The organism is Bradyrhizobium sp. USDA 4454, assembly GCF_054822705.1.
In genome coordinates this window covers 7,611,215-7,725,407 of sequence record NZ_JBTRCN010000001.1, presented here as the reverse complement: position 1 = coordinate 7,725,407, position 114,193 = coordinate 7,611,215, and the positions used below count along the sequence as shown (strand labels likewise).

At 65.4% G+C, this 114,193-nt stretch carries 101 protein-coding genes and 2 pseudogenes (2 of these 103 cut by a window edge); 61 read left to right on the top strand and 42 right to left on the bottom strand.

Going from position 1 to position 114,193, the window contains the following annotated elements; translation table 11 throughout:
* The 4 genes from ACVIW0_RS35955 to ACVIW0_RS35940 all read right to left on the bottom strand — a co-directional run.
* Positions 1-65 carry the 5' portion of a PTS sugar transporter subunit IIA gene (locus tag ACVIW0_RS35955; RefSeq protein ID WP_021076632.1) on the bottom strand. The gene continues 337 nt to the left of window position 1, outside the view, so only the first 65 of its 402 coding nucleotides appear in the window; the start codon lies at positions 63-65; its stop codon lies off the left edge, out of view.
* 214 nt (positions 66-279) lie between these two features.
* Entirely contained in the window at positions 280-720 is a 441-nt protein-coding gene (locus tag ACVIW0_RS35950) for an HPr kinase/phosphorylase (protein WP_461356653.1), read from the bottom strand.
* Entirely contained in the window at positions 717-2,525 is a 1,809-nt protein-coding gene (locus tag ACVIW0_RS35945; protein WP_461356652.1) for a stimulus-sensing domain-containing protein, read from the bottom strand. The genes ACVIW0_RS35950 and ACVIW0_RS35945 overlap by 4 nt, the downstream gene beginning before the upstream one ends.
* A gap of 110 nt (positions 2,526-2,635) precedes the next feature.
* Positions 2,636-3,337: a response regulator transcription factor gene (locus ACVIW0_RS35940; protein ID WP_016843287.1), complete on the bottom strand. Its 702-nt coding sequence runs from the start codon at positions 3,335-3,337 to the stop codon at positions 2,636-2,638.
* Positions 3,338-3,577: 240 nt separating this feature from the next.
* Here ACVIW0_RS35940 and ACVIW0_RS35935 point away from each other — a divergent pair, with 240 nt between their 5' ends.
* The gene (locus ACVIW0_RS35935) at positions 3,578-4,312 is read left to right on the top strand and encodes a HugZ family pyridoxamine 5'-phosphate oxidase (RefSeq protein WP_461356651.1); all 735 of its coding nucleotides are present in this window, start codon (positions 3,578-3,580) and stop codon (positions 4,310-4,312) included.
* A gap of 827 nt (positions 4,313-5,139) precedes the next feature.
* Entirely contained in the window at positions 5,140-6,756 is a 1,617-nt protein-coding gene (locus tag ACVIW0_RS35930; RefSeq protein ID WP_461356650.1) for a phosphoenolpyruvate carboxykinase, read from the top strand.
* A gap of 212 nt (positions 6,757-6,968) precedes the next feature.
* Here ACVIW0_RS35930 and rocF read toward each other — a convergent pair whose 3' ends face one another.
* The 4 genes from rocF to ACVIW0_RS35910 form a co-directional block, all read right to left on the bottom strand.
* Positions 6,969-7,946 (bottom strand): arginase, encoded by a 978-nt coding sequence (gene rocF, locus ACVIW0_RS35925; protein ID WP_461356649.1) that lies wholly within the window; start codon positions 7,944-7,946, stop codon positions 6,969-6,971.
* Between the two features lie 102 nt (positions 7,947-8,048).
* Positions 8,049-8,867 carry an acyl-CoA thioesterase gene (locus ACVIW0_RS35920; RefSeq protein ID WP_461356648.1) on the bottom strand — a complete coding sequence of 273 codons (819 nt, stop codon included), beginning with the start codon at positions 8,865-8,867 and terminating at the stop codon, positions 8,049-8,051.
* 192 nt (positions 8,868-9,059) lie between these two features.
* Complete coding sequence (locus ACVIW0_RS35915) at positions 9,060-11,576, bottom strand: glycogen/starch/alpha-glucan phosphorylase (protein WP_461356647.1); 2,517 nt, start codon at positions 11,574-11,576, stop codon at positions 9,060-9,062.
* A 574-nt stretch (positions 11,577-12,150) separates the two neighbouring features.
* The gene (locus ACVIW0_RS35910; RefSeq protein ID WP_461356646.1) at positions 12,151-12,438 is read right to left on the bottom strand and encodes a GIY-YIG nuclease family protein; all 288 of its coding nucleotides are present in this window, start codon (positions 12,436-12,438) and stop codon (positions 12,151-12,153) included.
* A 197-nt stretch (positions 12,439-12,635) separates the two neighbouring features.
* Between ACVIW0_RS35910 and ACVIW0_RS35905 the strand changes: the two genes are divergently transcribed.
* Positions 12,636-13,067, top strand: a complete 432-nt coding sequence (locus ACVIW0_RS35905; protein ID WP_461356645.1) for a hypothetical protein — start codon at positions 12,636-12,638, stop codon at positions 13,065-13,067.
* Between the two features lie 114 nt (positions 13,068-13,181).
* Here the strand turns inward: ACVIW0_RS35905 and ACVIW0_RS35900 are convergent, their stop codons facing one another.
* Entirely contained in the window at positions 13,182-13,961 is a 780-nt protein-coding gene (locus ACVIW0_RS35900) for a DUF2865 domain-containing protein (RefSeq protein WP_461357524.1), read from the bottom strand.
* Positions 13,962-14,321: 360 nt separating this feature from the next.
* The gene (pyrE, locus tag ACVIW0_RS35895; protein ID WP_461356644.1) at positions 14,322-14,885 is read right to left on the bottom strand and encodes an orotate phosphoribosyltransferase; all 564 of its coding nucleotides are present in this window, start codon (positions 14,883-14,885) and stop codon (positions 14,322-14,324) included.
* A 202-nt stretch (positions 14,886-15,087) separates the two neighbouring features.
* On the opposite strand from pyrE, the gene ACVIW0_RS35890 reads away from it, so the two are divergent.
* Positions 15,088-15,714 carry a glutathione S-transferase family protein gene (locus tag ACVIW0_RS35890; protein WP_461356643.1) on the top strand — a complete coding sequence of 209 codons (627 nt, stop codon included), beginning with the start codon at positions 15,088-15,090 and terminating at the stop codon, positions 15,712-15,714.
* Between the two features lie 163 nt (positions 15,715-15,877).
* Here ACVIW0_RS35890 and ACVIW0_RS35885 read toward each other — a convergent pair whose 3' ends face one another.
* The 6 genes from ACVIW0_RS35885 to ACVIW0_RS35860 form a co-directional block, all read right to left on the bottom strand.
* Positions 15,878-16,513, bottom strand: coding sequence for a LysE family translocator (locus tag ACVIW0_RS35885; protein ID WP_456750793.1), 636 nt, complete (start codon positions 16,511-16,513; stop codon positions 15,878-15,880).
* Positions 16,514-16,929: 416 nt separating this feature from the next.
* Complete coding sequence (gene polA / locus ACVIW0_RS35880) at positions 16,930-19,968, bottom strand: DNA polymerase I (RefSeq protein ID WP_461356642.1); 3,039 nt, start codon at positions 19,966-19,968, stop codon at positions 16,930-16,932.
* Between the two features lie 239 nt (positions 19,969-20,207).
* A complete protein-coding gene (locus ACVIW0_RS35875; RefSeq protein ID WP_461356641.1) occupies positions 20,208-20,945 on the bottom strand; it encodes a response regulator in 738 nt (245 codons plus the stop codon).
* A complete protein-coding gene (locus tag ACVIW0_RS35870; RefSeq protein WP_461356640.1) occupies positions 20,942-22,687 on the bottom strand; it encodes an ATP-binding response regulator in 1,746 nt (581 codons plus the stop codon). Before ACVIW0_RS35870 ends, ACVIW0_RS35875 begins: the two co-directional genes overlap by 4 nt.
* Positions 22,657-24,723 carry a sensor histidine kinase gene (locus ACVIW0_RS35865; protein WP_461356639.1) on the bottom strand — a complete coding sequence of 689 codons (2,067 nt, stop codon included), beginning with the start codon at positions 24,721-24,723 and terminating at the stop codon, positions 22,657-22,659. Before ACVIW0_RS35865 ends, ACVIW0_RS35870 begins: the two co-directional genes overlap by 31 nt.
* A gap of 34 nt (positions 24,724-24,757) precedes the next feature.
* Positions 24,758-25,747, bottom strand: a complete 990-nt coding sequence (locus ACVIW0_RS35860; RefSeq protein WP_461356638.1) for a TRAP transporter substrate-binding protein — start codon at positions 25,745-25,747, stop codon at positions 24,758-24,760.
* 198 nt (positions 25,748-25,945) lie between these two features.
* Between ACVIW0_RS35860 and ugpB the strand changes: the two genes are divergently transcribed.
* From ugpB to ACVIW0_RS35810, 10 genes are all read left to right on the top strand, one after another.
* The gene (gene ugpB, locus ACVIW0_RS35855) at positions 25,946-27,265 is read left to right on the top strand and encodes a sn-glycerol-3-phosphate ABC transporter substrate-binding protein UgpB (protein ID WP_461357523.1); all 1,320 of its coding nucleotides are present in this window, start codon (positions 25,946-25,948) and stop codon (positions 27,263-27,265) included.
* 230 nt (positions 27,266-27,495) lie between these two features.
* Complete coding sequence (locus ACVIW0_RS35850; RefSeq protein ID WP_461356637.1) at positions 27,496-28,443, top strand: aminoglycoside phosphotransferase family protein; 948 nt, start codon at positions 27,496-27,498, stop codon at positions 28,441-28,443.
* 241 nt (positions 28,444-28,684) lie between these two features.
* Entirely contained in the window at positions 28,685-30,307 is a 1,623-nt protein-coding gene (locus ACVIW0_RS35845; RefSeq protein ID WP_461356636.1) for an ABC transporter substrate-binding protein, read from the top strand.
* Between the two features lie 707 nt (positions 30,308-31,014).
* On the top strand, positions 31,015-32,028 hold the full coding sequence (locus tag ACVIW0_RS35840; RefSeq protein WP_461356635.1) for an ABC transporter permease: 1,014 nt from the start codon (positions 31,015-31,017) through the stop codon (positions 32,026-32,028).
* A gap of 3 nt (positions 32,029-32,031) precedes the next feature.
* A complete protein-coding gene (locus tag ACVIW0_RS35835) occupies positions 32,032-32,931 on the top strand; it encodes an ABC transporter permease (protein WP_461356634.1) in 900 nt (299 codons plus the stop codon).
* A 94-nt stretch (positions 32,932-33,025) separates the two neighbouring features.
* A complete protein-coding gene (locus ACVIW0_RS35830; RefSeq protein ID WP_461356633.1) occupies positions 33,026-34,744 on the top strand; it encodes a dipeptide ABC transporter ATP-binding protein in 1,719 nt (572 codons plus the stop codon).
* 19 nt (positions 34,745-34,763) lie between these two features.
* Positions 34,764-34,943, top strand: a complete 180-nt coding sequence (locus ACVIW0_RS35825) for a DUF4089 domain-containing protein (protein ID WP_461356632.1) — start codon at positions 34,764-34,766, stop codon at positions 34,941-34,943.
* 7 nt (positions 34,944-34,950) lie between these two features.
* Positions 34,951-36,348, top strand: coding sequence for an AtzE family amidohydrolase (locus tag ACVIW0_RS35820; RefSeq protein WP_461356631.1), 1,398 nt, complete (start codon positions 34,951-34,953; stop codon positions 36,346-36,348).
* A 2-nt stretch (positions 36,349-36,350) separates the two neighbouring features.
* Positions 36,351-36,743 carry an oxalurate catabolism protein HpxZ gene (gene hpxZ, locus ACVIW0_RS35815; protein ID WP_461356630.1) on the top strand — a complete coding sequence of 131 codons (393 nt, stop codon included), beginning with the start codon at positions 36,351-36,353 and terminating at the stop codon, positions 36,741-36,743.
* A 17-nt stretch (positions 36,744-36,760) separates the two neighbouring features.
* A complete protein-coding gene (locus tag ACVIW0_RS35810) occupies positions 36,761-37,492 on the top strand; it encodes a GntR family transcriptional regulator (protein ID WP_461356629.1) in 732 nt (243 codons plus the stop codon).
* Between the two features lie 159 nt (positions 37,493-37,651).
* Here the strand turns inward: ACVIW0_RS35810 and atzF are convergent.
* Together atzF and ACVIW0_RS35800 are read right to left on the bottom strand one after the other, a co-directional pair.
* Positions 37,652-39,392, bottom strand: a pseudogene (atzF, locus tag ACVIW0_RS35805) (allophanate hydrolase).
* A gap of 272 nt (positions 39,393-39,664) precedes the next feature.
* Positions 39,665-40,195, bottom strand: a complete 531-nt coding sequence (locus ACVIW0_RS35800; RefSeq protein WP_461356628.1) for a MarR family winged helix-turn-helix transcriptional regulator — start codon at positions 40,193-40,195, stop codon at positions 39,665-39,667.
* A 155-nt stretch (positions 40,196-40,350) separates the two neighbouring features.
* On the opposite strand from ACVIW0_RS35800, the gene ACVIW0_RS35795 reads away from it, so the two are divergent.
* Complete coding sequence (locus ACVIW0_RS35795; RefSeq protein ID WP_461356627.1) at positions 40,351-42,213, top strand: feruloyl-CoA synthase; 1,863 nt, start codon at positions 40,351-40,353, stop codon at positions 42,211-42,213.
* Between the two features lie 330 nt (positions 42,214-42,543).
* On the opposite strand, the gene ACVIW0_RS35790 is transcribed toward ACVIW0_RS35795, so the two are convergent.
* A complete protein-coding gene (locus ACVIW0_RS35790; RefSeq protein WP_461356626.1) occupies positions 42,544-43,068 on the bottom strand; it encodes a MarR family winged helix-turn-helix transcriptional regulator in 525 nt (174 codons plus the stop codon).
* 82 nt (positions 43,069-43,150) lie between these two features.
* On the opposite strand from ACVIW0_RS35790, the gene ACVIW0_RS35785 reads away from it, so the two are divergent.
* Positions 43,151-44,353, top strand: a complete 1,203-nt coding sequence (locus tag ACVIW0_RS35785; RefSeq protein ID WP_461356625.1) for a cytochrome P450 — start codon at positions 43,151-43,153, stop codon at positions 44,351-44,353.
* A 46-nt stretch (positions 44,354-44,399) separates the two neighbouring features.
* Positions 44,400-45,635, top strand: coding sequence for an ABC transporter substrate-binding protein (locus tag ACVIW0_RS35780; protein WP_461356624.1), 1,236 nt, complete (start codon positions 44,400-44,402; stop codon positions 45,633-45,635).
* A 251-nt stretch (positions 45,636-45,886) separates the two neighbouring features.
* Here ACVIW0_RS35780 and ACVIW0_RS35775 read toward each other — a convergent pair whose 3' ends face one another.
* Positions 45,887-47,161, bottom strand: coding sequence for an NAD(P)/FAD-dependent oxidoreductase (locus ACVIW0_RS35775; RefSeq protein WP_461356623.1), 1,275 nt, complete (start codon positions 47,159-47,161; stop codon positions 45,887-45,889).
* A gap of 115 nt (positions 47,162-47,276) precedes the next feature.
* Positions 47,277-48,683, bottom strand: a complete 1,407-nt coding sequence (locus ACVIW0_RS35770; RefSeq protein WP_461356622.1) for a DHA2 family efflux MFS transporter permease subunit — start codon at positions 48,681-48,683, stop codon at positions 47,277-47,279.
* Between the two features lie 176 nt (positions 48,684-48,859).
* On the opposite strand from ACVIW0_RS35770, the gene ACVIW0_RS35765 reads away from it, so the two are divergent.
* Complete coding sequence (locus tag ACVIW0_RS35765) at positions 48,860-49,168, top strand: hypothetical protein (RefSeq protein WP_461356621.1); 309 nt, start codon at positions 48,860-48,862, stop codon at positions 49,166-49,168.
* Between the two features lie 35 nt (positions 49,169-49,203).
* Positions 49,204-50,100: a sigma-70 family RNA polymerase sigma factor gene (locus ACVIW0_RS35760; protein WP_461356620.1), complete on the top strand. Its 897-nt coding sequence runs from the start codon at positions 49,204-49,206 to the stop codon at positions 50,098-50,100.
* 205 nt (positions 50,101-50,305) lie between these two features.
* On the opposite strand, the gene ACVIW0_RS35755 is transcribed toward ACVIW0_RS35760, so the two are convergent.
* Complete coding sequence (locus tag ACVIW0_RS35755) at positions 50,306-50,854, bottom strand: DUF805 domain-containing protein (RefSeq protein ID WP_461356619.1); 549 nt, start codon at positions 50,852-50,854, stop codon at positions 50,306-50,308.
* Between the two features lie 394 nt (positions 50,855-51,248).
* Here ACVIW0_RS35755 and ACVIW0_RS35750 point away from each other — a divergent pair, with 394 nt between their 5' ends.
* The 5 genes from ACVIW0_RS35750 (at position 51,249) to ACVIW0_RS35730 (ending at position 56,051) form a co-directional block, all read left to right on the top strand.
* A complete protein-coding gene (locus tag ACVIW0_RS35750) occupies positions 51,249-52,421 on the top strand; it encodes an ABC transporter substrate-binding protein (RefSeq protein WP_461356618.1) in 1,173 nt (390 codons plus the stop codon).
* A 260-nt stretch (positions 52,422-52,681) separates the two neighbouring features.
* Positions 52,682-53,599, top strand: coding sequence for a branched-chain amino acid ABC transporter permease (locus ACVIW0_RS35745; protein ID WP_461356617.1), 918 nt, complete (start codon positions 52,682-52,684; stop codon positions 53,597-53,599).
* Complete coding sequence (locus tag ACVIW0_RS35740; protein WP_461356616.1) at positions 53,596-54,543, top strand: branched-chain amino acid ABC transporter permease; 948 nt, start codon at positions 53,596-53,598, stop codon at positions 54,541-54,543. The genes ACVIW0_RS35745 and ACVIW0_RS35740 overlap by 4 nt, the downstream gene beginning before the upstream one ends.
* A gap of 4 nt (positions 54,544-54,547) precedes the next feature.
* On the top strand, positions 54,548-55,315 hold the full coding sequence (locus tag ACVIW0_RS35735) for an ABC transporter ATP-binding protein (RefSeq protein WP_461357522.1): 768 nt from the start codon (positions 54,548-54,550) through the stop codon (positions 55,313-55,315).
* The gene (locus ACVIW0_RS35730) at positions 55,308-56,051 is read left to right on the top strand and encodes an ABC transporter ATP-binding protein (RefSeq protein WP_461356615.1); all 744 of its coding nucleotides are present in this window, start codon (positions 55,308-55,310) and stop codon (positions 56,049-56,051) included. The genes ACVIW0_RS35735 and ACVIW0_RS35730 overlap by 8 nt, the downstream gene beginning before the upstream one ends.
* On the opposite strand, the gene ACVIW0_RS35725 is transcribed toward ACVIW0_RS35730, so the two are convergent.
* Positions 56,052-56,639, bottom strand: a complete 588-nt coding sequence (locus tag ACVIW0_RS35725) for a TetR/AcrR family transcriptional regulator (RefSeq protein ID WP_461356614.1) — start codon at positions 56,637-56,639, stop codon at positions 56,052-56,054.
* A 56-nt stretch (positions 56,640-56,695) separates the two neighbouring features.
* On the opposite strand from ACVIW0_RS35725, the gene ACVIW0_RS35720 reads away from it, so the two are divergent.
* Positions 56,696-57,862: an enolase C-terminal domain-like protein gene (locus ACVIW0_RS35720; RefSeq protein WP_461356613.1), complete on the top strand. Its 1,167-nt coding sequence runs from the start codon at positions 56,696-56,698 to the stop codon at positions 57,860-57,862.
* Between the two features lie 274 nt (positions 57,863-58,136).
* Here the strand turns inward: ACVIW0_RS35720 and ACVIW0_RS35715 are convergent, their stop codons facing one another.
* From ACVIW0_RS35715 to ACVIW0_RS35695, 5 genes and pseudogenes are all read right to left on the bottom strand, one after another.
* On the bottom strand, positions 58,137-59,408 hold the full coding sequence (locus ACVIW0_RS35715) for an MFS transporter (RefSeq protein WP_461356612.1): 1,272 nt from the start codon (positions 59,406-59,408) through the stop codon (positions 58,137-58,139).
* Between the two features lie 46 nt (positions 59,409-59,454).
* On the bottom strand, positions 59,455-59,898 hold the full coding sequence (locus ACVIW0_RS35710) for a cupin domain-containing protein (protein WP_461357521.1): 444 nt from the start codon (positions 59,896-59,898) through the stop codon (positions 59,455-59,457).
* 75 nt (positions 59,899-59,973) lie between these two features.
* Positions 59,974-60,732, bottom strand: a pseudogene (locus ACVIW0_RS35705) (alpha/beta fold hydrolase); the annotation flags it as partial.
* 54 nt (positions 60,733-60,786) lie between these two features.
* Positions 60,787-61,335 carry an NAD(P)H-dependent oxidoreductase gene (locus tag ACVIW0_RS35700; RefSeq protein ID WP_461356611.1) on the bottom strand — a complete coding sequence of 183 codons (549 nt, stop codon included), beginning with the start codon at positions 61,333-61,335 and terminating at the stop codon, positions 60,787-60,789.
* A gap of 27 nt (positions 61,336-61,362) precedes the next feature.
* Complete coding sequence (locus ACVIW0_RS35695) at positions 61,363-62,595, bottom strand: acyl-CoA dehydrogenase family protein (RefSeq protein WP_461356610.1); 1,233 nt, start codon at positions 62,593-62,595, stop codon at positions 61,363-61,365.
* 514 nt (positions 62,596-63,109) lie between these two features.
* On the opposite strand from ACVIW0_RS35695, the gene ACVIW0_RS35690 reads away from it, so the two are divergent.
* Entirely contained in the window at positions 63,110-63,844 is a 735-nt protein-coding gene (locus tag ACVIW0_RS35690) for a helix-turn-helix transcriptional regulator (RefSeq protein WP_461356609.1), read from the top strand.
* A 370-nt stretch (positions 63,845-64,214) separates the two neighbouring features.
* Here ACVIW0_RS35690 and ACVIW0_RS35685 read toward each other — a convergent pair whose 3' ends face one another.
* Positions 64,215-65,651, bottom strand: a complete 1,437-nt coding sequence (locus tag ACVIW0_RS35685; protein ID WP_461356608.1) for a glutamine synthetase family protein — start codon at positions 65,649-65,651, stop codon at positions 64,215-64,217.
* 211 nt (positions 65,652-65,862) lie between these two features.
* A complete protein-coding gene (locus tag ACVIW0_RS35680) occupies positions 65,863-67,221 on the bottom strand; it encodes an aromatic ring-hydroxylating dioxygenase subunit alpha (protein ID WP_461356607.1) in 1,359 nt (452 codons plus the stop codon).
* Between the two features lie 118 nt (positions 67,222-67,339).
* Between ACVIW0_RS35680 and ACVIW0_RS35675 the strand changes: the two genes are divergently transcribed.
* Positions 67,340-68,125: an IclR family transcriptional regulator domain-containing protein gene (locus tag ACVIW0_RS35675; RefSeq protein WP_461356606.1), complete on the top strand. Its 786-nt coding sequence runs from the start codon at positions 67,340-67,342 to the stop codon at positions 68,123-68,125.
* Positions 68,126-68,133: 8 nt separating this feature from the next.
* On the opposite strand, the gene ACVIW0_RS35670 is transcribed toward ACVIW0_RS35675, so the two are convergent.
* Positions 68,134-69,126: a helix-turn-helix transcriptional regulator gene (locus tag ACVIW0_RS35670; protein WP_461356605.1), complete on the bottom strand. Its 993-nt coding sequence runs from the start codon at positions 69,124-69,126 to the stop codon at positions 68,134-68,136.
* A 92-nt stretch (positions 69,127-69,218) separates the two neighbouring features.
* Here ACVIW0_RS35670 and ACVIW0_RS35665 point away from each other — a divergent pair, with 92 nt between their 5' ends.
* The 4 genes from ACVIW0_RS35665 to boxB all read left to right on the top strand — a co-directional run bounded on the left by ACVIW0_RS35665 (position 69,219) and on the right by boxB (position 75,139).
* Positions 69,219-70,742 (top strand): benzoate-CoA ligase family protein, encoded by a 1,524-nt coding sequence (locus ACVIW0_RS35665; RefSeq protein WP_461356604.1) that lies wholly within the window; start codon positions 69,219-69,221, stop codon positions 70,740-70,742.
* A gap of 113 nt (positions 70,743-70,855) precedes the next feature.
* Positions 70,856-71,665, top strand: a complete 810-nt coding sequence (locus ACVIW0_RS35660) for an alpha/beta fold hydrolase (RefSeq protein ID WP_461356603.1) — start codon at positions 70,856-70,858, stop codon at positions 71,663-71,665.
* 164 nt (positions 71,666-71,829) lie between these two features.
* Positions 71,830-73,518, top strand: coding sequence for a 2,3-epoxybenzoyl-CoA dihydrolase (gene boxC / locus ACVIW0_RS35655; RefSeq protein ID WP_461356602.1), 1,689 nt, complete (start codon positions 71,830-71,832; stop codon positions 73,516-73,518).
* A 169-nt stretch (positions 73,519-73,687) separates the two neighbouring features.
* Complete coding sequence (gene boxB / locus ACVIW0_RS35650) at positions 73,688-75,139, top strand: benzoyl-CoA 2,3-epoxidase subunit BoxB (RefSeq protein WP_461356601.1); 1,452 nt, start codon at positions 73,688-73,690, stop codon at positions 75,137-75,139.
* A gap of 233 nt (positions 75,140-75,372) precedes the next feature.
* On the opposite strand, the gene ACVIW0_RS35645 is transcribed toward boxB, so the two are convergent.
* The gene (locus ACVIW0_RS35645) at positions 75,373-76,173 is read right to left on the bottom strand and encodes an SDR family NAD(P)-dependent oxidoreductase (protein WP_461356600.1); all 801 of its coding nucleotides are present in this window, start codon (positions 76,171-76,173) and stop codon (positions 75,373-75,375) included.
* A 217-nt stretch (positions 76,174-76,390) separates the two neighbouring features.
* Between ACVIW0_RS35645 and ACVIW0_RS35640 the strand changes: the two genes are divergently transcribed.
* A complete protein-coding gene (locus tag ACVIW0_RS35640) occupies positions 76,391-76,606 on the top strand; it encodes a hypothetical protein (RefSeq protein ID WP_461356599.1) in 216 nt (71 codons plus the stop codon).
* Complete coding sequence (locus tag ACVIW0_RS35635; RefSeq protein ID WP_461356598.1) at positions 76,593-76,784, top strand: hypothetical protein; 192 nt, start codon at positions 76,593-76,595, stop codon at positions 76,782-76,784. The genes ACVIW0_RS35640 and ACVIW0_RS35635 overlap by 14 nt, the downstream gene beginning before the upstream one ends.
* 211 nt (positions 76,785-76,995) lie before the next feature.
* Here the strand turns inward: ACVIW0_RS35635 and ACVIW0_RS35630 are convergent, their stop codons facing one another.
* Complete coding sequence (locus tag ACVIW0_RS35630) at positions 76,996-78,051, bottom strand: polysaccharide deacetylase family protein (RefSeq protein ID WP_461356597.1); 1,056 nt, start codon at positions 78,049-78,051, stop codon at positions 76,996-76,998.
* Between the two features lie 177 nt (positions 78,052-78,228).
* On the opposite strand from ACVIW0_RS35630, the gene ACVIW0_RS35625 reads away from it, so the two are divergent.
* The 10 genes from ACVIW0_RS35625 to phoB all read left to right on the top strand — a co-directional run bounded on the left by ACVIW0_RS35625 (position 78,229) and on the right by phoB (position 88,235).
* Positions 78,229-79,623 carry an OmpA family protein gene (locus ACVIW0_RS35625; protein WP_461356596.1) on the top strand — a complete coding sequence of 465 codons (1,395 nt, stop codon included), beginning with the start codon at positions 78,229-78,231 and terminating at the stop codon, positions 79,621-79,623.
* 2 nt (positions 79,624-79,625) lie between these two features.
* Positions 79,626-79,922: a hypothetical protein gene (locus ACVIW0_RS35620; RefSeq protein WP_461356595.1), complete on the top strand. Its 297-nt coding sequence runs from the start codon at positions 79,626-79,628 to the stop codon at positions 79,920-79,922.
* 301 nt (positions 79,923-80,223) lie between these two features.
* Positions 80,224-81,279, top strand: a complete 1,056-nt coding sequence (locus tag ACVIW0_RS35615; RefSeq protein WP_461356594.1) for a putative bifunctional lysylphosphatidylglycerol flippase/synthetase — start codon at positions 80,224-80,226, stop codon at positions 81,277-81,279.
* An 84-nt stretch (positions 81,280-81,363) separates the two neighbouring features.
* Entirely contained in the window at positions 81,364-82,677 is a 1,314-nt protein-coding gene (locus ACVIW0_RS35610; protein ID WP_461356593.1) for an ATP-binding protein, read from the top strand.
* Positions 82,678-82,812: 135 nt separating this feature from the next.
* On the top strand, positions 82,813-83,823 hold the full coding sequence (gene pstS / locus ACVIW0_RS35605; protein ID WP_461356592.1) for a phosphate ABC transporter substrate-binding protein PstS: 1,011 nt from the start codon (positions 82,813-82,815) through the stop codon (positions 83,821-83,823).
* A gap of 245 nt (positions 83,824-84,068) precedes the next feature.
* Entirely contained in the window at positions 84,069-85,058 is a 990-nt protein-coding gene (pstC, locus tag ACVIW0_RS35600; protein WP_461356591.1) for a phosphate ABC transporter permease subunit PstC, read from the top strand.
* A 4-nt stretch (positions 85,059-85,062) separates the two neighbouring features.
* A complete protein-coding gene (pstA, locus tag ACVIW0_RS35595; RefSeq protein WP_461356590.1) occupies positions 85,063-85,908 on the top strand; it encodes a phosphate ABC transporter permease PstA in 846 nt (281 codons plus the stop codon).
* A complete protein-coding gene (gene pstB, locus ACVIW0_RS35590) occupies positions 85,905-86,723 on the top strand; it encodes a phosphate ABC transporter ATP-binding protein PstB (RefSeq protein WP_461356589.1) in 819 nt (272 codons plus the stop codon). The genes pstA and pstB overlap by 4 nt, the downstream gene beginning before the upstream one ends.
* A 20-nt stretch (positions 86,724-86,743) precedes the next feature.
* Positions 86,744-87,463: a phosphate signaling complex protein PhoU gene (phoU, locus tag ACVIW0_RS35585; protein WP_461356588.1), complete on the top strand. Its 720-nt coding sequence runs from the start codon at positions 86,744-86,746 to the stop codon at positions 87,461-87,463.
* Between the two features lie 61 nt (positions 87,464-87,524).
* Positions 87,525-88,235 carry a phosphate regulon transcriptional regulator PhoB gene (gene phoB / locus ACVIW0_RS35580; RefSeq protein ID WP_016844067.1) on the top strand — a complete coding sequence of 237 codons (711 nt, stop codon included), beginning with the start codon at positions 87,525-87,527 and terminating at the stop codon, positions 88,233-88,235.
* A 259-nt stretch (positions 88,236-88,494) separates the two neighbouring features.
* On the opposite strand, the gene ACVIW0_RS35575 is transcribed toward phoB, so the two are convergent.
* Positions 88,495-89,007 carry a GcrA family cell cycle regulator gene (locus ACVIW0_RS35575; RefSeq protein WP_021076557.1) on the bottom strand — a complete coding sequence of 171 codons (513 nt, stop codon included), beginning with the start codon at positions 89,005-89,007 and terminating at the stop codon, positions 88,495-88,497.
* A gap of 259 nt (positions 89,008-89,266) precedes the next feature.
* Complete coding sequence (locus tag ACVIW0_RS35570; protein ID WP_461356587.1) at positions 89,267-89,506, bottom strand: hypothetical protein; 240 nt, start codon at positions 89,504-89,506, stop codon at positions 89,267-89,269.
* Between ACVIW0_RS35570 and ACVIW0_RS35565 the strand changes: the two genes are divergently transcribed.
* The 3 genes from ACVIW0_RS35565 to ACVIW0_RS35555 all read left to right on the top strand — a co-directional run bounded on the left by ACVIW0_RS35565 (position 89,505) and on the right by ACVIW0_RS35555 (position 92,833).
* Positions 89,505-90,707, top strand: a complete 1,203-nt coding sequence (locus ACVIW0_RS35565) for an acetylornithine transaminase (protein ID WP_461356586.1) — start codon at positions 89,505-89,507, stop codon at positions 90,705-90,707. The two genes, ACVIW0_RS35570 and ACVIW0_RS35565, sit on opposite strands and share 2 nt — an antisense overlap.
* Positions 90,707-91,633, top strand: a complete 927-nt coding sequence (gene argF / locus ACVIW0_RS35560; RefSeq protein WP_461356585.1) for an ornithine carbamoyltransferase — start codon at positions 90,707-90,709, stop codon at positions 91,631-91,633. The genes ACVIW0_RS35565 and argF overlap by 1 nt, the downstream gene beginning before the upstream one ends.
* Positions 91,634-91,822: 189 nt before the next feature.
* Positions 91,823-92,833 carry an Hsp33 family molecular chaperone gene (locus ACVIW0_RS35555; RefSeq protein ID WP_461356584.1) on the top strand — a complete coding sequence of 337 codons (1,011 nt, stop codon included), beginning with the start codon at positions 91,823-91,825 and terminating at the stop codon, positions 92,831-92,833.
* Positions 92,834-92,964: 131 nt separating this feature from the next.
* Here the strand turns inward: ACVIW0_RS35555 and apaG are convergent, their stop codons facing one another.
* Positions 92,965-93,363 carry a Co2+/Mg2+ efflux protein ApaG gene (gene apaG / locus ACVIW0_RS35550; RefSeq protein WP_461356583.1) on the bottom strand — a complete coding sequence of 133 codons (399 nt, stop codon included), beginning with the start codon at positions 93,361-93,363 and terminating at the stop codon, positions 92,965-92,967.
* A gap of 282 nt (positions 93,364-93,645) precedes the next feature.
* Here apaG and ACVIW0_RS35545 point away from each other — a divergent pair, with 282 nt between their 5' ends.
* From ACVIW0_RS35545 to ACVIW0_RS35495, 11 genes are all read left to right on the top strand, one after another.
* Positions 93,646-94,905, top strand: a complete 1,260-nt coding sequence (locus ACVIW0_RS35545) for an OpgC domain-containing protein (RefSeq protein WP_461356582.1) — start codon at positions 93,646-93,648, stop codon at positions 94,903-94,905.
* Entirely contained in the window at positions 94,902-95,675 is a 774-nt protein-coding gene (locus ACVIW0_RS35540; protein WP_461356581.1) for an SGNH/GDSL hydrolase family protein, read from the top strand. Before ACVIW0_RS35545 ends, ACVIW0_RS35540 begins: the two co-directional genes overlap by 4 nt.
* Before the next feature lie 16 nt (positions 95,676-95,691).
* A complete protein-coding gene (locus ACVIW0_RS35535) occupies positions 95,692-96,714 on the top strand; it encodes an SGNH/GDSL hydrolase family protein (protein ID WP_461356580.1) in 1,023 nt (340 codons plus the stop codon).
* 241 nt (positions 96,715-96,955) lie between these two features.
* On the top strand, positions 96,956-98,458 hold the full coding sequence (gene glpK / locus ACVIW0_RS35530) for a glycerol kinase GlpK (protein WP_461356579.1): 1,503 nt from the start codon (positions 96,956-96,958) through the stop codon (positions 98,456-98,458).
* 117 nt (positions 98,459-98,575) lie between these two features.
* Entirely contained in the window at positions 98,576-99,166 is a 591-nt protein-coding gene (locus ACVIW0_RS35525; RefSeq protein ID WP_461356578.1) for a GNAT family N-acetyltransferase, read from the top strand.
* Between the two features lie 157 nt (positions 99,167-99,323).
* Complete coding sequence (locus ACVIW0_RS35520) at positions 99,324-99,950, top strand: glutathione S-transferase family protein (RefSeq protein ID WP_461356577.1); 627 nt, start codon at positions 99,324-99,326, stop codon at positions 99,948-99,950.
* A gap of 290 nt (positions 99,951-100,240) precedes the next feature.
* Positions 100,241-101,323, top strand: a complete 1,083-nt coding sequence (locus ACVIW0_RS35515) for an ISAs1 family transposase (protein WP_461351070.1) — start codon at positions 100,241-100,243, stop codon at positions 101,321-101,323.
* A gap of 1,029 nt (positions 101,324-102,352) precedes the next feature.
* A complete protein-coding gene (gene thrC / locus ACVIW0_RS35510) occupies positions 102,353-103,768 on the top strand; it encodes a threonine synthase (RefSeq protein WP_461356576.1) in 1,416 nt (471 codons plus the stop codon).
* Positions 103,769-105,058: a M16 family metallopeptidase gene (locus ACVIW0_RS35505; protein WP_461356575.1), complete on the top strand. Its 1,290-nt coding sequence runs from the start codon at positions 103,769-103,771 to the stop codon at positions 105,056-105,058.
* Positions 105,059-105,260: 202 nt separating this feature from the next.
* Positions 105,261-105,848, top strand: a complete 588-nt coding sequence (locus tag ACVIW0_RS35500) for a GNAT family N-acetyltransferase (RefSeq protein WP_461356574.1) — start codon at positions 105,261-105,263, stop codon at positions 105,846-105,848.
* 144 nt (positions 105,849-105,992) lie between these two features.
* A complete protein-coding gene (locus tag ACVIW0_RS35495; protein WP_461356573.1) occupies positions 105,993-106,646 on the top strand; it encodes a hypothetical protein in 654 nt (217 codons plus the stop codon).
* A gap of 73 nt (positions 106,647-106,719) precedes the next feature.
* Here ACVIW0_RS35495 and ACVIW0_RS35490 read toward each other — a convergent pair whose 3' ends face one another.
* From ACVIW0_RS35490 to ACVIW0_RS35470, 5 genes are all read right to left on the bottom strand, one after another.
* A complete protein-coding gene (locus ACVIW0_RS35490; protein ID WP_461356572.1) occupies positions 106,720-107,205 on the bottom strand; it encodes a F0F1 ATP synthase subunit B family protein in 486 nt (161 codons plus the stop codon).
* 3 nt (positions 107,206-107,208) lie between these two features.
* Positions 107,209-107,775, bottom strand: coding sequence for a F0F1 ATP synthase subunit B (locus ACVIW0_RS35485; RefSeq protein ID WP_461356571.1), 567 nt, complete (start codon positions 107,773-107,775; stop codon positions 107,209-107,211).
* A 127-nt stretch (positions 107,776-107,902) separates the two neighbouring features.
* Positions 107,903-108,133, bottom strand: coding sequence for a F0F1 ATP synthase subunit C (locus ACVIW0_RS35480; protein ID WP_016847054.1), 231 nt, complete (start codon positions 108,131-108,133; stop codon positions 107,903-107,905).
* A gap of 55 nt (positions 108,134-108,188) precedes the next feature.
* The gene (locus ACVIW0_RS35475) at positions 108,189-108,938 is read right to left on the bottom strand and encodes a F0F1 ATP synthase subunit A (RefSeq protein WP_461356570.1); all 750 of its coding nucleotides are present in this window, start codon (positions 108,936-108,938) and stop codon (positions 108,189-108,191) included.
* A 71-nt stretch (positions 108,939-109,009) separates the two neighbouring features.
* Positions 109,010-109,381, bottom strand: a complete 372-nt coding sequence (locus ACVIW0_RS35470; RefSeq protein WP_212021558.1) for an AtpZ/AtpI family protein — start codon at positions 109,379-109,381, stop codon at positions 109,010-109,012.
* A gap of 276 nt (positions 109,382-109,657) precedes the next feature.
* Between ACVIW0_RS35470 and ACVIW0_RS35465 the strand changes: the two genes are divergently transcribed.
* From ACVIW0_RS35465 to ACVIW0_RS35455, 3 genes are all read left to right on the top strand, one after another.
* A complete protein-coding gene (locus tag ACVIW0_RS35465; RefSeq protein ID WP_461356569.1) occupies positions 109,658-110,281 on the top strand; it encodes a DsbA family protein in 624 nt (207 codons plus the stop codon).
* Between the two features lie 30 nt (positions 110,282-110,311).
* Positions 110,312-110,821: a hypothetical protein gene (locus ACVIW0_RS35460; RefSeq protein ID WP_461356568.1), complete on the top strand. Its 510-nt coding sequence runs from the start codon at positions 110,312-110,314 to the stop codon at positions 110,819-110,821.
* Positions 110,822-110,987: 166 nt separating this feature from the next.
* The gene (locus ACVIW0_RS35455; RefSeq protein ID WP_461356567.1) at positions 110,988-111,461 is read left to right on the top strand and encodes a secondary thiamine-phosphate synthase enzyme YjbQ; all 474 of its coding nucleotides are present in this window, start codon (positions 110,988-110,990) and stop codon (positions 111,459-111,461) included.
* Between the two features lie 80 nt (positions 111,462-111,541).
* On the opposite strand, the gene ACVIW0_RS35450 is transcribed toward ACVIW0_RS35455, so the two are convergent.
* Entirely contained in the window at positions 111,542-113,167 is a 1,626-nt protein-coding gene (locus ACVIW0_RS35450; RefSeq protein WP_461357520.1) for an MFS transporter, read from the bottom strand.
* Positions 113,168-113,520: 353 nt separating this feature from the next.
* On the opposite strand from ACVIW0_RS35450, the gene ACVIW0_RS35445 reads away from it, so the two are divergent.
* Positions 113,521-114,193: the 5' portion of a response regulator gene (locus ACVIW0_RS35445; RefSeq protein ID WP_461356566.1), read on the top strand. Its footprint extends 2 nt past the window's final position; 673 of the gene's 675 nt are visible here — the first part of the coding sequence; it begins with the start codon at positions 113,521-113,523; its stop codon straddles the right edge of the window (only 1 of its three bases is visible, at position 114,193).

Here is a 114,193-nt window from a genome sequence, read left to right as displayed (position 1 = left end):
TGTTCGAGCGCCGCTCTGAACTCGTCGGCAAGGCGCCCATGGGTCACCAGCACTAGACCAATCATCGGAAACTCCTCGCGGGCGCCCTTTGGTGCACCGCACGAACGCGCCACTTTGACCATCCAGAGGCCCTGCGCAAGAGGGCATCTTGGCTAGTCTCCCGGTTCCTGGCGGTAGAGAGGGGAGGCTGCGCCGGCAAAATCCGACGCTATAGTGGATGTGATATGGTTACCAATTCCCTTCCCACAATCGGCCGCAAGATTACGGGACCATGAACTTTCAGGTTGTCGTCAGCGCAGCGACAACCAGCGGCAGGGGTTGGAAGCCGGCCGGGACAGGAATTCGAGGCAATATAATACCATTAAGGCGTGTCGTGAACGCTTCGGGCGGCGGCAGCCGCTCGGCATCGTCGGCGGCCAGGTCGACGACCAGGCCGACCACGGCCTCGCCTGCGAACTGACAATGGCGGATTCCGAGGCCTCGGATCTCGATCAGACCGGCCAATTGCTGGGCCGGGCGAACCCACAATTGTTCGCCGGCTGTGTCGAGATGGACACGGTCATCCCCCACCAAAATGGCCGGCGGGAGCGCTCCGGAGCGCCCGGCGAGAATCAGATCGAAGGCGAGACGCGACTTGCCGGAGCCCGACGGGCCGCGGATCAGCACCGCACGCTCGCCGACCAGGACGGCGGAGGCGTGCACGCTTGAATTGTCGCTCATAGGGTCGGCAGCCTGACCACGAAACGTGCGCCGGCCACGGTGGGATTGCCGTCTTCGTCGGCGGGGCCTGGGCGGTTCTCGGCCCAGATCCGTCCGCCATGCGCATCGATGATCTGCTTGGAGATCGAAAGCCCGAGGCCGGAGTTCTGGCCAAAGCCCTGATGCGGCCGGTCGGTGTAGAAGCGCTCGAATATCCGCTCCAGCGCGTCCTCGCCGATGCCGGGACCATCATCGTCGACCACGATCTCGACCTCGCCGCGGGTGCGGCGACAGACGATGCGCACCTTGTCGCCCGGCTTGGAGAACGATTGTGCGTTCGACAGCAGGTTCGAGATCACCTGGCCGAGCCGGGAATCGTGCCCGGGCACCGAGAGCGTGTCGGTCGGGCCGCGGCCCTCGAAACGGACCTCGACGGCGACGTCGTGGCCGAGCCTGGTCTCGTTGGCGACGCCGGTCAGCGTGGTCAGCAGCCGGCGCAGGTCGACCGGCGCCATATCCTGGCGCTGCAGTTCGGCGTCGAGCCGGCTGGCATCGGAGATGTCGGAGATCAGGCGGTCGAGCCGCTTGACGTCATGCTCGATCACGGCGAGCAGCCGCCCCCGGCTGTTCTCGTTGCGCGCCAGCGGCAGCGTCTCGACGGCGGAGCGCAGCGAGGTCAGCGGATTCTTCAGCTCGTGGGCGACATCGGCGGCGAACATCTCGATCGCCTCGATGCGGCTGTAGAGCGCGTTGGTCATGTCGCGCAGCGCGCCGGAGAGATGGCCGATCTCGTCGCGGCGTCCGGTGAAGTCGGGAATCTCGACGCGGGTCTGGATGCGATGACGGACCCGCTCGGCGCTTTCCGCGAGCCGCCGCACCGGGCCTGCGATCGTGCTCGCCAGCAGCAGCGACAGCATGATCATGACGGCGGAGGCGACCCCGCCGATCTTGAGGATGGCGAGGCGCTCCGACATCACCAGCTGATCGATGTCGTCCCCCTGCGTGGTCAGCATCAATGCGCCGCGCACGGCGCGGAAATGCTGCACCGGGACGGCAACCGATACGATGATCGCGCCGCGATCGGTGACGCGCACGGCGCTGCTGTTCATGCCCTCGAGCGATTGCGCGACCTCGGAATAGCCCTTGCCGCCTTCGGGGCCGAGCTCGCGATAGATCGGCAGGTCGCCGCGGTTGAGCCAGGTCTTGATGGTGGCCTTGGCCTTCTCATAGAACGACGGCTTTTCCGACGGCGGCGGCAGCTCCATGCGCAGCACGTCGCCGCGCGCGAACAGGTTGCGGCTGTCGAGGATCAGCCCGCCATCGCGGTCGAAGATGCGGGCCCGCGTCTTGGTCGGCGCGATCAGGCGGCGCAGGACCGGCGCGACCCGCTCGGGATTGATCGGGAAGTCCGCCGATTCATCCGGCTGGCCATAACTCTCGCCGGGCTTGAGGTCGAGCAGGCGGTCGGGATCGATGGTGACGGTGTTGCCTTCGACGGTCGCGGACGCCGCGATCGCCTCCGAGATGATCTCGGCATAGACCAAGAGGCTCTGGGTCCGCGCCTCGATCAGGCCGGCGCGGAATTGCGACAGATAGAGGATGCTTGCGACGAGGGCGACGAGGCCGGCGAGATTGAGCGAGACGATCCGGCGCGTCAGGCTCGAGAACGAGAGCGCAAAGAAGAACTGACCAGCGCGGCGCAGCCAGCCGAGCGGCCGGCGCCAGCCCTTGTCCTGCGCCAGATCGTCGGCCACGGCCTCATGATCGAGGAGCTGTGAGGCGTCCTCGGCATTCTGGCCTTGCTCGAGCTGCGTTCGATCAAGCACTGGCAAAGCTGCCGGTTGGAATGGATGTCGTCCCGCAAAGCAGATGTTTGCCCGAGCTTACCCCAGCCGTGCGGAGCCTGTCAGTTAACAAGCTTCCCGGGAGGTGCAGATCAGGCTTCTTTGAAGCGATAGCCGACGCCGTACAGCGTCTCGATCATCTCGAAGTCGTCGTCGACCACCTTGAACTTCTTGCGCAGCCGCTTGATGTGGCTGTCGATGGTGCGGTCGTCGACATAGACCTGGTCGTCATAGGCCGCGTCCATCAGCGCGTTGCGGCTCTTCACCACGCCGGGGCGGGTGGCGAGCGCCTGCAGGATCAGGAATTCGGTCACGGTGAGCGTCACCGGCTCGTTCTTCCAGGTGCAGGTGTGGCGCTCCGGATCCATCCGCAGCAGGCCGCGGTCGAGCGCGCGGGCGTCCGGCTCCTTCGGCGCGGCGGTCGGATCCTTCGGCTGGCCGCGGCGGAGCACCGCCTTGACGCGTTCGACCAGCAGGCGCTGCGAGAACGGCTTGCGGATGAAATCGTCGGCGCCCATTTTCAGGCCGAACAATTCGTCGATCTCTTCATCCTTCGAGGTGAGAAAGATCACAGGCAGGTCGGACTTCTGGCGCAGCCGGCGCAGCGTTTCCATGCCGTCCATGCGCGGCATTTTGATATCGAGGATCGCAAGATCGGGCGGCGACGTGCGAAATCCATCCAGCGCCGACGCACCGTCCGTGTAGGTCATGATGCGGTAGCCTTCGGCTTCGAGCGCGATCGAGACCGAAGTGAGAATGTTGCGGTCGTCGTCGACCAAGGCGATTGTGGGCATGAGCTGCTTTCACAATGAGAGTGGCTTAAACGGCGGGCACTCTGGCAACGCGCCGCGGAAATGGGCTTCGAACGCGGTCAACGAGCAATGCAAGCTGGGCTGAAGTGTGACCGAGTTCCGCAAAAATACGCTTCTGCGACCCATGCGATGGACCCCATATACCACCCTGAGACCATGAAAACAGGCCCTTTTTTCATGCGGAACCGACTCGTTTTACCCTCAAAATGACCCCATAGGCCCATGCAACCGACCGTCGACTTCGATCCTGCCCGCCTTGCCCGCTCGCTGCTGCGCCGCAGCCGCCAGGGCGCGCTCGCCACGTTGATGGCGGGCTCCGGCGATCCCTATTGCTCGCTGGTCAATCTGGCGAGCCATCCCGACGGCTCGCCGATCCTGCTGATTTCCCGGCTGGCGCTGCACACCAGGAATATCCTGGCCGACAGCCGGGTGTCGCTGATGATGGACGAGCGCGCCGAGGGCGATCCGCTGGAGGGCGCCCGGGTCATGCTGGCGGGCCGGGCGGAGGAGGTTGCAGACGCCGGGCGCGAGCTCGTCCAACGGCGCTATCTCAGCGCCCAACCATCGGCGGAAGCCTTTGCAGAGTTTAAGGATTTCTCGTTTTTCGTGATTCGGCCGAGCGGCGCTCATCTGGTCGCCGGGTTCGGCCGCATCGTCGACCTCAAGCCTGCGCAATTCCTGACCGATCTCGCCGGAGCCGACGCGCTGCTGGAGGCCGAGCCGGGCGCGGTGGCGCATATGAATGCGGATCACCGCGAGGCCATGAACCTCTACGCCACCCGCCTGCTCGGCGCTGACAGTGCCGACTGGCTGTGCACCGGCTGCGACCCCGACGGCATGGATATGCAGGCCGGCCGCGCCACGCTGCGGCTCGATTTCCCCGAGCGCGTCAGCAACGGCACCGAGCTGCGCAAGATGCTGGTGCGGCTCGCCGGCGAGGCGCGCGCCAGGACATAGACCCAGGACATAAGCAGGACATAGGACCACGGGATCGACGAGGCCCATGCGACGAGGAGCATGGTGTCGCGTGGCGGCGGCGGCTTTGTCGAAGCGCGTCATCCGATCACGCATCGAGCGGCATTGCAGGCGTCTGATAGCGCGATCATGTCGTGCTGGGCGTCGATGATGCGCAGCCACGACCCCCCGCATTGATTGCGTTACCATCGATCATAATGTTCAGCGATCTCGACCGCCGAACCTGATGCCGTTACGGAACCTTCGACGTTGCCGCGCATTGAAGTGACCCGGCTTCGACGATGGGTATCGAGCCCGATCGAACTTGCTGAATCCGCAGCTCGACGCCGACGTTGGTGCTTGCCCCGTGCAACGCGATCGTGGACGACATGTCGGGGGCTTCGCAATGCTGCATCAACTCGCGGCAGCCTTTCCCAATGACGCATCCTTAGCGCGAAATGCATACCCGGCATTCTCGGCGCCTTTTGCTTGGCACGGCGCGGGGCATACGACGATCGCTGGCACCCTTTGTGCATCGCAATGGCTTGTTCGCAGCGGGAAAGACGGCGAAACGCCGCCCGAGCGCTGCGAAAAGAACGCGAAAACGAAAGCAAAGCGAAAGCGTTTCGCGCTGCGGTATTCGAGCCAGATGATGCGTCCGCCTTGGAATAAACCAAAAGCCATTCGACTGGCTTGGCAAGCCCGGCGATCCCCACTATTAGGTCGCCGGACCGGGGCCGAGAGGCTATATTCTGATGAAGGTCACCGCGGCGGGGCGCGATTAGCGATATTCGCGCGAACAAGGATACGCGGGTTCGAGGAGGTTCTTCGTGCAAGAGACGGGCGTGCATAACGGTGCCTTCGGTGCCGACAAATTCGGCTTAAAAAATCTCAAGGGCGTGCACTGGAACTATGGCGCGCCGCAGCTCTACGAGCACTCGTTGCGCAATGGCGAAGCGGTGCTCTCCGCCGATGGCGCGCTTTGCGCGGACACCGGTGAGTTCACCGGCCGCAGTCCGAAGGACAAGTTCACGGTCCGCGACGGCCTGACCGACAAGAGCATGTGGTGGGCTGGCAACCAGTCGATCACCTCTGAGCAGTTCGCGACGCTGCATGCCGACTTCCTCAAGCATGCCGAAGGCATGACGCTGTTCGTGCAGGATCTCTACGGTGGCGCGGATCCGAAGCATCGCATCAAGACGCGCGTCTTCACCGAGCTTGCCTGGCACTCGCTATTCATCCGCACGCTGCTAATCCGCCCGGAGGCCTCGGAGCTCGCGAGTTTCGTGCCCGAACTCACCATCATCGACCTGCCGAGCTTCCGCGCCGATCCGAAGCGTCACGGCTGCAAGTCGGAGAACGTCGTCGCGATCGATTTCGCCCGCAAGATCGTCCTGATCGGCGGGTCTTATTATGCCGGCGAAATGAAGAAGAGCGTGTTCACCACGCTGAACTTCTATCTGCCCGAGAAGGGCGTGATGCCGATGCACTGCTCGGCCAATGTCGGTCCCGACGGCGACACCGCGATCTTCTTCGGCCTGTCCGGCACCGGCAAGACCACGCTCTCGGCCGATCCGAAGCGCACGCTGATCGGCGATGACGAGCATGGCTGGAGCGAGGACGGCGTCTTCAATTTCGAAGGCGGCTGCTACGCCAAGTGCATCAAGCTGTCGGGCGAAGCCGAGCCGGAGATCTACGCCGCCAGCAAGCGTTTCGGCGCGGTGCTGGAAAACGTCGTGCTCGGCGCCAATGATCGCGTGCCCGATTTCGACGACGGCTCCAAGACCGAGAACACCCGCTCGGCCTATCCGCTCGACTTCATTCCGAACGCCTCGCGCACCGGGCGCGCGCCGCATCCGAAGAACGTGGTGATGCTGGCGGCCGACGCCTTCGGCGTGATGCCGCCGATCGCCAAGCTGACGCCGGCGCAGGCGATGTATCACTTCCTGTCCGGCTACACCGCGAAGGTCGCCGGCACCGAGCGGGGCCTCGGCAACGAGCCGCAGCCGGAATTCTCCACCTGCTTCGGTTCGCCGTTCCTGCCGCGCGATCCTTCCGTCTATGGCAATCTGCTCCGCGAGCTGATTGCGAAACACAATGTCGATTGCTGGCTGGTCAACACCGGCTGGACCGGCGGCAAGTACGGCACCGGCCGCCGCATGCCGATCAAGGTGACGCGCGCGCTGCTCACCGCGGCGCTGAACGGCTCGCTGCGCAACGCCGACTTCCGCACCGACAAATATTTCGGTTTCGCGGTGCCGACCTCGCTGCCGGGCGTCGAGCCGCACATCCTCGATCCGATCAAGACCTGGGCCGACAAGGCCGAGTTCGACAAGACCGCGCGCGCGCTGGTCGGCATGTTCGCGAAGAACTTCGCCAAGTTCGAAGCGCAGGTCGACGCTGAAGTCCGCGCCGCCGCGCCGGAAGTGAAGCTCGCGGCGGAGTAAACCGCGCAAGCGTACACGATTTGAAAAGGCGGCCCTCGTGGCCGCCTTTTTGTCTTGATTAGTCTATTGCCGCGCGATGCCAACTTAATCCGTCACCCAGAGGAGCCGCGTAGCGGCGTCTCGAAGGGTCGACGGCCACCAGCCGGGCCGTCCATCCCTCGAGACGCGCCTGCGGCGCTCCTCAGGATGACGGGACTGGACGCGTCCGCAAACTACTCGCCCATTTCCGGCAGCACGGCGTTGCTCGGCGTCTGCCTGTCCGTAATCTGCAAACCGAACAGGCTGCCGATCAATTCGACGGCGACGCGCGCGGTGCGGCCGCGTTCGTCGAGGAACGGATTGAGCTCGACGATGTCGAGCGAGCGCACCAGCCCGGAATCGTGCAGCAGCTCCATGATGAGATGGGCTTCGCGGTAGGTCGCGCCGCCGGGCACCGTGGTGCCGACGCCGGGCGCGATGTCCGGATCGAGGAAATCGACGTCGAACGAGACATGCAGCACGCCGTTCTTTGCCCTGACGCGCTCGATGACGCGGCGGGTCAGCACGGCCACGCCGAACTCGTCGATCTGGCGCATGTCCGCGATCGAGACGTTGCGCTGCCGCAGCAGCTTGCGCTCCAGCGGGTCGATCGAGCGGGTGCCGATCAGATTGAGTTGGTCGGGCGGGATCGAGGCGCGCGGCAGCCCGCCGAGCAGATCGTCGAGGCCCGGCTCGCCGCACAGGAAGGCCGCCGACATGCCGTGCATGTTGCCGGTGATGGTGGTGGCCGGCGTGTTGTAGTCGGCATGCGCGTCGACCCACAGCGCAAACAGCGGCCGGCCCTTCTCCTGCCAGTAGCGCGCGACGCCATTGATCGAGCCCATCGACAGCGAGTGATCGCCGCCCATGAAGATCGGGATCGCGCCGGAATGCGCCAGCCAGTAGGCGCGCTCGGACAGCGCGCGGGTCCAGGTCTTCACCTCGTCGTAGAATCTGGTGTTGGCCGGCACCGGGCCGTCGGCTGTGACCTGCGGGATCGCGAGGTTGCCGTGGTCGTCGACCTGGAAGTCGAGCTGCTCGAGCAGGCGCGCGATGCCCGCGGTGCGCAGCGCGTCCGGCCCCATCAGCGGGCCGGCCTGCGAGGCGCCGATCTCGATCGGAACGCCGAGCAGCGCGATGCGCGGGGGCTTTGACGTGTCGGCTTCGGACATGCAGCAATGCTCCCAAAGGTGTGGAACAGCAGCGACACGCCAATGTTCCCTCAACCCCTGAAATAGGCAATGCAGTCGTCGCAGAGCGATGTGGATATTTGGCTACGCCTTGAAATAGGCGATCTGCGTCGTGGTGGCGAGCAGCCGGCCGGACGGCGACCACAACTCGCCGTGCTGGTCGCCGTAGCTCTTGTGGAAAGTCTTGGCGTCGGCTGTCGCCAGCACGCGGGTGGTATCCTCGGTGTCGAGATCGGCCGCGTCGGCATGGAAATAGGTCGTCAGCGACACCGTGCCGAACGGCACCAGCTCACTCCGCGCGTGGAACACGCGGCCGAAGAACGCATCCGACATCGACATCAGCGACAGCGCATCGAGCTTGCGCGGCACGCGGTCGGCGATCCAAAGCTTCGAATAGGGGCTCGACGGCTCCGCCGCGGCGCCGCCGCCGAGCTTCGGCTCGCCCTCGGCGAAGCGGAAGTCATACTGGTTGGCCCAGGTCATCTTGAGCTTCGGATAGGGCCGCAGCTGCTCGAACGGCACCGCACCGGGAAAGCCGGCCGGCTGGTGCGACCACGACGGCCGGCGCTCGGCGAACACCGCGGTCGCCAGTGTCGCGACCTCGCCGCCGCCTTGCGTCATCTCGACCGACCAGTGCTGGCTCGAACGGTTGGCCTTCACCAGCCGGACGTCGAGATCGAACACGCCCTCGGCGACCGGCGCGCAGTAATTCACCGTCAGCGCCAGCGGATCGCCCGCGCGCTGCGGGTGCTGCATCAGCGCACGCAGGATGGTCGCTGCCGTGCAGCCGCCGAACGGGCCGACGAACGCCCAGTAATCCGGGCTGGTCCGTCCCTGCCAGCGGCTGTCGCCGGCGGTCACGGCAGTGGCTTCATCGAAAAGGTGCGGGGTTTTGGTGAGCATGCAAATCCTTAAGTACCAATCTGTGCTGTCATTGCGAGGAGCGAAGCGACGAAGCAATCCATCCATCCGCATGTGGGGAGATGGATTGCTTCGCTAACGCTCGCAATGACGGCGTGACGTTCACCAGCAATATCGCGGGCTGCCGCGCGCAATTCAATGACGTCGGACGTCATCGATTTCCACGTGCCGGGATTATCCCTTCGCCTCGCGCTGGGTGCCCAGCAGCGGAGAGGCGCTCGGATGCACCGGGACGTGCCAGATGTCTTCGGCATATTCGCGGATGGTGCGGTCGGAGGAGAACCACGCCATCCGCGCCACGTTGAGGATCGAGGCGCGGGTCCAGGCCGGCACCACCTGCCAGCGCGCGTCGATGCCGCGCTGCGCGTCGTAATAGGAATCGAAATCGGCCGAGACCATGTAGTGATCGAGGTAGCGCAGCGCGTGCCCGATCGAGGCGAAGCGCGCGGCATCGCCGGGCGAGAACTCACCGCTCTCGATGGCGCGGATCGCGCGCTCGAGCCGCGGCGACTTGCGGATCACGTCAGAGGCATCGAGCCCCTGCTTGCGGCGGACCATGACGTCGCCGGCCTCCAGCCCGAAGATCGCGATGTTCTCGGGTCCGACCGCGTCGCGGATCTCGATATTGGCGCCGTCGAGCGTGCCGATGGTCAGCGCGCCGTTCAGCGCCAGCTTCATGTTGCCGGTGCCGGACGCCTCCATGCCGGCGGTCGAGATCTGCTCGGAGAGATCGGCGGCCGGGATGATCACCTCGGCGAGGCTGACATTGTAGTCGGCGAGGAAGGCGACCTTCAGCCTGCCGCCGAGCGAAGCGTCGTTGTTGACGATTTCGGCGACGTCGCTGATCAGCTTGATGATCAGCTTGGCGTAGCGGTAGCTCGCGGCCGCCTTGCCCGCGAAGATTTTTACCCGCGGCACCCAGTTCGCACCCGGATTGTCCTTCATCGCGTGATACAGCGCGATCGTCTCCAGGATGTTGAGCAGCTGCCGCTTGTATTCGTGGATGCGCTTGATCTGCACGTCGAACAGCGCCGACGGGTCGACCTTGATGTGGCTGCGCTCGCCGATCAGCCGCGCCAGCGCCAGCTTGTTGTGATGCTTGACGTCGCGGAAGCGCTTCTGGAATTCGAGGTCGCTGGAATGGGTTTCCAGCCGCTCGAGCAGCGAGAAGTCGTCGAGCACGGCCTCGCCGCAGGTCTCGCGCAGCAGCGCGGTCAACCGCGGATTGGCCAGCATCAGCCAGCGGCGGAAGGTGATGCCGTTGGTCTTGTTGGTGATGCGTGAGGGGTAGAGATGATGCAGGTCGTGGAACACGGTCTCCTTCATCAAATCGGAATGCATCGCCGAGACGCCGTTGATGCGGTGCGAGCCGACGAAGGCGAGCTGGCCCATCCGCACCCGGCGGCCGCTGCGCTCGTCGATCAGCGAGACCGAGGCGCGGTATTCGATGTCGCCGGGGAAGCGTTCCTCGGCGAGCGCGAGATGGGCGACGTTGATGCGGTAGATGATCTCGAGATGCCGCGGCAGCAGCCGCTCGAACAGTTCGACCGGCCAGGTCTCGAGCGCTTCCGGCAGCAGGGTGTGGTTGGTGTAGGACAGCGTCGCGACCGTCATCTTCCAGGCCTCGTCCCAGCGGAAATTGTGCAGGTCGACCAGGATGCGCATCAGCTCGGTCACCGCAAGGCTCGGATGGGTGTCGTTGAGCTGCACGGCCGCCTTCTGCGCGAGACTGCGCAGGCCGCCGTCGGAGGCAAGATGCCGCTTCACCAGATCCTGCAACGAGGCCGAGACGAAGAAATATTCCTGGCGCAGCCGCAGCTCGCGGCCCGCCGCGCTCTCGTCGTTCGGATAGAGAAATTTGCAGATCGCCTCCGCGCGCGCCTGCTCAGCGCTGGCCGAGACGTAGTCGCCCGAGTTGAACACGTCGAGCTTGAGCGGATCGGGCGCGTGCGCCGACCACAGCCGCAGCGCGTTGACGTGCTGGCCGCGCCAGCCGACGATCGGCGTATCATAGGCCATCGCCTCGACGGTTTCCGACGGGTGCCAGGTGGCGCGGTCGCGGCCGCGATCGTCGACATGCTCGACATGGCCGCCGAAATGGACGTTGTAGACCAACTCCGGCCGCTGGAATTCCCAGGGATTGCCGAAGGCCAGCCACTCATCGGGATATTCCTGCTGCCAGCCCTGGTTCATGATCTGGCGGAACAGGCCGAAATCGTAGCGGATGCCGTAGCCGGTCGCGGGGATTGCCAGCGTCGCCATGCTCTCCATGAAGCAGGCCGCGAGCCGGCCGAGACCGCCATTGCCGAGCGCCGCATCCGGCTCGCATTTGCGCAAGTCGGAGAGATCGACGCCGAGGTCGCCGAGCGCCGACTCGAACAGCGGCAGCAGTCCCATATTGTTCAGCGCATCGGTGAACAGGCGGCCGATCAGGAATTCCAGCGAGAGATAATAGACGCGCTTGGCGCCGGCGTCGTAGCTCTGCTTCTCGGCGGTCAGCCAGTGATGCACGATGCGGTCGCGCAGCGCCAGCGCCGCGGCCTTGTACCAGTCGCGTCGCGTAGCAACGGTGGCGTCCTTGCCGATCGCAAGCCGCAGCTTGGCGAGGATCGCGCCCTTGATCTCGGTCAGCGCCAGCTCATCGACCGGCTGATTCAGGGCCGGATAGTTTGTTTGTTCCTGCAACGCCAATCCCCGCCGTTCAAACTCTACGCAATGATACGCGCGTTGCGCTGCAACCGAAACCGTCGAGAGCCGTTACGCACCGCAACTGCCGCTCTTTTATGCAAGGACCGGGCCGAACTCAGGCACTCGGCCTGCCACTTGCAGCGCCATCGTCGGCTGCGAACGCCGAGATTTTGCGACAGTTTTGCCGGAACATGCTGATCGAGATCGCGGCCGCAGCGTTGCGCGCGGTGTGCATCACGGCGACGAGCGGAGCCTGCGCCGCGGCACGTTTAATGCGGTGACAGACCGCTGTCGGCAGCGAATTGAACACCGCACAACGCGCTTCATGCGCTGCTCGGGAACACCGTGGTGATACGGATTCCCAAGGTTTAACAAGTCCTTTACAACCACATTTGTCGCTCGTGGGGCGGGCACATATTTTAGCTCCGACGCATTTCATTCCGAAGCAATTTTTCAACGGGCCGCTGACGTAAGTCAGCGGCCCGAATTGCTTTTGGGGGAGCGCGCGACAGGGCGATGATGCTCGCTCGCCCCACATCGTCGTCCTGGCGAAAGCCAGGACCCATTACCCCAACTGTCAAATGAGGTCGGATCGGTCGTTCCAATCCGGATTTTCAGCCTCAATCAGCTTGATCTTCCAATCCCGCTTCCAGAACTTCAATTGCTTCTCGCGCGCGATCGCCTCTTGCGGCGTGGCGAATTCCTCGAGGTGAACGAGCCGCACTTGGTATTTGTAGACAAACCTGGAGCCTCGGCCCGAACGATGCAGTTCGAGCCGCAGGCGAACGTCGTTAGTCACGCCGATGTAGATCGTTCCGTTATGGCGGTTGGCGAGGATGTAGACGGAGTAGCTGCCGGTGCTCATGCGTGGCCAAGGCTCGCAATAATGTCGGCCTGTCGGGGTAATGGGTCCTGGCTTTCGCCAGGACGACGGCGATGGATAATGACTTGTAAACCAATCAGAACGAATTAAGAACACTTTAGCAAGTCTTTGATATATCATTGTGATTCGGCGTGCCCGCCGACACAATATCTATGGTCTCCCAGTCTCGCGAGGGCTACATGTCCACCATCGCCTTTGATCAATTCGCTCTGACCCGGATTGCCGATTTCGCGCGCTCGCTGTCGCGGCTGCATCAGGCCTCGCGGCGCCAGCCGATCGACGACGACCAGCTCGATCGCGAGTTCAATGCAGTCTGCATGTCGATCTGGGGCTACACCACGGATGATTTCAGCGACGAGCTGTTTTCGCTCGAAGATCACGCCTGGCTCGATACGCTCGACGAAGCCCATGCGCGGATCTTCGCCGCCGAGCAGGGCTACGACCTCGTCGACGATCAGGGCATGCTGACCGACTGGTGGGGCTATTGCTGGATGATCCTGGCCGAGAAGCGCGGCATCCTCAATCCGGAGAACCGCGCCGCCGCGCGGGCCGCGATCGAGGAGAAATACCTGGCGGCGCCGAATGTGATCGGCGTGATCGTGGCGCGCTGACAGTTTGTAATGTCGTCATTCCGGGGCGCCTCGAAGAGGCGAACCCTCAGGTGCGCAATTGCGCATCTGAGGTCTGGTGCTTACGCACCATCCCGGAATGACGGCGTCCGCCCGTCAGTTCGCCTCGGCCCGCTTGGCGGGCTTTGCGGCATGGCCCTTCGGCACAACGGACGTCGGCGCCGGCGGCGCCGCATCACTTCCGGTCTCCGCCAGCGGCGCCTCGTTCGCGATTTCGGCGCTGACGGGAGCGACCTTCATTTCGCCGAGCCGGGCGCGGACCGCTGCGGTCAATCCGGGATAGGACGCCACCGGCGTGAAGTCGAACGCCTGCTCGTTGCCGACCCGGACGCCGGTGTAGGCGACGAGGCCGTCGGTGGTCGCGATCACGTCGCCGGCCTTCAGCGAGGCATCGAGCGTGAGGTCGATCGGCGCAAGGCCTGCCGGATCGCGGCCGTTGCAGGTGCAGTCGGCGCGCAGCGCCTTGCGATAGGCGAAGGCGTTCTCGCTGTCGGCGTAACGCTCTCCCGTGGTCGATGCGGAGCTGTCGATATGGCCGCCGTAATAGACCTTGGTGGCGCTTGCCGGACAGAACGCCTGGCAGAGCTGCGCCGGCGTGGCATTGCCGCGCATCGTCAGCGGGAAATACTTGCCGTCGCAGGTTCGCACGCAATAGGCCGGTCCGGAACCGGCCACGCGTGGGGCCGAGGCCGCGGATGCCTGGCGTTCCGGCTGCTGGTTGAGGCCGAACGGATCGGCGAAGAAATTGGCCTGCGGCGGAGCCTGTCGGCCCGGCTGCTTCTGGGCACCGCCGAAGAAGAAGTCGAACAGCCCTTCGGCCGAGGCGGGCGCGGGCACGACCAGGATGGAACCCGCAACGGCCGCGACGGCCAGCATCACGCGGCGCCGCAGACGCCGATCACTCAACTCTGTACGCAACGCCAACTCCACCCGACGCGCCGCGGCGACACGATGCCCCGGCGGAATCACCTTAGGCTGGGACGGTAAACGAGCGATTGATTGCGCGTGACGGCGTCACAAAGAAGACGGGGCGCGCGAATCTTCCTTACCTCGCCCCGCTTGCGGGGAGAGGTCGGATCGCATCGCAAGATGCGATCCGGGGGGCCGGGGGTACAGGTCTTACTACGCTCACTGCTCGCGGATGCAGCCCCTCACCCCAACCCTCTCCCCGCATCGCCTTCGCCCGAAGGCGGGCTTCGGCGGACAAGAGAGCGGGGCGAGGGAGAAGAGAGACCATCAATCCTTCAGGAACTCGCCGGCCTTGTACAGCGCGCGGAACGGCAAGCCGGCTTCGGCAAAGGTCTCGGTGGCGCCTTCCTCGCGGTCGATCATGGTGAAGACCAGGGCGATCTCGCCGCCGGCCTCCCGCACGGCTTCCGCCGCCTTCAGCGCCGAGCCGCCGGTGGTGGTGACGTCCTCGACGATCACGATGCGCTTGCCGACCAGCGTCTCGCCCTTGGCGAGCCCTTCGACCGAGAGCCGCGCGCCGTGCTCCTTCGGCTTCTTGCGCACGAAGAACGCCGCGATCGGGTGGCCCTTCAGCCAGGACAGCTGCGCGATGGCGCCGGCGAGCGGCACCGCGCCCATCTCGAGCCCGCCGACGAAATCGAGCCTGTCGTCCTTCAGCGCTTCATAAGTCAGCTCGGCAAGCAGGGCCGCGCCCTCGGGATCGAGCATCGTCGGCTTCAGGTTGAAATAGAAATCGCTCTTGCGCCCCGATGCCAGGGTGATCTCGCCGCGGCCGAACGAACGCTTGCGGATGATCTCGGCGAGGCGGGCGCGGGAGGCTGATTTGGACAAGGCTTTTTCCCTCTCGGGGTTCTCTGGGGCTTTGAGGCGGCCGGCAATCTATCGGCGGCAACAGGCACATTCCAGCGGGTAAATCCCGCCGTCAACAGTGAGGGTGCCGCCATTTCGGCGCAGCGCTGTGCGGAAAGCGCGGGTTGTGCGGCCCGCGGCTTCCCCCTAAAGCAAGCGCCAAACATTTGCACGGGAAGCGGAAATGACCATCGAGCTGCACACCTGGAACACGCCCAATGGCCGCAAGATCTCGGTGGCGCTGGAGGAAATGGGGCTGCCCTACAAGGTGATCCCGGTGAATATCGGCAAGGGCGAGCAGATGGCGCCCGCCTTCCTCGCGATCAGCCCGAACAACAAGATTCCGGCGATCGTCGATCCCGACGGCCCCGGCGGCAAGCCGGTCAGCATCTTCGAGTCCGGCGCGATCCTGCTCTATCTCGGCGAGAAGACCGGCAAGTTCCTGCCGAAACCGCTGGCCGAGCGGATCCCGGTCTATGAATGGCTGATGTGGCAAATGGGAGGTTTCGGCCCGATGCCGGGCCAGGTGCACCATTTCATCGCGCTGGAGCACGAGCAGGACCGCGCCTACGGCCTGAAGCGCTACATGGCCGAGACGCGCCGGCTCTACGGCGTGCTGGACCGCCGGCTCGAGGGCCGCGACTTCGTCGCCGGCGATCTCTCGGTGGCCGATTTCGCCATCCTCGGCTGGGCCTGGCGCCACCCGCGCCACAAGGTCGATCTCGGCGACTTCCCCAACGTCAAGCGCTGGTACGAAACGCTGATGGCCCGCCCCGCCACGAAGCGCGGGATGGAAGCGAAGCTGGATTGAAGACCGCTGAATTTAAGAAATGGGGTAGTCAGTCGGGCAATCGCACAGCTCTCTCGTCATTCCGGGGCTCGCCGCAGGCGAGAGCCCGGAATCCATTCATCCACACATTATGTGGCCCGATGGATTCCGGGCTCGTGCTTCGCACGCCCCGGAATGACGGTGGCTACGCCTTCCTCGCCTCGAGCGCCATCTTCATCGCGAGCCCTGCGAGCACCGTGCCCATCAGCCAGCGCTGCACCAAGAGCCAGGTCGGGCGGGTGCCGAGGAACACCGCGATCGAACCGGCGGCGAGCGCGATCATCGCGTTGACGCTGACGCTGATCACGATCTGGATCGAGCCGAGCGCGAGCGACTGCGACAGCACGCTGCCGCCGGCGGGATCGATGAACTGCGGCAGCAGCGCCAGATACAGCATCGCGATCTTCGGGTTCAGAAGATTGGTGAGGAAGCCCATCGCGAACAATTTGCGCGGGCCGTCGATCTTCAGCGCCTTGACCTGGAACGGCGAGCGGCCGCCGGGCTTCAACGCCTGCCACGCCAGCCACAGCAGATAGCCGGCGCCGGCGAAGCGCAGCGCGTCATAGGCGTAGGGGATCGCAAACAGCAGCGCGGTGATGCCGAACGCCGCGCACAGCATGTAGAACACGAAGCCGAGCGCGACGCCGCCGAGCGAGACGATGCCGGCCGCCGGCCCCTGCGTGATCGAGCGCGAGATCAGGTACATCATGTTCGGTCCCGGCGTCAGCACCATGCCGAGGCAGACCAGCGCAAAGCCGAGCAGGGCGGATGTGTGGGGCATGATGGGTCTCGCGAGGGGATGCACGCAGTTCTAGCGTGTCGTCATCGGCGCGGCCATGCCGGAATTGTACTCGGAGCAATGTGTATGCGGCAGCGGTGCGAGAGTTTCACGAACGGCGGATCGTGCACGGCAAGTCAGGTGAGCGCACTGTCAGGCTCCCTCTCCCCTTGCGGGAGAGGGTGGGGAGAGGGGTAGCCCCGGGCGAGATGATGATGGACACGCGGCTCGTGCAATATCGAACTGCGCGTCATCGAAGCTCATGTTGAGATCTCGTCGTGTGGTACCCCTCTCCCCACCCTCCCCCGCAAGGGGGGAGGGAGCCCGTCTGCCGGTGCTCGCCTTACTCGGAGCGGCGCCGCGCACGCAGCGATGCGCTACTTGACCGACGAGCGGCCGCTGTCCCCGCTCTCGAGACTCTAATGCGCCTCGTCCCAATTGTTGGCGGCGCGGGCGTCGACCTGCAGCGGCAGCGACAGGATCACCGCGGGGAACGGTGCGTCTTGCATCACCTTCTGCACCACCGGCAGCGTCGCCGCGACCTCGCCGTCGGGCACCTCGAAGATCAATTCGTCATGCACCTGCAGCAGCATCTGCGCGGTGAGCTTCTTTTCGGCGAGCGCGTCCTCGACCCGGATCATGGCGCGACGGATGATGTCGGCCGCGGTGCCCTGCAAGCGCGCATTGATCGCGGCGCGCTCGTTGAAGGCGCGCACCGAGGCGTTGGAAGCCTTGATGTCCGGGTAGTACATTTTGCGGCCGAACAGCGTCGTCACATAGCCGTTGCGGCGGCAGGAGTCCTTGGTCTCGTCCATATAGGCGCGGATGCCGGGGAAGCGCTCGAAATATTTCTTGATGTAGGCCGAAGCCTCCTCGCGCGCGATGCCGAGCTGGTTGGCGAGGCCGAACGCCGAGATGCCGTAGATGATGCCGAAATTGATCGCCTTGGCGCGGCGGCGCACCTCGCTCGGCATGTCCTTGATCGGCACGCCGAACATCTCGGAGGCCGTCATGGCGTGAATGTCGAGCCCGTCGCGGAACGCCTGGCGCAGCACCGGGACGTCGGCGATCTCCGCCAGCAGCCGCAGTTCGATCTGGGAATAGTCGGCCGACACCAGCTTGTGGCCCGGCGTCGCGATGAAGGCGCGACGGATCTTGCGGCCGTCCTCGGTCCGCACCGGGATGTTCTGCAAATTAGGCTCGTTTGACGACAGCCGCCCGGTCGTGGTCGCGGCCAGCGCGTAAGTCGTGTGGACGCGATGGGTCTGCGGGTTGACGTAATTCGGCAGCGCGTCGGTGTAGGTCGATTTCAATTTCGAGACCTGGCGCCATTCCAGGATCTTCTTCGGGAATTCGTGGCCCTGTTCGGCGAGCTCGTCGAGCACCTGCGCGGTGGTCGACCACGCGCCGGTCTTGGTCTTGCTGCCGCCGGGCAATCCCATCTTGCCGAAGATGATGTCGCCGATCTGCTTCGGGCTGCCGACATTGACCGGCTCGCCGGCGATCTCCTGGATCTCGGCCTCGACCCGCGCCGCGGTCTGGGCGAAATCGCCCGACAGCCGCGACAGCACCTGGCGGTCGATCGAGATGCCGCGGCGCTCCATCCGCGCCAGCACCGAGACCAGCGGCCGCTCCAGCGTCTCGTAGACCGTCGTCATCCGCTCGGCGACGAGGCGCGGCTTCAGCACGCGCCACAGCCGCAGGATCACATCGGCGCTTTCGGCGGCGTATTCGGCCGCCTTGTCGATCGTGACCTGATCGAAGGTCAGCTTGCCCTTGCCGCTGCCAACGAGGCCGCCGTAATTGACGACGGCATGGCCGAACCAGCGCTCGGCGAGCGCCTCCAGCGCATGCGAGCCGCGGCCGGCATCGAGCGCGTAGGACATCAGCTGCGCATCGTCGACGTTGCGCAGCGTGACGCCGTGTTGCGCCAGCATCACCGAGGTGAACTTGACGTTGAAGCCGACCTTCTGGATGCCTGTCGACTCCAGCAGCGGCTTCAGCGCCTTCAGCGCATCGGCGGTCTTGATCTGGCCGGGCGCGAGGCCGGCGTCGAACAGGCCGGCGCCGCCGCCGGGCGCCTTGTGGCCGAGCGGGATGTAGCAGGCGTCGTTGGGCGCCACGGCCAAGGCCAGTCCTGACAGCTCGGCCTGCATCGGATCGATCGATTCCGACATCGCCTCGATCGCGAGATAGCCGGTGTCGTGCGCGCGCGCGATCACGGCGTTGAGCTGATCGAGACTGTCGATCGCCCGGTACGCCTTGCGATCGAAGCCGGTCTTGCGGATCGCCTCGCCGCGGGCCTCCGCCAGCATGGCCGGCGTGCCCTTGCGGTTGGAGTTCTTGTCGTCGCGCGCGCCGGTCGGCTTGGCTTTCGCAGCCGGTGCCGCAGCCGATGTTGGCGCATCGCCGGGCGTGGGCGTCACGTCCGACGGCGGCAGCGGCGAGAACACGCTGGCGCCGCTCTTGTTGCCGGGATCGGCGTCGACATTGGCCGGATCGATCTGCGCATACTCGGCGACGCGGCGGGTGAGGGTGGTGAACTCCATCGCCTTGAGGAAGGCGATCAGCTTGCGCGCATCGGGATCGTGCACGGCGAGGTCGTCGAGCGGCACTTCGAGCTCGACCTTGTCGTCGAGCAGCACCAGCTGGCGCGAGATCCGCGCCTTCTCGGCATTCTCCAGCAGCGCCTCGCGCCGCTTCGGCTGCTTGATCTCGGTGGCGCGGAACAGCAACTGATCGAGGTCGCCATATTCGATGATCAGCTGCGCCGCCGTCTTGACACCGATGCCGGGCACGCCCGGCACGTTGTCGGTGGAATCGCCGGCCAGCGCCTGCACCTCGACCACCTTCTCCGGCGGCACGCCGAATTTCTCGATCACCTCGTCGCGGCCGATGCGGCGATCCTTCATGGTGTCGTACATCACGACCTTGTCGGTGACGAGCTGCATCAGGTCCTTGTCGGACGACACGATCGTCGTGGTCGCGCCGCGCTCGGTGGCGAGCCGCGCATAGGTCGCGATCAGATCGTCGGCCTCGAAGCCGACCTGCTCGAGGCAGGGCAGGTCGAAGGCGCGCACTGCTTCGCGGATCAGCGCGAATTGCGGGATCAGATCATCGGGCGCCGGCGGCCGGTGCGCCTTGTAATCCGGATAGAGCTTGTTGCGGAAGGTGATCTCCGACTTGTCGAACACGATCGCCAGATGCGTCGGCCGGTTGTCCTCGGGCATGTCGCGCAGCAGCTTCCACAGCATGTTGCAGAAGCCGAGCACGGCGTTGACCTGCAGCCCGTCGGACTTGCGGTTCAGCGGCGGCAGCGCGTGGTAGGCGCGGAAGATGTAGGACGAGCCGTCGACCAGGAACACATGATCGCCCTTCGCCGCGGGCTTGGCGGCAACGGGCTTGGCGGCGGTCTTCGGAGCTGGCTTGGCGGGGTCTTTGGAGGCTGTTTTCGGCATGGCCGAAACTTAGGGATTTTTGCGCGGATTGACAGCCTTACCTGTGTGGATTCTGTGCGTGCCGCACACCAATTCGATGAATTTGAGACCCGTCATCCTGAGGAGCCTGCGCAGCAGGCGTCTCGAAGGATCGACGGCCACGGACCGGGCCGTGCATCCTTCGAGACGCCGCTTCGCGGCTCCTCCAGCGACAAAGGCAAAGCCTTTGCGCGGGGATGACGGAAGTGGTACCGGAATCGTTACGCCTTGTCCCCCGTCGGCGAGAACAGGTAGCCGCCGCCGCGGATGGTGCGGATCACCGACGGCTTGGTCGGATCGAATTCGATCTTGCGTCGGATGCGCATGATGCGCAGGTCGACGGCGCGGTCGAAGGCTTCGGCGTCGCGCGCATTGGCGAGTTCCAAAAGCCGCTCGCGCGACAGCACGCGCTTCGGGTTGGCCGCGAACACCTTGAGCAGGCCGAATTCGGAAGCGGTCAGCGGATGCTCGTTGCCCTCGTCGTCGCGCAGCGCCTGGGCCTCGAGATCGAGCCATTTGGTTCCGAACCGCACCAATTGCTCCTTTTGGGCCTTGCTACCGGCCGGTTCCGGCGCGGCTGATTTCGCAGGCCCGCTCCGCCGCAGCACCGAGCGGATCCGCGCCATCAGCTCGCGCAATTCGCAGGGTTTTGCCACGTAATCGTCGGCGCCGATCTCGAGCCCGACCACCCGGTCGATCGGACTGGCAGTAGCTGTCAGCATAATGACGGGGACGTTGATCTTGCTCTTGAGGTCACGAATGATCGACAGCCCGTCTTCCTCGGGCATGTTGAGGTCGAGCACCACGAGATCGGGCGTGCTGCTCTCGATCTCCTTGCGCAGGCTCTTGCCGCCGTCGCACAGCGTCACGCCGAAGCCGTGCATCTTGAGGTAATCGCCGACCATCTCGCGGGCCGGCGCCTCGTCGTCGACGATGAAGATATGCGGGTTCTGGTTCATGTCTCTGTCGCCGGCAGTGTAACCGTAAAGGTCGACCCCTGTCCGGGGCCCGGGCTCTGCGCGGTCACATGGCCGCCATGCATGTCGATGATGCGCTTGACGATGGAGAGGCCGAGCCCGGTCGAGCTCTCGCCGGCGGTCGGCTTGGCCGACAGCCGCTGGAACCGGCCGAACAGCCGGCTGAGGTCCTCGGGGCTGAGGCCCGGCCCCTGATCGACGATTCGGATCACCGTGTCGTCACCCTCATGGTTGACCGAGACCGTGATCTTGCCGCCGATCGGCGAATATTTGATGGCGTTGCTGACCAGATTGTCGATCGCCTCGCGGATCCGGTCGGCGTCGCACATCGTGACGAAATGCTGCGGGCCCGAGACCGAGATGCTCTGCTGCTTGTTGATGGCCGAGGGCAGATTGGCCTCGGTGACCTCGGTGACGAGCGCTGCGACATCGACCGGCTCACGGCGGATGGTGATGTCGAAGGCGTCGGCCATCGCGTCCGAGATCAGGTGGTCGACCATCGAGGTCAGCCGCTTGGTGGCATCGCGGATGTGCTCGACCTGCGCGGTGACGTTCTCCTTCGGCGAGCCGGCGCCGATCAGTTCGGTCAGCATCTCGGTGCGGCCGAGGATCACGCCGAGCGGGTTCTTCAGGTCGTGGGCGACGGTGCCGAGGATCTCGTTCTTGAAGCCGTTGGCGCGCTGCAACCGCAGCCACTGCGCCGACAGCCGCCGGTTGGCCTGCATCAGCGCGCGGGTGCGCTGCGCGACGCGGTCCTCGAGCTGGGTGTTGGCCTCCTGCAGCTGCTGGTACAGGATCACATTGTCGAACGCGATCGAGAGCCGGCTCGAGAAGATCTCGACCAGCGCGCGGTCGGTGTCGGAGAGCTGGCGCTCGGCCTGCAGCAGCACCACCACCTCGCGGCCGCTGCCGGTGCGCGAATAGAGCACGCTGCGGTGGTCGGCGAACTCGTTCTTGCGGGCCTGGAACGCGGCTTCCACCATGTGCCGCAGATCGGGATCGAGCGCCTTCGACGAGGTGGTACCGATGAAGCGGCTGTAGCAGCCCGAGCAGGCCAGCACCGAGAAATCGCACGCGGCCGCGTTGCCGTCGTCGCGCAGCACCAGAATGCCGGCGCAATCGACATTGAGCAGCGAGGCAAGCTGGGTCAGCACGCCCTCGGCCAGCCGCTGCATCGACTTGAAGTCGTACAATGTCGAGGCGGCGTCGATGATGATCTCGAGCCCGCGTCGCGTCTGCACCATGCGCTCGAGCTGCTGGTAGCTGCGCAGCGCTGCGGTCAGCGAGGTGAACAGCTTGTCGGCGGTCAGCTCGGTCTTCGCCTTGTAGTCGTTGATGTCGTACTGCACGATGACGCGCCGTTCCGGCGCCTGGCCGGGCTGGCCGGTGCGCAGGATGATGCGGACGGTCTCGTTCTTGATCTCGTTGCGGATGTATTCGACGAGCTCGAGCCCGGCGACGTCGGTCTCCATGATGACGTCGAGCAGCACGGCGGCGATGTCGGGATTGTCCCGCATCAGCGTGCGGCCTTCGGCCGCGGAATAGGCCGAGAGGATCTCCAGCGTCGCGCCGTTCAGATTGTAGTCGCTGAGCGCGAAGCGGGTGCCTTCATGGACGGCATGGTCGTCGTCGATGACGGCGATCTTCCATTTGCGGGCCGACGAGTCCTCCGGGGGGCTCTCGGTATCGTCGATCAGTTGGAGGACATCGTCCTGTTCGGCCATTGACTGCTTCCGTCGGCTGCTGCGTCAGTGATCGTGGGCTCGCTCTTGGCAGCCCCCTTGGCGATCCTGGGCATGATAATGCGAAAAGTTGTGCCTTGTCCTACCCTTGACTCCAGCATCATGCGTCCGCCGAGCTGCTGGGTGACCAGGTTATAGACGATATGCAGGCCGAGGCCCGTACCACCTTCGTTGCGCCGCGTCGTAAAGAACGGGTCGAACGCCTGTCGCTGCACGTCCGGCGTCATGCCAGCCCCGTCGTCCGCGAAGATGATCTCGACATCATCAGCGCCGCGCCCGCGCGCCGAGATCGTGATGTTGCCGGAGCGGCCATCGGCAAACGCATGATTGACGGCGTTCAGGAAAAGATTGGTTAAGATCTGGCCATAAGCCCCGGGATAACCGTCGATCAGGAGGCCCTCGGGCACGTCGACGGACAGCGCGATCGCGGCCTTCTTCAGCACCGGGCGGAGGCTCGCCACGATCTGGTCGGTCGATTCGCTCAAGGCGAACTGGCGGCGCTCGGCATGCGAGCGGTCGACCGCGACCTGCTTGAACGACTGGATCAGCTCGCCGGCGCGCTGCAGGTTGGACACCAGTTGCTGCGATGCGTCACGCGAGGCGCGCACGAATTCGTCGAGCTTGGAGCGGCGCAGCGCCTCGGTCCGGAGCTCGCTCTCGAAGATCTCGCTGCGGCGGGCGAAGCTCGAGGCCACCGTCAGGCTGATGCCGATCGGGTTGTTGACCTCGTGGGCGACGCCGGCAACCAGGCCGCCGAGCGCGGCGAGGCGCTCGGCATCGATCAGGTTCTGCTGCGCGGTGTTGAGCTCGAACAGCGCGCTCTCGGCCTTCTCCTTGGCGGTGCGCAGCTCGTCCTCGGTCTTGCGCTTGGCGATGGCGTTTTCGCGGAATACTTCCACCGCGCGCGCCATGGCGCCGACCTCGTCCTTGGCCGAGGTGCCCTGCACCGGCCGGTCCAGATCGCCCGAGGTGATGGTGCGCATCGCCGCCATGATCTGTGCCAGCGGCAGCCGAATCGACAGCGCGATCATGACGCCGGCCGACATGATGACGCCGAGGAAGATCACGGCGATCGACAGCACCCGACGCGAGATCGACGCCAGCGTCCGGTCGAACGTCTCCTGCGCCTTCTGCTCGCGCTGGCGCATCTTCACCGAGAGATCGTCGATCGCGCCGATCGCGTCGGCCTGGCTGGCGTCGATCGAGTTGCGCAGCAATTCGGTGCGGTTGGTGAGCTGATCGCTGAGCTTGCCGAGCCCGTCGCGCAGCTCGGCGGTTTTGACCTTGAGCCGCGCCAGCGCCATGCGCTGCAAATCGTTCTCGGCCAGGTCGGTCATGACGGGGATCGTCCGCTCGATCGTATCGATGTTGCGGCGGGCTTCCTCGGCCGACGAGGAGGCAAGCGAGAGGTAGTAGGCGTTGGCGGCGACCAGGAGCGAGGTGAAGGCTTCGCGCGATTTGCCCAGCGCGGGCCAGATCAGCGCGTCGCGATGGCCGGTGGCGCCCTCGATGATCGAATACAGCCCGGCCATGTCCTTGGTCGGCGACAGCACCTGCTCGTCATAGGTCTTGGCGATCTGGGTCTGCACGGTGCGCAATTCGCCGAAGCCGTCGAGGAAGCGGCTGGTGACGCGCTCCAGCTGCTCGACCGAGCCCGACAGCATCGGGTCGGTCGAGGCCCGGTTGGTCAGGGTGCCGAGCACGGCCTCGCGCAGCAGCAGGATTTCCGCGAACAGGTCCGGGCTCGGCTGGTTGATGTAGCGGTGGATCAGGTTCTGCAGCCGGCTGGTCTCGCTTTCCAGCTTGGCCAGGACCTTGTCGGATTCCCGCACTTGGCGGACATCCTCCCAGGCCGAGCCGAGCACCTTGGAGCCGTTCCAGATCAGCACCGCCAGCACGATCACGACCGCGGAGTTGAGCAGCGCGATCGACAGGATGCGCCAGCGGATCGGCACCGCACGCAGCAACTGGACGATGCGGAAGCGGCCCTGCGGCCCGAAGGCCGCCCGCCGTCGCATCGTCCCGTCCTGCTCTGGTGCGGCCAAGATCCGGTTACTCCAGGTTGCGGATGCGTTCGATCAGCGCCGCCATCGCCGGATCGCGTTCCGCCTTGGCATAGACGCCGGCCATCGCCGCCTCGAACGGCTTGCGGTCGAAGTCGGTCACGACCTTGACGCCGGCCTGCTCGGCCTGCTTGCGCGAGCGGTCCTCGAGCTCCCGCCACTTCTCACGCATGTAGAGGCTGGAGCGCTGTGCGGCCTCGCGGAAGATGGTCTGCTCATCCGGCGTGAGGCTGGCCCAGGCCTTTTGCGACATCACCAGCACTTCGGGGCTCACGGTATGTTGGGTCAGGGTGTAGTAGCCGGCGTATTTGTAGTGACCGGTGGTGACGAAAGACGGCCAGTTATTCTCCGCGCCGTCAATCAGCCGGTTGGCCAGCCCGGTCAGCACCTGGCCGTAGGGCATCTCGACCGGCTCAGCGCCGAGCGCGCGGATCATGGCCGACATCTGCGCCGATTGCTGCACGCGCAGCCGCAACCCCCTGAGGTCGTCGAGCGAACGCACCGCGCGCACGCTGTTGTAGATCGAGCGGGCACCGGAATCGTAGAAGGTCAGTCCGACAAAGCCGTGGGCCTCGAAACTGTTCAGGATCTCGCTGCCGATCGGTCCGTCCAGCACATGTTGCAGGTGCTCCAGCGATCGAAACAGGAACGGCATCGCCAGCACGTTGACCTGCGGCACCATGGTTCCGATCAGCGCGACATTGGTCCGGTTCAGATCGATCGCGCCGGCCCGGGTCTGCTCCAGCGTCTCCTTTTCCTCGCCGAGCTGGCGGGAATGGAACACCACGATGCGGTGTTTGCCTCCGGTGCGCTCGGTGATCAGGCGATCCATGTAATTCAGCGCCTGGACGGTGGGGTAGTCCTCGTTCTGGGTATCGGCGGTGCGGAATTCGCGCGCCAAAGCACTCGCCGAGACCGCTGTGCACCACAGCGCGACGGCAAGCGTGACGATCCGCGAAAGGCCGGCGCGGCGGTACACAGGCTACAATTCCCCTTGTGATGTATGTCCAGGGCGGGAGCAAAAGGTTCAACGCTTTTTTAGCAGAACGGCGCTGCTTCGCCCATCGGCCAAAACGTTAATTCGGCCATGCAACCTGCGGTGTCGGTTGAATCTGCGGTTGTGCCGCCTTATTGAGGGCATGTCGGCACCCGGGAATAGCGCGTCGTGACGTTCACCTTGAAGCTCGCCTGCAGGCTCCTGCATCTCGTCGCCGCAGCCTGTCTGCTGATCGCGCCCGCGCGCGCGGCGACCGAGATCATGTGGTGGCACGCGATGTCGGGCGAGCTCGGCAAGCAGCTCGAGAAGCTCGCTGCCGACTTCAACGCCGCCCAATCCGACTACCGGATCGTGCCCGCCTACAAGGGCAACTATACCGAGACCGTCACCGCGGCGATCTTCGCCTTCCGCTCGCGCAGCCAGCCGGCGATCGTCCAGGTCAACGAGATTGCCACCGCAACCATGATGGCGGCGCGCGGCGCGATCTATCCGGTGTTCGAATTGATGCGCGACCAGTCGGAGGCTTTCAACCCGCAGGCCTATCTGCCGGCGGTGGCCGGCTACTATGCCGATGTCGACGGCAACATGCTGTCGTTCCCGTTCAACGCCTCGACGCCGATCCTCTACTACAACAAGGATATGTTCCGCTCCGCCGGGCTCGATCCGAGTGTGCCGCCGAAGACCTGGCCCGAGCTCGGCACGATGGCGAAACGGCTGCGCGCGGCCGGCGCGATGTGCGGTTTCACCACCTCATGGCCATCCTGGATCAATGTCGAGAATTTTTCCGCCTTCCACAATCTGCCGATCGCGACCAGGGCCAACGGCTTTGCCGGGCTCGACGCGCAGCTGGTCTTCAACAACCCGATCGTGATGCGTCATATCGCGCAGCTCGCGCAATGGCAGGCCGACAAGTCGTTCGACTACAGCGGCCGCGGCCAGGCGGCCGAGCCGCGCTTCCAGAAGGGCGAGTGCGGCATCTTCATCGGCTCGTCGGGCACCCGCGCCGACATCAAGGCCAATTCGAAATTCGAGGTCGGCTACGGCATGATGCCGTACGATCCCGACGTGCAGGGCGCGCCGCAGAACTCGATCATCGGCGGCGCCACGCTGTGGGTGCTGCGCGACCGGCCGCGCGCCGAATATGCCGGGGTGGCGAAATTCTTCGCCTATCTGTCGCGGCCGGAGGTGCAGGCCGCCTGGCACCAGAACACCGGCTATCTGCCGATCACCCGCGCCGCGTTCGATCTCAGCCGCACGCAGGGCTTCTACGATCGCAATCCCGGCGCCTCGATCTCGATCGAGGAGGTCACGCTGAAGCCGCCGACCGATAAGTCCAGGGGCGTCCGCCTCGGCTCCTTCGTCCTGGTCCGCGACGTGATCGAGGAGGAGCTCGAGCAGGTGTTTTCAGGCAAGCGCTCGGCGCAGGCCGCGATGGACAACGCCGTCGAGCGCGGCAACCGCCTGCTGCGCCAGTTCGAGCGCGCCAATCCGGATAGGTGAGGGCCCGTCTGGTCTGCTCAACTGCTTCTCCGTCATCCCCGCGCAATGGCTACGCCATTGTCGCTGGAGGAGCCGCGAAGCGGCGTCTCGAAGGATCGACGGCCACCAGCGGGGCCGATTCATCCTTCGAGACGCGCTACGCGCTCCTCAGGATGACGGGGATAAATCATTGAACAACACTTGTAGCTCGGATTGCGCTGCGCTTCATCCGGGCTACATTGATCGCGAAAATGCACCTTCCACTCCTCACCGACTACGACGCCTATCGCGCCTGGCGCGGCGACAGCTCGCGCTGGCTGGCGGTCGCGCGCGAGATCGCCGATCACCACGGGCTGTCCTGGGGCACCCCGCATGTGTTCGCGACCGGCACCAATCTCGTCGTCGGGCTTGGCGGCGAGCTGATCCTAAAACTGTTCCCGCCGTTCCTGCGTCCGCAATTCGTCTCCGAACGCGGCGCGCTGGCGGAGCTGCGCGGGCGGCTCGGCATTCCGATTCCCGATCTCATCGCGGAGGGCGAGCGCGACGGCTGGCCGTATCTCGTCATCACGCAGCTCGCCGGCACCGTCGGTTCAGAGATCTGGCCGGCGCTGTCGGAAGCCGAGCGGGAGCGCGTGCTGGCCGAGATCGGCGCCGTGATCGCCGAGGTGCAGCGCGTGCCGCCGGGCAACCTGCTGGCGCTCGGGCAGCCTTGGGAGGCCTTCCTGCGCACCCAGATCGCGCAGTGCAGGGCGCGACATGAACGGCTCGGCCTGCCGGCAAAATTCCTCGCCTCGCTCGACGATCTCCTGCGCGACGCCACTGAGCTGATCCCGATGCACGCGCCGCCGGTGATCCTGACCGGCGAGTACATTCCGGAGAATTTCCTGCTCGACCGCCGAGCCGACGGCTGGCACCTCGCCGGCCTGTTCGACTTCGGCGATGTCCGGACCGGATGGGGAGAGTATGATCTGCTCGGTCCCAGCGCCTTCATGGCCGCCGGGCATCCGCGACGGGTGCAGAGCCTGTTCAACGGCTTCGGCATCCCGCAAGCTGAGGTGAATTTCATGCTGAAGCGGCGGCTGATGGCGCTGATGATGCTGCACACGGCCAGCGATCCGCTCCGCCACATCTGCATCGCGGGCTGGCCGGACCGGGTCGATAACTTCGTTCAGTTGCAGGAGCTGATCTGGCCGGCCTAGCTGTCGGCGAAGTCGATCGTCGGCCAGAAAGCGAGCAGGCCTCATGCATTGCTCGTTTATTGAGCAGCAAGCCGTCCTTTGTATGCAATGGCGGGCACGTCGGCGGCTCCCGGTCAGGATACCTATAACGACTTCTTCTGTCTCTCCAGTGTATTAGCACCTCATAAGCTTTCATTAAGGGTTGGCACAATCCTTGCGAACCAAGTTCCAAGGCCCGTTCCCCGGGGCGTTGGAGCATCACATGAAGCGTCGCGATTTCCTCAAATCGGTGTCGGGACTGGCAGCGGGGGCGCTGGCGCCGACCGCGCCCGCGATCTGGTCGCCGGCCAAGGCCGACGCGCGCTCCGAGACGCTGCTGATCGTCTCCGAGGGCGGTCCCAACAATCTCGATATCCACGGCGTCGGCACCAACGTGCCCGGCTATGAGGTGTCGTGGAATTGCTACGACCGGCTGATCAGCCACGAGATGAAGAGCGGTCCGGGCGGCGTGCCCTATTACGACCGCGACAAGTTCAAGGGTGAGCTCGCCGAGGACTTCAACATCGGCGACATGTCGGTCACCTTCAAGCTGCGCAAGAACGCCAAATTCCACGACGGCGCGCCGGTGACGGCGAAGGATGTCAAATGGTCGCTCGATCGTGCCGTCTCTGTCGGCGGCTTTCCGGCCTTCCAGATGAGCGCGGGCTCGCTGACCAAGCCCGAGCAGTTCGTCATCGTCGATGACTATACGGTGCGCGTCGACTTCCTCAAGAAGGACAGGCTGACGATCCCCGACCTCGCGGTCATCGTGCCCTGTGTCGTCAACTCCGAACTCGTCAAGAAGAACGCCAGCGAGAAGGATCCCTGGGGTCTCGAATTCACCAAGCAACAGACCGCGGGCTCCGGCGCCTACAAGGTGACCAAATGGACCGCCGGCACCGAAGTCGTCATGGAGCGCAACGACGAGTGGGTCTCGGGTCCGCTGCCGAAGCTTAAGCGCGTGATCTGGCGCATGGTGCCGCAGGCGGGCAATCGCCGTGCGCTGCTCGAGCGCGGCGATGCCGATATCTCCTACGAGCTGCCGTTCAAGGACTTTCAGGAGATGAAGGCCAACGGCAAGCTCAACGTGGTCTCGCTGCCGTTCTCCAACGGCATCCAGTATATCGGCATGAACGTCACCAAGCCGCCGTTCGACAATCCCAAGGTGCGGCAGGCGATGGCCTACGCGATGCCGTACCAGAAGATCATGGATGCGGTGCTGTTCGGTCTCGGCAACCCGATGTTCGGCGCACCGAAGGACAGACCGACCGAGGTCGCGTGGCCGCAGCCGACCAAATACAACACCGACATGGAGAAGGCCAAGGCGCTGCTCGCTGAAGCCGGCTACGCCAATGGCTTCGAGACCACGATCTCGTTCGACCTGAATTTCGCCGGCGTGAACGAGCCGCTCTGCGTGCTGGTGCAGGAGAGCCTGGCGCAGCTCGGCATCAAGGCCACCATCAACAAGGTGCCCGGCGCCAACTGGCGCACCGAATTGAACAAGAAGGAAATGCCGCTGTTCACCAACGTGTTCTCGGGCTGGCTCGATTACCCCGAGTACTTCTTCTACTGGTGCTATCACGGCAACAATTCCGTCTTCAACACCATGAGCTACAAGTCGCCGGAGATGGACAAGCTGATCGACGGCGCGCGCATCGCTGCCGCCAACGGCGACACCGCGGCCTACGACGCCGACGTCAAGGGCTTCGTCGATCTCGCCTTCACCGACATCCCGCGCATCCCGCTCTATCAGCCCTTCGTCAACGTCGCGATGCAGAAGAACATCTCCGGCTACGAGTACTGGTTCCACCGCCGCCTCGACTACCGCGCGATGGCGAAGGGGTGAGGGATCATGTCGATGGTCTTGCACGCATCGGCATATGGCGTTCGTTTCCGTGAGGTGAGCACGCCTCTCAGGCTCCCTCCCCCCTTGCGGGGGAGGGTGGGGAGAGGGGTGCGCCGCGAACGCGGTAGGACGACGTCAGGCGAGATGGTGCCCAATCCTTCGCTGCCTCGCGCGCGGATCAGCACGGCGCTGCATCTCGCATCGGAGCAAGCGGCACCCCTCTCCCCAACCCTCCCCCGCAAGGGGGGAGGGAGCCCATCCAGTCCCGTTGTGGCTTTGCCGTTGCGAAGGGGCGTCGTGATGCGCTCCGTCCACGAAGCTCTGGCAGATACGGTTTCCCGTGAGGTGAGCACGCCTCTCAGGCTCCCTCCCCCCTTGCGGGGGAGGGTGGGGAGAGGGGTGCGCCGCGAACTCGCAAGCACGACGCCGGGCGAGATCGCGCCAAACCATTCGCGGCCTCACGCGCGGATCAGCGCGGCGCTGCATCTCGCATCGGAGCAAGCGGCACCCCTCTCCCCAACCCTCCCCCGCAAGGGGGGAGGGAGCCCATCCAGTCCCGTTGTGGCTTTGCATGATGTCGTGTCGGCTCTTCACCCACGTGAGGTGCGCACTGCTCTCTCATTCCCTCCCCCCTTGCGGGGGAGGGGCAGGGAGAGGGGTAAGCCCAGACGGCGGTGCGTGTGGTGTGATTGGATCGGGAGCGCGCCATGCTGTCGCTGATCGGCAAGCGGCTGCTGTTCGCGATCCCGTCGCTGATCGGGGTCGTGATCGTGACGTTCCTGCTGACGCGTGCGCTGCCGGGCGATCCGGCGGCGTATTTTGCAGGGCCTGCGGCAACCAAGGAGGCGGTCGAGCAGATCAGGAAGAAGCTCGGCTTCGACAAGCCGCTGATCGAGCAGTTCGTCCGCTACACCAATGATCTCGCCCATGGCGATCTCGGCACCTCGCTGACCACGGGCCAGCCGGTCGCGGCCGAATTGCGCAACCGTCTGCCCGCATCGGCCGAGCTCACGCTGCTCGGCCTCGTCGTCTCGATCGTGATCGCGATTCCGCTCGGCGTGCTGGCGGCGACGCGGCCGGGCTCCTGGATCGACCATCTCTGCCGCGTCACCACCACGGCCGGCGTCTCGCTGCCGGTGTTCTTCACCGGGCTGGTGCTGGTTTATTTGTTCTATTTCCGGCTCGGCTGGGCGCCGGCGCCGCTCGGCCGGCTCGACGTGTTCTACAGCGCGCCGCCGACCGTCACCGGCTTCTACCTGATCGACACGCTGATCGCGCGCGACTTCGAGGCGTTTCGTTCTGCGTTTAGCCAGTTGATCCTGCCGGCGGTGACGCTTGCGATCTTCTCGCTGGCGCCGATCGCGCGCATGACGCGGGCCTCGATGCTGGCAGTGCTGGCGTCGGATTTCGTCCGCACCGCGCGCGCCAGCGGGCTGTCGCCCGGCAAGGTGATCGTCACCTACGCGTTCCGCAATGCGATGCTGCCGGTCATCACCACGCTCAGCATGGTGTTCTCGTTCCTGCTCGGGGCCAACGTGCTGGTGGAGAAGGTGTTCGCCTGGCCCGGCATCGGCTCCTACGCGGTCGAGGCGCTGATCGCATCCGACTTCGCGCCCGTGCAGGGCTTTGTGCTGACCATGGCGGTCATGTACGTGCTGCTGAATCTCCTGATCGACATCCTCTATGGCGTGATCGATCCCCGCGTCAGGCTGGAGGGATAGAGCATGAGCACCGTTGCACCGACCGTCGAACCCGCAGGTCCCGCCCGCACGTCCGGACTCGCCGCGGTGCTGGAGCAGACCCGCTACGTGCTGAGCGAGAACAAGGTCACGGGCTTTGCCTTCGCGCTGCTGATCCTGATCATGTTCGCCGCGCTGTTCGGCCCCTACGTCGTGCCCTACGACCCGCTCGCCTCCGACACCGCGGCGGCATTGAAGCCGCCGTCGGCCGCGCACTGGTTCGGCACCGATCAGCTCGGCCGCGACATCTTCAGCCGCGTCATCGTGGCGACACGGCTCGACACCTTCATCGCGGTCGCCTCCGTCGTGCTGGTGTTCCTGATGGGCGGGCTCGCCGGCATCGCCGCCGGCTATTTCGGCGGCTGGACCGACCGCATCGTCGGCCGCATCGCCGACACCATCATGGCGTTTCCGCTGTTCGTGCTGGCGATGGGCATCGTCGCCGCGCTCGGCAACACCGTGCAGAACATCATCATCGCGACCGCGATCGTGAACTTCCCGCTCTACGCCCGCGTCGCGCGCGCCGAAGCCAATGTCCGCCGCAACGCCGGCTTCGTGCAGGCGGCGCGGCTGTCCGGCAATGGCGAATACCGCATCCTGCTCGGGCACATCCTGCCCAACATCATGCCGATCATGATCGTGCAGATGTCGCTGACCATGGGCTACGCGATCCTCAACGCCGCGGGCCTGTCCTTCATCGGGCTCGGCGTCCGGCCGCCGACCGCGGAATGGGGCATCATGGTCGCCGAGGGCGCCGGCTTCATGGTCTCGGGCGAATGGTGGATCGCCCTATTCCCCGGCCTTGCGCTGATGATCGCGGTGTTCTGCTTCAACCTGCTCGGCGACGGCCTGCGCGACATCGTCGACCCGCAGCGGAGGACGTGATGACGGTCTCGTCACGGTGTCCTATTACCTCGCCGCTCCTTTGCATGGGGTTGTTCTGCAGGCTTTTGGCTCGCACCTCGCATGAGGGACGAACATGACCGCCCAGCCATTGCTCGACGTCCAGGACCTCACCGTCGAGTTCACCACCCGCCGCGGCATCGTCAAGGCGGTGCAGCACGTCAACATCTCCGTGGCCAAGGGCGAGACCGTCGGCATCGTCGGCGAGTCCGGCTCCGGCAAGTCGGTGACGTCATACGCGGTGATGCGGATCCTCGACCGCGCCGGCCGCATCGCCGACGGCTCCGTGATGTTCTCCGGCATCGACGTCAAGGCGGCGAGCGAAAGCCAGATGCGCGATCTGCGCGGCCGCGAAGTCTCGATGATCTTCCAGAATCCGCGCGCAGCGCTCAATCCGATCCGCAAGGTCGGGCACCAGATCGAGGACGTGCTGCGCCAGCACGTGCAGCAGGCACAGGTCACCGATCGCGGCGAGACCGCGATCGAGGCGCTGGAGCAGGTCAAGATCGCGCGGCCGCGCGAGCGCTATCACGCCTACCCGTTCGAACTGTCCGGCGGCATGTGCCAGCGCGTCGTCATCGCGCTGGCGCTGGCCTGCAACCCGCAGCTCCTGATCGCGGACGAGCCGACCACCGGCCTCGACGTCACCACCCAGAAGGCGGTGATGGATTTGATCGTCGAGCTGACGAAGCGCCGCGCGATGTCGACCATCCTGATCACGCATGACCTCGGCCTTGCAGCGGCCTATTGCGACCGCGTCGTGGTGATGGAGAAGGGCCGCGTGGTCGAGACCGCGAAATCGGCCGACATCTTCGCCGCGCCCCAGCACGACTACACAAGGAAGCTGATGCGCGCGACGCCGCGGCTCGGGGTGTCATTGCGCGATCTGCTGCCGGAGGACGCCGAGGCGCCCGCAGATACCGCGACTGCGGCCGAGCCCACGCCGGTGGAACGCGAGCAACCACTTCTATCCGTCGAGAAGCTCGTCAAGGAATATCCCCGTCAGGGCGCCGGCTCGATGCTGACAAAGCTGTTCGGCCGCAAGCCGCCGGTCGAGGAGGACATCTTCCGCGCCGTCGACGGCATCAGCTTCTCGATCGACCACGGCGAGAGCGTCGGGCTGGTCGGCGAATCCGGCTGCGGCAAGTCCACGACGTCAATGATGGTGATGCGCCTCCTCGACCAGACCTCCGGTCGCATCGTGTTCGACGGCGAGGACATTGGCGGCATCCTGCCGCAGTCCTTCGCGCGGCTGCCGCGGCGCAGCCAGATCCAGATGGTGTTCCAGGACCCGACCGACAGCCTCAACCCGCGCTTCACCGCGGCGCGCGCGATCGCCGACCCGATCATGCAGCTCGGCGACATCAAGGGGCGTGACGCGCTGCGTGACCGCTGCGAGGAGCTGGCGCGGCTGGTCGGCTTGCCGGTCAATCTGTTGGATCGCTTTCCGCACCAGCTGTCCGGCGGCCAGAAGGCCCGCGTCGGCATCGCGCGCGCGATCGCGCTGCACCCGAAGCTCGTGATCCTCGACGAGCCGACCGCGGCGCTGGACGTCTCGGTGCAGGCCGTGGTGCTCAATCTGCTGCAGGACCTCAAGCAGTCGATGGGCATGAGTTATCTGTTCGTGTCGCACGACCTCAACGTGGTCCGCCTGCTGTGTGATCGCGTCATCGTGATGCGCGCCGGCCGCATCGTCGAGCAGGGCACGTCCGAACACGTCTTGGGCAATCCGCAGGATGCCTATACAAGGGAGCTGCTGACGGCGATCCCGCATCCGCCGTTGCCGGTTGCCTGAGAAACTCATTGGAAGCGAAATGGCCGATCATCTCGACGACTACATGAATGCCGTTGCCCGCGCGATGGGGCTGCCGCTGGAGGACGCCTGGCGGCCGGCGGTGCGCGCCAATCTCGAGGTCTCGCTGCGGCTGGCGAAGCTGGTCGATGACTTCCCGCTGCCGGATGACATCGTCTCCGCCGCCGTCTATTCGACCTGAGATCGCGATGTCCGAAACTCCAGCTTCCCTGTCGGCCGCCGAAATCGCGCAGGCCGTCTCAAACCGCAAGCTCACGGCCCTCGCCGCGACCGAGGCTGCGCTCGCGCGCATCACGGCGCACGACACGGTGCTCAACTCCTTCACCGACGTCACGGCCGAGCGCGCCCGCGCCAGGGCCAAGGCGATCGATGCCGCGATCGCGGCGGGCCAACCGGTCGGCCCGCTCGCCGGCGTGCCCTTTGCGGTGAAGAACCTGTTCGACGTCGAGGGCCTCTCGACCCGCGCCGGCTCCAAGATCAACCGTGACCTGCCGCCGTCGCCGCGCGATGCCACGCTGATCGAGCGGATGGAGGCGGCCGGCGCCGTGCTGGTCGGCGCGCTCAACATGGGCGAATACGCCTACGACTTCACCGGCGAGAACGTGCATGACGGCCCGTCTCGCAATCCGCACGATCCGACGCGGATGACCGGCGGCTCCTCGGGCGGCTCGGGCAGCGCCGTCGGCGGCGCGCTGGTGCCGATCGCGCTCGGCTCCGACACCAACGGCTCGATCCGGGTGCCGTCGTCGTTCTGCGGCATCTTTGGCCTGAAGCCGACCTATGGAAGGCTGTCGCGCGCGCGCTCCTATCCGTTCGTGGCGAGCCTCGATCACCTCGGTCCGCTGGCGCGCAATGTGAAGGATCTCGCGCTGGCCTATGACGCGATGCAGGGACCCGACGCCGACGATCCGGCCTGCATCGTGCAGTCGGTCGAGCCGACCGTGCCGCTGCTGGCCAATGATGTCCGCGGGCTGCGGGTCGCGATCGCGGGCGGCTATTTCCAGCAGAACGTGTTTCCGGAGGCGGTCGAAGCGGTCGCGCGCGTCGCCAAGGCGCTCGGCGCCACGCGGACTGTCGAGTTGCCGGAAGCCGCGCGCGCCCGCGCCGCGGCCTACATCATCACCACGACCGAGGGCGCCGCGCTGCATCTGGACCGGCTGCGCAAGCGTCCGAATGATTTCGATCCGGCGGTGCGCGACCGCTTCATCGCGGGCGCGATGGTGCCGGCGGTCTATGTCGACAGGGCGCAGAAATTCCGCCGCTGGTTCCGCGCCAGGATGCTGGAACTGTTCCGGTCGGTCGACGTGATCCTGGCGCCGGCGACGCCATGCACCGCGCCGAAGCTCGGGCAGGTCAATTTCACGCTCGACGGTGTCGAGCTTCCAGTGCGCGCCAATATCGGCATCCATACCCAGCCGATCTCCTTCATCGGCCTGCCCGTCGTAGCCGTGCCGGTGCCGCTGGAACCGCTGCCGATCGGCGTGCAGATCATCGCCCCGCCCTGGCGCGAGGACATCGCGTTGCGGGTCGCCTATGCTCTGGAACAGATCGGTGTCGCCGCGGCTCCGGCGCCGAGGGGGCTCTAATTATGGATGTCGATCTTCCCGACGTGGTCGCCGAGGTGACGGCGCAGTTCCAGCGCTACGAGGCGGCGCTGGTGTCGAACGATGTTGCCGTGCTCGACGAGCTGTTCCGCAACGACAGCCGCACGCTGCGCTACGGCATCGGCGAGAACCTCTATGGCTACGCCGAGATCACGGCGTTTCGGGCCGGGCGCTCGCCGGTCGGCCTGATGCGCAGGATCGACCGTACCGTGATCACGGCCTATGGCCGCGACACCGCGATCGCTTCGACGCTGTTCTACCGGGACAGCGCTCCGGGTAGGGTAGGGCGGCAGATGCAGACGTGGATTCGCTTCCCCGAGGGCTGGAGAATCGTTGCGGCCCATGTCAGCGTCATCGACGAGCCCAAAGGCGTTTGAACACGAGCGCTTGAACCATGAGCCTGGACGATCTTCCGACCCGCGCGCCGCAGCCGGCCGAGGCCGAGCCGCTGGTGCCGCGCGTCGATCGCCCGTCGTCGCTGGCCGACAAGATCACCCGCGCCGAGGAGTTGCGCCTGCAACTCGCCGACGAGATCGTGCGCGGCACGCTGCCGCCCGGCGCCGCTCTCGACGAGACCGACCTTGCGCGCCGGTTCAACGTGTCGCGCACCCCGGTGCGCGAGGCGCTGCGGCAGCTTGCCGCCAGCGGCCTGATCGATGCCCGCGCGCATCGTGGCGCGGTGGTGGCGCGGCCCTCGCTCGAGCGGCTTACCGGCATGTTCGAGGCGATGGCCGAGCTGGAAGCGATCTGCGCCGGCCTTGCCGCCGAGCGGATGACGCCGGCCGAGCGTCACGCGCTGGAGGCGGTCCATGAGGAGCTCAGGGTATTGAGCTACACCGGCAATCCCGAGCGCTTCCACGAGGTCAATGAGCGCTTTCACAACGTGATCTATGCCGGCTCGCAGAACGCCTATATCGCCGAGATCACCCTGGCGACGCGGGTGCGGGTGCAGCCGTTCCGTCGCGCCCAGTTCCGCAACCTTGGGCGCCTTGCAAAGTCCCATGCCGAGCACGACCGCGTCGTCGTCGCCATCCTGCGCGGCGACAAGCAAGGCGCCGCGGCCGCGATGCGCGCCCATATCGAGCAGGTGCGCGGGGAATACGAGACCTACGCGGTGTCGGTGTAGACAGCTCCCGTCATTCCGGGGCACGCGAAGCGTGAGCCCGGAATCCATCACTCTGCATATGACGTAGATGATTTGGTCGCGGGGCGCTTCCAGCAACCGTCACCGCGGCCCGATGGATTCCGGGCTCGCGCTGCGCGCGCCCCGGAATGACGAAGGCTGCTACACCTTCGCCCGCTCCGCCATGAACGCGCGCCAGCCGCCATAGGCCGAGATATCCGTCGCGCCGGTGATCGCGGCGGGCTCGACGATGAAGCCTTTGGCCTCGCGCCCGTCGGCGAGCCGGATGGTGCCGATCGACAACGGCGGCGGGATCGCGGCGACGAATGTGCCGAACGCAGCCGGCGACATCGCCCACAGCTCGAGCTTGATCGCATGGCCAGCACCGGCCTCGACGCGCAGCATGCCGGGCTTCGGCGGCGTGGTGTCGAGCGCGTAGAGCTTGTAGTCCGCCGCGGTGACGGTCTCTTCCAGCAGGCGCGCATCGAGCGTCGTCAATTCGTGGTTCAGCGCCATGCCGGACAGATGCGCACCGACCACCGCGATCGTGATCTCGCCGGCCCCGGCTTGCGCCGGCACTGCAGCGAGCGGCGGCTGCGGCAGCGCCTTGGCGCCGATAGCAAGCTTGGTGTCGGCGTGGAACACGCGGCCGATGCCGGCGAGCGCGGCGTCGCGGCCGGCAGGCGCCAGCAGCGTGATGCCGAACGGTGCGCCATCGGTCCGCATCGCCGCCGGCAGCGCCAGGCCGCAGAGATCGAGCAAATTGACGAAATTGGTGTAGGTGCCGAGCCGAGAGTTCAGCTCGATCGGATTGGCCAGCACCTGCTCGGTGGAATACACCGTCGGGGCGGTGGGCAGCACGATGGCGTCACACTGCGCGAAGGTGCGCGCGGCGACGCGGCGCAACGCCTGCAGACGATACAGCGCGGAGAACGTGTCGGGCCGCGGTGAGCCGCGCGCCGCCGATCGTGATCTCGCGTGTCACCGGATGGATCGCATCCGGCGCCGACGCCAGCAGGTCGCGGATCACGAGGTAGCGCTCGGCAACCCAGGGGCCCTCGTAGAGCAGCCGCGCGGTCTCGTAGAACGGCTCGAGATCGAATTCGACCAGTTCGGCGCCGAGCGCCTGCCAGCGCTTTAGCGCCTCGCCATAGGCGGTCTCCGCTTTGCGGTCGCCGAAGAAGATCAGCTGGCCGCTCCTGGGAATGCCGAGCTTCAGCTTCGTCGGGAATGTCGCGAGCGGCGCCAGCGGCCGGTCGCGCGAATACGGATCGGTATCGTCCGGCCCGGCCATAACCGCGAGCGCGGCCAGCGCATCGTCGACGGTGAGCGAGAATACCGAGATGCAGTCGAGCGTGCGGCAGGCCGGCACCAGCCCCGCGTTCGAGATCAACCCGAGGCTCGGCTTGAGGCCGACGATGTTGTTGAGCATCGCCGGCACCCGGCCGCTGCCGGCGGTGTCGGTGCCGAGCGACAGCGGTACCAGGCCCGCGGAGACTGCGACCGCCGAGCCTGAGCTCGATCCCCCCGGCACCAGATCGGCGCGCACCGGATTTTTGGGAATGCCGTAGGGCGAGCGCACGCCGACCAGGCCGGTCGCGAACTGGTCGAGATTGGTCTTGCCGATGATGATCGCGCCGGCCGCGCGCAGTCTCGCGACCGCGGTGGAATCCTTCGACGGCGTGTAGGCGAACGCCGGGCAGGCGGCGGTGGTCGGCAATCCCGCGACGTCGATATTGTCCTTCACGGCGACCGGTACGCCATAAAGCGGCAGCGTCGGGTCCGTGAGGCGCGCGGCTTCGGCGAGTGCGTCCTGCTCGTCGCGCAGGCTGATGAAGATGGCGGGGTCGTTGTGGTCGCGGATGCGCTGGTAGCTGCGCGCCACGGTTTGCGCCGGCGTCATGGTCCCGGCGCGGTGTGCGGCAACGATCGCGGCGACAGTTTCAGTCACGTGGTTGACCTCGTCTCTGGTGCGGCACCGCCGCGAGGGAATTGCAGCCTGATCGAAGCAAGCCATGTGCCATTGTGTACAATTCGTCCGTGCCGCTGAGCGACGAATTATCACATAATATCAGCCGCTTGAAATGCTCGCTGGGAGCCGGAGTAAGCCACGCTTGAGAATGTATGTGCCTAATCTTCAGGCAGGTGTGACCAGGCCAAAACCCAGTCGCAAGATCAGGTGAAGCAGGCGAGGATCTGCAGCAGCCGCTCGCGATTGTCCTTGCCGATCTTCTCGGCCACATGCCGCTCATGCTCGGCGGCGAGGCGCTTGAATTGCGCCAGCGCGGTCTTGCCGCGCGCGGTCAGGTGCAGCGCGTGGGAGCGGCGGTCAGTGGCGGACGGGATGCGGCTGACGAAGTCGCGCTCCTCCAGGCTGTCGAGCAGATGCACCAGCCGCGCGCGCTCGATCCCGAGTCGCTTGGCGACCGCCATCTGGCTCAGGCCCGGATTGGCCCCGATCACGGTCATGACCGAATATTGGGTCGGGCGGATATCGACGGTCGCCAGCGTCTTGATGAAGTCCTGGAAGATCCAGAGCTGGAAGCGCCGCACAGCATAGCCGGCGTGGCCGACCAGCGCGTCGAGGCCGATGTCATCGCCGGCGTCGCCGGCATGCGCCCCGCCATTGGTCGCCCGTGCGCGGAGGCGGCGGATTTCCGCTGCCGTTGCTGCCGTCTTGCGCGATGTCTTTTGCTGGCTTGCCATGACCCCGCGAGGCTAGCGCGCCTGAGGTGGGAGGGAAAGATTGTTGTTGACGACAACAATTGATCTCCGCAACATTATCGCCAACAGCCCGGCCGGGTTTGCGTCGCCACACCATGTTGCAGCGCGATCCCGCAAAACGCGGGTGGGAGGAAACCATGACGATCGCCACCGCCAGCGGTGACAATCCGAACGGCCTGTTCGCGACGCCCGCGATCGTTGCCGTCAGACGCGACGACGGCAGCATCCTGGTTCGATCCACCACGCCGCTGCAAGACGGCGCCCGCTGCGTCGGTGACTGGCTGGAGCACTGGGCGCGGCAAGCGCCGGATCGCATCTTCCTCGGCGAGCGCGCCAGCACCGAGGCGCCCTGGAGCACCGTCAGCTATCGCGAGGCGCTCGGCATCGTGCGGCGCGCCGCGTCGTGGGTCCTGGCGCAGGGGCTGAGCGCCGAGCGACCGCTCGTCATCCTCTCCGACAACGGCATCGACCACGCGCTGTTCGCGCTCGCCGCCCAGCATGTCGGCGTGCCCTCGGCCGCGATCTCGCCGGCCTATTCGCTGATGTCGAAAGACTTCGACAAGCTGAAGAGCATGATCAGCCTGCTCGATCCCGGCGCGATCTATGTCGCGAGCACCAAGCCGTTCGCGGCGGCGTTCGCCGCGATTGCGCCGCTGCATCGCGCGACCGTCGTCAGCGGCAATCCCGACGATGTTGGGGCATTGGCGTTCCGCACCATCGCATCGACACCGGAATCGCCAGAAGTGGCAAAGGCCTTTGCCGCGGTGACGCCGGACACGATCGCAAAATTCCTGTTCACCTCGGGCTCGACCGGCGCGCCGAAAGCCGTGATCAACACCCAGCGCATGCTGACCTCGAGCCAGCAGGCCAAGGCGCAGACCTGGACGTTCCTCGAGCAGGCCGGCAGAGAACTCGTGATCCTCGACTGGCTGCCCTGGAGCCACACCTTCGGCGCCAACCACAATTTCAACCTCGTGCTGCGCAACGGCGGCACGCTCTATATCGACGGCGGCAAGCCGGCGCCGGGCCTGTTTGCGACCTCGCTCGCCAATCTGCGCAGCGTGGTGCCGACGGTCTATTTCAACGTGCCGCGCGGCTTCGACATGCTGATCGCGGCGCTGCGCACCGACGACGGGCTACGCCGCAAATTCTTCGAGGGCACCAAATTCGCGTTCTATGCCGGCGCGGCGCTGCCGCAGAATCTGTGGGACGCGCTGGAGGAATTGTCGTTCGCCACCGTCGGCCACCGGCTGCCGATGGTGTCGGCCTGGGGCTCGACCGAGACCTCGCCGCTGGCAACTGATTGTCACTTCCTCGCCAAACGCTCCGGCAATATCGGCGTGCCGATCCCGGGCACCGAGCTGAAGCTGGTGCCGGCGGGCGACAAGCTCGAGGTGCGGGTGCGCGGGCCCAATGTCACGCCGGGCTACTGGAAGGCGCCCGAGCTGACCGCGCAGGCCTTCGACGACGAGGGCTTTTACAAGATCGGCGACGCCGTCACGTTTGCCGATCCCAACCGGCCCGATCTCGGCCTGTTCTTCGACGGCCGCGTGGCCGAGGATTTCAAGCTCAATTCCGGCACCTGGGTCAGCGTCGGCACGTTGCGTGTCGCCGGCATCGCGGCGCTGGCGCCGCTGGCGCAGGACATCGTCGTCGCGGGTCACGGCCGCGACGAGGTGCGCTTCCTGGTGTTCCCGAACCTCGCCGCCTGCCGCGCGCTGGCAGGCCTGCCCGAGAGCGCCGATGTGCGCGAGGCGATCGGCCATCCCGCGGTCCGCTCCGCGATCGGGCAGGGCTTGGCTCGGCTGAAGGCGCAAGGCGGTCATTCCTCCGGCCACGCCACCCGCGCGCTGCTGCTCGCCGAGCCCGCCTCGGTCGATGGCGGGGAGATCACCGACAAAGGCTACATCAACCAGCGCGCCGTGCTGACCCGCCGCGCTGCAGCAGTGGCGGTCCTGGAGGACGACGGATCAGCCGAGCCGATCGCCTGCGCGGGCTGAGATTACGGTAGAGCAGGCCCATGTGAGGAAGGCACCGGCGGAAGGGTTCCCTCCCCCCTTGCGGGGCCCCCGCAAGGGGGGAGGGAGCCTCGGCAGCGTGCTCACCTGACCTGACGGCGACGTACAAGTCTCGGCATGGGGGCCGCATTCGCTCACCTTTATAGTTGCCATAGCAACTAGTCTGTGCGAGTTTTCGTCCCCGTAGGGACAAGGCCGGTCAACGGCCGTTCTTTTGGGAGGACGATGTTGCGCAGCAGCGCGCGAGCAGCACACATAGACGATCGGGCAAATACCGCGGAACCGCAGCCCGCCGGTGGCTCAGCTGTGCCGTCAGCTCGCGCCTTGCCCGGTCACGGCGCCGAGATTCTCGTGCAGCCGGCGCAGCAGGTCGATCAGCACCTCGCGCTCATCCTTCTTCAGGCACGACAGCAGCCGCCGCTCGCGCTCCAGCGCTGCGACGATGACCTTGTCGTGGATGGCGCGGCCGCGCGCGGTCAGGGTGATCGAATGGGTGCGGCCGTCGTCGGGTGCGGTGCGGATCGTCAGCAGACCGCGCTTTTGCAGCGCCGCGAGGTTGCGGCTGACCGGCCCCTTGTCGAAACCGATCACCTGGCAGATCCGGGAGGCCGGAATCCCGGGCTCGATCGCCAGTTGCGAGATGATTCGCCACTCGGTGACGTTGACGCCGAAATTCTTCTGGTAAAATGCGGTGGCGCTGTTCGACAGCTTGTTGCCGATGAAGGTGATGAACGCCGGCACATAGCGATTGAGGTCCAGCACCGGGCCATCGGTGGCGTCTGCGGGATCGGCCGGTCTGGGCCGGCGGGGCTTTCGGGGGAGGGGCTGGCTGCTCATCTGTCAAATCATCGCCGCGAAACCGTTCGGGAGCAAGTGACATGCGGCCCGTGTTGACAAGAACAAATCTCGGGAGGTCCTGATGACTGCAGCAGGGGGGACATCCGTCCCGCATCTCGACGTCGATCCGTTCGCGCTCGAGTTCTTCGCCGATCCGTTCCCGACCCATCAGCGGCTGCGCGATGCCGGGCCGGTGGTCTATCTCGACAAGTGGAATGTCTATGGCGTGGCTCGCTACGCCGAGGTCCATGCGGTCCTGAACGATCCTGCGACGTTCTGCTCCAGCCGCGGCGTCGGCCTCAGCGACTTCGCCAAGGAGAAGCCGTGGCGGCCGCCGAGCCTGATCCTGGAGGCCGATCCGCCCGCCCACACCCGGACCCGCGCCGTGCTGAGCACGGTGCTGTCGGCGACCGTGATGAAGCAGCTTCGCGGGCAGTTTGCCGCGGCCGCGGAGGCCCGCCTCGACGTGCTGCTGGAGAAGCGCCGGTTCGACGCGATCGCGGACCTTGCCGAAGCCTTTCCGCTGTCGATCTTCCCGGATGCGCTCGGCCTGCGGCCCGAGGGCCGCGAGAATTTGCTGCCCTATGCGAGCCTGGTGTTCAACGCCTTCGGCCCACCGAACGAACTGCGCAAGCAGGCGATCGAGCGCTCGGCGCCGCACCAGGCCTATGTCGCCGAGCAGTGCCAGCGCGACAATCTCGCCCCTGATGGCATCGGCGCCTGCATCCACGCCCATGTCGACAGCGGCGCCATCACCGCGACCGAGGCGCCGCTATTGGTGCGGTCGCTGCTGTCAGCCGGGCTCGACACCACCGTCAACGGCATCGGCGCCGCCGTCTACTGCCTCGCGCGCTTCCCGGATCAGTTCGAGAAGTTGCGCAGCGATCCGACGCTGGCGCGCAACGCGTTCGAGGAGGCCGTGCGGTTCGAAAGTCCGGTGCAGACCTTCTTCCGCACCACGACCCGCGACGTCGAGCTCAGCGGTGAAAGCATTCCCGAAGGCGAGAAGGTGCTGATGTTCCTCGCCGCGGCCAACCGCGATCCGCGCCGCTGGGAAAACCCCGATAGCTACGACATCACGCGCCGCACCTCGGGGCATGTCGGTTACGGCTCGGGCATCCACATGTGTGTCGGCCAGCTGGTCGCCCGCCTCGAAGGCGAGGTGATGATGGCGGCGCTGGCACGCCGCGTCGCCAGCATCGAAATCACGGGCGAGCCGAAGCGGCTTTTCAACAACACGCTGCGCGGGCTGAGCAGCCTGCCGGTCGAGATCACGCCGGCCTGACGGGACACTTGAGGCCGGCAACGGGTTAGCTGAGGAGAAACGGGGGATGCGATCGATGAGTGGCTTCGGGATCGGACGATTTAGAATCGGACTCGCGTTTGCGTTGGCTTGCGCGGCGGGCAGCGCACGCGCGGAGATATCCGACAATGTCGTGCGCGTCGGCGTGCTCAACGACATTTCCGGCATCTTTCAAGATACCAATGGCATGGGCTCGGTGGAGGCCGCGCGGATGGCCGCCGAGGATTTCAACGGCGGGGCTAAGGGCATCAAGGTCGAGATCGTCTATGCCGATCACCAGAACAAGGCTGACGTGGGATCGGCGATCGCGCGCAAATGGCTCGATGTCGAAGGCGTCGACGCCATCGTCGACGTGCCGAACTCGGCCGTTGGCCTCGCCATCAACACCGTGCTGCGCGATTCCAGGATGACGTTCCTGGCGTCGTCGACCGCGAGCTCCGATCTCACCGGCAAGGCCTGCTCGCCGAACACCATCCAATGGGTCAACGACGCCTGGGCGACCGGCAATACCACCGCGGCCGCGATGATGCAGCGCGGCGGCAAGGACTGGTATTTTGTGACGGTCGACTACGCCCTCGGCAAAGGCATTGAAGCCGAGGCGACCAACTACATCGAGAAGCACGGCGGCAAGGTGCTGGGATCGAGCAAGCATCCGCTCGGCACCTCGGACTTCGCCTCCTTCCTGCTGCAGGCGCAGAACTCGAAAGCGAAGGTGATCGGGCTTGCCAATGCCGGCGGCGACACCATCAATGCGGTGAAGCAGGCGGCCGAGTTCGGCATCCAGGAGGGCGGCCAGACCATGGTGGCGTTCCTGCTGTTTGTGAACGACATCCACGGCATGGGCCTGAAGGTGGCGCAGGGCCTGCAACTGCTGGAAGCCTTCTACTGGGACATGAATGACGACACCCGTGCGTTCGCAAAGCGCTTCGCCGCGCGTCCCGGCATGAACGGCAAGATGCCGAGCGGCAACCAGGCCGGCGTCTACGCCGCGACGCTCGCCTACCTCAATGCGGTGGCTGCCACCGGCAGCGACGACGCCAAGCTCGTGGTGCCGCAGATGAAGACCTTCAAGGGCAAAGACAAACTGTTCGGCGACACCACGATCCGCCAGGACGGCCGGGTCATCCATCCGATGTATCTGTTCGAGGTGAAGAAGCCGGACGAGTCGAAATACCCCTACGACTATTACAGGCTGATCGCGACCATCCCGGCCGAGCAGGCATTCCGGCCGCTGGCGGATGGTGGGTGCCCGCTGGTGAAGTAGCATCGGCGCACGAAGGCTGCATTCTGCCGCTCACCGCATCAGGTGATCGTCTGAGAGACGGCGTGCCCATGTAGCTCGTTTTCCGTCATCCTGAGGAGGCCGCAAAGCGGCCGTCTCGAAGGATCGACGGCCCCACACTCACCGTGAGACGATCAACGCACGCCGAGCAATCGGGGGCCGTGCATCCTTCGAGACGCGGCCAAAGGCCGCTCCTCAGGATGACGGGGCTAGGGTTGCGCGCGCAAGCGGGCTTACTGCGCCACCTTGCTGCTGCCTTGGGTGATCAGCCGCGCGGCGCGCTGGTCGCGGGTGTGGATCCAGAGCCAGTTCATCGCCACCGCAATCCGGTGGCGCACGCCGATCAGGAAGTAGATGTGGGCGAGGCCCCAGATCCACCATGCCAGCGAGCCGCGCAGCTTGAGCCAGCCGAAATCGATCACCGCCTTCTTCTTGCCGATCTGGGCGAGGCTGCCGGCATGCTTGTAGCGGAACGGCGGCAGCGTCTTGCCGTCGAGCCGGGCCTTGATCAGGGCTGCGACGTAGCGCCCCTCCTGCTTGGCGGCCGGCGCGATGCCGGGCACCGGACTGCCGTCGGGGCCCTTGATGGTGACGGTGTCGCCGACCGCGAAGATATCGGGATGGCCGGGTACGGTCAGATCCGGCTCGACCTGCAGCCGGTGAGCGCGATCCGCCGGCGCGTTCAGCCACTCGGCAGCTCGTGAGGCGCGTACGCCGGCGGCCCAGACGATGGTGCGGGCCTCCAGCCGCTTGCCGCCGAACACCACGCCGTCGGCCGAGCATTCGGTGACCGGCTGGCCGAGCATCACCTCGACGCCGAGTTTCTCCAGCGATGCCTGCGCATAGGCCGAGAGATCGTCCGGGAATCCGGCCAGCACGCGCGGCCCGGCCTCGATCAGCACCACACGCGCCTTGCGGGTGTCGATGTGGCGGAAGTCTTGCGGCAGCGTGTCTTTGGCGAGGTCGGCGATGGTGCCGGCCATCTCGACGCCGGTCGGCCCGGCGCCGATGATGACGAAGGTGAGCAGCGCCGCGCGCTTGTCAGGGTCGGTCTCGCGCTCGGCGCGCTCGAAGGCGACCAGGATGCGACGCCGCAAGGTGGTCGCGTCTTCCAGCGTCTTCAGGCCGGGCGCGAACGGTTCCCATTCGTCATGGCCGAAATAGGCGTGGCGTGCGCCGGTGGCGAGGACCAGCGTGTCGTAGGGAATGCTGCCGCCGTCATCGAGCTCGACCTGCTTCGCCGCCGCGTCGACACCGCAGACATTGGCGAACAGCGTCGTCACCTCGGGCCGGTCGCGCAGGAGATAGCGGATCGGCCATGCGATCTCGCTGGTGGCAAGCGACGCGGTTGCGACCTGGTAGAGCAATGGCTGGAACAGATGGTGGTTGCGGCGGTCGATCAAGGTGATTTCGACCGGCGCGCCGGCGAGGCCGAAGGCCGTTTCCAATCCGCCGAAGCCGGCGCCGACGATCACCACGCGATGAGGTTTGGCCGGCGCTTGCGTCATCGGATGTCGCCCTCGGTTTCGAACGGCTTCGTCGTCTGATTATGTAGTCATTGACGGCCTCATTCCAACACGAAATGCCCGATCGCCCGATAGCGAAACCCAATCGCTGCGCATCTCACGCATCCAGGGGCGCGGGCGCGGCGGCGACCCGTCGTCGCATCGGCAGAAACAGTCCCGCGACCGCACCGGCGAATGACAGCATTGCTGCAAGGCTCATCGCCGCCGCGAATCCATTACTGAAATGTCCGGATGAATCGGCCGCGCCGTTGGCCGAGAAGCTCGCCACCAGCGCCGCGATGCCGAACATCCCGCCGAGGAAGCGGCCCATGTTGAAGATGCCCGATGCCTTGCCCATCTCGTTGACCGCAACCGCACTGAGCACCGCGTTCTGCGCCGCGGGCATCGCCATCGAGACGCCGATTCCGGCGAGCACCAGCGGCGCGACCAGCGCGGAATAGGGCACCGTGGGGCTCACGATCTCGCTGATCCAGCCGAGCCCGACCGCCTGCATCAGCAGGCCGGCGACCACAAGCGTGCGCTCGCCGAACCGGTTGACGACGGCGCCGGCGATCGGCGCCGTGACGAACAGCGTCGCGGTCCATGGGATCAGGCGAAGCCCGGCGCCGAACGCATCGAAGCCGAGCACGATCTGCAGGAACTGCGGCAGCAGGAACAGCACACCATACATCGCGGCGTAGAACAGCACGCTCGCCGCCATGCCGGATGCAAACGGCCGCGCCGCGAACAGCCGCATCGGCACCATCGGGCTCGTCGTACGCTGCTCCCACAGCACGAACATCACCGAAAGCGCGACGCCTGCGATCAACGCGCCGGTGACTTCCGCGCTGGCCCATCCGACGCTGTTGCCGCGCAGCAGGCCCCAGACCAGGGCCAGCGCCGCGAGCGCGACCAGCGACAGTCCGATGATATCGAGCGGCGCCGCTGGTCCGAAACTTTCACGCAGGCGGGCGATCACGAGGGCAATCGCGATCAGGCCGATCGGCAAATTGATCCAGAAGATCCAGCGCCAGCCGAGATGCTCGGCAATGAAGCCGCCGATCGCCGGGCCGATGATCAGCGCGCAGCCGGTGATGCCGCTGAAAATGCCGAGCGCACGGGCGCGCTCCTCGCGGCCGAACGCGCCGCTCAGGATCGCCATCGCCAACGGCATCACCAGCGCCGCGCCGGCGCCCTGCAAGGCGCGGGCGGCGATCAGTGCAGCGGCGCTGCCGGCCAGCGCGCACGCCGCCGAAGCCACGACGAACACGCCGATCCCGGCTGCGAACATCCGGCGCCGCCCGAAGCGGTCGCCGAGCGCCGCACCGGTCAACAGCAGCACCGCGAAGCTCAGATTGAAGGCGTTGACGGTCCATTGCAGCGTCTCCACCCCGCTGCCGAAATCGGCGCGGATGGTGGCGAAGGCCGTGGTCATGATCATGGCGTCCAGCGCCATCATGAAGGATGCCAGCGCGGTGAGGCCGAGCACCCAGCGCTGCTCGGCGCGCTGTTCAGGGGTCTCCATGGGGTTCTCCGTTGACGTGCCGCAGGCTGCGGCGCTTCGCAGGCAAGACGAGCCGGACCAGGCAAAGGATGCGCCCGAAAATTAATTTTGCCGGGCCGCATCCTTTCGCAGTCGACAAACGTCGTTGGGTCTGACGCGGCCGCTTCAGGCCGCAGGACCAGGCCAAGGAGGCTGCGATGCGACGGACCCTGATCAGGTACAAGACCAAGCCGGAGCTGGCGGACAAGAACGCCGCGCTGGTGGCGGCGGTGTTTGCCGAGCTGAAGGCGGCGAGCCCGGACGGCGTGCGCTACATGACGCTGCGGCTGGAGGACGACACCTTCATCCATATGGTCGAGACCGCGGCCGACGACGGCTCGAGCCCGATCCCGAAGCTGGCCGCGTTTCAGGCGTTCCAGGACGGCATCCGGGATCGTTGCGCCGAGCCGCCGCTGGTTCGCAGTGCGGTGATTGTCGGGAATTATCGTATGCTGGACGAGCCGTGAACCGGCGGGCACTGGACCGATCTGGCGGAGCCATCATGACGTCACCACCCCAAGCGCCGGCCGCGACCGACGTCGAGGCGCTGCTGGCGGCGATGCGGCCGAGGCTGCATCGCTACTGCGCGCGCATGGTCGGCTCCGTGATCGACGGCGAGGACGTGCTGCAGGACGCGTCGATCAAGGCGATGCAGGCCTTCGCGTCCGCAACCCCGATCCAGAATCCGCAAGCATGGCTGTTCCGGATCGCGCACAACACCGCGCTCGATTTCCTCAGGCGGCGCAACCGCCAGGACGCGCTCCACGCTTCGGAGGAGGTGGACATGATTGCTGCAGAGCTCGATGATGTCAGCCGTCGCGAGATCGCCGCAAGCAGCCTGCGCACCTTCATGCGGCTGCCGGTGGCGCAGCGCTCCAGCGTGATCCTGATGGACGTGCTCGGCTGCTCGTTGCAGGAGGTCTGCGGCATCATGGATTTCAGCCTGCCGGCGGTGAAGGCGGCGCTGCATCGCGGACGCACGCAGCTGCGCGCGTTCGCGAGCGAACCGGATGACGCGCCGCGGCCCGGCCTGTCGCCGGCCGATCGCACCAGGCTGAACGCCTATGTCAGCCACTTCAACGCCCGCGACTTCGACGCCATCCGCGCCATGATCGCCGACGACATCCGGCTCGAGCTCGTCAACCGGACACGGCTGAACGGCAAGGCCGAGGTGTCACGCTACTTCGGCAATTATGCCAAGATCGACGACTGGCACCTGGTGACCGGACAGGTCGAGGGACGTCCGGCGATCCTGGTGTTCGCTCCCGATGCGCTGGACGCGCCGCCGCGGTCGTTCATGCTGCTTGACTGGTCGGCCGACAAGGTCGCGACGATCAGGGATTTCCGCCACGCGCCGTACGCGATCGACGGGGCTGAATGGGCGGTGGATCAGTGGTAGGGGGTGGTCGCTACCGCAGCCCTCGTAACGCACCGATCGCGCCGCAATCTCGATGTCGTGCCGGACAAGCGAAGCGCGATCCGGGACCCATAACCACGAATGCAATTGGTTTGCGATGCTGGGGCTCCAGCCCGCTTCGACAATCTAGTTATTCGGTGGTTATGGGTCCCGGCCTTCGCCGGGACGATGCGAGGAGAGAGCCGGCCTACCGCGACTTGCCGCCGAATTGGCCGCTGGCAATCCGCGCCATGCGGCTGCCGGCCGCGGCCGGAGGGGTGTTTCGATCAAACATGCCATCGCCGCCGCTCTCGCGCGGCAAGGGCGAGGCCTCGTCGGCATGGCCGTTGCCCGGCCAGAATGTCAGCACCAGGTTCATCACGCCATTGACGGCGGTGCCGACCACCGTTGCGGTGTGCTGATAGGTCAGCGCATATTCGGGAAATCGTCCGGCAACGGCCCTGTCGAGCACCATGAGGGCGATCCATGCCGCCATCACGCAGACCGGATCCCATCCGATGTCGCGCACCCGCATCGACTGCAGCATGAAGCAGACGACGAGCATGCCATAGAAGGCAAAGATCAACGCGGGGCTGCTCGCGGCCTGCGCGAGCAGCACGTCCGTCCGGCCGCTCGCCGGCGCATTGCCCGTGATGCCGTACACCAGCAACAGGAAGCCGACGCCGGTCACGAAGCTGCAGAAGAAAAAGGCCAACCGGCCCATCCGGGCATTGAAGCCGAAGATGTAATTCAGCATGTGACGCACCTCTTTGGGCGGCAGCCTCGCGCGGCGATGCTTTCCGGACCATGAAGCCCGCGCGCGCTCGCCCGCCCGTGGTTTCCGCCTGCTTTACCGGATCGTTAAAGCCTGCTGCATTGCGGGGCGCGGCTTGTCGGAAGCGAGGCCGGGCCTGCGACAATCGTTGCCTACGCAACCGGCATTATATTTCTTGCCACGGCCGAGTTGGACGAATTATGATGCAAGGTGCTGGAGTATGCGCCGAAGGTTCTAAGTGAGCGCGCTCGGTTCATGCTTGCTGCGGACTTGCGATATCGCGCACAAAATACGTCACAGAACGACGCGCGCAACGCGTGACTCCCAAGGCCTCGATTCGGCCTTGCGGGATCTTTGGTTGAGGAGGGGAGTGAATATGAGAAAGGCATTTTGGCTGGCAGGCGCCATGGCATTGGCGCTGGCGCAGCCCGCGACGGCGGCTGACAGCGTCAAGATCGGCTTCGTCTCGACCTTCAGCGGGCCCACCGCCGTGATCGGCAACGACATGCGCAATTCGTTCGAGCTCGCGCTCGACCATCTCGGCCGCAAGATCGACGGCAAGCCGGTCGAGGTGATCTACGAGGACGACCAGCAGAAGCCCGACGTCGGCAAGCAGAAGACCGAGAAGCTGGTGCAATCCGACAAGGTCGATTTCATCGTCGGCTACATCTGGTCGAACGTGCTGCTGGCGTCGCTGAAGACCGCGGTCGACAGCAAGACCTTCCTGATCTCGGCCAACGCCGGTCCGTCGCAGCTCGCCGGCGAATTGTGCTCACCTTATGTGTTCTCGACCTCCTGGCAGAACGACCAGACGCCCGCCGCGATGGGCCTCTACATGAACCAGAAGGGCGTCAAGTCGGTATTCCTGATCGGCCCGAACTACGCCGCCGGCAAGGACATGCTGGCGGGCGTCAAGAGCACCTTCAAGGGCGAGGTGGTCGGCGAGGAATACACGGTGTGGCCGAGCCAGCTCGACTTCTCCGCCGAGCTGACCAAGGCGCGCAACTCCAAGGCCGAGTCGATCTTCGTGTTCTATCCGGGCGCCGCCGGCGTCCAGTTCCTGAACCAGTACGCCCAGGCCGGCATCAAGGCGCAGATCCCGCTCTACACCGCCTTCACCATCGACGAATTGTCGCTGCCGCTGCAGAAGGACAACGCGATCGGCATCCCCGGCGCGCAGGAATGGGTCAACGACCTGCCCAACGCCGAGAACAAGAAGTTCGTCGAGGACTACCGCAAGAAGTATCCCGGCTTGCGTCCGACCTATTACGGCGCCCAGGCGTATGACGCCGCCCAGCTGATCAACAGCGCGGTCGTCGCTGTCAAGGGCGACCTCACCAAGAAGGACGCGATGAAGGCGGGGATGGAGAAGGCCAACTTCAAGTCGCTGCGCGGCCCGTTCAAGTACGGCAACAACCACATCCCGATCCAGAACTTCTATCTGCAGGACGTGGTCAAGGACGCCGACGGCCAGCTCTCCCTGAAGACGGTCGCAACCATCGTCAAGGACGACCAGGACAAATTTCACGACAAGTGTCCGATGAAGTGATCTTTTGCGCCGTCTTGGCGCGCAGCTTGCTTCTCTTCACCTCGCCCCGCCTGCGGGGAGAGGTCGATCGCGAAGCGATCGGGTGAGGGGGAACTCTCCGCGAATCTGGTCTGCGGAGGCAGCCCCTCATCCCAACCCTCCCAGGGCGAGCTTTGCTCGTCCCGGCCCCGCAAGAGCGGGGCGAGGGAGAACCCGCAAGGTGCAATGCGGCGGCGTGCTTGCGCTGCCGCTGTTTTGTTTCAGCCCGATATGAAGGATCCATGTATCTCGTCGTCGAACAACTGCTGAACGGCCTGCAATTCGGCCTGCTGCTGTTCCTGCTGGCAGCCGGACTGACGCTGGTGTTCGGCATCATGGATTTCGTCAATCTGGCGCACGGCTCGCTCTACATGATGGGCGCCTATTTCGCCGCGACCTTCGTGGCCTGGACCGGCAGTTTTGTGCTTGGCGCGCTGATGGCGCTGGGTGCGACCTTGCTGCTCGGCATCGTGCTCGAATATGTCGCGCTCAGGCATCTCTACGGCCGCGACCATCTCGACCAGGTGCTGGCGACGTTCGGCCTGATCCTGTTCTTCAACGATGCGGTCCGGCTGATCTGGGGCCCGGCCGGCCTGCCGCTGCCGCTGCCGGCCTGGCTCACCGTGCCGGTGCAGATCATTCCCGGCGTGTATTATCCAGCCTACCGGCTGACGATCATCCTGGTCGCGCTGGCCGTCGCCGCACTGCTCTATCTCGTTGTGATGCGCACCCGCGTCGGCATGCTGATCCGCGCCGGCGCCTCCAACCGCGAGATGATCGGGGCGCTCGGCATCAACATCAAGCTGCTGTTCACGCTGGTGTTCGGCCTTGGCGCCGCGCTCGCCGGCCTCGCCGGGCTGATGCAGGCGCCGATCCTCACCGTGCAGATCGGCATGGGCGAGAACATCCTGATCCTGGCCTTCGTCATCATCGTGATCGGCGGCATCGGCTCGATTCGCGGTGCCTTCATGGCCGCGATCTTCGTCGGCATCATCGACACGATGGGCCGCGCCTTCCTGCCTGACCTCCTGCGCAAGGTGTTGAGCGGGGCGGCGGCCTCGACCGCGGCGCCGGCGCTGTCCTCGATGCTGATCTACCTCCTGATGGCGATCATCCTTGTGCTGCGGCCCGAGGGGCTGTTCCCGGCGGCCAAACGATGACGGGAAAGCTCAACGTCCCCAACGCCGTCGCGGCGCTGCTATGCGCCGCGCTGATCCTGCTGCCGGTCTATTCGGCGGCCACCGGCAACATCTTCATCCTGACGCTGTTCACCCGCATCGCGATCTATGCGCTGGCGGCTGCGAGCCTCAATCTGATCATGGGCTATGGCGGCATGATGAGCTTTGGCCATGCCGCCTATCTCGGCATCGGCGGCTATGCCGTCGGCATCCTCGCCGCCGAGGGCATCGGCTCCGGCTTCATCCAGTGGCCGGTGGCGCTCGCCGTCTCCGCGCTGTTTGCGCTCCTGATCGGTTCGCTCTCACTGCGCACCCGCGGCGTCTATTTCATCATGATCACGCTCGCCTTCGCGCAGATGGCCTATTACGTCGCCTCCGCGCTGTCGCGCTATGGGGGCGACGACGGCCTCACGGTCTACAAGCGCAGCGATTTCGCCGGGCTGATCAACCTGTCCGACCGCACCCAGTTCTACTATCTCTGCCTGGCCTGCCTCTTCGGCGGCTTCTATCTGATCTGGCGCATCGTCAATTCGCGCTTCGGCTTGGTGGTGCAGGGCGTCCGCTCCAACGAGCAGCGTATGCAGGCGATCGGCTTCCATGCCAACCGGTATCGGCTGGTCTGTTTCGTCATCGCAGGCACGATCTGTGGCCTGGCCGGCGCGCTATTGGCCAACAACACCGATTTCGTCAGCCCCGCGGTGATGTACTGGACCCGCTCCGGCGATTTGATGGTGATGGTGATCCTCGGTGGCATGGGCTCGCTGTTCGGCCCCGTGATCGGCGCGATCGTCTATCTCCTGCTCGAGGAGCTGCTCTCGCAATTCACCGAATATTCGGGACTGATCCTCGGCCCGGTGCTGCTCTTGATCGTGCTGTTCGCACGCGGCGGCATCATGGGCCTGCTCGGGAGGATGCGCCGTGTCTGATTCTTTGGCTGAGCCCCTGCTGCGTGTCGACAATCTGGTGCGTCGCTACGGCGGCATCACCGCGACCGACAACCTCTCGATGGAGGTGATCCCGGGCGAGCTGCACGCCATCATCGGCCCCAACGGCGCCGGCAAGACGACGCTGATCAGCCAGCTGACAGGCCAGGTGATGCCGAATTCCGGCGCCATCCGCTTCGCCGGCCGCGACGTCACGCATCTGCCGTCCTACAAGCGCTCCAGGCTCGGGCTGGCGCGCTCGTTCCAGATCACCTCGCTGCTGAAGGACTTTTCCGCGATCGACAATGTCGCGCTGGCGGCGCAGGCGCATGACGGCCACTCCTTCCGCTTCTGGGGCAATGCGCGCAAGGAGCGGCATCTGCGCGAGGCCGCGCGGGCGGCGCTGGAGCGCGTCGGCCTCGGCAGGCGCGCCGATATCGTGGTGTCGCAACTGAGTCATGGCGAGCAGCGCGAGCTCGAGCTCGCGGTCGCGCTTGCCACCAAGCCGCAGCTCCTGCTGCTCGACGAGCCGATGGCCGGGCTCGGCGTCACCGAGTCGGCGCGGATGGTCGCGCTGCTCAAGGAGCTGCGCAAGGAAGTCACCATCGTCCTGGTCGAGCACGACATGGAGGCGGTATTCGCGCTGGCCGATCGCATCACGGTGCTGGTCTATGGCCGCGTCATCGCCTGCGGCGTGCCGGACGCGATCCGCAGGGATGAAGAGGTCAAGCGCGCCTATCTCGGCGAGCAGCATGCGGTGACGCGCCATGGCTGAAGCAAAATCGGTTGAATCGAAAAATGCTGAAACCTTGCTTGAAGTCGATGGCATCGAGACCTGCTACGGGCTGAGCCAGGTGCTGTTCGGCCTGTCGCTCACGATCAAGTCCGGCGAGATGGTCGCGCTGATGGGCCGCAATGGTATGGGCAAGACCACGACCATCCGCTCGATCATGGGGCTCACGCCTGCCCGCGCCGGCGCCATCCGTTTCGCCGGCGAGGCCGTGCGCGGCCTGCCGTCGTACAGAATTGCAAAGCTCGGCATCGGCCTGGTGCCCGAGGGACGCCAGATCTTCCCGAACCTGACGGTGCGCGAAAACCTCGTCGCGGCATCAGGCAATCGGCTCAATGCCTCCGCTCCGTGGACGCTGGAAAAAATCCACGCGCTGTTTCCACGGCTCGCCGAACGCACCGGCAATATGGGCGTCACGCTGTCCGGCGGCGAGCAGCAGATGCTCGCAATCGGCCGCGCGCTGATGACCAACCCGAAGCTTTTGATCCTCGACGAGGCGACCGAAGGCCTCGCGCCCCTGATCCGCGACGAGATCTGGAGCTGCCTGTCGATGCTGAAAGGCCGCGGGCAATCGGTGCTGGTGATCGACAAGAACGTCGGCAACCTCGCCCGCATCGCCGACCGCCACTACATCATCGAGCGCGGCAAGACGGTGTGGAGCGGCACCAGCGAGCAGCTGATCGCCGAGCCGGAGCTGCAGCATAAGTATCTCGGGATCTAGCTAACACCCGCGTCGCCGCGACGAGCTTCGCAGCAGTCGCTTGGCGGCGTCGGCTGCCGCCGTCGCATAGGCTCGATCGCCGTGCACCAGCATCAGGGAGATCGCGCCCTCCGACAGCAGCCAAATCTCGCGGGCGCGGCGGTGAGCGTCGTAGACGCCAGCCCGCTTCAGCAGCGCACCGAGCTGAGTTTCCAGCAGTGCCTTGTGCCGGCGCGCGATTGCGCGTGCGGGATGACCGGGGAGATCCGCCAGTTCGATGACCAATCTGGTAAACCCTGAGCCGGCCCATCGCGGCCTGTCCGCCCAGACCGCGAGGTCGCGGAACAGGCCGTCAACAATCGCCGCCGGTGAGCCGGACAGCTTGTCGCCGAAGGTCGCGAACGCGGCCAGGGCCAATTCGTTCTGGGCTTCGAGCACGGAGGCGAGCAGCTGATCCTTGCTTTGAAAATGATTGTAGAGCGTGCGCTTCGTTACCCTCGTCGCCGACGCAATTTCGTCCATGCTGACGCGGCTATATCCGCGCTGGCGGAACAGGATGTATGCGGCAGCAAGGATGCGCTGCCGGGTCGGTTCTGCAGATCGCGCCATGCAGTCACCCTTTTTAAGTATACCGGGTAGTGAATTTACATTGGTCGAAAAGTCAATTGGAATGGCAGTCGGGATTTTTTGGGCCCGCTCCAGTCAGCTTCCTCGAGCTGCGAAAGCAAATTGCCATGCCCGACTCATTGACGCTGAGAGAGATCAAAGCCCGTCCGGTGGTGCTCAAGCTGAAGCGACCCGTGGTCGCGCGCATTGTCACCATATCGGAGTGGCCGCTCGTTCTCGTCGATCTCGTGACGGAGGAGGGTATTGTCGGGCGAAGTTATCTCGAGCCTTATATCGTGAAATCGCTGAGATATCTGGTGCCGGCGCTGCACGATCTCAGCGAATTGTTCAAAGGTCGGAGTGTGGCGCCTGTCGAGCTGTTCGAGGCGGCGCGCAAATCGCTTCACTTTGTCGGCTATGAAGGATTGTCCATGATCGCGGCGTCGGGCCTCGACATGGCCGCGTGGGACGCGTTGGCGAAAGCCGCAAACAAGCCGCTGTGCGTGCTGCTGGGAGCGACGGTCGGCGCCGTGAAATCCTACAACAGCAACGGCCTTTGGCTGAAGGAGCCGGCCGCCGTCGCCGCCGAAGCCCTGGAGTTGCGGGACGAGGGCGGATTCTCAGCGCTGAAATTGCGCCTCGGCAGAAGCGATCCGCGCCAGGATCTGGCGACCCTCGACGCCGTTCGAAAAGCGGTCGGGGATCGCATGCATTTGATGGTCGACTATAATCAGGGGCTCAATCTCGCCGAGGCCATCGCGCGATGCCACATGATCGACGACCATGGCCTCGACTGGATCGAAGAACCGGTCCTCTACGACAATCTCGACGGGCATGCCCAGCTGGCGGCGGAGCTGAAGACGCCGATCCAGATCGGGGAGAACTTCTATGGTCCGAGGGAGATGCACAAGGCGATCGCGAAAAAGGCTTGCGACCTGGTGATGCCGGATTTCATGCGCATCGGCGGGGTGACGGGCTGGATGCGCGCGGCGGCGATCGCCGGCGCAGCGGGCATCCCCATGTCAACGCATCTTTATCCGGAAGTTGCGGCTCACGTCATGCGCGCGACGGAGACCGCTCATTGGCTGGAATGGCAGGATTGGGCCGATCCGATTCTCGAACGGCCGTATGAAATCAAGGATGGTCTCCTGCATATTCCCGACACGCCTGGCGTCGGTCTGGAATGGAACGAGGGGGCGGTGGCTGCAAACCTTGCGGATCTCTAGAGCGATGTGGACGAATAGGGCGGCAGCGAGCAGCTGAATGCGGTTGATTCGTAGGGCGTCCCGTCGCCCTGAGGAGCGCGTAGCGCGTCTCGAAGGGTCGACGGCCACCGGCCGGGCCGTGCCTCCTTCGAGACGCGCGAAGATGCGCTCCTCGGGATGACGGGACGGGCAGACGGGTCTCGTTCAAAACGTCTCGAAATATTCGCGGTGCTGCCGGTCCGACACCTCGGCCTCGAGACGCTCGATCTCCGCATAGCGCGCAATCTGTGGGTCGTTATTCCGCGGGGCTTTGGATCGCCTCGGTCCGGCCGATTTTTTCCCGGGCGAGGATCACCAGCAGCGCGACGATGACGGCCTCGATGATCGCAAAGGCGGCGAAGGCACCGGTGAATGAGCCGCTTGAGGCGTTGATGATGGCGCCCATCAACCACGGCGCCACGAACGCCGAGAAGATTCCGAAGACTTCGGCGTAGCCGATCGCGGCGGGGGCGAGGGCGTCGGAATATTTCTCGCTCAGCAACGCGAAAATCGCGCCGCCGCCCAGCAGGGCGATGCCGCTGAGTGCCGCCAGCAGCAGCAAGGCGGCAAAAGGCATCGGCGTGACGACGCTCCACAGGAACATCAGCGCGGTCAGCAACGCCAGCGCGGCGGTGAGCTTGATCATGAAGGGTTTGCCGAGCCGATCGGACATGTAGCCGCCGATCACGAGGAAGACCACCTGGGACAGGCCCATGACGGTGCCGATCACGGCTCCGGCTTCCGCAGGCATATGCTGGACTGCGATGAAGGCCGGGACCACCCAGGTGGCGGTGCCGGCGATCGCGAAGGTGCAGGCGACGATGCCGAAGCCGCCGACGGCGATCCATTTCGAGCGGAAGATCTCGCCGAGCGGCAGCGACTCGCGCGCCGGTTCGTTGCCCCAGCTGAAATTGGCAATGCCGAGCTCGCGTGGACCGTTGCGCACCACGAAGGCGTCGATTGCCGCGACGATCAGCGTGCCGATTGCCAGCACCGCGAAGAAAATGCGCCAGCTCGTGGCCAGCGTCAGCGGAATGCCGAGTGCGAAATCCATGGTGATGGCGAGGCTATAGGCCGCCAGGATCATGCCGACGACGGAGCCGCGCCGGCTCTGCGGGAACCAGCCGAAGATCAGCTTCATGTTGCCGATGAAGATGCCGGCATCGAAGAAGCCGATCACGAGCCGCAGCACGACGAGCTCGATGTAGCTCTGCACGAACACCTGCAACACCATGCCGAGCCCGGTGCCCGCGAGCCCGATCAGCAACATGTTGCGCGCCGACATCGATCGGCTGACCGGAGACCAGACCACCATGCCGATGCCGTAGGTGAGGGCGAAGATGCCCTGGGCGAGGCCGGCCTCGGCAGGGTTGAGCTTGAGCGTTTCCGATACGAAGGGAAGCACGGCGGCGAACGCGTACCAATCCGCGGCAAGAAAGATCTCGCACAGGATCGCGAGCAGCAGCATGCCTTTTTGCCAGCCGGCAATCCTCTGGCGATCGGTCTCGGAAATGGTGGTCCAGCTCATGATGGGTCCTCTCGGTGATCGCGATCAGGTGGAGTTGAATGCGCCGTCAGGCCGGTGGCGGCAGGAAATCGACCTCGTGCTCGGCGGCGATGCGCACTACTTCCTGCGGGTCCGGAACATTGTGGATGCGCTCGAACAACGTCTTCAGCGAGCGCGTCGGCGCCACCCAGAACAGGCTGGTCGCGGTCTCGCCCGATCGATTGAAGATTCCGTGCGGCACTCCCTTGGGCATGCGGACGAGGTCGCCGGCCCTAGCGACAAAATCTTTGCCGTCGAGCCACAGCTCGTAGCGGCCGCTCAGGACGTAGATGAATTCGTCCTGGGTCGAATGCACGTGTGGGGGGACGAAGGTGCCGTCGGGAAACACCGCGTGCCAGGCCATCGACGCTTCGGATTGCTGCTTTAAGGTGTAGGTCTGACCCAGGATGTTCCAGACGATATCGCCGAAGCCTTCGTTGCTTGCCGTGACGCCGGGAGGCATGTCGATCATGGTGCTGTCCTTTGTGGCGTTCGGCCGGTTCAAACCGGCGAGAAAATCGCTGACGTGACCGGCGGCCGCCGGTGTTTCCTCGAAGACGAGGTGTCCGGTCGCCGGCACCACAACGAGACGCCCGTCGGCAAGCCCGGCGATCCACGCGTGGGCCTGAGCGGTCGGACGCAGGCGGTCCTCGGCGCCCCACAGAACGAGGGTCGGCGCAGCGATCCGGTGCAGCCAATGCGCGAGCTTCGGGTTGCCCTGCGGGTCGTTGCGGATCAGCTTGGCGAAGCTCGTGACCTCGCGTCCGAGCCGCGCGTCGAATGCGGGATCGGGGTTTCGCGGAAAATAGCGCAGGGCCGCCGCCGGATCGTGCGCGAGGTAGGACGGCAACTCGTGCGGCGCGATCTCGAACAGCCCCGGTGCCGGCGCGTCAGCGACGACGAGGCCGGCGGGTGCGACCAGCACGAGCCGGCGCACGCGTTGCGGTTGGCGGATCGCAAATTCGGCGGCAAGCCATCCGCCGAGGGAAAACCCGGCGAGGTCGAACGTGTCGAGACCCATCCGGTCGAACAGGTCCATATAGTGCAGGACATGATCCTCAGTGGTGTCGATCACATCCGCATCGCCGGAATCGCCGAAGCCGATATGATAGGGGATGACCACGGTGTGCCGGGCGGCCCACGCGCGCGCCATCTCGAAGCCGGTGAAGGTGCCGGTACCGTGCAGAAACACCAGCGCTGGCCCGCTTCCGATGCTGTGGACCACGGTTCGCGCGCCGTTGATATCGTATTCCGAACGGGTGAAGCCGGTCAGGTCAGGCAAAGCCTTGACGGCAGCATCAGGCATGGTCGAGGTCTCCGGTTGAAGGCGCCAAGGCGATGCAGCGGGCGTTGAGGTTGCTCATGCGGCGTCGGCGCGACGGCCCCTCAACAGGGCGGCGAACTGTTCGGCCGCGTTGGCGATGCGCGCCGTGATGATCGGGGGCAGCGGTGCGCCGGACACGAACTCGCCGCGGCTGGCGTAAATTGCCGTCGACACGGTGCAGGCCTCGAAGAAGCCGAACAGCGGCCGCAGCTGATGCTCGACCACCAGGGAGTGGCGCAGCCCGCCGCCGACGGCCGTCAGCACCACGGGACGATTGCGCAGCGTGCTGGGCTCGATCAGGTCGAATACGTGCTTGAACAAGCCCGGATAGGAGCCCTGGAACACGGGGCAGCCGATCACGAGGCCGTCGGCTTGCTCGATGGCCTCGATCACGATGCGGGCGTGGTCGTCGAGCGCGGCCCGGGTAAATCCGGCGATGCCGGCACCGGCATCGACCAGATCAAGAACCTCGAATGTGAGCGGATGTCGTGCATGAAGCTCGGCGCCGACGGCCTCGACCAGGGCGCGCGCCTTGGACGGTCGCCAGGTGTTGCCGCAGAAACCGACGATGCGTGGCTTCGTCACGTGACCATCCTCATCCGATGGCAAACCTCAGCCTGCGACGCCGAACACGGTCCATTGCGAACCGGGAGCGGGCAGGCCGAGCAGGGCGCGGCCGCATTCCTCGACGATCTGGTCGGCCATCAGGATGTGCTGCGTCCCGGAATGGATGTCGCGATAGAAGCGCTGCATCGGGGTGTTGTGCAGCGAGGCGCCACGCGCGGCGCGGTGTGCGAACGTGGCGGTGTCGGAGATCACGTCGTGAATGTGCCGCAGCGACAGCTTGATCATCGTCATCTGGTCGAGCGTCGGAGCTTCGCCGCGCGCGCAGGCTTCCGACACCTCGCGCCAGGTCTCGTGCACCAAGGCCCGCGCAGCGCGGAAGCGCGCCTCGACCTGGGCGAACTGGAACTTGAAGCTCGCGCTCTCGCTCGACTTGCCGAAAGCATCCTGGCGCTGCACGATGACCTTGACGAGTTCATCGAGCATGCGGCGTCCGACGCCGACCGCCCAGCCGGAATGGGCCCAGGCACTGTAGCCGGCAAGGCCGAGCGCGCCCTGCACGCCGCCGCGGCGGGGCGCGCCGATGTCGAAGTCGTAGGTCATGTGGGTCGGCACGAACAACTCGGTGCCCTCGCTGATCGTGTAATCGAAGCTGCCGGTGGCGCGCAGGCCGAGCACATCCCAATTGCCCATCAGCTTGATGGTCGCGCGCGGGTGATGGGTGACCACGATCTTGGGCTGGCCGTTGGGGGCCATCACCATGTCCTTGCCGGTCGGATCGGTGACGAAGCAGCCGGAATGCACCCATTCGGCGTGCTGGATGCCGCTGCCATAGGCCCAATTGCCGCGGATCATGTAGCCGCCATCGACCGGCCGGGCGAAGCCGCGCGGCACGCCGTTTCCGGCGATGGTGATGTCGGGGCCGTTGGCAAAGACCTTCTTGATCCCTTCGTCCTCGACATAGATTGCGAGCGTGGTGCCTTCCATGTTGTTGCCGATCACGCACCAGCCGGCCGAGGCATGGGCGTAGGACAGGCGCTCGATCACCGTCATCGCGTCGAACGGCAGCAATTCCGCGCCGCCGACCTGCTTCGGAAACAGCATGGTGTAGATGCCGGCCTTGCGCAGCGCGGCGACCACGTCGTCGGTGAGATAGCCCTGGGCCTCGGCGTCGGCTGCTTTGGCCTCCACCAGCGGCAGCAGCGCGTCGAGACGGGCGTGAAACTCGGCAGCGGTCGTGGTGCCGGATGGCTTGGCGGCGCGCTGGGCAGATACGTTCATGGTCAAGATCTCCACGTCAGGACGTTCCCGCCGCATTCACCGATCGGTGGCGCGGAGCGGGTGTTGCATGCAGGAACCCGCCGATCGCGGGCACGGCTCGTCGTTCGCCGGCCGCGAATTGGGTCGGCGAGAGCGCGCAGCTGCGATCGATGTCGGCGTGTCCGCCAGATTGCGCGATCACGAGGGGCGGTCGGCGCCGGTCCTCGCGCGTCGCGCGATTGCGATGTTTGGAATGGTAGGAGACGGCGCGCGAATGCGGCAATCCCCCAACATGGGGGGTATCCGCGCCTGTGGCAGGCAGTCTTGGCACGCGATCGGTCCGATCCGAAGCATCGCTGCCGCTTCTTTTCGCTTGACCAATCGTGAGGCAGCGCAGAAATTTTAATCCTATAAGATCCGTCAACGGCGCAGCTGTCCGGGGGGCAGGTGCAGCGCGAGCGCGCAAGGAGTGGTGGTGGCTGCGGGACGAATGCAGTTGGATCATCTGCCTGAGCGCCGGCTCGCCGATGGGCTCATGTCCATCGCGGAGAGCCGGTCGGTGCATGGACTCGGCGTGGCCTGCTGCTCGGCGATCAGCAGCCTGACCGGCTCTCCGACCGTCGGTCTCTATCTGCTCGACGGCGCCGAGCCGGAACTGGTCTACAGCCGCCATGTCGCGGAAGGCCTGCTCGACAATTACCGGGCTGGTTTCTGGAAGCGCGATCCGGTGCTCGACTGCATCCTGACCGGAGGCCGGGTCGTCGACGGCGCGTCGCTGCATGGCTCAGCGCATTGGCATCGCAGCGCGTCGTTCGAGATGCTGCGGGAGTGGGGCTTCAGCTACAACATGGGCGGCCCATTGCGCTGCGGCCACAAGATCATTGGCGTGCTGTTCACCGCGACGACGGATGCCGGAGCTCCGTACACGCCGCTGTTGCAGCAGCGCATGGACATGTTGTGCCGGGCGGGCTCGCTGGCCGTGACGAACATGATGAAATCAGGCGAGCTCGAGCAGAAGCACGAGGCCATCGCGCTGCCGGAGCGTGCGGCGTTGCCGCAGCCATCCATGCTCGCGCTGCGGCTTCCGCCGCGCTCCGCCGATGTCGCGATCCGGATTTGCCGCGGCCAGACCAACAAGGAAATTGCGCGCGAGATGGGTATCTCGGATCAGACCGTCAAGGAACACGTCGCCAATCTCTGCCGGCGGTTTGGCGCGCACAATCGCACCGAATTGGCGGCGTGCCTGTTGCGCGACAGCTCACGCCATTGAGGTCAGGCCGTCCTCGCCGGAGGGCGGGCTTGCGGTCGGTGCCGGAGAAGATCTGACTTGCCATGTAGAGATAGGGGGATTTGAGCAGCAAGCGTTGCTCTATCACCGTCATCCTGAGAGGATCCCCAACCCGCTTGCTGTTGTGCGACGCTGGGGCCACTATCACACTCTCAATCGAACTCGGTGGTTATGGGCTTTCGCCAGGACGACGGCGCGGGGGGCCGCTCGCTACAATTTCTCAGACCGTCATCCTGAGGAGCCTGCGCAGCGGGCGTCTCGAAGGATCGACGGCCGGGCTGGTGGCCGTGCATCCTTCGAGACGCGGCGAAGACGCCGCTCCTCAGGAGGACGGGACCGGCAGAGACGGCTGCTAAAACATCTCGAAATATTCGCGGTGCTCCCAGTCCGACACTTCGGCCTGGAAGCGTTCGATCTCCGCGTTCTTGATGAAGACGTAGTAGTCGACGAACTCAGGCCCCAATGCCTGGCGGAAAAACGGATCGTCGTTGAGCGCGAAGACGGCCTCGCGCAGCGACTTCGGCAGCAGCGCAGCTTTCGTCTCGTAGGGCGTGTCGGCGGACGGGCCGGGATCGAGCTGGCGGTCGACGCCGTCGAGGCCGGAAAGGATTTGCGAAGCCATATAGAGATAGGGATTGGCGGCGGGCTCGCCGATCCGGTTCTCCAGCCGCGTTGCCGGATCGCCGGCCGCCCCGAGCACGCGGATCATGACGCCGCGGTTGTCGCGGCCCCAGATCGCGCGATCCGGCGCCAGCGAATAGGAGCGGTAGCGCTTGTAGCCGTTGATGGTCGGCGTGGTGAACACGGTCGAGGCCCGCGCGTGCTCGATCAGGCCCGCGAGCCAGGCGCGGCCGAGCGGGCTGAGCGGCTCGCCGCTCTCCTTGGCCATGAAGGCATTCTCACCGCCCGTGCGCGACACCACCGACTGGTGCAGATGCCAGCCGCTCGCAAATACATTGGGCAGTTTCGGCCGGCACATGAAGGTGGCGTGATAGCCATGGCGGCGCGCGATCTGCTTCACCGCGGAGCGAAACAGCACCATGGTGTCGGCGGGCGCGAGTCCCACGGTCGGCGCGAAGGTGAATTCGCACTGGCTCGGGCCGAACTCGACCTCGACCGAGCGCAGCGGCAGGCCGAGCGCGATGATGTCGCGGCGGATGATCTCGAGCGCCGGCTCCATCTGATCGTAGCGCTGCTCGGTGAGGTACTGATAGCCGTGCGACAGCAGGCTGACCGACGGCGGCCGGCCGGGCTGACCGGCATCCTCCGGCGCCATATGCGCGTCGTCGAGCTTGAACAGATGGAATTCGACCTCGAGACCGGCGACGAAATCGTAGCCGCGGCCGGCGAGCTGATCGAGCACCTTGCGATAGAGGTTGCGGGTCGCGAACGGCACCGGGCGGCCGTCGCTGAAATAGAGATCGCAGAGCAGCCACCCGGTATTTTGCGCCCGGGGCAGCAGGCGGAACGTGGTGGGGTCGGCGACCATCAGCACGTCGGCCGCGCCTTCCATCTCCTTCATGCCGAAGCCGCCGCCTGACGTGAACACCGGAAACACCGTCTTGTGCGAGGTGTCCTTGGCGAGCATCGTCGTGGTGATCGAGCAGCCGCCTTCCAGCGCGCGCACCGCCTCGGTGGCGATCAGCGTCTTGCCGCGCAGGATGCCGTGCTGGTCGGGAAACGACAGGCGGATGACCTCGAGGTTCTTGTCCTCGACGATGCGGCGAAGGCGCTGCGCCGCCTCCTTCTGCTCATCCGACCACAGGCCGTGGCGCTCGACGAAGCTCACCGCGTCACTCCTTCGCTTCTCCCTCGCCCCGCTCTTCGCGGGGCCGGGACGAGCAGAGCTCGCCCTGAGAGGGTCGGGGTGAGGGGCTCTCTCCGCCGCCTCGATTTGTCGATAGACCTGTACCCCCTCACCCGGATCGCTGACGCGATCCGACCTCTCCCCGCAAGCGGGGCGAGGTGAAGGATACTGTGCGGCGCGGCCGAAGCCATTATCACTCCGCCGCCGTCAGATGCTGCACCTTGCCGGCGATCTCGCGCGGCACGGGGGCGGCCCACGGCGCGCCGCGGCGGCGCTTGACGTCGACTTCCATCCAGTAGAGCTCCCAGCCTTGCGTCGGCCCGATGCCGTCCATTGTCGCCGGGCCCTGGATGCTGCGCGCGGAGGCCTCATCGAGGAACAGCATTGGCTTCTCGCCTCCGGAGACCTTCTCGATCTCGTGCCGCAGCAGACGGCGATACTGCACGATCGCCTTGTCGCTCTGGCCGAGATGCTCATTGGTGCGGTCCTGGATCGCCCCCATCGATTCCACAGCCCACTGGTCGTGGACATTGATGTCGGTGCCCATGCCGGTATAGGTCTCGGTGGCCTGCTCGTGCGGATCGAAGCCGTAATCGTTGCTCTTGTTCTTGCGCGACTTGTAGTCGGGCAGGGTATAGAGCTCGAGCCGCTGGTCGCGCATCTTCTGTTTGTCGACCGGCGCCGTGTAGCTGGTGAAGATCGCGTACCAGTAGCAATTCTCGTCATCGACCGGCACGTGCCACTGCGTGATGGTCATCTCGGTCGACATCGGAATCACGAAGCCGTGCGGGAACAACTGATTCGTCACCCGCACATGGGTGCGCTCGGCGTCGAGCGCGCGCAGCGCGATCAGGCGCAGGCCATATTCGGTGTGCTCGACATTGATGATCGGCCGGTCGTGTTCGCGCAGGATCTTGGTCATCGGCATGTCGCTGCCGGCCGAGGCGCCGCGGAATTGCTTGCCGTAGGCCGCCGAGGTGTCCTCGTCCTCGAAGAAGCGATGCAGGAAGGACGCGTGCGCCGGATCGATGCCGACCTCGAGCGCCTGCAGCCAGTTGCAGTTCATGTGGCCCTTGAACGCAAACGTATGGCTGCCGGGCGCGACGAAGCAATCGAGCTCGGGGAATGCCGGCGGCGTGCCTTCGCCGAGCCAGGCCCACAGGATGCCGCTCTTCTCGATCACGGGATAGGAGCGCTGCTTGATGCCCTTGCAGAGCTGCGAGCCGACAGGTTCGGCCGGCGTCTCGATGCACTGGCCTGACGTGTCGAACAGCCAGCCGTGGAAGGCGCAGCGCAGCCCGCCATTCTCCAGCCGGCCGAAGGCGAGGTCGGCGCCGCGATGCGCGCAGTGGCGGTCGATCAGGCCGTAGCTGCCGTCATCGCCGCGAAACAGCACCAGATTTTCGCCGAGCAGCCGCACCGGCCGGACCGGGCGCGGCCCGTCGAGCTCGTCGACCAGCGCCGCCGGCTGCCAGTACATCCGCATCAGCTTTCCGCAGGGGTCCTTGCGCCCGGTGCGGGTGATCAGATCGTTCGCTTCCTGGCTCATCATGGCGGCGTCTCCTGAATTTGGATTTGTTCGCCTATTGAACGAATGTGCGAATTATGCCATGTCTGAACGGGACAGCAAGCGCAATTTTTGAACCGTTCAAAGCCCCAACCTGATCCCAATGCCCAAGCTGAAGCGGACCGACCAGGACGAGCGCGCCACCGACTTCGTCGAGGCGCTCGATCGCGGCCTGCGCCTGTTGCAGGTGTTCGGCACCGTGACGGGTCCGGCGACCTTGAGCGACCTCGCGCGCGCCGCCGACCTGCCGCGCGCCACCGCGCGCCGCATCCTATTCACGCTGGCGCATGGCGGCTTTGTCGCCACCGACGGCAAGCTGTTCACGCTGACGCCGCATGTGCTGACGCTCGCCGGCTCGTTCCTGCAATCCAACCAGGTGGTGACGGTGTTGCAGCCGGTGCTCGATCGCATCGCCACATCAGCGCAGGAGATCGCCTCGCTCGCGCTGCTCGACGGCGACGACGTCGTGTTCGTGGCGCGCTCGAGCCCGACGCGGGTGTTCTCTGCCGGTCTCGACATCGGCTACCGGCTGCCGGCGTTCTGCACCTCGGTCGGCCGCGCCATGCTCGGCCGGCTCGACGATGCCGAGCTCGCGGCGCGGCTGAAGGCGATGCGCCGCGAAGCCGTGACGCCGCAGACCACGACCGATCCGAAGAAGCTGCTCGCCACTATCATCGCCGATCGCGCGCAGGGCTATTCACTGGTCGATCGCGAAGCCGAGCCGCATTTCCGCTCGATCTCGGTGCCGGTGCGCCGCTACGACGGCACCATCGTCGCCGCCATCAACATGGGCGCGCATGTCGATCGGGTGCCGATGCAGGAATTGATCGATCGCTTCCTGCCGCTGCTGCGCGAGGGCGCGGAGGATGTGAAGAGCCGGTTGCTGTAGCGCCGCCTTTAAAGCGCCACGCTGCGCAGGCCGAACGAGCGCGCCTCGTTCTGCAGCACCGGCCGCACCGAATCGATCAGCCTTGCCGCGGCCGCGTCGACCGAGAGTCCAGCCGTGTCGACCACGGCCGATGCGCGGGCATAGAGCGGCTCGCGGCTGACCAGGATGTTGCGCAACTCGGCCATTGCCGAGCGATCGTCGGCCATCGGGCGCAGGTCGCCCTGGCGGCGGACGCGGGCCATGTGCTCTTCCGGCTCGGCCTTCAGCCAGATCGTGTAGAACGACGACAGGATCAAATCGAAGGTCAGCGCCTCGGAGACGATGCCGCCGCCGGTCGCCAGCACCATCAATTCCTTGCGCGCCAAGAGCTGCGTCAGCGCGGCCTGCTCCATGCGGCGAAAGCCTTCCTGGCCGTACAGCGCAATGATCTCGGCAACCGACAGGCCGTTCTGCGCCTCGATCTCCTTGTTGAGTTCGACAAAACTCCAGCCGATCTTCTTCGCCAGCATCCGTCCGAGCGTGGTCTTGCCGGCGCCGCGCAGGCCGATCAGCGCAATGCCGGAGAACGCGGCGCGGCGTGGCGCCAGCGCGCTGCCGCCGGCAAGCATGTCCTTGGCCTGGGCGATCTGGCTCGGCGATGCCTTGCGCAGGAGATCGCGGATCACGGCCCAGTCTGGCACCGGCTCGCTGGAGGGGATCAGGTCCTCGAGATGCGCGCCCATCGCGCCTGCGACACGACGCAGCAGCACGATCGAGACATTGCCTTTGCCGCTTTCGAGCTGGGCGATGTAGCGTTCGGAAATGCCGGAGACCTTGGCGAGCACCTTGCGCGACATGCCGCGCAGCGCGCGCGTGGTGCGCACGCGCTGGCCGAGCTGTTCGAGGAAGTCGGTTTCCGGATCGTTGGCTGCGGTCATGATCCCTGTGCGACGCGCGGTCCTGGCTGAATCAGACCGAGGTTCTAGGAAACATAGTGCCGATAAGGATTGACAGCAAGCCAAGCTGGTGGCTTTGTATGAATTATAATTCTTAAAATTCACAGGAGAGGGAAGCGTGGCGCGTCTGGGTCCAAGGAGGCTCCAAGGAGCGGGGCATGACTTATAACGCAGTCTCCTGGCTGCTCGACCGCAACGTCGACGAGGGCCGCGGCGACAAGGTCGTGTTCGACGACACGGTGTCGCAAGTCACCTATGGCCAGTTGCAGCGGCAGACCCGGCGGGTCGGCAACATGCTGCGCCGGCTCGGCGTCCGCCGCGAGGAGCGGGTCGCCATGATCATGCTCGACACGGTCGATTTCCCGATCGTGTTCCTCGGCGCGATCCGCGCCGGCGTGGTGCCGGTGCCGCTCAACACGCTGCTGACCGCGGAGCAATACGCCTACATCCTCGGCGACTGCCGCGCGCGGGTGCTGTTCGTGTCGGAGGCGCTGCTGCCGGTCGTGAAGGACATCATCCCGCGCATGCCCGATCTCGAGCATGTCGTGGTCTCCGGCAAGGATGCGCACGGCCACAAGAAGCTGTCCGACGAAATCGCGCGCGAGAGCGATGTGTTCGCGACCGTGCCGACCCATGCCGACGAGCCGGCATTCTGGCTCTATTCGTCGGGCTCGACCGGCATGCCGAAGGGCGTCCGCCATCTGCATTGCAATCTCGCTGCGACCGCGGAGACCTATGCGAAGCAGGTGCTCGGCATCCGCGAGGACGATGTCGGTCTGTCGGCGGCAAAGCTGTTCTTCGCCTATGGGCTCGGCAACGCGCTGACCTTCCCGATGTCGGTCGGCGCAACGACGATCCTGAATTCGGAGCGTCCGACGCCGGCGGTGATGTTCGCGCTGCTGAACAAATACAATCCCAGCATCTTCTTCGGCGTGCCGACCCTGTTCGCGGCGATGCTGAACGACGAGGCGACCAAGGCGCAGTCCGGCGGCAATCGCCTGCGGGTCTGCACCTCGGCCGGCGAGGCGCTGCCGGAATCGGTCGGCAATGCCTGGAAGACAAGGTTCGGCGTCGACATCCTCGACGGCGTCGGCTCGACCGAGCTGCTGCACATCTTCCTGTCGAACGCGCCCGGCGACATCAAATACGGCTCGTCCGGCCGTCCGGTGCCCGGCTACAAGGTGCGGCTGGTCAACGAGGCCGGCGCCGACGTCGCTGACGGCGAAGTCGGCGAATTGCTGGTCGATGCACCTTCGGCTGGCGAGAGCTACTGGAACCAGCGTGCCAAGAGCCGCGCCACCTTCGAGGGCGCCTGGACCCGCACCGGCGACAAATACATCCGCGACGCCGACGGCCGTTACACCTTCTGCGGCCGCGCCGACGACATGTTCAAGGTCTCCGGCATCTGGGTCTCGCCGTTCGAGGTCGAAAGCGCGCTGATCACCCATCCCGCGGTGCTGGAAGCCGCGGTCGTGCCGGAGGCCGATCCGGAAGGGCTCTTGAAGCCGAAGGCCTATGTGGTGCTGCGGCCCGAGAGCTCAGCCGAAGGTCTGCGCGAGGCGCTCAAGGAGCACGTCAAGCAGAAGATCGGCCCGTGGAAATATCCGCGCTGGATCGACGTGGTCGACAACCTGCCGAAGACGGCGACCGGGAAGATCCAGCGGTTCAAGTTGCGGCACTAAAGCCAGACGTAACACCGTCATTCCGGGGCTCGCGAAGCGAGAACCCGGAATCTCGAGATTCCGGGTTCGATGCTGACGCATCGCCCCGGAATGACTGAGGAAAGAAACTCGGCATGACAAATCTTGCACCCACAGGCTTCCTCAGCATCGACGGCGCCGAGCTCGAATACCGCATGATCGGCCCGTCGCCCGAGTCAGCACCCACCATCGTGATGCTGCATGAAGGCCTCGGCTGCGTCGGGCTATGGGGCGATTTCGCGGAAAAATTGCAGGCGGCGACCGGCGCCGGCGTGTTGGCCTATTCGCGCGCGGGTTATGGGGCCTCGTCGCCGGCGAAACTGCCGCGCCCGGTTGACTACATGCATCGCGAGGCACTCGACGTGCTGCCGAAGCTGCTCGACCGGATCGGCTTCCGCCGCGGCCTTCTGCTCGGTCACTCCGACGGTGCGTCGATCGCGGCGATCTATGCCGGCGCGCATCAGGATCATCGCCTGCACGGCCTGGCGCTGCTCGCGCCGCACTTCATCGTCGAGGACATCTCGGTCAAGTCGATCGCCGAGATCAAGACGGCGTACGAGACCACCAATCTGCGAGAGAAGCTCGCGCGCTGGCACAAGGATGTCGACAAGGCCTTCCGTGGCTGGAACGACGCCTGGCTCGATCCGAAATTCCGCGATTGGGATATCTCCGACTATCTCGCCTATATCCGCGTGCCCGTGCTGATCGTGCAGGGGGCGGACGATCAGTACGGCACGATGCGCCAGGTCGAGATCGCCCGGGAGGAGTGCTACTGCCCCGTCGATGTCGCGGCCATCGCCGGCGCCGGCCACTCGCCGCATCGCGAGGCGCAAGCGGTGTCGCTGGCCGCGGTCACCGAATTCGCCAAAGCGGCGCTGCGGGACGACCCGGCGCTGGCCGCCTGACCTTTGATGCCGGCGCCAGGTCATTGGCCCAGCGAGTGATTTTCCGGAATATGAAACAAAATGCATGTTTTTACGTTTTGAGCTGGACTCGATCAAAAACATGCATTATTTTGCATGAAGGCTTCGGCAACGAACAACAGCAAGACAACAGATAAGGGTGGCCCATGGCTGGTGACGATCGCGTCCTTGCAGGCGGGGCGAAGTACATCGATTTCCAGACCGAGCCGTCGCGTTACCGGCACTGGAAGCTCGACGTCGCCGGCGAGGTCGCGACGCTGACCATGGACGTCGACGAGAACGCCGGCCTGTTCGAGGGCTATCAGCTCAAGCTCAATTCCTACGACCTCGGCGTCGACATCGAGCTGGCGGACGCCGTGCAGCGGCTGCGCTTCGAGCATCCCGAGGTGAAGGTCGTGGTGATGCGCTCGGGCAAGAACCGGGTGTTCTGCGCCGGCGCCAACATCCGCATGCTGGCGGGCTCGACCCACGCCCACAAGGTCAACTTCTGCAAGTTCACCAACGAAACCCGCAACGGTCTGGAAGATTCCAGCGAGAATTCCGGCCAGAGCTTCATCACCGTCGTCAACGGCACCGCGGCCGGCGGCGGCTATGAGCTGGCGCTCGCGACCGACCACATCATGATGGCCGACGATGGCGCGGCCGCCGTCGCGCTGCCGGAAGTGCCGCTGCTCGCGGTGCTGCCGGGCACCGGCGGGCTGACGCGCGTCGTCGACAAGCGCAAGGTGCGCCGCGACCACGCCGATTTCTTCTGCACCATCGAGGAAGGCATCAAGGGCAAGCGCGCGGTGCAGTGGCGGCTGGTCGACGAGATCGCGCCGAACTCCAAGCTCGAGGGCAAGCTTGCCGAGCGCGTCAGGGAATTCGCCGCGAGGTCGAAGCGCAATGGTTCGGGTAAAGGCGTCACGCTGGCGCCGCTGACGCGGACCATCGACGACAGCGCGATCCGCTACGGCTTCGTCAGCGTCGACATCGATCGCGCCGCGCGGATCGCCACCATCTCGATCAAGGCGCCGGAAACGGTGGCGCCCGCCGACATCGACGGCATGATCCGGCAGGGCGCCGCATTCTGGCCGCTGCAGGTCGCCCGCGAGCTCGACGATGCGATCCTGCATCTGCGCATCAACGAGCTTCAGATCGCGATGCTAGTGTTCAAGAGCCATGGCGACCGCGCCAATGTGGTGTCCTACGACGCGTTCCTGGAGGCCAACAAGGCGCACTGGCTGGTCAACGAGGTCAGGCATTACTGGAAGCGCGTGCTCAAGCGCATCGACGTCACCTCGCGCACGCTGGTGACCCTGGTCGAGCCCGGCTCCTGCTTCGTCGGCACGCTCGCCGAGCTCGTGTTCGCCGCCGACCGCTCCTACATGCTGATCGGCCAGAAGCAGGGCGACAACCGCCCGCCGCCGGCGATCGAGCTGACCGCGATGAATTTCGGGCCCTATCCGATGAGCCATGGCCTGACCCGGCTGCAATCGCGCTTCCAGGCCGACCCATCGGATCTGGAGCGCGCGCAAGGCTCGATCGGCAAGGCGCTCGACGCCGAGGAGGCCGAGGAGCTCGGCCTCGTCACCTTCGCGCTCGACGACATCGACTGGGACGACGAGGTCCGCGTGTTCTTCGAGGAACGCACCTCGTTCTCGCCCGACGGTCTCACCGGCATGGAAGCCAATCTGCGCTTCGTCGGGCCCGAGACCATGGAATCGAAGATCTTCTCCCGCCTCACCGCGTGGCAGAACTGGATCTTCCAGCGGCCCAACGCGGTCGGCGAGGACGGCGCGTTGCGCCGTTACGGCACCGGCCAGAAGGCGCAATTCGACATGACGCGCGTGTGAAGGCGCACACCGCCGTCATCCTGAGGTGCGAGCGTTTGCGAGCTTCGAAGGATGATTGGAGGCAACAGTGCCAAACAGCATCCTTCGAGGCTCGCGCAAAGATGCGCGAGCACCTCAGGATGACGACGGAGCAAGATGCGATGCGAGCCAGGATGCAGAGGAGGCTGCCATGAACATGAACATCATGAACGTCGATTACTCGACCAAGATTCCGAACAATGTGAATCTCGCCGAGGACCGCCAAGTGCTGAAGGCGCTGGAGGGCTGGCATCCCGGCTACATGGACTGGTGGAAGGACATGGGGCCGGACGGCTTCCAGGAATCGCTGGTCTATCTGCGCACCGCCTATTCGGTCGATCCGCGCGGCTGGGCCAAGTTCGACTACGTGCGGATGCCCGAATATCGCTGGGGCATCTTGCTCGCTCCGCAGGAAGAGAACCGCGTCATTCCGTTCGGCGAGGATTTCGGCAAGCCGGCCTGGCAGGAAGTCCCCGGCGAGCATCGCGCCACGCTGCGCCGCCTGATCGTGATCCAGGGCGACACCGAACCGGCCTCGGTCGAGCAGCAGCGCCATCTCGGCAAGACCGCGCCCTCGCTCTACGACATGCGCAATTTGTTCCAGGTCAATGTCGAGGAAGGCCGCCATCTCTGGGCGATGGTCTACCTGTTGCAGAAATATTTCGGCCGCGACGGCCGCGAGGAGGCGGACGATTTGCTGCGCCGCCGCTCGGGCGACGCGGATTCACCGCGCATGCTCGGCGCCTTCAACGAGGCGACGCCGGACTGGCTGTCGTTCTTCATGTTCACCTACTTCACCGATCGCGACGGCAAGATGCAGCTGCACTCGCTGGCGCAGTCGGGCTTCGATCCGCTGTCGCGCACCTGCCGCTTCATGCTGACCGAGGAAGCCCACCACATGTTCGTCGGCGAGACCGGCATCACCCGCGTCGTGCAGCGCACCTGCGATGCGATGAAGCAAGCCGGCATCACCGATCCGAACGATATCGCCAAGGTCCGCGCGCTCGGCGTGATCGATCTACCGACGATCCAGAAGAAGCTCAACCTGCACTATTCGCTGTCGCTCGATTTGTTCGGCTCCGAAGTGTCGACCAATGCGGCGAACGCCTTCAACGCCGGCATCAAGGGCCGCTACAAGGAAACCACGATCGAGGACGATCACCAGCTCAAGAGCTCGACCTATCCGGTCATGAAGATGGTGGACGGCCAGATCAAGCTGGTCGACGAGCCGGCGCTGACCGCGCTCAACATGCGGCTGCGCGACGACTACACGCAGGACTGCGTCAAGGGCATGCTGCGCTGGAACAAGGTGATCTCGACCGCGGGCATCGACTACAAGCTCGCGGTGCCGCACACCGCCTTCCACCGCCAGATCGGCGAGTTCAAGGACATCCATGCGACGCCCGACGGCATCCTGATCGACGACGACACCTGGGCCAAGCGCAAGAACGACTGGCTGCCGTCAACCGCGGACGGCGACTTCATCGCCTCGCTGATGAAGCCGGTGACCGAACCCGGCGAGTTCGCCTCCTGGATCTCGGCGCCCAAGGTCGGCATCGACAACAAGCCCGGCGACTTCGAATATGTGAGGATCGAGAGCTGATCGACGGCTAACGGTTCCTCTCTGCGGAGAGATCGAAGAGGGGTGAGCCGAGAAGGTCCTGGCTCGCCCCTTTTCTTTTGCGTTGTTCCGTCATCACCCGCGAAAGCGGGTGATCCAGTATTCCAGAGACGGAAGTGATTGAACTTATAAGCCGCAGCGTACTGGATGCCCCGGTCGAGCCGGGGCATGACAGCGGTGGAACGGCGTCCAAGATCGATCGTCGCGATACCGTCCTACCCCGCGATCTCCAGTCCCGCCGTCGCGTAGACCACGCCGCCGTCGACCGCAATCGTCGCTCCGACCACATAGTCGCCGGCGCGCGAGGCGAGGTAGATCGCGGTGCCCGCCATGTCCTCGTCGCTGCCGACCCGCCGCGACGGAACGCGTTGCGCGACTTCGTCGGCGTGGTCGCGCGCGGCGCGGTTCATGTCCGACTTGAAGGCGCCCGGCGCGATCGCGGTGACGTTGATATTGTCCTTGATCAGGCGGGTCGCCATCCGCCGCGTCAGATGGATCACCGCGGCCTTGCTCGCGGCATAGGAATAGGTCTCCATCGGGTTGACGAAGATACCGTCGATCGAGGCGATGTTGATCACCTTGCCTGGCCTGTCATGGGACGCTGCGGCGCGCAGCGGCTTGGCCAGCGCCTTGGTCAGGAAGAAGATCGACTTGACGTTGAGGTTCATCACCTTGTCCCAGCCGCTTTCCGGGAATTCGTCGAAATCCGCGCCCCAGGCCGCGCCGGCATTGTTGACCAGGATGTCGAGCTTCGGCTCGCGCTTGATGATCTCGCCCGCGAGCTTGTCGCAGCCCTCGACGGTCGAGATGTCGATCGGCAGCGCGATGCATTCGCCGTCATAGGCGGCGGACAGCTCCTGCGCGGTGGCCTCGCAGGGACCGGCCTTGCGCGCGGTGATGTAGACCCTGGCGGCGCCCTGCGCGAGGAAGCCGGCCGCGATCATCTTGCCGATGCCGCGCGATCCCCCGGTCACCACCGCGACGCGGCCCTTCAGTGAGAACAGATCCTTGAACATGTTGTCTCCTTGGCTGTGCCGAGCGTTCTGGCCGGGTTGATGGAGCTAGTCAAGGAACCGCGACGCCCGGCGAACGCGACCCGCGAAGGTCGGGCGCCGCATCGATCGGGCTTTCGTGGATCAAGCATTCTCGAGATGTGATGCAGTGCACAAATTAATTGGCCGACTCGTGGCATCATGCGTCCGGGGTGGAATTCCAGATCAAGGAGTTCCAGGAGTGAAGCACATTTCATTACCGGTGACCGGCGTGAGGCCTGTCACCCACATTCAGTTTCGACGACGGCGGAACGGGCTGTTCGCCGCCATCCTCGGCGCAATTTATTACTCGCGGCGGATTCAGGCGCGCCGCGTTCTGAAGCAGTACCGGCATCTGATCGATCGCGCCGATCGGCGCCGTTCCAATCTGGAGAGCGGCGGCAATGTCCCTCACTGACCGGTCGCCGCCCCGCAAATCGATCGTCCGGCTCCCGGAGATCGGCGAGATGACGCTGCTGACCGTCATCGCGGTCGGATTTCTTGTGCTGCATCTTCTCACCGCGACATTGCTGATGCCCGCGGCCACGGCAGATGCAGCCGTGCCGCAGGAGGCGAGGGCGATTCACACCGACTAGCATCGCTCCGGCTCATACATCATCCCTGCACGCCTCGGCCTGCCGCCGGCGCCGGGGCTGTTGCTTGTCGTGAAGTCCGTAGCCCGGACGGAGCGGAGCGAAATCCGGGATGCTATCCGCGGATGGACTGACCCGGATTGCGCGGAGCCTTGTCATCGGGCGCGCGTTCGCGCGACCCTTTGGCTTCATCCGGGCTACAGGCAGGCGGAATTCACGCCGCGTCGATGCGGCGGAAGCCGTTCCATACGGCGGTGGCGGCGCCGGAGGTCAAGACCGGCAACAGGCGGGCGTCCTGGTAATTGCCGTTCAGCGAGACCCGCTGCAACGCAGTCATGTGGTCGGCGCTCTCGGGAAACAGCATGCCCGGCCGCGTCGTCACCGCGGTCTTGAAGCCGATCGAACGGGCGAGCGTGAATTCGCGCGGGCCTGCGGCGATCCGGTCGCCATAGGGATAGGCGAGGTGCGCGACCGGCCGCTGCAGCGCCTGCTCGATCCGCGCCCGGCTGGTGGCGAGCTCGAACGCGGCGATGGTCTCGCTCTGCCTGGCGAGATTGCAATGGCTGATGGTGTGCGCGCCGATGGTGACCAGCGGATCGTCGGCGAAGCCGCGCAGCTCGTCCCAGGACATGCAGAGCTCGCGCGCGATGCTGGCCTCGTCGACGCCATGGCGGACGCACAGCGCGGAGATCGCGGCCTGCATCTCCTGCTCGCCCGGCAGCGAACGCAGCCAGTCGTGCAGTCGGCCGAATGCGGCGCGCTTGGCCTGCGGCGTCGCGGTGTCGATCTTCGTCGTGCCGTCGATCGGCACCTCGATGGCGGACGCCGCCGCGATCACCCGCTCCAGCGCGATCCACCACAATTTGCCGCAGCCCTCGGCGAAGTCGCTCGCGACATAGACGGTGAACGGCGCGCCGAACTCGCGCATCACGGGCAGCGCGAAGTCGCGGTTGTCGCGATAGCCGTCGTCGCAGGTGAAGCAGGCGAAGCGCCGCGCGAAATTCCGCTCGGAGAGGCGGCGATGCGCCTCGTCCATGCTGACGATGTCGACGTCGAGCGCGCGCAGATGCATCAGCATCGCGCGCAGGAAGTCCGGCGTGACCTCGAGATGATGGTTGGGCTGGAACGCATCGTCGCGGCGCGGCCGGACGTGGTGCAGCATGAAGATGGCGCCGACACCGGCGAAGATCGGCCGCAGCAGGATATGCGCGCCCGAGAAATACAACGCCTCCATCCCGGCACGGATCACGGTGTTGCGGAGTTGTTTCATGAGGGCGGGCCGGCCGATTTGCATTCCGCCGCAAACTTAGCGAAAGACCACTGAAGAAACTGTTATCCCGGTCCGACATGGCCCCCGCCGTGGCGCTTGATATGGGCGCGTGATTTGGGATTTGACAGTCAGCCAAGGGTTTGTTTTCTCTCTGGTTCCCGACCCGCAGGACGCTGAATGCACGGACTTTTCAAGTGGAGTAGCAAGTGGTGGCCGGGGGTGATTCCACTGGTCGTCCTGTGGGGGTTCGCGGCCTGGAGCTCGACGGCAACGGTGGAAGCGGATCTCGCCGCGCGCTCTAATGCCGCACTCAAGGACACCGTGCTCGACAAGCGCCGCATCAGCGTCGACGGCCGCGACGTGACCTTTGCCGCCAACGCCTTCTCCGAAGACGGCCGGCTCAGCGCGGTGGCCTCGGTCGAGGCGGTGCCGGGCGTGCGGCTGGTCAACGATGAGACCCGCCTTGTTCCCGAAGCCAAGCCCTTTGTCTGGTCCGCCGAACGCGACGTGGTGCGGGTCACGCTTGGCGGCAATGCGCCGCTGCCGGCGAGCAAGAGCAAGCTGACCGAGGCCGCGAAGGCCGGTCTCGGCGGGGTCGAGGTGGCCGATCAGATGACGCTCGCCCGCGGCGCGCCGCCGCGGTTCGATGCGGCGGCGCTGCTGCTGCTCGACCAGATCGGCAAGCTGAAGGAAGGCAAGGTCACGCTGACCGACAACAAGGTCAATCTCACGGGCATGGCGCGCGAGCTCGGCGGACGCGAAGCGGTTGCCGCCGCGCTGAAGAACCTGCCGGACGGCTATTCGATCGCCGCCAACGACATCAAGGCGCCGCCTTACGTGTTCCAGGCCTATAAGGACCCGGTCGCGGTGACGCTGACGCTGACCGGCTACGTGCCCGACAACAACGTGCACGCCGCGCTGGTCGCCGCCGCCGGCCGCAAGTTCTTCAGCGAGAAGGTGGTCGACAATCTCAAGGCCAGCATCGGCGCGCCCTCCGGGTTTGCGGCGGCGGTGGTGCCGGCGCTGGGCGCGCTGTCGCGGCTGTCGACCGGAACGCTCGTGGTGTCGGACCGCGAGGTGAAGCTGTCCGGCGATGCGCTCTATGATGCGGCGGCCGGCCAGATCCGCGACGGGCTCGGCAAGGACTTTCCGCAGGGCTGGCAGTATAAGGCCGAGGTCACGGTGAAGCCTGCGGCGGCGCCGGTCGATCCAACCGTGTGCCAGCAGCTGTTTTCCGAGATCCTCTCCAAGGGCAAGATCCGCTTCGAGTCCGGAAAGGCCGACATCGTTCCGGATTCCGCCGGCCTGCTCGACCGCCTGATCGAGACCGCGATGCGCTGTCCCAATGCGACGATCGAGGTCGCCGGCCATACCGACAGCGACGGCGAGGAGGCGGCCAACCAGGCACTCTCGGAGCGCCGCGCGCAGGCCGTGGTCGATTACCTGGTGCGCGCCGGTCTGCCCGCCAACCGCTTCACGCCGGTCGGCTATGGCAGCACGCAGCCGCTCGCCGGCAACGAGAGTGAAGACGGCAAGGCGCAGAACCGCCGCATCGAATTCGTGGTGAAGTAGCGATGACCGTGCTCGCGACATTCTTCTGGGGTTGGCTGCTCGGCGCCGCGCTGCTCGGCTTCTGCATGGGCTGGATCGCGGTGGTGCACCGGGCGCAGGGCGTCTCGAAGGTCTGGATGATCTGGCTGGCGGTGCTCGCCGCCGCGCTGGTCGCCGCGTCGTTCGCACGGATCGTGCCCGGCCGCTTCGGCTACTGGCTGGACCTCTTCCTGATCATGTTCGCGCTCTATCTCGTCGGCTGCGCGATCGGCTCCTGGTTGCGCGACTGGGTGGTCTCGCGCAGCAAGCCGGCGAGCTGACATGGCGCTCCATCACGGCGCCTTGGGCTGTCGTCCCGTAGTTTACCGGATGGCCCTGCAGACCGTTCGCCGGGCTAACTGGCGCACGTTGCACGTCAAGCTTGTCGAAGGTGGCGAGAAAACGCGCATATTTGTGCATCCGCTGTCATGAATCATCCCTAATATCTTGAAGATGCGCGTTTTATTGTCTTTTGACGAATTCCACTCCGGTTTAAAACGCGCTACACGGGGCGGGGCACAGCGAAGCGCCGGCGGGGTTCGCCCGGGAGCCGTCGTCGCGGGATCGCAATTCGAGGTCTAGATGCTGGAAGCAATCCGCAGGGCGATGGCGTTTCTGCGCCAGAAGCAAATCCTGCACCGGCTGGGTGTTGTCATCAGCATCGCCGTCATCGGCATCGCCTGTTACGTCCTCTATCACATGCTGCGCGGCATCGACACCAATGAGGTGCTCGAGGCCATCAAGAGCACCGAGCCGCGGCAAATCGCGCTGGCGGGACTGTTCGTCGCAGCCGGCTACTTCACGTTGACCTTCTACGACCTGTTCGCGGTGCGCGCGATCGGCCACGCCCATGTGCCGTATCGCGTCAACGCGCTCGCGGCGTTCACCTCCTATTCGATCGGCCACAATGTCGGCGCCAGCGTCTTCACCGGCGGCGCGGTGCGCTACCGGATCTATTCGGCCTGGGGACTGAACGCGATCGACGTCGCCAAGATCTGCTTTCTCGCCGGCCTCACCTTCTGGCTCGGCAATGCCGCGGTGCTCGGGCTCGGCATCGCCTATCATCCGGAGGCCGCCGCCAATATCGACCAGCTGCCGCCCTGGCTCAACCGCACGCTGGCATTCTGCATCATCATCGCGCTGGTCGCCTATGTGGTCTGGGTCTGGACCCAGCCGCGGGTGGTCGGCCGCGGCCCCTGGACGGTGACCCTGCCGGGCGGGCCGCTGACCCTGCTGCAGGTCGCGATCGGCATCGTCGACCTCGGCTTTTGCGCGCTGGCGATGTACGTCCTGGTGCCGGACGAGCCCAATCTCGGCTTCGTTGTGGTCGCGGTCATCTTCGTGTCGGCGACCCTGCTCGGTTTCGCCAGCCACTCGCCCGGCGGGCTCGGGGTGTTCGACGCCGCCATGCTGGTCGGCCTGTGGCAGATGGACCGCGAGGACCTGCTCGGCGGTATGCTGCTGTTCCGCCTGCTCTACTATATTGCGCCGTTCGTCATATCTGTAATCTTGCTGACGTTTCGGGAGGTTATCGTCGGCGCCCGACTCAAACGGCTGCCGCAGGCTGATTCGGGTCCCCGCGCCGAGCCGCATCATGAGGCGGTTCTGGTCCGCAAGCGCGGTGACTCCGGCGTCTGATGAAGCGGCCCGATGCCTCCCGAGGGAAGGTCGATGCGACCGCGCCTGGGCGAGACATGAACCGACGGGATGAAAGCCGCCGCAATGGCAATTGACGATACGCCGCAATCGATCTTCTCGCCCTGGCCCGACCGGCTGCGCCATTCCGCGCTGATCCTGCTTGCCGCAGCGCTGGCGCTGAGCGTGGTGGTCGCGCTCGGCGAATTGTCGCTGGTGCGCGCCTGCGCGGTGTTCGCCTGCATCGCGGCCGCGGCCCTGGTGCCATGGCGGCTGCATGATGCCGGGACCTCGCGCGAGGATGTCCGCGGCGTCAATCCGGTGGAGGCCGCTGCCGTCAGCGCCGTCGTCGCCGGCATGCCGGACCCGGCCGTGCTGCTCGATCGCGCCGGCCGCGTCATCCATCTCAACGCCGCCGCGGCCGAGCTCGCGCCGGCGCTGCGCAAGAACGAATTGGCGCAATTTGCCCTGCGTTCGCCGGAGATCATCACCGCGCTGCGCGAGGCGATCGCGACCACCGAGCCGCGCCGCGCCACCTACACCGACCACGTCCCGGTCGATCGCTGGATGGAATTGGTGATCACGCCGGTGCCGGTGCCGACCCAGTTCGGCGGCACCGAGAAGTGCATGCTGATGACCTTCCACGATCTGACGCCGTTGCGCCGGGTCGAGGAGATGCGCGCCGACTTCGTCGCCAATGCCAGCCACGAGCTGCGCACCCCGCTCGCCGCGCTGTCCGGCTTCATCGACACGCTGCAGGGGCCGGCGCGCGAGGACGCGCGGGCGCGCGAACGCTTCCTCGGCATCATGCACACCCAGGCCACCCGCATGGCCCGGCTGATCGACGATCTGTTGTCGCTGTCGCGGGTCGAGCTGTCGGCCCATGTGCGGCCCGAGGCCTCGATCGACATCGTGCCGATCATCCGCCAGGTGGCAGACGGGCTCGAGGCGCTGGCCAGCGAGCGCCAGGTCGAGATCGACGTCGACCTGCCCCAGACCCCGGTCACGATCGCCGGCGACCGCGAGGAACTGCTGCGCCTGTTCGAGAACCTGATCGAGAACGCGCTCAAATACGGCGCCTCCGGAGGCCGCGTCATAGTGTCGCTCAATCAGGCCGCATCGGGCGCATCGGGCGAGGGGCCCCCCGAAATCCGTGTCATGGTACGGGATTTCGGCCCCGGCATTGCGCCTGAGCACCTGCCGCGGCTGACCGAGCGCTTCTACCGGGTGGACGTCGGCGACAGCCGAAACCAGGGCGGAACGGGCCTCGGATTATCGCTGGTGAAACATATTCTTAACCGTCATCGCGGGCGTCTTTTGATCGAGAGCGTGCCGAACAATGGCGCGACTTTTACGGCCTGTTTTCCCCGGCCGAAGGCCCCGTTACCGACACAAAGCTAAGCGTTTTCAATCGCTTGGTTCTGTCATCCAACTGTCATCCAACCTTCGTAAAAGCAGCACCGACCGCTCCTAGATGGACCGGCGTGGGCGCGATCGGGCGCATTCGGCGCTTCGCCCACAAGATGGAGACGACCCATGAATTTCATCAAAGCAATCGTCGCTGCCGGCATGATCGCCGCATCGACGTCGGCCTTCGCTGCCGATATTACCGGCGCGGGCGCGACGTTTCCGTTCCCGATCTATTCCAAGTGGGCTGACGCCTACAAGAAGGAGACCGGCAACGGTCTGAACTACCAGTCGATCGGTTCGGGCGCCGGCATCAAGCAGATCCTGGCCAAGACCGTGACCTTCGGCGCCACCGACGCGCCGCTCAAGGCCGAGCAGCTCGAGAAGGACGGCCTTGTCCAGTGGCCGATGGTGATGGGCGCGATCGTTCCGGTCGTGAACGTCGAGGGCGTCAAGCCGGGCGAGCTCGTGCTGTCGGGCGAAGTGCTCGGCGACATCTACCTCGGCAAGATCACCAAGTGGAATGACGCGGCGATCGCCAAGCTCAATCCGAAGCTGACCCTGCCGGCCGACGCGATCACCGTCGTGCGCCGCTCGGACGGCTCGGGCACCACCTTCAACTTCACCGACTATCTCTCCAAGTCGAACGCCGAGTGGAAGTCCAAGGTCGGTTCCGGCACCGCGGTCGAGTGGCCGGTCGGCGTCGGCGCCAAGGGCAACGAAGGCGTTGCCGGCAACATCAGCCAGACCAAGAACGCGATCGGCTATGTCGAATACGCCTACGCCAAGCAGAACAAGCTGACCTACACCGCGCTGGTCAACAAGGCCGGCAAGACCGTGCAGCCGACCATCGCTGCCTTCCAGGCCGCCGCCTCGAATGCCGATTGGGCCAAGGCTCCCGGCTACTACGTCATCCTGACCGACCAGCCCGGCGAAGCCTCCTGGCCGATCACCGCGGCGACCTTCATCCTGATGCACAAGGACGCGACCGACAAGGCGGCCTCGCAGGAAGCGATCAAGTTCTTCAAGTACGCCTTCGAGAAGGGTGGCAAGGCGGCCGAAGAACTCGACTACATCCCGATGCCGGACTCGGTCGTCAAGCTGATCGAGAAGACCTGGTCCTCGGACATCAAGAGCTAAGTGCCACGCATCGAACAACGCCTGTGCCGCCGCTCAAGGGCGGCACAGGTTGAACGACCAAGATGTTGAGCGATTAAGACCCGGGCTCCGATCACCGCGGCAACAAGCGCGGGAGGGGTCCGGGGTTCGCGCCTCCGGCCGGCGCGGCCGGAACGGTGCCCGGTCACGAGCGTCACTGAAGATCGCTTCGGGCGTAGCGGTTTGCGTGGCTTTCACATAGTAAAGAGGGAATTGGCGTGGCAGACATGGCTGTTCAGGGCGATGTGATGGAAGCCGCGGGATCTTACGATCGCGCCAAGGCCCTCAGTGCCTTCAAGCTCGGTGATCTCACCTTCTATTGGATCACCCGCATCTCGGCGATCTCGGTCCTGCTGATCCTCGGCGGCATCATCCTGTCGCTGATCGTCGGCGCCTGGCCGGCGATGAAGGAATACGGCTTCGCCTTCCTCTGGACCCAGCGCTGGGCGCCCTCGGCCGATCCGCCGGTGCTCGGTGCGCTCGGCCCGATCTACGGCACGCTGATCACCTCGATCATCGCCATGCTGATCGCGATCCCGGTCGGCATCGGCATCGCCGTGTTCCTCACCGAGCTCTGCCCGCAGATGCTGCGTCGCCCGATCGGCATCGCCATCGAGCTGCTCGCCGGCATCCCCTCGATCATCTACGGCATGTGGGGCTTCTTCGTGCTCGGTCCGTTCCTGGCCAACACGTTCCAGCCGTTCATGATCCGGATCTTCGAGGGCGTTCCGGTGCTCGGCGCGGTGTTTGCCGGCCCGCCGTCCTATCTCAGCCTGTTCAACGCCGCGCTGATCCTCGCCATCATGGTGCTGCCCTTCATCACCGCGATTTCGGTCGACGTGTTCAAGACCGTGCCGCCGGTGCTGAAGGAGGCCGCCTACGGCATGGGCTGCACCACCTGGGAAGTCGTCCGCAGCGTCGTGATCCCCTACACAAGGGTCGGCGTGATCGGCGGCATCATGCTGGCGCTCGGCCGCGCGCTCGGCGAGACCATGGCGGTGACCTTCATCATCGGCAATTCGTTCCGCATCTCGTCGTCGATCTTCGCGCCGGGCACCACGATCTCGGCGGCGATCGCCTCCGAATTCGCCGAGAGCGACGGCCTGCACCAGTCCGGCCTGATCCTGCTCGGCCTGTTGCTGTTCGTGCTGACCTTCTTTGTGCTCGCCGGCGCGCGGCTGATGCTGATGCGGCTCGAGAAGAAGGCGGGAAAGTGACGCCATGAACCCGATCTACAAATCCCGCCGCCGCAGCGACATCGTCATCCGCACGCTCTGCGTCGGCGCCGCATTGTTCGGCGTCACCTGGCTGGCGCTGATCCTGATCACGCTGCTCTACAACGGCATCGCCGGCCTCAGCGTGCAGCTGTTCACCCAGAACACGCCGCCGCCGGGTTCGACTGAGGGCGGCCTGCTCAACGCCATCGTCGGCTCGGTCATCATGACCGTGATCGGCGTCGGCATCGGCGCGCCGCTCGGCCTGTTCGCCGGCACCTATCTTGCCGAATACGGCAAGCACGACAAGCTCACCTCGGTGATCCGCTTCATCAACGACATCCTGCTCAGCGCGCCGTCGATCATCATCGGCCTGTTCATCTATGGTGCGGTGGTGGTGCCGATGCGCGGCTTCTCGGCGATCGCAGGCAGCCTCGCGCTCGCCGTGATCGTGATCCCGGTCGTGCTGCGCACCACCGAGGACATGCTGCTGCTGGTGCCCAATCCGCTGCGCGAGGCGGCTTCCGCGCTCGGGCTGCCGCGTTCGCTGGTGATCAAGCGGATCGCTTATCGTGCGGCCCGGTCGGGCCTGATCACCGGCGTGCTGCTGGCGACCGCGCGGGTCGCCGGCGAGACCGCGCCGCTGCTGTTCACCGCGCTGTCGAACCAGTTCTTCAGCTGGGATTTGACCAAGACGATGGCCAACCTGCCGGTGACCATCAACAACTTCGTGCAGAGCCCCTACGCCTACTGGAAGGAACTGGCGTGGAGCGGCGCACTGCTCATCACCTTCACCGTGCTCGCGTTGAATATCGGCGCGCGTATCCTTGGTGCCGAAAGGGCCGCAAAATGACCGAGCTTTCAGTTTCGACAGCCTCCGCCAGTCACGCTCCCCACGTGCCATTGCCGGAAGCGGCGCCGAAGGTCACCGCGCGCAACCTCAACTTCTATTATGGTGAGCACCACGCGCTCAAGAACATCAACCTGACGCTCGGCACCAACCGCGTCACCGCGTTCATCGGCCCATCCGGCTGCGGCAAGTCGACCCTGCTTCGCATCTTCAACCGGATGTATGATCTCTATCCGGGCCAGCGCGCCACCGGCCAGCTGATGCTGGACCAGACCAACATTCTCGATCCCAAGCTCGACCTCAATCTGCTGCGCGCGCGGGTCGGCATGGTGTTCCAGAAGCCGACGCCGTTCCCGATGACGATCTACGAGAACATCGCCTTCGGCATCCGCCTCTACGAGAAGATCTCGAAGTCCGAGATGGACGACCGGGTCGAGAAGGCGCTGCGCGGCGGCGCGCTGTGGAACGAGGTCAAGGACAAGCTGAACGCCTCCGGCCTGTCGCTGTCCGGCGGCCAGCAGCAGCGGTTGTGCATCGCGCGCACCGTGGCGGTGCGTCCCGAGGTGATCCTGTTCGACGAGCCGTGCTCGGCGCTCGATCCGATCTCGACCGCCAAGGTCGAGGAGCTGATCCAGGAGCTCTCCGAGGATTACACGATCGCGATCGTCACCCACAACATGCAGCAGGCGGCGCGGGTCTCCGACAAGACCGCCTTCATGTATCTCGGCGAGCTGATCGAGTTCGACGACACCAACAAGATCTTCACCTCGCCGAGCGATCGACGCACCCAGGACTACATCACCGGCCGGTTCGGTTGACCGGGCTGAGGAGAGAGATGATGGCTTCCGAACATACCGCCAAGGCATTCGACAGCGACCTGCAGGAATTGACCCGCCTGGTCGCCGAGATGGGCGGCCTCGTCGAGCGGATGATCACCGAGTCGGTCGACGCGCTGATCCGGCGCGACGTCGCGCTCGGCAAGCGCGTGGTCGCCGCCGACATCGAGATCGACAATCTGCAGCGCGTCATCGAAGAGCGCGCGGTGCTGACGATCGCCCGCCGCCAGCCGATGGCGATCGACCTGCGCGAGATCGTCAGCGCGATGCGGGTCGCCACCGACCTCGAGCGGATCGGCGATCTCGCCAAGAACATGGGCAAGCGCGTCGCGGCGCTGGAGAGCGATTTCCAGCCGCTGAAGCTGATCCGCGGCCTCGAGCACATGACCGATCTCGTGCTGTCGCAGGTCAAGTCGGTGCTCGACGCCTATGCCGCGCACGATCTGCCGGCGGCGATGAACGTCTGGAAGGGCGACGAGGAGGTCGATGCGATCTGCACCTCGCTGTTCCGCGAGCTGCTCACCTACATGATGGAAGATCCGCGCAACATCTCGTTCTGCATCCATCTGATGTTCTGCGCCAAGAACATCGAGCGGATCGGCGATCACGCCACCAACATCGCCGAGACCGTGTTCTACATGATCGAGGGCCAGCAGATCACCGACAAGCGCCCGAAGGGCGACATGACCAATTTTGCCACCACGGTGCCGGGTAACAGCTAGTCGACGGCGTTTCGGTTTTGCGTCTGGGCAACGGATCACCACAGAGAGAGAATTTAGACCGATGAGCGCACGCATTCTGGTAGTCGAAGACGAGGAAGCGCTGACGACGCTGTTGCGCTACAACCTCGATGCCGAAGGCTACGATGTCGAAACGGTGGGGCGCGGCGACGATGCCGATACCCGCCTCAAGGAGCGCGTTCCCGACCTCGTGGTCCTCGACTGGATGCTGCCGGGCCTGTCCGGCATCGAGCTGTGCCGCCGCCTGCGGGCGCGGCCCGAGACCAAGCAGCTTCCGATCATCATGCTGACCGCGCGGGGCGAGGAGAGCGAGCGGGTGCGCGGGCTTGCCACCGGCGCCGACGATTACATCGTCAAGCCGTTCTCGGTGCCGGAACTCCTGGCGCGGGTGAAGGGCCTGCTGCGCCGCGCCAGCCCGGAGCGGCTCGCCACCGTCCTGACCTATGGCGACATCGAGCTCGACCGCGAGAAGCGCCGCGTGGCGCGCTCGGGCCGTCCGATCGATCTCGGTCCGACCGAGTATCGGCTGCTCGAATTCTTCCTCGAGCATCCCGGCCGCGTGTTCAGCCGCGAGCAGCTGCTCGACAGCGTCTGGGGCCGCGACATCTACATCGATGAGCGCACCGTCGACGTGCATATCGGCCGCCTGCGCAAGCTGCTCAATCCGGGCCGCGAGCAGGATCCGATCCGCACCGTGCGCGGCGCCGGCTACGCGCTCGACGACCGCTTTGCGAAAGCCGAACCGCAGCCGTAGCGGTTGCGTAGCGATCACACGCCACAACACGGCGTCGTCCCGGCGCAGGCCGGGACCCATACGCCGCGGCCGGCGCAATAGGCAAGCGGCCAGACGGCTTTCTAACAACACCCATTCGTGGTTATGGGTCCCGGCCCCCGTGCGCAATTGCGCACTAGGCAGGGACGACACTGGTGATGCTTCCGGACTTTGCCCCCACAAAAAAATCCCCGCTTGTGCGGGGATTTGTTTTTCAGGTCTTCCGTAGTTTTCCCGAGTGCTACTTGATCTGCGGTTTCGCCGACGGCCGGCGGCGATCGGCGGCGGGCTGGTAGGCGACGCGCGAGTGATGCGCGCAATAGGGCAGGCCGGCGAGCGCCTTGCCGCCGCAGAAGAAGAACTCCGGGCTCGATGGATCGCCGACCGGCCAGTGGCAGGTGGCTTCGTTGAGCTCGAGCAGCGACAGCCGCTGGCTCATCGGCACCACATTGTCGAACGAGATCGGATCGGGCTCCATCTCGACCTCGAAGGCGTGCGCGAGCGCGGTGTTGCCGCGCGAGACCGGGCGCGCCACCCGCATCATGTGCTGGGCGGGGCGCGCCTTGCGCTGCCGCGGCGCCGCCGTGGAGGGTGCCTTGGCGCGGCCGGAGAGGCCGAGCCGGTGCACTTTGCCGATCACGGCGTTTCGCGTCACATTGCCAAGTTCCGCTGCGATCTGGCTGGCCGACAGGCCAGACTCCCAGAGCTTCTTCAGCTGCTCGACGCGATCGTCGGACCAGGTCAATACCGTCATCGCATTCTTCCTTTCGCATGGCGCCGGCCAGTTATCGGAGCGGCGCTGCGAGCCAAATCTGGACAAATATCCCTGCGGCCAGAATCCCTTAGCCCTCGCCGGGCGCGGTGTTGCGCCCGAACGTTTACGCGAGACACAAAGGCTACTTAGAGGGTCCAGTACTGCCGCACGAGATGTCGTACCCGACAGGCCAAACGCTACAATATGGCGTGACTCTGGCGCAAGAGTCCGCGGCCGTGCGTCCACATGTTCCGGAAAGTTAAGCATTGCTGTGAGGCTTTTCCACCGCACCGGAATGCTCCGGATTGCGCTCGCTTGGCAGCGCAGGAAGCCCGGCAAAGGGCCGGCTCCTGGCGATTGACACGGACCCGCCGCAGCATAGAATGCCCGCCACGTGCCGCCCGCAAAGGCGGCCGTTTTGTTTTCCGAAGCTGGCCGTTGCTGCGCTGGCGTCAAGGCGCGCGGCAATTGTCGGCTTCAAACCGGCAGTGAACGCCATGACCAACGCCTCGTCGCATCTGCTCCCCGTCTTCGCCCGGGTCGATCTCGGCTTCGAGCGCGGTGAGGGCGCCTGGCTGATCGCAACCAACGGCGACCGCTATCTCGATTTCACCTCGGGCGTCGCGGTGAACGCGCTCGGGCATGCGCATCCGCATCTGGTGAAGGCGCTGCAGGAACAGGCGACCATGCTCTGGCACATGTCGAACCTGTTCAAGAGCCCGGACGGCGAGGCGCTCGCCGCGCGGCTGTGCGAGCAGAGCTTTGCCGACTTCGTGTTCTTCTGCAATTCCGGCGCGGAGGCGATGGAGGGCGTGATCAAGCTGGTCCGCCACTATCACTTCTCCAAGGGGCATGGCGAGCGCTACCGCATCATCACCTTCGAAGGCGCCTTCCATGGCCGCACGCTGGCCACGCTGGCCGCGACCGGCTCGGCGAAATATCTCGAAGGCTTCGGCCCGCCGATGGACGGCTTCGACCAGGTGCCGCATGGCGACATCGAGGCGGTGAAGAAGGCGATCGGCCCGCACACCGCCGGCATCCTGATCGAACCGATCCAGGGTGAGGGCGGCGTCCGCTCGGCGCCGCAGGCGTTCTTCAAGGCGCTGCGCGCGCTGTGCGACGAGCATGGCCTGCTGCTCGCCTTCGACGAGGTGCAGACCGGCATGGGCCGCACCGGCGATTTGTTCGCCTACAAGCGCACCGGCGTCACGCCGGACGTGATGTCGCTCGCGAAGGCGCTCGGCGGCGGCTTCCCGATCGGCGCGGTGCTCGCGACCGCGAAAGCGGCCGAAGGCATGGCGCCGGGCTCGCACGGCTCGACCTTCGGCGGCAATCCGCTGGCGGTCGCCGCGGCCAATGCCGTGCTCGACGTCATGCTCAAGCCCGGCTTCTTCGATCACGTGCAGAAGATGTCGCTGCTGCTCAAGCAGAAGCTCGCCTCCGTCGTCGACCGCTATCCCGGCGTGCTGGCGGAAGTGCGCGGCGAGGGCCTCTTGATCGGCGTCAAGGCCGTGGTGCCGTCGGGCGACCTGATCGCCGCGTTGCGCAACGAGAAGCTGCTCACCGTCGGCGCCGGCGACAATGTGGTCCGGTTCCTGGCGCCCCTGATCGTGACCGAAGCCGAGATCGACCAGTCGATCGTCTCGCTCGAGCGCGCCTGCGCGACATTGTCGGCAGCGCAGCCGAGGAAGGCCGGATAATGAGCAAGCCGGTCCGTCACTTCCTCGACATCAACGAGCTGCCGCTCGCCGAGCTGCGCAACATGCTGTCCGCCGGCGCCGCCATGAAGGCGAAGCTGAAGGCGCACGAGAAGGCTAGGAAGCCGCTCGAAGGCAAGACGCTGGCGATGATCTTCGAGCGCCCGTCGACCCGCACCAGGGTGTCGTTCGACGTCGGCATGCGCCAGCTCGGCGGTGAATCCATCATGCTGACCGGCGCCGAGATGCAGCTCGGCCGCGGCGAGACCATCGCCGACACCGCGCGCGTGCTGTCGCGCTATGTCGATGCGATCATGATCCGCATCCTCAACCATGACGCGCTGCTCGAGCTCGCCGCCCACGCCACCGTTCCCGTCATCAACGGCCTGACCCGACGTTCGCATCCCTGCCAGGTGATGGCCGACCTCATGACCTATGAGGAGAACCGCGGCTCGATTGAGGGCAAGACGGTGGCCTGGACCGGCGACGACAACAACGTGCTGGCGTCCTGGGCGCATGCCGCCGAGCGGTTCAAGTTCCAGCTCAATGTCGCAACCCCGCCGGAGCTGTCGCCGAAGAAGCCGATGCGCGAGTGGATCAAGGCGACCAATGCCCCGATCATGCTCGGCACCGATCCGGAAGCCGCCGTGCGCGGCGCCGACTGCGTCGTCACCGACACCTGGGTGTCGATGGGCGACAAGGAGGGCGAGCACCGCCACAACGTGCTGCGGCCCTATCAGGTCAACGCCAAGCTGATGTCGCTCGCCAAGCCCGATGCCCTGTTCATGCACTGCCTGCCCGCCCATCGCGGCGAGGAGGTCACCGACGAGGTGATCGACGGGCCGCAATCCGTGGTGTTCGACGAGGCGGAAAACCGCCTGCATGCGCAGAAGGGCATTCTGGCCTGGTGCTTTAACGAAGTCGCGTAGGGCCGCTTCAACACTGTCGTCCCGGCGAAGGCCGGGACCCATACGCCGCGGCCAACGAAACAGGCACGAGGGGAGACACCTTGTGCCGCGACAAAATCCTGTGGTTATGGTCCCGGCCTTCGCCGGGACGACGATCCCTCGTTGAGTGAACCCCTTTATTTCACGGTCCGAGACCCCAGATAGAGCGCCATGATTTCACAATCCCCCGACATCAAAATCACCACCGAGGCGCCGGTTCGCGCGCCGTCTTCGGTTCCTGTCGACGATGCCGTGCTCGCCTTCGAGGTCGGCGCGCTGGATCTGCGCGGCCGGCTGACCCGGCTCGGCCCGGCGCTCGACGAGATCCTGCACAAGCACGATTATCCGCCGGCCGTCGGCAAGCTGCTCGGCGAGGCGATCGTACTCACCACGCTGCTCGGCTCCTCCGTCAAGTTCGAGGGCCGCTTCATCCTGCAGACCCGCACCGAAGGTCCGGTGTCGCTCTTGATCGTCGATTTCCAGGCGCCCGACCGGCTGCGGGCCTATGCGCGCTACGACGCGGCGCAGCTCAAGCCGGGGCAGACCTCGGGCGAGCTGCTCGGCAAGGGCCACCTTGCGATGACTATCGATCAGGGCTCCAACACCAGCCGCTACCAGGGGCTGGTCGCGCTCGACGGCGGCGGCCTCGAAGAGGCGGCGCACGAATATTTTCTGCGCTCGGAGCAGATCCCGACCCGGGTGCGGCTTGCCGTCGGCGAGGAGATGCGCGGCGGCGAGGGCGGCAAGCTGCACTGGCGCGCCGGCGGCATCCTGCTGCAATTCCTGCCCAAGGCGCCCGAGCGCGCCAAGCAGGCCGATCTGCATCCCGGCGACGCACCGGAGGGCACGGCCGCGCATTCGGTGCCGGATGACGACGCCTGGGTCGAGGGACAGTCGCTGATCTCGACGGTCGAGGATGTCGAGCTGATCGATCCCGATCTCTCCGGCGAGCGGCTGCTGTATCGCCTGTTCCACGAACGCGGCGTCCGCGTCTTCAACCCGCAACCGCTGCGCGCGCAGTGCTCCTGCTCGCGCGATGCGGTGTCCTCGATGCTGAAGAGCTTTGCGCCGAACGATCGCGCCGAGATGGTCAAGGACGGCAAGGTCGTCGTGACCTGCGAGTTCTGCTCGTCGGTGTACGAATTCACGCCGCAGGAAGCGGGCGTGGAGCAAAAATCGTAGTCATCGTAGCCCGGAGGGAGCGAAGCGTAATCCGGGGCAGGTGTATCCGGGGTTGGAGCCGCCCCGGATTGCGCGGAACTCATCCGGCGCGCGTTCGCGCGACCCGGTGGCTTCTCCGGGCTACGCAGGTGTCAATTCAACACCCGCTTCCCATCCGGGCTCGGGCTGTCCAGCGAGAATGTCGGCACGTCGATCTCGAAGCGCTCGCCTCCCTGGGTCACCATCTGGTAGCTGCCGGTCATGAAGCCAGAGGCGGTCGGCAGCGGCACGCCTGAGGTGTATTCGAAGCGCTCGCCGGGCGCGAGCACCGGCTGCTCGCCGACCACGCCCTCGCCACGGACCTCCTGGCGGCGGCCGGTGGCGTCGGTGATGATCCAGTGCCGTGTCCGCAGCTGCACCGTTTCCGTGCTCGAATTGACGATCACGATCCTGTACGACCAGAAATATTCGCGCCGATCGATCGACGAGCGCTCCGGCATGAAGTTGGGCTCGACGGTGACTTCGATCTGACGGGTAACGGCGCGATACATGCGGCTCAATCCGATGGTCTCAGTGCAAAATCCGCTTTCGATTGGATCATGCGCAAACTGGCGCCTATCATAGCGAATTGGTCAGCCGGAACCAATTGCCTGCCGGGCCCTGAAAAGCCGGTCCAGGCCGGGACCGTTCATCCTTGTTTCAACATAGTTCCGCTTTAAGGCGCGGCCGCATGTCGCCGCGCGCCTGGTCGGCAAGGCTTTCTCGGGAAGTCGCGGACCGATATGATCTTTTCGGCTGGGCAGGCGGGGCGTCCGCGACCGACACGGTGTTTGATGAGCTCGATTGCCGATCCCATAGCCGGTTCGCCGGCGGCCGACGCCAAGAGCGACGCCAAGAGCGAGGTCAAGGCGAAGGTCGCCGCGCCCGCGATCACGCTGCCGGTGACCGGCGAGCGCGAGCTCAGGCTCGACCTGTTCCGCGGGCTCGCGCTGTGGCTGATCTTCATCGATCACCTGCCGACCAATCTTCTGACCTGGCTGACGATCCGCAATTACGGCTTCTCCGACGCAACCGAGATCTTCATCTTCATCTCCGGCTATACCGCGGCCTTCGTTTATGGCCGGGCGATGCTGGAGGGCGGCGTCGTGATCGCGACCGCGCGCATCCTGCGCCGGGTCTGGCAGATCTATGTCGCGCATGTCTTCCTGTTCACGATCTTCCTCGCCGAGATCTCCTATGTGGCGACCTCGTTCGAGAACCCGCTCTACTCGGAAGAGATGGGGATCATGGACTTCCTCAAGCAGCCCGACGTCACCATCGTGCAGGCGCTCTTGCTGCGCTTCCGCCCGGTCAACATGGACGTGCTGCCGCTCTATATCGTGCTGATGCTGTTCCTGCCGCTGATCCTGTGGCTGATGAAATGGAAGCCCGACGTCACGCTCGGCCTGTCGGTCTTGCTCTACGCGCTGACCTGGCAGTTCGACCTGTATCTGTCGGCCTATCCGAACGGCTTCTGGGCGTTCAATCCGTTCGCCTGGCAATTGCTGTTCGTGTTCGGCGCCTGGTGCGCGCTCGGCGGTGCGCGGCGGATGTCGCGCATCCTGTCGTCGAACATCACGATGTGGATCTGCATCGTCTATCTGGTTGCGGCGTTCTTCGTGACGCTGACCTGGTACGTGCCGCAGCTCGGCCACATCATGCCGAAGCTCATCGAGCAATGGATGTATCCGATCAACAAGACCGACCTGGACGTGTTGCGGTTCGCGCACTTCCTGGCGCTCGCAGCCCTCACGGTGCGCTTCCTGCCCCGGGATTGGCCGGGCTTGAAATCGCGCTGGCTGCGACCATTGATCCTGTGTGGCCAGCATTCGCTTGAGATATTCTGTCTCGGGGTATTCCTTGCCTTTGCCGGTCACTTCGTGCTTGCCGAGGTGTCCGGCGGTGCCGCACTGCACGCCTTGATCAGCATCTGCGGCATCCTCATCATGTGCGGCATGGCGTGGATTATCTCGTGGTACAAGCACTCCGCCGACAAAGGCGCCTCGAAAAAAGGTGCTGTCGGCAACGCCGATCTGGCGGGAGGAGGAGCATGAAGTCCGCGCGGACGATGCTGGGCCTGCTGCTGCTGGCCGCCAGTTTGGCGGCAGCGCCCGCGCGCGCCGGCGACAACCCCGAGCCGGCACCGCCGGCACCGCCCTGCGACGTGCCGGCCTACCTGCTGACGAGCGAGAGCTCGCTGCCGAAGGTCACCGATGCGGTGAAGACCAACCGGCCGCTCAGCGTGCTGGTGGTCGGCAGCCGTTCCTCGACCATCCCCGGCAACGAGGCCAGCGCCTATCCGGCCGAGCTGCAGGCGGCGCTGAAAGAGGCATTTCCGTCGGCGACCATCGATCTATCCGTAGAATTACAGGGAAAGAACACCGCCGAGGAGACCGCAGGAACTCTTGTTAAGCTTGTTGAGGCAAAAAAGCCTACTTTGGTTATCTGGCAGACCGGCACGGTCGATGCTATGCGAGCAGTCGATCCTGACGATTTTCGTACCGCCATCAACGACGGCGTTGTTGCGTTGCGGGGCGCCGGGACCGACGTGGTGCTGGTCAACCTGCAATACAGCCCGCGTACGGAGACGATGATCTCTGCACCGCCATATCTCGACAACATGAAGGTGGTGGCGCAGCAGCACGACGTTCCGCTGTTCGACCGGTTCGCGATCATGAAGCAGTGGAGCGACGCCGGATATTTTGACCTGTTCAGCACCTCGCATGGTGTCGATCTGGCCAAGAAGGTTCACGCCTGTCTCGGCCGCGCCCTTGCGAAATTCGTGATCGATGCGGCCCATCTGGGCCCGGTGCAGCAGAATTAGAGGAAGCAGAGTTGTGATGCGTTTTGCCTTCCCTTTTCGCGCGTCGCTGCCGCGGAGCCTGTGCGCCGCGGCAGTGCTGGCGCTGCTGGCGCCGCTTGCGGTTGGGCCGTCGCGCGCACAGACCGGCCAGGCCGGCCAGCACGCCGCGCTGGCGCCCGGTGCCAAGGCTGAACTTCCAAAGGCCGAGGGTGCAAGATCTGATTCAGTGAAGCCCGCCGTGATGGCCGCCGATACATCCGACCAGCAGCCGGGCGTCGCCGCCAAGGCGCTCGACAAGGTCAAGCAGGTTGCGAAGTCGGCCTCCGACATCTTCCACCGCGTGCCCTGTCATCAACCCACTGGCGTGCCGAACACCACCGGCTCGCTGCCGCATGTCGCGGCCAAGCTCGCGGCCGGCAAGCCGGTCGTGATCATCGCGTTCGGCTCGTCCTCGACCCAGGGCTACGGCTCGTCGGCGCCGGAATTCACCTATCCGAGCCGGCTCGCTGCGCAGCTGCGCCGGCAGTATCCGTCGGCTGACATCACCGTGCTCAATCGCGGCAAGGGCGGCGAGGATGCGCCCGAGATGATGAAGCGGCTGCAGACCGAAGTGATCGACATGCATCCCGACATGGTGATCTGGCAGGTCGGCACCAATGCGGTGCTGCGCAACCTCGATCCCACCGAGACCGCAAAGCAGGTCGAGGACGGTGTCGCCCGCATCCAGGCCGACGGCGCCGATCTCGTGCTGGTCGATCCGCAATATTCGCCGCGCGTCACCGAGCGTCCCGAAAGCGCGCGCGGCATGGTCAAGCTGCTCAGCCGCATCGCCGCGCTGCGCCATGTCGGCATCTTCCCGCGCTTCGAGGTGATGCGCGACTGGCACGAGAAACAGGCGATCCCGATCGACGATTTCGTCATCGCCGACGGCCTGCACATGAACGACTGGGGCTACGCCTGCTTCGCCCAGCTGCTCGGCGACGACATCATCCGCTCGGTCGGCGCGATCAAGATCGGCGTCAACGTCCCGGCCGACGTGCGCACTTACCGGCCGATGTGATCGGGCCTTGCCCTTAGTCCCGTCACCCTGAGGAGGCCGCGTAGCGGCCGTCTCGAAGGGTCGACGGCCCCGCTGGTGGCCGAGCCGTGCATCCTTCGAGACGCGCTACGCGCTCCTCCAGCGACAAAGGCGAAGCCTTTGCGCGGGGATGACGGGTTTAACACTTGCCGCGCCCCCCAGCTTGACCTCGCCGCGGTAATCCGCTCCCTTGGCGCCTGTTACCAAGCCAAGGGAAACGCTCATGTCTTTCGTGCTGGCCATCGATCAGGGCACCACATCGTCGCGCGCCATGGTGTTTCGCGGCGACATTTCCATCGCCGCCGTCGCACAGCAGGAGTTTCCACAACATTTCCCGGCCTCCGGCTGGGTCGAGCACGAGCCGGAGGACATCTGGACCTCGACGGTCATGGTGTGCCGCGAGGCGCTGGAGAAGGCCGGGCTTAAAGCGCGGGACATCGCCGCGATCGGCATCACCAACCAGCGCGAGACCACCGTGGTGTGGGACCGCGCCACCGGACAGGCCGTGCACCGCGCCATCGTTTGGCAGGACCGCCGCACCGCCGACATCTGCGCCAGATTGAAGAGCGAAGGCCACGAGCCCGCGATCTCGGCGAAAACCGGCCTGATCATCGACCCCTATTTCTCCGGCACCAAGGTCGCCTGGATCCTCGATCACGTGCCCGGCGCGCGCGAACGCGCCGAGCGCGGCGAGCTCCTGTTCGGCACGGTCGACTGCTATCTGCTGTGGCGGCTCACCGGCGGCCGGGTGCACGCCACCGACGCCACCAACGCCTCGCGCACGCTGCTGTTCAACATCCACACCGGCGCCTGGGATGACGACCTCATCAATTTGTTGGGCGTGCCGCGCTCGATGCTGCCCGAGGTGAAGGATTCCTCCGCCCGGTTCGGCGAGAGCACCGCTGATTTGTTCGGCGGCCCGATCGCGATCTCGGGCATTGCCGGCGACCAGCAGGCCGCGACCATCGGCCAGGCCTGCTTCGAGCCCGGCATGATGAAGTCGACCTACGGCACCGGCTGTTTCGCGCTGCTCAACACCGGCACCACGCCGGTGGCCTCGAAGAACAAGCTGCTCACCACCATCGCCTACCAGCTCAATGGCCAGCGCACCTACGCGCTGGAAGGCTCGATCTTCGTCGCCGGCAGCGCGGTGCAGTGGCTGCGCGACGGGCTCGGCATCATCAAGCATGCCGCCGAGACCGGGCCGCTCGCCGACAAATCCGACTCGATGCAGAGCGTCTATCTGGTGCCGGCCTTCGTCGGCATGGGCGCGCCGTACTGGAATCCGCGGGTGCGTGGCGCGCTGTTCGGCCTGACCCGCAACACCGGCCCGGCCGAGCTCGCGCATGCGACCCTGGAGAGCGTCTGCTACCAGACCTTCGACCTGTGGGCCGCGATGCGCACCGACTGGCCGGAGGCGAACGCCGCCAACACCGTGCTCCGCGTCGACGGCGGCATGACCGCATCGGACTGGACCATGCAGCGGCTCGCCGACCTGCTCAACGCGCCGGTCGATCGGCCGATGATTCAGGAGACCACGGCGCTTGGCGCCGCCTACCTCGCTGGCCTCGACGCCGGCGTCTATCCGGAGCCCACGAAATTCGCCGACAATTGGCGGCTCGAGCACCGCTTCCGTCCGGCGATGAGCGAGGCGACGCGCGATCGCAAGCTCGCCGGCTGGGCCCGCGCGGTGAAGGGCGTGCTGGCGAGCGACGAGGGGGAGTGAAAGGCGAGGGCGCTGGCCAACACTTCGCCGTCGTCCCGGGCAAGCGAAGCGGTCGCATTGCATCCGCCGCGACATGCAGATATCTCCGGCCGGCAATCTGCAAACAAAGGTCGCTGAATGCTGCCTGACGGCTACTCCGACATCCCTCCCGGCAAGATCGCCGCCGTCGTCACCCATCTGGAAATGCACGAGCCGCCGGCACTGCGCGACGATCCGCCCGGCGCGTGGCGCCTGCGCAAGGTCGCTGCGCCGGCGCTCGATTGGTATCGCGATCTCTACCGTCGCGTCGGCGAGGAGTGGCTGTGGTTCACCCGCACCGGGCTCGACGACGCCGATCTCGCCTCGCGGATCCACGGGCCCGGCATCGAGCTCTATGGGCTCGTCGTCGATGGCCATGACGAAGGCCTGCTCGAGCTCGATTTCAGCGTATCGGGCGAATGCCAGCTGCTCTATTTCGGCGTCACCGCAAAATTCATCGGCACCGGCGCCGCGCGCTTCCTGATGAACCGCGCGCAGGAGCTCGCCTGGTCGCGCGACATTGGTCGTTTCTGGGTGCACACCTGCACCTTCGATCATCCCTCCGCGGTCGCGTTCTACCAGCGCTCCGGCTTCCGCCCGTTCCTGCGCCAGATCGAGGTCGCGGATGATCCGAGGCTCGACGGCAAATTGCCGCGCGATGCGGCGAGGCATGTGCCGGTGATTGGGTAGCTCGTCACGCAGATCGGATCATGATCCGGTTGCAACGCGACGCAGGCCATCTAGGATGGTGCAAAGCGCAACCTTTGACCTCGGCTTGGCCGCTACATCTCGAAGGCCCTGCTTTCGAGCGCAGTGGCCTGCCGCGGCATGACCGACGAGATGACAGATGTTCCTGATCGGCCAGTATGACTCGCCCTTTGTCCGTCGCACCGCGATCGCGCTGCGGCTCTATGGTTTGCCGTTCGAGCACAAGCCGTGGTCGACCTTCGGCGATGCCGAGAAGGTGGCGGCCTATAATCCGCTGCAGCGGGTGCCGACGCTGGTGCTTGACGATGGCCAGGCGCTGATCGAGAGCAGCGCGATCCTGGATTATCTCGACGAGCTGGTCGGGCCGGAGAAGGCGATGCTGGCGCGCTCGGGCATCGAGCGGCGCCGGCATCTGCGCATCACGGCGTTGGCGACCGGGCTCGCCGACAAGGCGGTGAGCCTGGTCTACGAGCGCGTGCTGCGCAAGGAGCAGTTGAAGCTGTGGGTCGAGCGCTGCGAGGGGCAGATCTCGCGCGTGCTCGCGGTGCTGGAGCAGGAGCGCGCGGCGGTGCCGTCGCCGTATTGGCGCGGCGATCGCATCGGCCATGCCGACATTGCGGTGGCCTGCGCGCTGCGCTTCACCGGCGAGGCGCATCCGCATCTGTTCGACGCGCGCTATCCGGCGCTCAGGGCCCACGCCGCACGCTGCGAAGCGCTGCCGCCGTTCCAGGAAATCGTGCAGCCGCTGGCGCCGCCGAAGGGGTAGGGGGTAGCGCGACGCTGCTGCGTGAGGTGAGCACGCTCTCAGGCTCCCTCTCCCCTTGCGGGAGAGGGTGGGGAGAGGGGTGGCCCCGGGCGAGGTGATCGATGGACTGCACGCCCTTGCAATTTGCTTCCTTACCGTTGCGAGGTCTTCGGAGAGCTCACGCCGTGTGGCACCCCTCTCCCCAACCCTCCCCCGCAAGGTAGGGGAATCGCATATGGCGCTAGCGGGGTGTTGCCAAGCGATTGGAACTGGATTCTTTGGGTGTCTCTCGATTCCCGAGGGAGCCCTGAATGCGCAAGCTCAAGCGCCTGTTTCGACCGCTCAAGGACCCGCGCGCTAGCAACACCCGACATGATCTGGTGGAGATCCTCGTCATCGCCTTGGCGGCGACGCTGGCTGGCGCCAAGACCTGCACCGAGTTCGAGTTCTTTGGCCAAGGCCGCGAGGAGCTGTTGCGGCGCTTCCTGAAGCTCGAGCACGGCATCCCGAGCCACGATACGTTCAGCAATGTCTTCCGTGCTCTGGACCCGAAGGGGCTTGAAGCGGTTTTGCGCAAGTTCAGCAAGAGCTTCGGCGTCAAAGGGGTGGTCAGCATTGACGGCAAGGCGCTGCGCGGAGCCTACACACGAGGTCGGCAGGCCACGCCGCTGCATATGGTCAATGTCTGGGCCGCAGGCACTCGCATGGCGCTGGCTCAGAGAAAGGCTCCCGACCGCAACGAGGTTGCCGGGGCTCTCGAAGTCCTCGCCCTGCTCGATCTGGATGGGGCTCTTGTCACCGCCGATGCCTTGCATTGCCGGCCCGACACCGCGCAGGCCATCCGCGACCGAAAGGGGCACTACGTGTTGGCCATCAAGAGCAATCGTGGCCGGCTGTTCAAGGCCGCCAAGACGCTGGTCGACACAGCCCGAAAGCCCGCGCGAGCGAGTCAACGAAGAGCCACCGCCCACGGCCGCGTCGAGCGCCGACAGGCCCTCGTCGCGCCGGCGCCTCGGTTGGCGAAACAATACGGCTTCCCCGCCATCGCCGCAGTCGGTCGCATCGACAGTTGGCGCGCCAACTCTGGCAAGGCTGTCAAACACACGGTCCGATACTTCCTGGCATCGCGCCTGCTGTCGGCCAAAAAGCTGCTCGAGGCCGTGCGCGCTCATTGGAGCATCGAGAACAACCTGCACTGGGTCCTCGACGTTCTGTTCGACGAGGATGCCTGCCGCAGCCGCAAGGATCACGCTGCGGAAAATCTTGCTCTTATCCGCAAGCTGGCCATCAATGCTCTGCAGGCGACACCCGGCCCCGCGCGCATCAGCCACAAAATGCTCCAAGCCAGGTGGAACAACGACTTCCTTCTCTCGACCCTCGGCCATATGCGATAGCCCTACCCCGCAAGGGGGGGAGCCCTTCCGCCGGTGCCTTCCTCACGCGCGCGTGTCATTGAGTTGCCCGACGGGCAACTCAGTAAAAACCCGTCAAGCCTCGGCAGCAAAAATATTTCGCTTTATCCGAAGAGCAACTCGGTGTATGGTCTGCCGGTCTCGCCCGACACGAGGGGCGCTTCGCGGTCGTCACGAACGCGGGTCGAGATGCGGTGGACGCTGCGCGTGGCCTGACGAGAGCACGCAAGGCGGACGGCGAAGTCGTGCAGGCCTGACGCCCTAGCGGTAGGTGTCTTTTCGGATTGCGCAATTGCGCGTCGCGAAGACGGTGACAACAAAGCCCAGTCTCGCCGGGGAGAGCACGTATAAGCCGTAACCCATCGCGCAGGGAAAGCCGGATTGCTCCGGTTACACCTGTGGTCCTACCCCCGAGCTTTCTACCCTTTTGCTCGGGGCCCATGGGTGCGATCGGCACCCGGCTTTCCCTGCGCCCTCACCAACGGAGAGGGCGGAACGAACAGCAAGACTCGGACAATCATGTCGCGAGAATGCGATGCTATATTCCATCCTCAACTGTCGTCGCCCGGCTCGACCGGGCGATCCAGTACGCCGCGGCTCTCCGCTCAAGCACAACCGTCTCTGGAATACTGGATCACCCGCTTTCGCGGGTGATGACACCGACAGTGTGGCAATTGAATCGAAACCCATCCTCATTGTCGTCCTGGCGAAAGCCAGGACCCATTACCCCGAATGCGCATTGTTGCGCGACGCTGGGGCCGCGATCCCGTTCATCACCGAACGCGGTGGTTATGGGTCCTGGCTTTCGCCAGGACGACGGCGGTGTATGTGTCGCGGACATCGGTTGCGGGCAACGCCATCCGCCACGCCTCACGCCCCCGCAGCACGCTGTGGGCTACCCATTGCCGGTCCGATCTTCTATGGTGAGCCTATCCAGTTCGCATGCGGCGTACTCGATAAATCCATGATATCAAAGGCTTAAGGCTCGGATCGAGGCCTTTGGAGGGCGGTTTGACGCGGTATATTTCGACCAGGGGTGAGGCCCCGGTGCTTGGCTTCTGCGATGTGATGCTGACCGGGCTTGCCCGCGACGGCGGGCTTTACGTGCCCGAGACCTGGCCGCAATTGTCGCACGAGACCATCGCCGGCTTGTTCGGCCGTCCCTATTGGGAGGTCGCGGTCGAGATCATCCGCCCGTTCGTCGCCAGCGAGATTTCCGATGCCGAGCTCGGCCGCATGGCCAACGAGGCCTATGCCACCTTCCGCCATCCCGCGGTGGTGCCGCTCGATCAGGCCGGACCGAACCAGTTCCTGCTCGAGCTGTTCCACGGGCCGACCTTGGCGTTCAAGGACGTCGCGATGCAGCTGATCTCGCGGCTGATGGATCACGTGCTGGCCAAGCGCGCGCAGCGGACCACCATCGTGGTCGCGACCTCGGGCGATACCGGCGGTGCCGCGGTCGAGGCGTTTGCCAATCTCGACAATGTCGACCTCGTGGTGCTGTTCCCGAACGGCCGCATCTCCGAGGTGCAGCGCCGCATGATGACGACGACGGGCGCCGCCAACGTCCACGCGCTTGCGATCGAAGGCACATTCGACGATTGCCAGGCGCTAGTGAAGGAGATGTTCAACAACCATCGCTTCCGCGATCAGGTGGCGCTGTCGGGCGTCAACTCGATCAACTGGGCGCGCATCGTGGCGCAGGTGGTCTACTACTTTACCTCCGCGGTCGCGCTCGGCGCGCCGCAGCGCACGGTCGACTTCACGGTGCCGACCGGCAATTTCGGCGACATCTTCGCCGGATATGTGGCAAAGCGCATGGGGCTGCCGATCCGCTGGTTGCGGATCGCGGCCAACGTCAATGATATCCTGCCGCGCACGCTGAAGACCGGCAATTACGAGGTGCGCGAGGTGCACGCCACGGCGTCGCCGTCGATGGACATCCAGGTGTCGTCGAATTTCGAGCGGCTGCTGTTCGAGGCGTCTGGCCGCGACGCCGACCAGGTCCGCCGCCTGATGGCCTCGCTGAAGCAGTCCGGCCGCTTCGTGCTGCCCGATGCGACGCTGGCCGCGGTGCGCCGCGATTTCGACGCCGGCCGCGCCGACGAAACCGAGACCGCGGCCGCAATCCGTGCCGCCTGGCGCGAGGCCGGCGATCTGGTCGATCCGCACACCGCGGTGGCGCTCGCGGTCGCCGACCGCGACACCTCGGATTCCAAGATCCCGAACATCGTGCTGTCGACCGCACATGCGGCCAAATTCCCCGACGCGGTCGAGGCCGCCTGCGGCGTGCGTCCGCAACTGCCGGTCTGGCTCGGTGGGCTGATGACCAAGTCCGAACACATCACGGTCATGAAGAATGATTCCGCCGAGGTCGAGCGCTTCGTGCTGTCGGTCAGCCGTGCTGCCAAGCAGGGAGTTGCCTGAATGAGCCTTGAAATCACCAAGCTGCCGAGCGGCCTGACCATCGTCACCGACACCATGCCGCATCTGGAAACCGCGGCGCTTGGGGTCTGGGCCGGCGTCGGCGGCCGCGACGAGAAGCCGAACGAGCACGGCATCTCGCATCTCTTGGAACACATGGCGTTCAAGGGCACCGCGCGGCGCTCCTCGCGCGAGATCGTCGAGGAGATCGAGGCGGTCGGCGGCGACCTCAATGCCGGCACCTCGACCGAGACCACGGCCTATTATGCGCGGGTGATGAAGGCGGATGTGCCGCTGGCGCTCGACGTGCTCTCCGACATCCTCGCCAATCCGTCCTTCGTGCCGGATGAGCTGGAGCGCGAGAAGAGCGTGATCGTGCAGGAGATCGGCGCGGCGCAGGATACGCCCGACGACGTCGTGTTCGAGCATCTCAACGAGCTCTGCTATCCGGACCAGCCGATGGGCCGTTCGCTGCTCGGCACCGCCAAGACGCTGAAGGCGTTCGACCGCGACATGCTGCGCGGCTATCTGTCGACGCATTACCGCGCGCCCGACATGGTGGTCGCGGCTGCCGGCGCGGTCGATCACAAGCAGCTCGTCGAGGACGTCGTGCAGAAGTTCTCCAGCTTCGACGCCACGCCGGCGCCGAAGCCGCAGGTCGCGATGTTCGGCAAGGGCGGCTCGCGCGTGGTGCACCGCGATCTCGAGCAGGCGCATCTGACGCTCGCGCTCGAAGGCGTGCCGCAGACCGATCTGTCGCTGTTCTCGCTGCAGGTGTTCACCAACACGCTGGGCGGCGGGATGTCGTCGCGGCTGTTCCAGGAGGTGCGCGAGAAGCGCGGCCTGTGCTACTCGATCTACACCTTCCACGCCCCCTACACAGACACCGGCTTCTTCGGCCTCTACACCGGCACCGATCCGGCCGACGCGCCGGAAATGATGGAAGTCATCGTCGACGTCATCAATGACGCGGTGGAAACCCTGACCGAGGCCGAGGTCGCTCGCGCCAAGGCGCAGATGAAGGCCGGGCTGTTGATGGCGCTGGAAAGCTGTTCATCCCGGGCCGAACAATTGGCACGGCATGTGCTAGCCTATGGCCGGCCGCAGACGGTGGAAGAGCTGGTGGCGCGGATCGACGCGGTCAGCGTCGACTCCAGCCGCGACGCCGCCCGCGCCCTGCTGTCGCGCAGCCGGCCCGCCGTTGTCGCCCTCGGCAGCGGAAGAGGTCTGGACACGGCGGTGGCTTTTGCGGAAGGTTTGACGAAGGCGAAGGCAAAGACGCTGCTGCATTGATTTGAGGTTCACCTCGCCCCGCGCTTGCGGGGAGAGCATAGGCCGCCTACCGGCGGTCGTTGACGGACATACGCCGAGGCAGAGCCTCGGCTATGGCCGAAGGCTTCGGGTGAGGGGTCTATCCGCACATCGAGTCTGCGGAACGACCCCGACCCTCTCCCCGCAAGAGCGGGGCGAGGGAGAAGTCGGGGAGTGTTGGGCCATGGCCCTGTTTCGTTTGCCGTCCAGTGGACCCGCTGCATTGATGCCGCGCGGTCACGGGCTGTTGCTGCGTGCGCCGCAAATGTCGGACTTCCCGCAATGGGCGCAATTGCGCGAATCCAGCCGCGCCTATCTGACGCCATGGGAGCCGATCTGGCCCTCCGACGACCTGACCCGCGCCGGCTTCCGCCGCCGCTTGCGGCGTTACACCGAGGATATCGCGGCCGACCGCTCCTATCCGTTCATCATCTTCCGCGAATCGGACGGGGTGATGATCGGCGGCATCACGCTCGCCAATGTCCGCCGCGGCATCGTGCAGGCCGGCACGATCGGCTATTGGGTCGGCCTGCCGCACGCCCATCGCGGCTACATGACGACAGCGCTGCGGGTGCTGCTGCCCTCGCTGTTCGGCGAGCTCAATCTGCACCGCATCGAAGCGGCCTGCATCCCGTCCAACGCCTCGTCGATCCGGGTGCTGGAGAAGTGCGGCTTCACCCGCGAGGGCCTGGCGCGGCGCTATCTCTGCATCAACGGCATCTGGCAGGACCATCTGCTGTTCGGCCTGCTGCACGAGGATTTCCGCGGCTGAATCCCTAAGCCCATTGGCTGATGCCAGGCCCGCGCGGAGCCGCTGGGATACCTTGGGTTCGAGATGCCTTGGGTTCGCCGCCATTGGCTTGCTATAACGCCCGCGAAACGGGGAACCCGGATTTGGAGAGTGTAGGAATATCGCATGGGTGACAGGGTGATCAGATTCGCGCTCGCGGCGGCGGTATCGATCGGGCTCGGGACCTCCCTGCTGCCGTCGGCGGCGTCCGCGCAGTCGCTCAGCGACCGCTTCAAGAGCCTGTTCGGCGGCGGCTCGTCGGACCAGGACAAGCCGGCCGCGTCCACCGCGCCGCAGCAGCTCAACGACGCCGACGCCGAGCTGACCTGTCCGCCGGTACAGATCCGCTCCGGGGCCTCGACCTATTCGGTGGCCGCGAACGGCAAGGAGGCGGTCGGTAACGACGTCAAGTTCCTGGCCTCGATTACGCGCACGGCGCGACAATGCAATCTGAACAGCGGCCAGATCACGGCCAAGATCGGGATCCAGGGGCGGATCATCGTCGGTCCCCAGGGCGCGCCGCCGTCGATCCAGGTGCCGCTCCGCGTCGCCGTGGTGCAGGGCGGCGTCGGCGAGAAGACGATCATGACCAAGGCCTACACCACCACGGTGCAGATGGACGACAGCGGCAGCGTGCCGTTCAGCCTGGTCGCCGAGGATGTGGTCTATCCGGCGCCGTCGCCGGCGGACAACGACAATTACATCTTCTATATCGGCTTCGACCCGCAGGCGCTGAAGCCGGAGCCGAAGCCCCGCGCCGCCCCACACAAGAAGAAATAGCGCCCTGGAATAAAGAAAAAGGCCGACGCGATCAGCTCGCGCCGGCCTTATTTCGGAAGCAGTTGAGATCGCGTCAGTTCAGCTTGGAGCGGACTTCGGCGATGCCCTTGCCGACGAGATCGTCGGCAACCGAGCCCTTGACCGACTGCGACAGGATGGTCGAGGCGGCGGTCACCGCGGCGTTGGCTGCGGCGGTGCGGACATCGGCCACCGCCTGGGCCTCGGCCTGGGCGATCTTGCTCTCGGCGGTCTTGGTCCGTCGGGCGACAAAATCTTCCATCTTGGTCTTGGCCTCGGCCGCGATCCGCTCGGCTTCGGCCTTGGCGCTGGAGATGATCTCCTCGGCCTCGCGCTCAGCGCTGGCGCGGCGCGCCTTGTACTCGCCGAGCAGCTTGTTGGCCTCGTCCTTCAGACGGCGGGCGTCCTCCAGCTCGGCCTTGATGCGTTCGGCACGGTGGTCGAGCGCCGTCAGCAGGGTGCGATGGACGCCGAGATAGCCGAACACGACCAGCAGAATGACGAAGGCAATCGCAACCCAGGTTTCCGGTTCGTAAAACATCGTCTATCCCTTCAGCGACGCGTCGACGGCGCTGTTGACCGCGTTGGCGTCCGGCGTGACGCCGGCAAGTTGCTGGACGATGGCGCCGGCCGCATCCGCCGCGATGCCGCGGACGTTGGCCATCGCGTTGGTCCGGGTCGCTGCGATCTGCTTCTCGGCGTCGGCGAGCTTGGCCGCCAGCTTCTCTTCCAGCGCCTTGCGCTCGGCTTCCGAGGCCGCGTTCAGCTTCTCGCGGGTCTCGTTGCCGATCGCCTGCGCGTCGGCGCGCGCATTCGCCAGCTCGGTTTCATAGGCCTTCAGCGCCGCGTCGGACTCGTCCTTCAGCTTCTGCGCCTCGGCCAGATCGCCCTCGATCTTGTTCTGGCGTGCATCGATCGTCCCGCCGACGCGCGGCAGTGCGATACGCGACACGATCAGATAGAGCGCGACAAATGCAATCGCCAGCGACACCAGCTGCGAGGCGTAGTTGGAGGAATCGAACGGCGGAAAGGTTCCGCCGTGATGTCCACCTTCAGCCTCGGTATGGGCGCCGGCCGCTTGGCCTTTTGCCTCGCCATGACTCTCAGCCACGGTGTTCTCCTGTTGCTGTCATGCGCGCCGCCCGTGGAACGATCCTTGGAACGATCGTTGGGCGGCGCGAAGGGGTTACCGCGAGAGCGGAACCGGGTTGCCGCTGACGCGGAAACCGGGGTGCCGCTCAGAGCGGAACGAACAGCAGAAGCAGCGCGATCAGCAGCGAGAAGATGCCGAGCGCTTCGGTCACGGCGAAGCCGAAGATCAGGTTGCCGAACTGGCCCTGCGCGGCCGAGGGGTTACGCACCGCAGCGGCGAGGTAGTTGCCGAAGATGATGCCCACGCCGACGCCCGCACCGCCCATGCCGATGCACGCGATGCCCGCGCCGATAAGTTTTGCTGCTGCCGGTTCCATTTGTAGCTCCTTGAGAAAGATAGACAGATTGGTGGGTGGAGATTCCCCGGACCGCTTAGTGTCCCGGATGAATGGCGTCGTTGAGGTAGATGCAGGTCAGGATCGCGAACACATAGGCCTGGAGGAACGCGACCAGCAGTTCGAGCGCGTACAGCGCGACCGTGAGCGCCAGCGGAAGCACGCCGCCGAACCAGCCGAGCGCGCCGAGCGAGAAGCCGAGCATCGCGACGAAGCCCGCGAACACTTTCAGCGCGATGTGGCCGGCTAGCATGTTGGCGAACAGACGTACGCTGTGCGAGACCGGCCGCAGGAAGAACGACAGGACCTCGATGAACATGACCAGCGGGAGGATGTAGATCGGAACGCCGGAGGGGACGAAGATGCTGAAGAATTTCAGGCCGTTCTTGTAGAGGCCGTAGATCAGGACGGTGAAGAACACCAAAAGCGCAAGCGCCGCAGTGACGATCAGATGGCTCGCGATCGTGAAGGTGTAGGGGATGACGCCGACGAGGTTCGAGACGCAGATGAACATGAAGAGCGAGAAGATCAACGGGAAGAACTTCATGCCTTCCGCGCCGGCGTTGCCGCGAATCGTGCTGGCGATGAACTCGTAGGAGAGCTCGGCGACCGACTGTAGCCGTCCCGGAACCAGCTCACGGCCGCTCGCCAGCATCAGCAGCGCAATCAACAGCACCGCGATGAACATGAAGAGCGACGAATTGGTGAAGGCGATCGTGTGATTGCCGATGTGGCCGAGCGTGAAGAGGGGCTCGATATTGAACTGATGGATCGGGTCGATTTTCATCCGCGCGGCTCTTGGTCCACCGGCCGTCCTGCCGGTTATCGAATTTCAAATGTCGTGACTTCCGCCAGCGCTCAGCGCTTGCCCGAGGCCACGCCCGCGGACCTCACCACGTTGACCACGCCGGCGACGAAGCCGAGCAGCGTTAACACGATGAATCCGAATGGCGACGTCGACAGCAAACGGTCGACCCCCCAGCCAAGCGCCGCTCCGACGGCAACGCCCGCGATCAGCTCCGAGGAAAGGCGAAAACCGAGCGCCATCGCCGAAGCTCTGGCCGCACTGTCCCCGCTTTCATTATCGGATTGATCAGTCTTGCTCCTGCGGCTGTCGCGAATTTCTGACAACCGATGATCGAGACTTCCGAGCCTTGCGGAAAGCGCAGCTTCGTCAGGAGGCGATTGATCGCGACTTCCACCTGCGCCGTGGTTGGTGTTCTCAGCCATGCTGCAAACACTAACCGATGCCGCGGATGATGGAAATTGCGCCCGTCCCCGTCAAAAGCCGCGCGGACCATACTTACCGCGTCTAATCAAGTCAAGATTGCGTCGTAACCAGTTATTGCTTTGATTCTGCTGGTTTTATTTGAAGATATTCAAGGTCAGAGTGACGCAGTGATCGCAGTGCAACAGCTTGCGTGGCGTTGAGCGATATTGCCTGGCTTCTCGCGCTCTGCTGGGATCGACGAAAGTCCCCAGCTCTCGTGCAAGTCAAGGTTCCGCATGCCGCGCCAGATCGACTACTACTTCTCGCTGCAATCACCCTGGGCCTATATCGGCCACAAGCCATTCACTCGGCTCGTAAAGGCTTACGATCTCAAGGTAAATTACCGGCCCGTGCTGCTGGTCGAACTGTTCTCGGAAACCGGTGGGCTGCCGCTTGCCCAGCGCCATCCGGTGCGGCAGCGCTACCGGATGATCGAGTTGCAGCGCTGGCGCGACAAGCGCGGGCTGAATTTCCATCTGCAGCCGGCCAATTGGCCGTTCAACGGACGCCTCGCCGATGGCGTCGTGATCGCAATACTCGAAGCTGGGCTTGATCCGGAGCCGTTCCTGCAACGCGCCTATCCCGCGGTGTGGGAGCTTGAGCTCAACCTTGCCGATCCAGCGACGCTGATGAAGCTTGCCGACGATGTGGGCCTGCCGGGCCGGCAATTGGTGGAGCGATCGGCCTCCGTTGCGATCGGCGCGGCCTATGAGCGGAATCGCCAGAATGCACTGGACGCCGACGTGTTCGGCTCGCCCGGATATGTGCTCGACGGCGAGGTATTCTGGGGCCAGGACCGGATCGAATTGCTCGAGGACGCGTTGAAGTCAGGCCGCAAGCCCTATAGCTCCGGGGAGTAGGGGCGGGATCAGGTTGAGGCGGAGCAAGCCATGCCCATCGCGATGTCGCCGTCGAAATTGTCCGTCGCAATTGTTGCCGTGCTGATCTCGAGCGGCGCGGTCTCCGCGCAAACCGCGCCCGATACCGAGAACGGCCGCTACGCGTTATCTCCGGCCGGCGACGGATTCCTGCGGCTCGATACGCGCACCGGTGCGGTGTCGACCTGCACCAATTCCAGCGCCGGCTGGGCCTGTTACATGGTGCCGGACGAGCGCGCCGCGCTGGACGCCGAGATCGGACGCCTGCAAGCCGACAATGACAAGCTCAAGGGCGAACTCGCCGCGCGCGCACCGTCGGCGAAGACCGACGAGGCGCTGCCGAAATCCGATCAACTGAAGAAGCCGGAGCCCAAGGTCGCCGAGGGCGAGCGCAAGATCGAGATCCCGCTGCCGAGCGACCGCGACATGGACCGCATGATGTCGTTCGTGGAGCGGGCCTGGCGGCGGCTGATCGAGATGGCCAACCGCGTGCAGCGCGACTTCAATGGCGGCAAGATTTGAGGCCTCAACGTCGTCCCGGCCTGTGCGCAATTGCGCACGCGGGCCGCGACCCATAACCACCGAAGCGTATTGGTTGCAAAGGATATCCACTGCGAGTCTTCGAACTTGAGGGGCCGCGGCGTATGGGTCCCGGCTTTCGCCGGGACGACGGGTTGAAAGAGTTCAAATGACCAAACCGAAAACCATCACGCGCTCGGCGCCGTCCTCGGTCGCCGCAACCAGCATCGTGTCGTCGCGCCTGACGGTCGAAACGCCGGGAACCGGCTTCATCGACATCACGCGCGAGGTCGCGCAATTCCTGCGCGAGGCGCGCGCCGGCGAGGGTATGGTGACGTTGTTCATCCGTCACACCTCAGCCTCGCTGACGATCCAGGAGAAAGCCGACCCGACAGTGCTGGTCGACCTGATGACGGCGCTCGATCGCGCCGCGCCCGCGAACGGCGGCTGGCGTCATGACACCGAAGGCCCCGACGACATGCCGGCGCATATCAAGACCATGCTGACGGCGACCTCGCTCCAGGTCCCTGTGCTCGACGGCGACGTGGCGCTCGGCACCTGGCAGGGCATCTATCTGATCGAGCATCGCGCCCGGCCGCACCGCCGCGAGATCGTGCTGCAATTCATCGGTGCCACGCGCTGACGCGTTGGCGTCGCACCCAAAACGACATCGGCCGCGGATCGCTCCGCGGCCGATGCATTTTTGAGTGCGACGTCGACCGGTCAGGTCTTGGTGATGTCGACGTCTTTGGTTTCCGGAACGAACAGCGCGCCGATCACGACGGTGATCGCCGCGAAGATGACCGGATACCAGAGACCGGAGTAGATATCGCCAGTCGAGGCGGTGATCGCGAACGCGGTCGCCGGCAGCAGGCCGCCGAACCAGCCGTTGCCGATATGGTAGGGCAGCGACATCGACGTGTAGCGGATGCGGGTCGGGAACAGTTCGACCAGCATGGCGGCGATCGGGCCGTAGACCATGGTGACGTAGAGCACCAGGATGAACAGCAGGCCGATGACCGAGGCCACCTGCGGACGGAAGATGTCGAACGGGTTCGACATCTTCACGATGCCGGCGTCACCCGGCTTCGGATAGCCCGCCGCCTGCACCGCCGCGAGGATCGCGGGGTTGGACGTCTTGGCGTCCGCATACGGCACTTCCTTGTCGTTGACCATGATCTTCACCGGCGCGCCGGCCGGGCCCGGCACCGTCGAATATTTTACCGACGATTGGGCAAGGTAGGCACGGGCGGTGTCGCAAGGCGCGCTGAACACGCGGGTGCCGACCGGGTTGAACAGATCACCGCAGCCGGCGGGATCCGCAACGACCTGCACCTTGACTGACTCATAGGCCTTTTCCAGCGCCGGATTGGCGTTGGTCGTGATCATCTTGAAGATCGGGAACAGGGTGAGTGCGCCGATCAGGCAGCCCGCCAGGATGATCGGCTTGCGGCCGATCTTGTCCGACAACGCGCCGAACACCAGGAAGAAGCCGGTGCCGAGCAGCAGCGACCAGGCAATCAGCAGGTTGGCGGTGTAGCCGTCGACCTTCAGGATCGATTGCAGGAAGAACAGCGCGTAGAACTGGCCGGTGTACCAGATCACCGCCTGGCCCATGGTCAGGCCGAGCAGCGCGAGGATCACGATCTTGGCGTTGCTCCACGTCGCGAAGGCCTCGGTCAGCGGCGCCTTGGAGGTCTTGCCCTCCTCCTTCATCCGCTGGAACACCGGGGATTCATTCAGCCGCAGCCGGATCCAGACCGAGATGCCGAGCAGCAGCACCGAGACCAGGAACGGAATCCGCCAGCCCCAGTCGGCGAAGTCCTTCTCACCGGTGATGGTCCGGGTGAACAGGATCACCAGCAGCGACAGGAATAGTCCGAGCGTGGCCGTGGTCTGGATGAACGAGGTGTAGTAGCCGCGCTTGCCGGGCGGAGCATGCTCGGCGACGTAGGTCGCGGCACCACCATATTCGCCGCCGAGCGCGAGGCCCTGCAGCAGACGGAGCGAGATCAGGATGATCGGCGCCGCGATGCCGATGGTCTTGGCGTTGGGCAGCAGGCCGACGATGAAGGTCGACAGGCCCATGATCAGGATGGTGACAAGGAAGGTGTATTTGCGGCCGACGATATCGCCGACCCGGCCGAACACGATCGCGCCGAACGGGCGCACCAGGAAGCCGGCGGCGAAGGCCAGCAGCGCGAAGATATCGCGGGTTGCCGGCGGATAGTCGGAGAAGAACTGCGCGCCGATGATGCCGGCCAGCGAACCGTAAAGATAGAAGTCGTACCACTCGAACACGGTGCCGAGCGACGAGGCCAGGATGACGAATCGCTCATCCTTGGTCATGCCGGCGGGCCGCGCCGAAGTTGCAGTCATTGTGGACATCTGGATAGCTCCCCCCGAATTATTGCTGCCATGCGAGCCCCCGCTTGGCTGACCAGGCTCGATTGAGCCTGACGCTTCATTTCAGGGTAACATCGCAGCGAAACCTGCCCCAATAAGACTTTTGGCTTTTGTACGCTTGAACTTATCTTCAAGGGGAGAAGCGAATGGAACGCCGCCGCGTGCGTTTGTTGCGTCGCACAAGCGTGGCGGGTTAACTGCGTTGGCATCTGGTATTATCGAGCCCTTGCGTGATACTGGCGCGCGGGTCACAACCAAACGGCGCGGATTTGCCGAGATCCGCTAGTGGGACTGAGATGACTGCTGCCGCCAATACTCATCTTGTCATCGCCGACGACCATCCGCTGTTCCGCGATGCGTTGCGTCAGGCAGTGGGAAGCGTCGTGAGTTCGGCCACGATCAGCGAGGCCGGATCGTTCGAGGATCTGACCGCGCTGCTGGAACGGGACTCCGAGGTCGACCTGATCTTGCTCGACCTCACCATGCCGGGAATCAGCGGCTTTTCCGGCCTGATCTATCTGCGGGCGCAATATCCGGCGATCCCCGTGGTCATCGTCTCCGCCAGCGACGATGCCGGAACCATCCGCCGCTCGCTCGACTTCGGTGCCTCCGGTTTCATTCCCAAGCGGTTCGGCGTCGAGACGCTGCGCGACGCCATCATGAAGGTGATGGAGGGCGACGTCTGGGTTCCGCCGGACACCGACCTGTCGGCGGCCGGCGATCCCGACATGACGCGGCTGCGCGACCGCCTGGTGACGCTGACCCCGCAGCAGGTGCGGGTGCTGATGATGCTGTCCGAGGGACTGCTCAACAAGCAGATTGCCTATGAGCTCGGCGTCTCCGAGGCGACCATCAAGGCCCATGTCTCGGCCATCCTGCAGAAGCTTGGCGTCGAAAGCCGGACGCAAGCCGTGATCGCCGCCGCCAAGATCGCCGGCGGCCAGTGGCGCCAGGGCACGCCGTCGACGT

Bases quoted from the DNA above. Each gene is read 5' to 3' on its own strand.
- ACVIW0_RS35535 (WP_461356580.1), top strand. From the start codon at position 95,692: ATGCGTTTTGCCTTCCCTTTTCGCGCGTCGCTGCCGCGGAGCCTGTGC.
- ACVIW0_RS35490 (WP_461356572.1), bottom strand. From the start codon at position 107,205: ATGTTTTACGAACCGGAAACCTGGGTTGCGATTGCCTTCGTCATTCTG.
- ACVIW0_RS35900 (WP_461357524.1), bottom strand. From the start codon at position 13,961: ATGCTGGCCGTCGCGGCCGTTGCGGGTTCCATCCTGGTCGTGCCCGCG.
- ACVIW0_RS35665 (WP_461356604.1), top strand. From the start codon at position 69,219: ATGACTTATAACGCAGTCTCCTGGCTGCTCGACCGCAACGTCGACGAG.
- pstB (WP_461356589.1), top strand. From the start codon at position 85,905: ATGACCGAGCTTTCAGTTTCGACAGCCTCCGCCAGTCACGCTCCCCAC.
- ACVIW0_RS35725 (WP_461356614.1), bottom strand. From the start codon at position 56,639: ATGGCGCGATCTGCAGAACCGACCCGGCAGCGCATCCTTGCTGCCGCA.
- phoB (WP_016844067.1), top strand. From the start codon at position 87,525: ATGAGCGCACGCATTCTGGTAGTCGAAGACGAGGAAGCGCTGACGACG.
- ACVIW0_RS35455 (WP_461356567.1), top strand. From the start codon at position 110,988: ATGACCAAACCGAAAACCATCACGCGCTCGGCGCCGTCCTCGGTCGCC.
- ACVIW0_RS35785 (WP_461356625.1), top strand. From the start codon at position 43,151: ATGACTGCAGCAGGGGGGACATCCGTCCCGCATCTCGACGTCGATCCG.
- ACVIW0_RS35620 (WP_461356595.1), top strand. From the start codon at position 79,626: ATGACCGTGCTCGCGACATTCTTCTGGGGTTGGCTGCTCGGCGCCGCG.
- pstA (WP_461356590.1), top strand. From the start codon at position 85,063: ATGAACCCGATCTACAAATCCCGCCGCCGCAGCGACATCGTCATCCGC.
- ACVIW0_RS35715 (WP_461356612.1), bottom strand. From the start codon at position 59,408: ATGAGCTGGACCACCATTTCCGAGACCGATCGCCAGAGGATTGCCGGC.
- ACVIW0_RS35865 (WP_461356639.1), bottom strand. From the start codon at position 24,723: ATGCGACGGCGGGCGGCCTTCGGGCCGCAGGGCCGCTTCCGCATCGTC.
- ACVIW0_RS35810 (WP_461356629.1), top strand. From the start codon at position 36,761: ATGAGCCTGGACGATCTTCCGACCCGCGCGCCGCAGCCGGCCGAGGCC.
- ACVIW0_RS35480 (WP_016847054.1), bottom strand. From the start codon at position 108,133: ATGGAACCGGCAGCAGCAAAACTTATCGGCGCGGGCATCGCGTGCATC.
- ACVIW0_RS35630 (WP_461356597.1), bottom strand. From the start codon at position 78,051: ATGAAACAACTCCGCAACACCGTGATCCGTGCCGGGATGGAGGCGTTG.
- ACVIW0_RS35875 (WP_461356641.1), bottom strand. From the start codon at position 20,945: ATGAACCAGAACCCGCATATCTTCATCGTCGACGACGAGGCGCCGGCC.
- ACVIW0_RS35460 (WP_461356568.1), top strand. From the start codon at position 110,312: ATGCCCATCGCGATGTCGCCGTCGAAATTGTCCGTCGCAATTGTTGCC.
- polA (WP_461356642.1), bottom strand. From the start codon at position 19,968: ATGCCGAAAACAGCCTCCAAAGACCCCGCCAAGCCAGCTCCGAAGACC.
- ACVIW0_RS35710 (WP_461357521.1), bottom strand. From the start codon at position 59,898: ATGATCGACATGCCTCCCGGCGTCACGGCAAGCAACGAAGGCTTCGGC.
- ACVIW0_RS35760 (WP_461356620.1), top strand. From the start codon at position 49,204: ATGACGTCACCACCCCAAGCGCCGGCCGCGACCGACGTCGAGGCGCTG.
- phoU (WP_461356588.1), top strand. From the start codon at position 86,744: ATGGCTTCCGAACATACCGCCAAGGCATTCGACAGCGACCTGCAGGAA.
- ACVIW0_RS35695 (WP_461356610.1), bottom strand. From the start codon at position 62,595: ATGAACGTATCTGCCCAGCGCGCCGCCAAGCCATCCGGCACCACGACC.
- ACVIW0_RS35470 (WP_212021558.1), bottom strand. From the start codon at position 109,381: ATGGCTGAGAACACCAACCACGGCGCAGGTGGAAGTCGCGATCAATCG.
- ACVIW0_RS35450 (WP_461357520.1), bottom strand. From the start codon at position 113,167: ATGACCAAGGATGAGCGATTCGTCATCCTGGCCTCGTCGCTCGGCACC.
- ACVIW0_RS35730 (WP_461356615.1), top strand. From the start codon at position 55,308: ATGGCTGAAGCAAAATCGGTTGAATCGAAAAATGCTGAAACCTTGCTT.
- boxB (WP_461356601.1), top strand. From the start codon at position 73,688: ATGAACATGAACATCATGAACGTCGATTACTCGACCAAGATTCCGAAC.
- ACVIW0_RS35870 (WP_461356640.1), bottom strand. From the start codon at position 22,687: ATGGCCGAACAGGACGATGTCCTCCAACTGATCGACGATACCGAGAGC.
- rocF (WP_461356649.1), bottom strand. From the start codon at position 7,946: ATGTCCGAAGCCGACACGTCAAAGCCCCCGCGCATCGCGCTGCTCGGC.
- ACVIW0_RS35465 (WP_461356569.1), top strand. From the start codon at position 109,658: ATGCCGCGCCAGATCGACTACTACTTCTCGCTGCAATCACCCTGGGCC.
- ACVIW0_RS35615 (WP_461356594.1), top strand. From the start codon at position 80,224: ATGCTGGAAGCAATCCGCAGGGCGATGGCGTTTCTGCGCCAGAAGCAA.
- ACVIW0_RS35845 (WP_461356636.1), top strand. From the start codon at position 28,685: ATGAAGCGTCGCGATTTCCTCAAATCGGTGTCGGGACTGGCAGCGGGG.
- ACVIW0_RS35840 (WP_461356635.1), top strand. From the start codon at position 31,015: ATGCTGTCGCTGATCGGCAAGCGGCTGCTGTTCGCGATCCCGTCGCTG.
- ACVIW0_RS35635 (WP_461356598.1), top strand. From the start codon at position 76,593: ATGTCCCTCACTGACCGGTCGCCGCCCCGCAAATCGATCGTCCGGCTC.
- ACVIW0_RS35780 (WP_461356624.1), top strand. From the start codon at position 44,400: ATGCGATCGATGAGTGGCTTCGGGATCGGACGATTTAGAATCGGACTC.
- ACVIW0_RS35890 (WP_461356643.1), top strand. From the start codon at position 15,088: ATGACCATCGAGCTGCACACCTGGAACACGCCCAATGGCCGCAAGATC.
- ACVIW0_RS35495 (WP_461356573.1), top strand. From the start codon at position 105,993: ATGGGTGACAGGGTGATCAGATTCGCGCTCGCGGCGGCGGTATCGATC.
- ACVIW0_RS35645 (WP_461356600.1), bottom strand. From the start codon at position 76,173: ATGTTCAAGGATCTGTTCTCACTGAAGGGCCGCGTCGCGGTGGTGACC.
- ACVIW0_RS35795 (WP_461356627.1), top strand. From the start codon at position 40,351: ATGACGATCGCCACCGCCAGCGGTGACAATCCGAACGGCCTGTTCGCG.
- ACVIW0_RS35775 (WP_461356623.1), bottom strand. From the start codon at position 47,161: ATGACGCAAGCGCCGGCCAAACCTCATCGCGTGGTGATCGTCGGCGCC.
- ACVIW0_RS35520 (WP_461356577.1), top strand. From the start codon at position 99,324: ATGTTCCTGATCGGCCAGTATGACTCGCCCTTTGTCCGTCGCACCGCG.
- ACVIW0_RS35565 (WP_461356586.1), top strand. From the start codon at position 89,505: ATGACCAACGCCTCGTCGCATCTGCTCCCCGTCTTCGCCCGGGTCGAT.
- ACVIW0_RS35505 (WP_461356575.1), top strand. From the start codon at position 103,769: ATGAGCCTTGAAATCACCAAGCTGCCGAGCGGCCTGACCATCGTCACC.
- ACVIW0_RS35690 (WP_461356609.1), top strand. From the start codon at position 63,110: ATGTCCATCGCGGAGAGCCGGTCGGTGCATGGACTCGGCGTGGCCTGC.
- ACVIW0_RS35740 (WP_461356616.1), top strand. From the start codon at position 53,596: ATGACGGGAAAGCTCAACGTCCCCAACGCCGTCGCGGCGCTGCTATGC.
- ACVIW0_RS35745 (WP_461356617.1), top strand. From the start codon at position 52,682: ATGTATCTCGTCGTCGAACAACTGCTGAACGGCCTGCAATTCGGCCTG.
- ACVIW0_RS35910 (WP_461356646.1), bottom strand. From the start codon at position 12,438: ATGAGCACCGGCAGCTACTCCGTCTACATCCTCGCCAACCGCCATAAC.
- ACVIW0_RS35475 (WP_461356570.1), bottom strand. From the start codon at position 108,938: ATGAAAATCGACCCGATCCATCAGTTCAATATCGAGCCCCTCTTCACG.
- ACVIW0_RS35935 (WP_461356651.1), top strand. From the start codon at position 3,578: ATGCAACCGACCGTCGACTTCGATCCTGCCCGCCTTGCCCGCTCGCTG.
- ACVIW0_RS35755 (WP_461356619.1), bottom strand. From the start codon at position 50,854: ATGCTGAATTACATCTTCGGCTTCAATGCCCGGATGGGCCGGTTGGCC.
- pstC (WP_461356591.1), top strand. From the start codon at position 84,069: ATGGCTGTTCAGGGCGATGTGATGGAAGCCGCGGGATCTTACGATCGC.
- ACVIW0_RS35500 (WP_461356574.1), top strand. From the start codon at position 105,261: ATGGCCCTGTTTCGTTTGCCGTCCAGTGGACCCGCTGCATTGATGCCG.
- ACVIW0_RS35545 (WP_461356582.1), top strand. From the start codon at position 93,646: ATGAGCTCGATTGCCGATCCCATAGCCGGTTCGCCGGCGGCCGACGCC.
- ACVIW0_RS35555 (WP_461356584.1), top strand. From the start codon at position 91,823: ATGATTTCACAATCCCCCGACATCAAAATCACCACCGAGGCGCCGGTT.
- ACVIW0_RS35540 (WP_461356581.1), top strand. From the start codon at position 94,902: ATGAAGTCCGCGCGGACGATGCTGGGCCTGCTGCTGCTGGCCGCCAGT.
- ACVIW0_RS35885 (WP_456750793.1), bottom strand. From the start codon at position 16,513: ATGCCCCACACATCCGCCCTGCTCGGCTTTGCGCTGGTCTGCCTCGGC.
- ACVIW0_RS35675 (WP_461356606.1), top strand. From the start codon at position 67,340: ATGCCCAAGCTGAAGCGGACCGACCAGGACGAGCGCGCCACCGACTTC.
- ACVIW0_RS35765 (WP_461356621.1), top strand. From the start codon at position 48,860: ATGCGACGGACCCTGATCAGGTACAAGACCAAGCCGGAGCTGGCGGAC.
- ACVIW0_RS35835 (WP_461356634.1), top strand. From the start codon at position 32,032: ATGAGCACCGTTGCACCGACCGTCGAACCCGCAGGTCCCGCCCGCACG.
- ACVIW0_RS35625 (WP_461356596.1), top strand. From the start codon at position 78,229: ATGCACGGACTTTTCAAGTGGAGTAGCAAGTGGTGGCCGGGGGTGATT.
- ACVIW0_RS35515 (WP_461351070.1), top strand. From the start codon at position 100,241: ATGCGCAAGCTCAAGCGCCTGTTTCGACCGCTCAAGGACCCGCGCGCT.
- glpK (WP_461356579.1), top strand. From the start codon at position 96,956: ATGTCTTTCGTGCTGGCCATCGATCAGGGCACCACATCGTCGCGCGCC.
- ACVIW0_RS35920 (WP_461356648.1), bottom strand. From the start codon at position 8,867: ATGCTCACCAAAACCCCGCACCTTTTCGATGAAGCCACTGCCGTGACC.
- ACVIW0_RS35750 (WP_461356618.1), top strand. From the start codon at position 51,249: ATGAGAAAGGCATTTTGGCTGGCAGGCGCCATGGCATTGGCGCTGGCG.
- ACVIW0_RS35820 (WP_461356631.1), top strand. From the start codon at position 34,951: ATGTCCGAAACTCCAGCTTCCCTGTCGGCCGCCGAAATCGCGCAGGCC.
- ACVIW0_RS35790 (WP_461356626.1), bottom strand. From the start codon at position 43,068: ATGAGCAGCCAGCCCCTCCCCCGAAAGCCCCGCCGGCCCAGACCGGCC.
- ACVIW0_RS35940 (WP_016843287.1), bottom strand. From the start codon at position 3,337: ATGCCCACAATCGCCTTGGTCGACGACGACCGCAACATTCTCACTTCG.
- ACVIW0_RS35575 (WP_021076557.1), bottom strand. From the start codon at position 89,007: ATGACGGTATTGACCTGGTCCGACGATCGCGTCGAGCAGCTGAAGAAG.
- ACVIW0_RS35905 (WP_461356645.1), top strand. From the start codon at position 12,636: ATGTCCACCATCGCCTTTGATCAATTCGCTCTGACCCGGATTGCCGAT.
- ACVIW0_RS35830 (WP_461356633.1), top strand. From the start codon at position 33,026: ATGACCGCCCAGCCATTGCTCGACGTCCAGGACCTCACCGTCGAGTTC.
- ACVIW0_RS35660 (WP_461356603.1), top strand. From the start codon at position 70,856: ATGACAAATCTTGCACCCACAGGCTTCCTCAGCATCGACGGCGCCGAG.
- ACVIW0_RS35950 (WP_461356653.1), bottom strand. From the start codon at position 720: ATGAGCGACAATTCAAGCGTGCACGCCTCCGCCGTCCTGGTCGGCGAG.
- ACVIW0_RS35850 (WP_461356637.1), top strand. From the start codon at position 27,496: ATGCACCTTCCACTCCTCACCGACTACGACGCCTATCGCGCCTGGCGC.
- boxC (WP_461356602.1), top strand. From the start codon at position 71,830: ATGGCTGGTGACGATCGCGTCCTTGCAGGCGGGGCGAAGTACATCGAT.
- apaG (WP_461356583.1), bottom strand. From the start codon at position 93,363: ATGTATCGCGCCGTTACCCGTCAGATCGAAGTCACCGTCGAGCCCAAC.
- ACVIW0_RS35610 (WP_461356593.1), top strand. From the start codon at position 81,364: ATGGCAATTGACGATACGCCGCAATCGATCTTCTCGCCCTGGCCCGAC.
- ACVIW0_RS35800 (WP_461356628.1), bottom strand. From the start codon at position 40,195: ATGGCAAGCCAGCAAAAGACATCGCGCAAGACGGCAGCAACGGCAGCG.
- ACVIW0_RS35825 (WP_461356632.1), top strand. From the start codon at position 34,764: ATGGCCGATCATCTCGACGACTACATGAATGCCGTTGCCCGCGCGATG.
- hpxZ (WP_461356630.1), top strand. From the start codon at position 36,351: ATGGATGTCGATCTTCCCGACGTGGTCGCCGAGGTGACGGCGCAGTTC.
- ACVIW0_RS35525 (WP_461356578.1), top strand. From the start codon at position 98,576: ATGCTGCCTGACGGCTACTCCGACATCCCTCCCGGCAAGATCGCCGCC.
- ACVIW0_RS35680 (WP_461356607.1), bottom strand. From the start codon at position 67,221: ATGATGAGCCAGGAAGCGAACGATCTGATCACCCGCACCGGGCGCAAG.
- argF (WP_461356585.1), top strand. From the start codon at position 90,707: ATGAGCAAGCCGGTCCGTCACTTCCTCGACATCAACGAGCTGCCGCTC.
- pstS (WP_461356592.1), top strand. From the start codon at position 82,813: ATGAATTTCATCAAAGCAATCGTCGCTGCCGGCATGATCGCCGCATCG.
- ACVIW0_RS35770 (WP_461356622.1), bottom strand. From the start codon at position 48,683: ATGGAGACCCCTGAACAGCGCGCCGAGCAGCGCTGGGTGCTCGGCCTC.
- ACVIW0_RS35570 (WP_461356587.1), bottom strand. From the start codon at position 89,506: ATGGCGTTCACTGCCGGTTTGAAGCCGACAATTGCCGCGCGCCTTGAC.